The 115,343-nt window shown below is 63.9% G+C and carries 92 protein-coding genes, 1 tRNA gene, 2 pseudogenes and 1 riboswitch (1 of these 96 running past the window's edge); of the genes and pseudogenes, 42 read left to right on the top strand and 53 right to left on the bottom strand.

Features of this window, described 5'->3' with window-relative positions; all coding sequences use genetic code 11:
- Window positions 1–447 carry the 5' portion of an AraC family transcriptional regulator gene (locus tag HV770_RS32020; protein WP_175165507.1) on the bottom strand. The gene continues 333 nt to the left of window position 1, outside the view, so the window shows 447 of its 780 coding nt (coding positions 1–447); it begins with the start codon at window positions 445–447; its stop codon lies off the left edge, out of view.
- A 46-nt stretch (window positions 448–493) separates the two neighbouring features.
- Window positions 494–835, bottom strand: coding sequence for an FKBP-type peptidyl-prolyl cis-trans isomerase (locus HV770_RS32015; RefSeq protein ID WP_175165506.1), 342 nt, complete (start codon window positions 833–835; stop codon window positions 494–496).
- A 187-nt stretch (window positions 836–1,022) separates the two neighbouring features.
- Between HV770_RS32015 and HV770_RS32010 the strand changes: the two genes are divergently transcribed.
- Window positions 1,023–1,832: a sensor histidine kinase gene (locus tag HV770_RS32010; RefSeq protein WP_175165505.1), complete on the top strand. Its 810-nt coding sequence runs from the start codon at window positions 1,023–1,025 to the stop codon at window positions 1,830–1,832.
- A 90-nt stretch (window positions 1,833–1,922) separates the two neighbouring features.
- A complete protein-coding gene (locus HV770_RS32005) occupies window positions 1,923–3,266 on the top strand; it encodes a hemolysin family protein (RefSeq protein ID WP_175165504.1) in 1,344 nt (447 codons plus the stop codon).
- Between the two features lie 44 nt (window positions 3,267–3,310).
- On the opposite strand, the gene treY is transcribed toward HV770_RS32005, so the two are convergent.
- The 8 genes from treY to HV770_RS31965 form a co-directional block, all read right to left on the bottom strand.
- Window positions 3,311–6,175, bottom strand: coding sequence for a malto-oligosyltrehalose synthase (gene treY, locus HV770_RS32000; RefSeq protein ID WP_175165503.1), 2,865 nt, complete (start codon window positions 6,173–6,175; stop codon window positions 3,311–3,313).
- Window positions 6,172–8,373 (bottom strand): 4-alpha-glucanotransferase, encoded by a 2,202-nt coding sequence (malQ, locus tag HV770_RS31995; protein WP_175165502.1) that lies wholly within the window; start codon window positions 8,371–8,373, stop codon window positions 6,172–6,174. The genes treY and malQ overlap by 4 nt, the downstream gene beginning before the upstream one ends.
- Entirely contained in the window at window positions 8,370–10,304 is a 1,935-nt protein-coding gene (gene treZ, locus HV770_RS31990) for a malto-oligosyltrehalose trehalohydrolase (RefSeq protein ID WP_175165501.1), read from the bottom strand. Before treZ ends, malQ begins: the two co-directional genes overlap by 4 nt.
- A gap of 167 nt (window positions 10,305–10,471) precedes the next feature.
- Window positions 10,472–12,691, bottom strand: a complete 2,220-nt coding sequence (glgX, locus tag HV770_RS31985) for a glycogen debranching protein GlgX (protein ID WP_175165500.1) — start codon at window positions 12,689–12,691, stop codon at window positions 10,472–10,474.
- A gap of 117 nt (window positions 12,692–12,808) precedes the next feature.
- Window positions 12,809–15,019 carry a 1,4-alpha-glucan branching protein GlgB gene (glgB, locus tag HV770_RS31980; protein WP_175165499.1) on the bottom strand — a complete coding sequence of 737 codons (2,211 nt, stop codon included), beginning with the start codon at window positions 15,017–15,019 and terminating at the stop codon, window positions 12,809–12,811.
- A complete protein-coding gene (gene treS, locus HV770_RS31975; RefSeq protein WP_175165498.1) occupies window positions 15,012–18,479 on the bottom strand; it encodes a maltose alpha-D-glucosyltransferase in 3,468 nt (1,155 codons plus the stop codon). The genes glgB and treS overlap by 8 nt, the downstream gene beginning before the upstream one ends.
- On the bottom strand, window positions 18,476–21,928 hold the full coding sequence (locus HV770_RS31970) for a maltotransferase domain-containing protein (protein WP_175165497.1): 3,453 nt from the start codon (window positions 21,926–21,928) through the stop codon (window positions 18,476–18,478). The genes treS and HV770_RS31970 overlap by 4 nt, the downstream gene beginning before the upstream one ends.
- 453 nt (window positions 21,929–22,381) lie before the next feature.
- The gene (locus HV770_RS31965; RefSeq protein WP_175165496.1) at window positions 22,382–23,044 is read right to left on the bottom strand and encodes a DUF1345 domain-containing protein; all 663 of its coding nucleotides are present in this window, start codon (window positions 23,042–23,044) and stop codon (window positions 22,382–22,384) included.
- A 571-nt stretch (window positions 23,045–23,615) separates the two neighbouring features.
- On the opposite strand from HV770_RS31965, the gene HV770_RS31960 reads away from it, so the two are divergent.
- Entirely contained in the window at window positions 23,616–24,353 is a 738-nt protein-coding gene (locus HV770_RS31960; protein WP_175165495.1) for a metallophosphoesterase, read from the top strand.
- A gap of 46 nt (window positions 24,354–24,399) precedes the next feature.
- On the opposite strand, the gene HV770_RS31955 is transcribed toward HV770_RS31960, so the two are convergent.
- Together HV770_RS31955 and HV770_RS31950 are read right to left on the bottom strand one after the other, a co-directional pair.
- Window positions 24,400–25,101 carry an RES family NAD+ phosphorylase gene (locus tag HV770_RS31955; protein WP_175165494.1) on the bottom strand — a complete coding sequence of 234 codons (702 nt, stop codon included), beginning with the start codon at window positions 25,099–25,101 and terminating at the stop codon, window positions 24,400–24,402.
- Window positions 25,098–25,460: an antitoxin Xre/MbcA/ParS toxin-binding domain-containing protein gene (locus HV770_RS31950; RefSeq protein WP_168668159.1), complete on the bottom strand. Its 363-nt coding sequence runs from the start codon at window positions 25,458–25,460 to the stop codon at window positions 25,098–25,100. Before HV770_RS31950 ends, HV770_RS31955 begins: the two co-directional genes overlap by 4 nt.
- 325 nt (window positions 25,461–25,785) lie before the next feature.
- On the opposite strand from HV770_RS31950, the gene HV770_RS31945 reads away from it, so the two are divergent.
- Window positions 25,786–26,250: a hypothetical protein gene (locus HV770_RS31945; RefSeq protein ID WP_343048360.1), complete on the top strand. Its 465-nt coding sequence runs from the start codon at window positions 25,786–25,788 to the stop codon at window positions 26,248–26,250.
- Between the two features lie 145 nt (window positions 26,251–26,395).
- On the opposite strand, the gene HV770_RS31940 is transcribed toward HV770_RS31945, so the two are convergent.
- Window positions 26,396–27,247, bottom strand: coding sequence for a LysR family transcriptional regulator (locus tag HV770_RS31940; protein ID WP_175165492.1), 852 nt, complete (start codon window positions 27,245–27,247; stop codon window positions 26,396–26,398).
- Window positions 27,248–27,347: 100 nt separating this feature from the next.
- Here HV770_RS31940 and HV770_RS31935 point away from each other — a divergent pair, with 100 nt between their 5' ends.
- Together HV770_RS31935 and HV770_RS31930 are read left to right on the top strand one after the other, a co-directional pair.
- Window positions 27,348–27,731 carry a tautomerase family protein gene (locus HV770_RS31935; protein WP_175165491.1) on the top strand — a complete coding sequence of 128 codons (384 nt, stop codon included), beginning with the start codon at window positions 27,348–27,350 and terminating at the stop codon, window positions 27,729–27,731.
- A gap of 398 nt (window positions 27,732–28,129) precedes the next feature.
- On the top strand, window positions 28,130–29,035 hold the full coding sequence (locus tag HV770_RS31930) for an ATP-grasp fold amidoligase family protein (RefSeq protein ID WP_425497514.1): 906 nt from the start codon (window positions 28,130–28,132) through the stop codon (window positions 29,033–29,035).
- Window positions 29,036–29,153: 118 nt separating this feature from the next.
- Here the strand turns inward: HV770_RS31930 and HV770_RS31925 are convergent, their stop codons facing one another.
- Window positions 29,154–30,827 (bottom strand): methyl-accepting chemotaxis protein, encoded by a 1,674-nt coding sequence (locus tag HV770_RS31925; protein WP_175165489.1) that lies wholly within the window; start codon window positions 30,825–30,827, stop codon window positions 29,154–29,156.
- 205 nt (window positions 30,828–31,032) lie between these two features.
- On the opposite strand from HV770_RS31925, the gene HV770_RS31920 reads away from it, so the two are divergent.
- Window positions 31,033–31,869, top strand: a complete 837-nt coding sequence (locus HV770_RS31920) for a TOBE domain-containing protein (RefSeq protein WP_175165488.1) — start codon at window positions 31,033–31,035, stop codon at window positions 31,867–31,869.
- A 67-nt stretch (window positions 31,870–31,936) separates the two neighbouring features.
- On the opposite strand, the gene HV770_RS31915 is transcribed toward HV770_RS31920, so the two are convergent.
- From HV770_RS31915 to HV770_RS31900, 4 genes are all read right to left on the bottom strand, one after another.
- On the bottom strand, window positions 31,937–32,638 hold the full coding sequence (locus tag HV770_RS31915; RefSeq protein WP_175165487.1) for an ABC transporter ATP-binding protein: 702 nt from the start codon (window positions 32,636–32,638) through the stop codon (window positions 31,937–31,939).
- A 1-nt stretch (window position 32,639) separates the two neighbouring features.
- The gene (modB, locus tag HV770_RS31910) at window positions 32,640–33,314 is read right to left on the bottom strand and encodes a molybdate ABC transporter permease subunit (protein ID WP_175165486.1); all 675 of its coding nucleotides are present in this window, start codon (window positions 33,312–33,314) and stop codon (window positions 32,640–32,642) included.
- Between the two features lie 24 nt (window positions 33,315–33,338).
- Complete coding sequence (modA, locus tag HV770_RS31905) at window positions 33,339–34,112, bottom strand: molybdate ABC transporter substrate-binding protein (protein WP_175165485.1); 774 nt, start codon at window positions 34,110–34,112, stop codon at window positions 33,339–33,341.
- A 134-nt stretch (window positions 34,113–34,246) separates the two neighbouring features.
- Window positions 34,247–34,948 (bottom strand): phosphatase PAP2 family protein, encoded by a 702-nt coding sequence (locus HV770_RS31900; protein WP_175165531.1) that lies wholly within the window; start codon window positions 34,946–34,948, stop codon window positions 34,247–34,249.
- 341 nt (window positions 34,949–35,289) lie between these two features.
- On the opposite strand from HV770_RS31900, the gene HV770_RS31895 reads away from it, so the two are divergent.
- Window positions 35,290–36,486 carry an extracellular catalytic domain type 1 short-chain-length polyhydroxyalkanoate depolymerase gene (locus HV770_RS31895; RefSeq protein ID WP_175165484.1) on the top strand — a complete coding sequence of 399 codons (1,197 nt, stop codon included), beginning with the start codon at window positions 35,290–35,292 and terminating at the stop codon, window positions 36,484–36,486.
- Window positions 36,487–36,593: 107 nt separating this feature from the next.
- Complete coding sequence (locus HV770_RS31890; RefSeq protein ID WP_175165483.1) at window positions 36,594–36,770, top strand: DUF3563 family protein; 177 nt, start codon at window positions 36,594–36,596, stop codon at window positions 36,768–36,770.
- 104 nt (window positions 36,771–36,874) lie between these two features.
- Here the strand turns inward: HV770_RS31890 and HV770_RS31885 are convergent, their stop codons facing one another.
- The 7 genes from HV770_RS31885 to HV770_RS31855 all read right to left on the bottom strand — a co-directional run bounded on the left by HV770_RS31885 (window position 36,875) and on the right by HV770_RS31855 (window position 42,723).
- Window positions 36,875–37,333 (bottom strand): TspO/MBR family protein, encoded by a 459-nt coding sequence (locus tag HV770_RS31885; protein ID WP_175165482.1) that lies wholly within the window; start codon window positions 37,331–37,333, stop codon window positions 36,875–36,877.
- Between the two features lie 45 nt (window positions 37,334–37,378).
- A complete protein-coding gene (locus HV770_RS31880) occupies window positions 37,379–38,878 on the bottom strand; it encodes a cryptochrome/photolyase family protein (RefSeq protein ID WP_175165481.1) in 1,500 nt (499 codons plus the stop codon).
- 204 nt (window positions 38,879–39,082) lie between these two features.
- A complete protein-coding gene (locus HV770_RS31875) occupies window positions 39,083–39,502 on the bottom strand; it encodes an organic hydroperoxide resistance protein (protein ID WP_175165480.1) in 420 nt (139 codons plus the stop codon).
- Between the two features lie 171 nt (window positions 39,503–39,673).
- Complete coding sequence (locus HV770_RS31870; protein ID WP_175165479.1) at window positions 39,674–40,126, bottom strand: MarR family winged helix-turn-helix transcriptional regulator; 453 nt, start codon at window positions 40,124–40,126, stop codon at window positions 39,674–39,676.
- 170 nt (window positions 40,127–40,296) lie between these two features.
- Window positions 40,297–41,103: a BPSS1780 family membrane protein gene (locus HV770_RS31865; RefSeq protein ID WP_121320253.1), complete on the bottom strand. Its 807-nt coding sequence runs from the start codon at window positions 41,101–41,103 to the stop codon at window positions 40,297–40,299.
- The gene (locus HV770_RS31860; RefSeq protein WP_175165478.1) at window positions 41,094–42,089 is read right to left on the bottom strand and encodes a homoserine kinase; all 996 of its coding nucleotides are present in this window, start codon (window positions 42,087–42,089) and stop codon (window positions 41,094–41,096) included. Before HV770_RS31860 ends, HV770_RS31865 begins: the two co-directional genes overlap by 10 nt.
- Window positions 42,090–42,327: 238 nt before the next feature.
- Complete coding sequence (locus HV770_RS31855; protein ID WP_175165477.1) at window positions 42,328–42,723, bottom strand: hypothetical protein; 396 nt, start codon at window positions 42,721–42,723, stop codon at window positions 42,328–42,330.
- Between the two features lie 200 nt (window positions 42,724–42,923).
- On the opposite strand from HV770_RS31855, the gene HV770_RS31850 reads away from it, so the two are divergent.
- Window positions 42,924–44,450 (top strand): AMP nucleosidase, encoded by a 1,527-nt coding sequence (locus HV770_RS31850; RefSeq protein WP_175165476.1) that lies wholly within the window; start codon window positions 42,924–42,926, stop codon window positions 44,448–44,450.
- Window positions 44,451–44,588: 138 nt separating this feature from the next.
- Here HV770_RS31850 and HV770_RS31845 read toward each other — a convergent pair whose 3' ends face one another.
- The 3 genes from HV770_RS31845 to HV770_RS31835 all read right to left on the bottom strand — a co-directional run bounded on the left by HV770_RS31845 (window position 44,589) and on the right by HV770_RS31835 (window position 46,719).
- Window positions 44,589–45,119: a chromate transporter gene (locus tag HV770_RS31845; RefSeq protein WP_175165475.1), complete on the bottom strand. Its 531-nt coding sequence runs from the start codon at window positions 45,117–45,119 to the stop codon at window positions 44,589–44,591.
- Window positions 45,119–45,697, bottom strand: a complete 579-nt coding sequence (locus HV770_RS31840) for a chromate transporter (RefSeq protein ID WP_175165474.1) — start codon at window positions 45,695–45,697, stop codon at window positions 45,119–45,121. The genes HV770_RS31845 and HV770_RS31840 overlap by 1 nt, the downstream gene beginning before the upstream one ends.
- A gap of 278 nt (window positions 45,698–45,975) precedes the next feature.
- On the bottom strand, window positions 45,976–46,719 hold the full coding sequence (locus HV770_RS31835; protein WP_175165473.1) for an LOG family protein: 744 nt from the start codon (window positions 46,717–46,719) through the stop codon (window positions 45,976–45,978).
- 1 nt (window position 46,720) lies between these two features.
- Here HV770_RS31835 and polA point away from each other — a divergent pair, with 1 nt between their 5' ends.
- From polA to HV770_RS31820, 3 genes are all read left to right on the top strand, one after another.
- Window positions 46,721–49,462, top strand: coding sequence for a DNA polymerase I (gene polA / locus HV770_RS31830; protein WP_175165472.1), 2,742 nt, complete (start codon window positions 46,721–46,723; stop codon window positions 49,460–49,462).
- A gap of 157 nt (window positions 49,463–49,619) precedes the next feature.
- On the top strand, window positions 49,620–50,975 hold the full coding sequence (locus HV770_RS31825) for an NAD(P)/FAD-dependent oxidoreductase (protein WP_175165471.1): 1,356 nt from the start codon (window positions 49,620–49,622) through the stop codon (window positions 50,973–50,975).
- A gap of 82 nt (window positions 50,976–51,057) precedes the next feature.
- The gene (locus HV770_RS31820) at window positions 51,058–51,930 is read left to right on the top strand and encodes a dienelactone hydrolase family protein (RefSeq protein WP_175165470.1); all 873 of its coding nucleotides are present in this window, start codon (window positions 51,058–51,060) and stop codon (window positions 51,928–51,930) included.
- A 100-nt stretch (window positions 51,931–52,030) separates the two neighbouring features.
- On the opposite strand, the gene HV770_RS31815 is transcribed toward HV770_RS31820, so the two are convergent.
- Entirely contained in the window at window positions 52,031–52,900 is an 870-nt protein-coding gene (locus HV770_RS31815) for a sulfurtransferase (protein ID WP_175165469.1), read from the bottom strand.
- A 201-nt stretch (window positions 52,901–53,101) separates the two neighbouring features.
- On the opposite strand from HV770_RS31815, the pseudogene HV770_RS31810 reads away from it, so the two are divergent.
- A pseudogene (locus tag HV770_RS31810) lies at window positions 53,102–54,428 on the top strand (IS4 family transposase); the annotation flags it as partial.
- Between the two features lie 94 nt (window positions 54,429–54,522).
- Here the strand turns inward: HV770_RS31810 and HV770_RS31805 are convergent.
- Complete coding sequence (locus HV770_RS31805) at window positions 54,523–55,629, bottom strand: aromatic ring-hydroxylating oxygenase subunit alpha (RefSeq protein WP_175165468.1); 1,107 nt, start codon at window positions 55,627–55,629, stop codon at window positions 54,523–54,525.
- A gap of 287 nt (window positions 55,630–55,916) precedes the next feature.
- On the opposite strand from HV770_RS31805, the gene HV770_RS31800 reads away from it, so the two are divergent.
- The 4 genes from HV770_RS31800 to folE2 all read left to right on the top strand — a co-directional run bounded on the left by HV770_RS31800 (window position 55,917) and on the right by folE2 (window position 60,207).
- On the top strand, window positions 55,917–56,225 hold the full coding sequence (locus HV770_RS31800; RefSeq protein ID WP_121320277.1) for an exodeoxyribonuclease VII small subunit: 309 nt from the start codon (window positions 55,917–55,919) through the stop codon (window positions 56,223–56,225).
- A complete protein-coding gene (locus HV770_RS31795) occupies window positions 56,222–57,103 on the top strand; it encodes a polyprenyl synthetase family protein (RefSeq protein ID WP_121320279.1) in 882 nt (293 codons plus the stop codon). The genes HV770_RS31800 and HV770_RS31795 overlap by 4 nt, the downstream gene beginning before the upstream one ends.
- A gap of 87 nt (window positions 57,104–57,190) precedes the next feature.
- The gene (dxs, locus tag HV770_RS31790; RefSeq protein ID WP_175165467.1) at window positions 57,191–59,098 is read left to right on the top strand and encodes a 1-deoxy-D-xylulose-5-phosphate synthase; all 1,908 of its coding nucleotides are present in this window, start codon (window positions 57,191–57,193) and stop codon (window positions 59,096–59,098) included.
- A gap of 302 nt (window positions 59,099–59,400) precedes the next feature.
- Window positions 59,401–60,207: a GTP cyclohydrolase FolE2 gene (gene folE2 / locus HV770_RS31785; protein ID WP_175165466.1), complete on the top strand. Its 807-nt coding sequence runs from the start codon at window positions 59,401–59,403 to the stop codon at window positions 60,205–60,207.
- An 88-nt stretch (window positions 60,208–60,295) separates the two neighbouring features.
- Here folE2 and tsaD read toward each other — a convergent pair whose 3' ends face one another.
- Window positions 60,296–61,324 carry a tRNA (adenosine(37)-N6)-threonylcarbamoyltransferase complex transferase subunit TsaD gene (gene tsaD / locus HV770_RS31780; RefSeq protein ID WP_175165530.1) on the bottom strand — a complete coding sequence of 343 codons (1,029 nt, stop codon included), beginning with the start codon at window positions 61,322–61,324 and terminating at the stop codon, window positions 60,296–60,298.
- A gap of 130 nt (window positions 61,325–61,454) precedes the next feature.
- On the opposite strand from tsaD, the gene HV770_RS31775 reads away from it, so the two are divergent.
- From HV770_RS31775 to HV770_RS31745, 7 genes are all read left to right on the top strand, one after another.
- Window positions 61,455–62,672: a BaiN/RdsA family NAD(P)/FAD-dependent oxidoreductase gene (locus HV770_RS31775; RefSeq protein WP_175165465.1), complete on the top strand. Its 1,218-nt coding sequence runs from the start codon at window positions 61,455–61,457 to the stop codon at window positions 62,670–62,672.
- A gap of 68 nt (window positions 62,673–62,740) precedes the next feature.
- The gene (gene rpsU / locus HV770_RS31770) at window positions 62,741–62,953 is read left to right on the top strand and encodes a 30S ribosomal protein S21 (protein ID WP_175165464.1); all 213 of its coding nucleotides are present in this window, start codon (window positions 62,741–62,743) and stop codon (window positions 62,951–62,953) included.
- Window positions 62,954–63,176: 223 nt separating this feature from the next.
- The gene (locus HV770_RS31765) at window positions 63,177–63,623 is read left to right on the top strand and encodes a GatB/YqeY domain-containing protein (protein WP_175165463.1); all 447 of its coding nucleotides are present in this window, start codon (window positions 63,177–63,179) and stop codon (window positions 63,621–63,623) included.
- A gap of 78 nt (window positions 63,624–63,701) precedes the next feature.
- Window positions 63,702–65,570: a DNA primase gene (gene dnaG / locus HV770_RS31760; RefSeq protein WP_175165462.1), complete on the top strand. Its 1,869-nt coding sequence runs from the start codon at window positions 63,702–63,704 to the stop codon at window positions 65,568–65,570.
- Between the two features lie 92 nt (window positions 65,571–65,662).
- Window positions 65,663–68,050, top strand: coding sequence for an RNA polymerase sigma factor RpoD (rpoD, locus tag HV770_RS31755; protein ID WP_175165461.1), 2,388 nt, complete (start codon window positions 65,663–65,665; stop codon window positions 68,048–68,050).
- 152 nt (window positions 68,051–68,202) lie between these two features.
- A tRNA-Ile gene (locus HV770_RS31750) sits at window positions 68,203–68,290 on the top strand.
- A 1,746-nt stretch (window positions 68,291–70,036) separates the two neighbouring features.
- Window positions 70,037–71,179: a porin gene (locus HV770_RS31745; protein ID WP_175165460.1), complete on the top strand. Its 1,143-nt coding sequence runs from the start codon at window positions 70,037–70,039 to the stop codon at window positions 71,177–71,179.
- Between the two features lie 115 nt (window positions 71,180–71,294).
- On the opposite strand, the gene HV770_RS31740 is transcribed toward HV770_RS31745, so the two are convergent.
- Window positions 71,295–72,434, bottom strand: a complete 1,140-nt coding sequence (locus tag HV770_RS31740; RefSeq protein ID WP_175165459.1) for a porin — start codon at window positions 72,432–72,434, stop codon at window positions 71,295–71,297.
- A 183-nt stretch (window positions 72,435–72,617) separates the two neighbouring features.
- On the opposite strand from HV770_RS31740, the gene HV770_RS31735 reads away from it, so the two are divergent.
- Complete coding sequence (locus HV770_RS31735) at window positions 72,618–73,064, top strand: transposase (RefSeq protein ID WP_343048357.1); 447 nt, start codon at window positions 72,618–72,620, stop codon at window positions 73,062–73,064.
- 113 nt (window positions 73,065–73,177) lie between these two features.
- On the opposite strand, the gene HV770_RS31730 is transcribed toward HV770_RS31735, so the two are convergent.
- Complete coding sequence (locus tag HV770_RS31730) at window positions 73,178–73,924, bottom strand: Crp/Fnr family transcriptional regulator (protein ID WP_175165457.1); 747 nt, start codon at window positions 73,922–73,924, stop codon at window positions 73,178–73,180.
- A gap of 159 nt (window positions 73,925–74,083) precedes the next feature.
- Between HV770_RS31730 and HV770_RS31725 the strand changes: the two genes are divergently transcribed.
- On the top strand, window positions 74,084–75,715 hold the full coding sequence (locus HV770_RS31725; protein WP_175165456.1) for an acyl-CoA synthetase: 1,632 nt from the start codon (window positions 74,084–74,086) through the stop codon (window positions 75,713–75,715).
- 126 nt (window positions 75,716–75,841) lie between these two features.
- On the opposite strand, the gene HV770_RS31720 is transcribed toward HV770_RS31725, so the two are convergent.
- The 3 genes from HV770_RS31720 to HV770_RS31710 form a co-directional block, all read right to left on the bottom strand.
- A complete protein-coding gene (locus tag HV770_RS31720) occupies window positions 75,842–76,066 on the bottom strand; it encodes a hypothetical protein (protein ID WP_121320306.1) in 225 nt (74 codons plus the stop codon).
- Window positions 76,067–76,358: 292 nt separating this feature from the next.
- Entirely contained in the window at window positions 76,359–76,562 is a 204-nt protein-coding gene (locus tag HV770_RS31715) for a cold-shock protein (protein ID WP_121320308.1), read from the bottom strand.
- A gap of 308 nt (window positions 76,563–76,870) precedes the next feature.
- Entirely contained in the window at window positions 76,871–77,506 is a 636-nt protein-coding gene (locus HV770_RS31710) for a LysE family translocator (RefSeq protein ID WP_175165455.1), read from the bottom strand.
- A 475-nt stretch (window positions 77,507–77,981) separates the two neighbouring features.
- Between HV770_RS31710 and HV770_RS31705 the strand changes: the two genes are divergently transcribed.
- A complete protein-coding gene (locus tag HV770_RS31705) occupies window positions 77,982–79,058 on the top strand; it encodes a serine hydrolase (RefSeq protein ID WP_425497511.1) in 1,077 nt (358 codons plus the stop codon).
- 172 nt (window positions 79,059–79,230) lie between these two features.
- Here the strand turns inward: HV770_RS31705 and pcaG are convergent, their stop codons facing one another.
- Together pcaG and pcaH are read right to left on the bottom strand one after the other, a co-directional pair.
- Window positions 79,231–79,818, bottom strand: a complete 588-nt coding sequence (pcaG, locus tag HV770_RS31700; RefSeq protein ID WP_175165453.1) for a protocatechuate 3,4-dioxygenase subunit alpha — start codon at window positions 79,816–79,818, stop codon at window positions 79,231–79,233.
- 3 nt (window positions 79,819–79,821) lie between these two features.
- The gene (gene pcaH / locus HV770_RS31695; RefSeq protein WP_121320318.1) at window positions 79,822–80,526 is read right to left on the bottom strand and encodes a protocatechuate 3,4-dioxygenase subunit beta; all 705 of its coding nucleotides are present in this window, start codon (window positions 80,524–80,526) and stop codon (window positions 79,822–79,824) included.
- Window positions 80,527–80,634: 108 nt separating this feature from the next.
- On the opposite strand from pcaH, the gene pcaQ reads away from it, so the two are divergent.
- Window positions 80,635–81,624, top strand: coding sequence for a pca operon transcription factor PcaQ (pcaQ, locus tag HV770_RS31690; RefSeq protein ID WP_175165452.1), 990 nt, complete (start codon window positions 80,635–80,637; stop codon window positions 81,622–81,624).
- A gap of 289 nt (window positions 81,625–81,913) precedes the next feature.
- On the top strand, window positions 81,914–83,044 hold the full coding sequence (locus HV770_RS31685) for a 4-hydroxyphenylpyruvate dioxygenase family protein (protein ID WP_175165451.1): 1,131 nt from the start codon (window positions 81,914–81,916) through the stop codon (window positions 83,042–83,044).
- Between the two features lie 32 nt (window positions 83,045–83,076).
- Here the strand turns inward: HV770_RS31685 and HV770_RS31680 are convergent, their stop codons facing one another.
- Complete coding sequence (locus HV770_RS31680; RefSeq protein WP_175165450.1) at window positions 83,077–84,009, bottom strand: LysR substrate-binding domain-containing protein; 933 nt, start codon at window positions 84,007–84,009, stop codon at window positions 83,077–83,079.
- Between the two features lie 166 nt (window positions 84,010–84,175).
- Between HV770_RS31680 and HV770_RS31675 the strand changes: the two genes are divergently transcribed.
- Both HV770_RS31675 and HV770_RS31670 read left to right on the top strand, forming a co-directional pair.
- On the top strand, window positions 84,176–85,213 hold the full coding sequence (locus HV770_RS31675; protein WP_175165449.1) for a DUF1338 domain-containing protein: 1,038 nt from the start codon (window positions 84,176–84,178) through the stop codon (window positions 85,211–85,213).
- 64 nt (window positions 85,214–85,277) lie between these two features.
- Window positions 85,278–88,295 (top strand): FAD-binding and (Fe-S)-binding domain-containing protein, encoded by a 3,018-nt coding sequence (locus HV770_RS31670; RefSeq protein ID WP_425497510.1) that lies wholly within the window; start codon window positions 85,278–85,280, stop codon window positions 88,293–88,295.
- A 48-nt stretch (window positions 88,296–88,343) separates the two neighbouring features.
- On the opposite strand, the gene HV770_RS31665 is transcribed toward HV770_RS31670, so the two are convergent.
- The 6 genes from HV770_RS31665 to HV770_RS31640 form a co-directional block, all read right to left on the bottom strand.
- Window positions 88,344–88,976 carry a helix-turn-helix domain-containing protein gene (locus HV770_RS31665; RefSeq protein ID WP_175165448.1) on the bottom strand — a complete coding sequence of 211 codons (633 nt, stop codon included), beginning with the start codon at window positions 88,974–88,976 and terminating at the stop codon, window positions 88,344–88,346.
- Window positions 88,977–89,278: 302 nt separating this feature from the next.
- A complete protein-coding gene (locus HV770_RS31660) occupies window positions 89,279–89,677 on the bottom strand; it encodes a RidA family protein (RefSeq protein ID WP_246291388.1) in 399 nt (132 codons plus the stop codon).
- A gap of 29 nt (window positions 89,678–89,706) precedes the next feature.
- Window positions 89,707–90,531 (bottom strand): isocitrate lyase/PEP mutase family protein, encoded by an 825-nt coding sequence (locus HV770_RS31655; RefSeq protein WP_175165447.1) that lies wholly within the window; start codon window positions 90,529–90,531, stop codon window positions 89,707–89,709.
- Window positions 90,532–90,951: 420 nt separating this feature from the next.
- Window positions 90,952–91,257 (bottom strand): DUF4148 domain-containing protein, encoded by a 306-nt coding sequence (locus HV770_RS31650; RefSeq protein ID WP_175165446.1) that lies wholly within the window; start codon window positions 91,255–91,257, stop codon window positions 90,952–90,954.
- Window positions 91,258–91,423: 166 nt separating this feature from the next.
- Window positions 91,424–92,509 carry an aldose epimerase family protein gene (locus tag HV770_RS31645; protein ID WP_175165528.1) on the bottom strand — a complete coding sequence of 362 codons (1,086 nt, stop codon included), beginning with the start codon at window positions 92,507–92,509 and terminating at the stop codon, window positions 91,424–91,426.
- 32 nt (window positions 92,510–92,541) lie between these two features.
- Complete coding sequence (locus HV770_RS31640) at window positions 92,542–93,759, bottom strand: XylR family transcriptional regulator (RefSeq protein WP_175165527.1); 1,218 nt, start codon at window positions 93,757–93,759, stop codon at window positions 92,542–92,544.
- Window positions 93,760–94,041: 282 nt separating this feature from the next.
- Here HV770_RS31640 and xylA point away from each other — a divergent pair, with 282 nt between their 5' ends.
- The 7 genes and pseudogenes from xylA to HV770_RS39045 all read left to right on the top strand — a co-directional run bounded on the left by xylA (window position 94,042) and on the right by HV770_RS39045 (window position 102,894).
- On the top strand, window positions 94,042–95,364 hold the full coding sequence (gene xylA, locus HV770_RS31635) for a xylose isomerase (RefSeq protein ID WP_175165445.1): 1,323 nt from the start codon (window positions 94,042–94,044) through the stop codon (window positions 95,362–95,364).
- Between the two features lie 224 nt (window positions 95,365–95,588).
- Window positions 95,589–96,617, top strand: coding sequence for a D-xylose ABC transporter substrate-binding protein (gene xylF / locus HV770_RS31630; RefSeq protein WP_175165444.1), 1,029 nt, complete (start codon window positions 95,589–95,591; stop codon window positions 96,615–96,617).
- Between the two features lie 100 nt (window positions 96,618–96,717).
- Window positions 96,718–98,277 (top strand): D-xylose ABC transporter ATP-binding protein, encoded by a 1,560-nt coding sequence (gene xylG / locus HV770_RS31625; RefSeq protein ID WP_175165443.1) that lies wholly within the window; start codon window positions 96,718–96,720, stop codon window positions 98,275–98,277.
- The gene (locus HV770_RS31620) at window positions 98,274–99,473 is read left to right on the top strand and encodes a sugar ABC transporter permease (RefSeq protein ID WP_175165442.1); all 1,200 of its coding nucleotides are present in this window, start codon (window positions 98,274–98,276) and stop codon (window positions 99,471–99,473) included. The genes xylG and HV770_RS31620 overlap by 4 nt, the downstream gene beginning before the upstream one ends.
- A gap of 256 nt (window positions 99,474–99,729) precedes the next feature.
- The gene (locus HV770_RS39050; RefSeq protein ID WP_425497509.1) at window positions 99,730–99,948 is read left to right on the top strand and encodes a DDE-type integrase/transposase/recombinase; all 219 of its coding nucleotides are present in this window, start codon (window positions 99,730–99,732) and stop codon (window positions 99,946–99,948) included.
- 150 nt (window positions 99,949–100,098) lie between these two features.
- Window positions 100,099–102,363, top strand: a pseudogene (locus HV770_RS31615) (xanthine dehydrogenase family protein molybdopterin-binding subunit); the annotation flags it as partial.
- The gene (locus HV770_RS39045) at window positions 102,340–102,894 is read left to right on the top strand and encodes a (2Fe-2S)-binding protein (protein ID WP_281366247.1); all 555 of its coding nucleotides are present in this window, start codon (window positions 102,340–102,342) and stop codon (window positions 102,892–102,894) included. The pseudogene HV770_RS31615 and the gene HV770_RS39045, both read left to right, overlap by 24 nt.
- Before the next feature lie 237 nt (window positions 102,895–103,131).
- Here HV770_RS39045 and HV770_RS31610 read toward each other — a convergent pair whose 3' ends face one another.
- The 7 genes from HV770_RS31610 to HV770_RS31580 form a co-directional block, all read right to left on the bottom strand.
- Window positions 103,132–104,685: an efflux transporter outer membrane subunit gene (locus tag HV770_RS31610; RefSeq protein ID WP_175165441.1), complete on the bottom strand. Its 1,554-nt coding sequence runs from the start codon at window positions 104,683–104,685 to the stop codon at window positions 103,132–103,134.
- Window positions 104,682–105,689 carry an efflux RND transporter periplasmic adaptor subunit gene (locus HV770_RS31605; RefSeq protein WP_175165440.1) on the bottom strand — a complete coding sequence of 336 codons (1,008 nt, stop codon included), beginning with the start codon at window positions 105,687–105,689 and terminating at the stop codon, window positions 104,682–104,684. The genes HV770_RS31610 and HV770_RS31605 overlap by 4 nt, the downstream gene beginning before the upstream one ends.
- Window positions 105,686–105,895: a DUF1656 domain-containing protein gene (locus tag HV770_RS31600; protein WP_175165439.1), complete on the bottom strand. Its 210-nt coding sequence runs from the start codon at window positions 105,893–105,895 to the stop codon at window positions 105,686–105,688. The genes HV770_RS31605 and HV770_RS31600 overlap by 4 nt, the downstream gene beginning before the upstream one ends.
- Before the next feature lie 43 nt (window positions 105,896–105,938).
- Entirely contained in the window at window positions 105,939–108,041 is a 2,103-nt protein-coding gene (locus HV770_RS31595; protein WP_175165438.1) for an FUSC family protein, read from the bottom strand.
- A 6-nt stretch (window positions 108,042–108,047) separates the two neighbouring features.
- The gene (locus HV770_RS31590) at window positions 108,048–108,734 is read right to left on the bottom strand and encodes a MarR family winged helix-turn-helix transcriptional regulator (RefSeq protein ID WP_175165437.1); all 687 of its coding nucleotides are present in this window, start codon (window positions 108,732–108,734) and stop codon (window positions 108,048–108,050) included.
- A gap of 243 nt (window positions 108,735–108,977) precedes the next feature.
- A complete protein-coding gene (locus HV770_RS31585) occupies window positions 108,978–110,636 on the bottom strand; it encodes an ATP-binding protein (protein WP_175165436.1) in 1,659 nt (552 codons plus the stop codon).
- 4 nt (window positions 110,637–110,640) lie between these two features.
- Complete coding sequence (locus tag HV770_RS31580) at window positions 110,641–112,158, bottom strand: ATPase domain-containing protein (protein WP_175165435.1); 1,518 nt, start codon at window positions 112,156–112,158, stop codon at window positions 110,641–110,643.
- Between the two features lie 249 nt (window positions 112,159–112,407).
- On the opposite strand from HV770_RS31580, the gene HV770_RS31575 reads away from it, so the two are divergent.
- Window positions 112,408–112,848, top strand: coding sequence for a hypothetical protein (locus tag HV770_RS31575; protein WP_175165434.1), 441 nt, complete (start codon window positions 112,408–112,410; stop codon window positions 112,846–112,848).
- A gap of 42 nt (window positions 112,849–112,890) precedes the next feature.
- Here HV770_RS31575 and HV770_RS31570 read toward each other — a convergent pair whose 3' ends face one another.
- A complete protein-coding gene (locus HV770_RS31570) occupies window positions 112,891–113,517 on the bottom strand; it encodes a histidine phosphatase family protein (protein ID WP_175165433.1) in 627 nt (208 codons plus the stop codon).
- Window positions 113,518–113,621: 104 nt separating this feature from the next.
- A riboswitch (adenosylcobalamin (AdoCbl) riboswitch) is annotated at window positions 113,622–113,708 on the top strand.
- A 53-nt stretch (window positions 113,709–113,761) separates the two neighbouring features.
- Here HV770_RS31570 and HV770_RS31565 point away from each other — a divergent pair.
- Together HV770_RS31565 and HV770_RS31560 are read left to right on the top strand one after the other, a co-directional pair.
- Window positions 113,762–113,983, top strand: coding sequence for a CbtB domain-containing protein (locus tag HV770_RS31565; protein ID WP_121320359.1), 222 nt, complete (start codon window positions 113,762–113,764; stop codon window positions 113,981–113,983).
- Window positions 113,984–113,994: 11 nt separating this feature from the next.
- The gene (locus HV770_RS31560; RefSeq protein WP_175165432.1) at window positions 113,995–114,735 is read left to right on the top strand and encodes a CbtA family protein; all 741 of its coding nucleotides are present in this window, start codon (window positions 113,995–113,997) and stop codon (window positions 114,733–114,735) included.
- Window positions 114,736–115,343: the final 608 nt, after the last annotated feature.

Here is a 115,343-nt window from a genome sequence, read left to right as displayed (position 1 = left end):
CCTGCCGGCCGTCGTGCCGGTGTCGGCCACCAACGCAGCGCCGAGACGCGCGGCTGCATCCCAATGGAAACGCCGGCTGTCGAAGTCGTCTCCTTGCGCGCCGCCGGTTGCGTGCGCCGCGATCCGGTGCACGAGTTGCGTGAGCGTCGCGTCGACACTCACGGCGCGTGCGCGATCGAACAAACGTTCCGGCACGGCGAGCGAGCTAGCCGGCAAATCCAGTACCAGCTGCCGGTTTTCGCCGACCCCCGCGTAATCGTGCCGTGCACCCGCCGGGATCAGCCATGCGCAGCCGGCGTCGATCTGCTGCGCGACGCCGTCGACCGCCATCACCATCGCGCCGTCGAGTCCGAGCACGACCTGATGAAAGTCGTGCACGTCCGACGCTTCGATCGCGCCGTAGCGGCGAAGCGAAACGTTAGGAGCAGTGACGGCGGCGTGACTCATGGCGGTGACCGGTCGACGATGCGCAACGACAAAAACAACGAAGCGCTTAAACGCCGAGCAGTTCGACTTCGAACACGAGCGTCGCATTCGGCGGAATCACGCCGCCCGCGCCGCGCACGCCGTAGCCGAGTTGCGGCGGGATGGTCAGCTTGCGCGTGCCGCCGACCTTCATGCCTTGCACGCCTTCGTCCCAGCCCTTGATGACCATGCCGCCGCCCAATACGAAAGCGAACGGGTCGTTGCGGTCCTTGCTCGAGTCGAACTTCTGGCCGTCGGTCAGCCAGCCGGTGTAGTGCACGCTGATGGTCTTGCCTGCCACCGCTTCGGCGCCGGTGCCTTCAACGATGTCTTCGTACTTCAGGCCGGATTCGGTAGTCACAGTCGACATGTGTCGCTCCTTGGTCAAAAACGTAAAAACCGACATTGTAGGCGTGTTGACGCCGCATCGCGCAGGAATGCCGCGTGGCACGCCGATTGCGTCGTACCTGGCCGTCCGGCCAGGCTGGTCGAGCCGGACAGCTTGCCTATAATGGGGCTTCTTTCAATCACCCAGCACTGCCTGAGAGGGCTCGATCGTGACAACGTCTTCAACCGGGACTGCCGGGGGCACGCAGCCGGCTCCTTCCGGCTTCGCCGTATCCGAACGCACCGCGCGTCTGCGCGCCGAAACCGCGCTATTCATGCGCGATCACGTGCTGTCGCTGGTATCGCACGATCTGCGTGGTCCGTTGAATGCCATTCATAGCTGGGCTTACGTGCTGGAGCGCAAGCTCGATGCGAACGACCCCAACGCGCAGCGCGCCGTCGCGGGTATCCGTAGCGGCGTGGATCAGCAGGTGAAGCTGCTCGAAACGATCGTCGACGCGACGCGCGCCGAAACCAGATCGCTGGCGCTCGCCTATGCGCCGTTTCCATTGCATCCGCTGCTCGACGAAACCATCGACGAAGTCCGCACGAACCTCGCGCGTACGCGCGGCGTGGAGATCACTCTCGACTCGCAACTTTCCACCGAGCAACTGAATGGCGACCGCGAGCGCCTTGCCGCCGCACTGTGGGTGATGCTCACGTTCGCCGTCGAAGCGAGCGCGGAAGGTGGCGCTGTCACGCTGAGCACGCGCGCCGAGCCGGGCGCGTGGCACACCACGGTCAACTACGAGACGAACGAAGCCGCGTTGAACGACGTCGCGTTGCCGCACGTCCTGGAAGCATTTGCCCGCAAGCAGGCCGTCGAGCCGCGTGAGGCGAAGCGGATCGCGTGGGTGTTCGCGCTCTGCAAGCGCGTTGCGGAAGCGCACGGCGGCAGTTTCGAGCAAAGCGACGCAAGCGACGGCGAAGCGGGCACGCTCGCGCTGCGTGTACCGCTGAGCGCGACGGCGCAGAAGTGAGCGCGCGGCTCCGGCTTCTTGCATTCGATTAACTTTTCATCGAGCTTTCACCCTCTATACTGACAACTTTTGTTGCCGGAGCCCCTTGCTTTGATTCAGGTCGTCGCCCTTATCGGTGCGTTGTTTCTCGTTGCCCTCAACGGCTTTTTCGTCGCCGCCGAGTTCGGTCTGGTCAAACTGCGGCAGACGCGCGTGCAAAGCCTCGCGACCCGGCACGGCCTGCGCGGACGCTTGCTCGCCAAGGTGCATGGGCGGCTCGATGCCTATCTGTCCGCCTGTCAGCTCGGCATTACGCTTGCGTCGCTCGGGCTCGGCTGGATCGGCGAGCCCGCATTTGCGGGATTGATCTCGCCGCTGCTCCAATTCGTCGGCGTCGAATCGGAGCGGATGGTCCATGCCATTTCGCTGTTCTTCGCGTTTTCGTGCATTTCGTTCCTGCATATCGTGGTGGGCGAACTCGCGCCGAAGTCGCTGGCCATTCGCGAGGCGGAGAAGGTGTCGCTGTGGGCGGCGATGCCGCTGTACGCCTTCTACTGGGCGATGTATCCGGCGATCTGGGTGCTCAATTCGAGCGCCAACGCGGTGCTGCGGCTCGCGGGACTCGACGCCGACCACGGCCACGATTCCCATTACTCCACCGACGAACTCAAGCTGATCCTGCGCGGCCGCCGCGCCAACGTCGCGACCGGACGCGGGTCGCCGGAGGACGCCTACAGCCAGGACGAGTGGAACACGATCGCGCATTCGCTGGACTTTTCGCGCATGACTGTGTCGGACCTGATGCGGCCGGCCTATGAAATGGTCGGCTTGCGGCGCGATCTGCCGATCCGCGAAAACATGCAACTGGTGGCGCGGCATCGCTTCAGCCGCTATCCGCTGTTCGAAGACGCGTCGGGCGAGCGCGTGGCGGGCATGATCCATTTGAAGGATCTGTTGCTCGCGCGTCAGGCCGGCAGCACGCTCGAAGATCTCTCGCACTACACGCGGCCCGTGCAATACGTGAAGCCGGATATGCCGGCGCTCGAATTGTTTCGCCGCTTCCGCAAGGGCGCGCCGCATCTGGCGCTGGTCGGCCACAAGAACGCGAAGCCGATCGGCTTTCTGACGCTCGACAATCTGCTGGGCGCACTGGTCGGTCAGATTCACGACGAATTCCGTCAGGGTGACGCCGATTGGACCCGCATGGACGACGGCACGCTGATGGGCAAGGGCAGCTTGCCGGTGGTGTCGCTGGAGCGCGCGTTGGGGATCGATATCGACGAGGGCAAGGCCGAGTCGGTGGGCGGTCTCGTGATCCAGGCGCTGAACGATCTGCCTACCGAAGGCCAGCGCGTGGAGTTCGACCGCTTCGACGTGGTGGTCAAGAAGATGAAAGGGCCGCGCATCGTGCTCGTGCGCGTCTATCCGAAGAGCTTCGACGACGAAGGCGGTTGAAGTACGGACGCTTCAACCGCCTTCGATTCGAAGAACACACACCATCAACCGCGCGGCACACCGTCTTCGACCAGCACCGCAATCGGCATCGCCGCCAGCGCGTCGCGCAGATACAGCAGGCCGTTTTCATCGACCTTCGGCGCGGCCGGACTCAGCCAGTCGAACAACGCTCGCGCTGACAGATCGGACGGCATTTCCACCGCCGTATCCGCCCATTTCGCCGGATCGACCATCGGCAGATCGCCGTCGTCGCCGAGCAGTCCGGCGGCGAGCCGGCTCGCTACCACCACTGCCCATGCGTTGCCATGCCGCCGCGCAAACGCGATCGCATTCGATGCATGCGCCCCGCGCACCACGAGCGGCAGATACATGCTCTGACTCAGCAACTCCGGCAGATGCGCGCGCAACGCGAGCACCCGTTGTATGACCGCGAGTTTCACGCGTCCATTGCGCCAGTTCGGCAGGAATTCAGATGGCGGCGTCTCGACGAGCCATGCCTCGCGTTTGGCGAAATCGACAGGCCGCCGGTTGTCTGGGTCAACGAGGCTGAAGTCCCATAACTCGGTGCCCTGATAAAGATCGGGAATCCCAGGCGATGCGAGTCGCAACACCGTTTGCTGCAAGCTATTGAGCGCGCCCGCGCGGCTGATTCGCGCGACGAACGCGGACAGTTCCTTCAGAAATCCGTCGCGCCGCTGCGGCGCCAGAATGTCGAACAGAAAATCGCGGCAGCCGGCTTCATACGCTTCGTCGGGTGCGAGCCAGCTGGTTTGCAGCTTCGCTTCACGCAGTGCCTTCAACTGCCATTGCGCGACGCGCTCGGCCAGTGCCTTGACGCCGGCTTCGTCGTCCGCCTGCAGTTCCGGCGGCCAGCAGCCCACCAGCGTTTGATACAGCATCGCTTCGGCGGCGGGGCCGGGCGCCCACGCGGCGCTTGCGCCCCGGCCAGGGCCGACGGTGCTGATCGGCTTGCCGTCGAGCGCTCGCCGTTGCGGCGCGTTCAACGTGGACCATGCACGCAGCGTCGCGCCCCAATCGTCGGCGATTTCGCTCAACACCGCGAGTCGCGCGCGCACGTCTTCGCCGCGCTTGTGATCGTGCGTCGCCGTGGCGAGGAGGGCGTGCGGAAAGCGTTGCGAACGTTCGAGATTCGCCGCATGAAACTGCTCGACCGACAATGCGAATTCGCCCGGATTCGAGCCCACTTCGTTGCGTGACAGCAATCGGCCGTAGCGATAGCACGCCGTATCTTCGATCGCCTTCGCGGCGACCGGCGCGGTCAACTGCGAAAACAACGTCTGCGCAGTGCGCCGCGAGGAGTTCGCATGACTCGGCGGCACACCGTTCTGTGCTTGCTGCGGTGCTATGCCGGCGCGCGTGGGCGGCGTGTCGTCGGCACTGCCGCCGAGCCACGCGTTCACGCGCTCCAACGCGACATGATCCGCGCGCGACAGCACCGCTCGTGCGCCGGCTAGCGCCTGCTCGAAATCGTGGTTGTCGGCAGCGCTGCGCAAGCCGCTTTGCGGATAGATCCGATACACCGGGAAATGCACGACCAGTTCGGCCAGCACGCGGCGCAACGTGGTGAAGGTGAAGTCGCGCGTCGTCAGCGAATCGCGGGCGATACGATGCAACGCCCGCGCCGCGCGGTCCAGTTCCGCCGAGAGGTTCTCCGCGAGAATCTTGCGGCGCGCGGCGAGCGCTTCGTCCGCGAAACACGGGCTGCGGCCGGTGAGTTCGGCCCAGGTCCGCGCGAGCGGTTCCGCGCCGGCCGGATCGTGCAGCAAGGCGCCCACGTCGTTCATGAAGTCGTAGCCGGTCGTACCGTCGACGGGCCAGTCGTCGCGCAGCGGCTCGCCGCGGCCGAGAATCTTTTCGACCACCACATAGGGCGCGGTGTCGCGCAGTTCGGTGAGCCGCTGTCGCAAGCGCTGGCAGTATTCACGCGGCTCGGCGAGACCGTCGATGTGATCGATGCGCAAGCCGTCCACGAGTCGTTCCTGATACAGCCGGAAAACCAGCGCATGCACGGCGTCGAACACTTCGGGCCGTTCCACCCGCACACCCGCCAGCGTCGAGATATCGAAGAAGCGCCGCCAGTTCACTTCATCGGAGGCGGTGCGCCACCATGCAAGCCGGAAGTGCTGCCGCTCGATCAGCCGATGCAAGCGGTCACGCGTGACCGGGTCTTCGGGCGCATACGCCTGCAACACGAACTCGATGGCCGACTCGCCGTTTTGCGTGACGAACTCGCGCAGTTCGTCACGCCCTTCGGCGGCGCGCGGCTGATCGGTGGGCTGCGTCGTCAGTCCGTGGAAGCGTTCGGCGAGCGCGCTCAAATCGGCGCGGTCGGCGCTTTGCAGGATCGACGCGTAGTCGATCGGGCATACGGGAAACACATGCGGACCGTAGCCGATATAAAAACGCCCGCTGGCGGCCGCGAAACGCAGTGCGATGCGGCCTGCCGCGAGTTCGTCGCCGTAGGGTGCGCCGAGCGTGGGCAGCAGCACCTTGCCGCGCAGCGCGGGGTCGGGCGAATGCCAGTCGACGTCGAAGTGCCGCGCGTAGGCGCTATGGCGCCCCCACTCGAGGATATCGAGCCACCAGGCGTTGCTCGATCCGCCCACACCCATATGGTTCGGCACCGTGTCGACGATCAGCCCCATGTTGTGCGCGCGCAGTTTGTCGACGAGGCGCTTTAAGCCCGCCTCGCCGCCGCATTCGGCGCTGACCTGGGTGTAGTCGACGGTGTCGTAGCCGTGCATCGAGCCCGGCTCGGCCGTCGTGATCGGCGACGCGTACACATGGCTGATGCCGAGCGCGGCGAAGTAATCGACGTGCTGCGCGGCGTCGTCGAACGTGAAGCCTCGATGGAACTGGAGGCGCAGCGTGGAGCGCGGGGCGGTCATGGCGTATCAGGCTCCGGAGGAGTGCCAGAGGCAACGGTGGAAGGACGGGGCGCGGCACGGCGCGCGCGATCCACCGCCAGCAGGCGATCGTCGAGGGCGCCGTCGTTGAACATTTCGTCTATCGGCAGGCTCATGCGGCGGCGCCAGTTCGGATGTTCGTCGATCGAGCCGGGCAGGTTCGGTTGATCGATCAGCGCGAGCAGGTCTTCGAGCGGAAACGTGACGAGTGGCCCGGGCGTCGCCGCGACGAACGCCAGCGCTTCGTCGACCGGCGGGCTGTCGGGCGGCGGCGGGCCCACCTGCGGGGCGGCCACGCCGGCTTGCTGGAACGCGCGCCACAGCGCGGCGCGGTCGGCCGCGCGCTCCTCCTGGGCGGCCTGCTCGGGATCGCGACGGTCGGCGCGTGCCATCGTCTGCCCGATCCGGTTGCGCCATGTGATGTCGCTGCCGCGCCACCAGCCGGCCACGGTCGGCAGATCGTGCGTGGTGGTGGTGCCGACCGCGTTGCGATCCCACTCCTGCGGCGGCTTGAAACCGTTGCCGTCGTGCGCGCTCTCGAACCACAGCACGCGAATCCCGGCGATGCCGTGATCGTCGAGCCGCTCGCGAAAACCGGGCGGCACGGTGCCGAGATCCTCGCCGATCACGATCGCGCGATGCCGCCACGATTCGAGCGCGATCAGGCGCAGCAGGTCTTCGAGCGGATAGCGCAGATAGGCGCCGTTGCGCGCGCTCTCGCCTTCGGGCACGAGCCACAGGCGCCGCAGGCCGAGAATGTGATCGATGCGGATGCCGCCCGCGTGCGCGAACGCGGCGCGCAGCATGTCGATGAACGCCGAGAAGCCCTGGGTGCGCATCGCACGCGGCGAGAAGGTGGTGAGGCCCCACGCCTGGCCGGCCTGGTTGAACAGGTCCGGCGGCGCGCCGACCGACACGCCTTGCAGCATGTCGTCGCGATACGACCATGCGTGACTGCCGGCGCTGTCGCAGCCCACCGCGAGATCGGCGATGAGACCGACGGCCATGCCCGCTTCGTGCGCCGCGTGCTGCGCGTGTGACAAACCCTTCGCGGCGAGCCATTGCAGGAACAGATGGAAATCGACCTCGTGACGGTTGGCGTCGGCGAAAGCTTCGACTTCCGGGCTGCGCGGATCGCGCAATGCTTCGGGCCAGTTGCGCCAATGTCCGTCGCCGCCTTGCGCCAGTTGCTGCGCTTGCAGCGTTTCGAAGCGCGCGTGGTCTTCGAGGGCGCGTCCGGCGCGCTCGCAGAAGCCGTGGAATTCGAGCGCGCGCGGCGTGTCCTGTGCCCGGTCGTGCGTGCAGAATTGTTCGTAGAGCGCGCGCAACAGCTTGAGCTTCAGCGTGACCGCGCTCGGCCAGTCGATCAGCGGAAGACCTTCGAGCGCCGCCCAGGCGTCGCCGGCCTGAGCGGCGTCGAGCGCGGCGCGCACGGCGTGCGTGCCGAACACCGCGGCGGGGTCGATATGCGTGACGTTCAGCCACAAGCGCGACGACGGCGAATAGGGGCTGAAGCGATTCGGCTCCGCGCTGAACATCGCGTGCGTCGGACTGACGGCGAGCGCATGCGCGCCACGCTGCGCGCTGTCGACGGCGACACGCGCGAGCGCCGAATAGTCGCCGATGCCGCCGTCACCGTTGCGCCGCAAGCCGTACAGTTGCGCGGCGATACCCCACAACGGCGGCGTCGGTGTGGCGTTGTCGGGATGCAGCGTGCGCCACGCGTCGTCGACGGTGTAGCAGCGCGAGGGCGCGATGGCCAGCGTCACGCGTTGCTCGTTGATGACGAGCGTGTGATAGCCGGGTTCGTCGATCGGCGCGAGCAATGCCTCTTCGCCTTTGGGCGCGGAAAATCGGCCGTCGATGATCGAGCCGCTTTCGAGTTCGATCCGGTAGTGGCTGCCCGACTTGACCGCCGCGATGTGCAGCGCGATGCCGCGCCCGACCTCGGCGGTCATCAGCGGCGGCATTTTGCGGCCCGACAGTTCGGCGTCCAGAGCCGCGCTGCTGTGACGGATTTGCGTGGCGTTGCCGCACGGCAGACCCATCTGTTCGAGCAGCACCGCGAGGGTCTTCTCGGGCACATGCTGTGTCGTATGGTGCGCGTCCTGCCACTCGATTTCGAAGCCGGCGCGCGTGGCGAGGGTGGCGATCGTGTCGCCGGGGCGTCGGGTAGTCACGCGTGGCGCTCCTGTTGACCCACGATGCGGGCATCGTGGCCGATGGCGTAGTCGCTCACGTCGCCGCTCAGCCATGCAACGAACGTGTGCGCCGGCAGCACGCCGGCGTCGATCTGCTCGCGCACGCGCGGTGGCGTTTCGAAAATGACCTTGCCGGCGGGCATGTGCTCGAACGCGACGTTTTCCTTCGACAGATTCAGCGCGATCGACAAGGTCTCGCCGTCGGCCAGTTTCCAGCGGGCGACCAGCGCGTTCGCATCGCCGCCGTTCGCCGCAGCCAGCACGCTCGCGCCGAGCGCCTTGCTGTGTTTCAGACGCGGCGTGATCAGTTTGGCGCGCACGGCGAGCGCGGATTTGTAGAAATGCATCCAGTCGAGACGGTCTTTCGCATCGGCATCGGCATCGGCATCGCTTGGCGCAGGCGCTTGTGCAAGCGCGGGCGGCACCGATGCGGCGAACGTCTTCACATCGTTCGGATCGGGAATCTGCGCGCGCCGCTTTTCATCGCTGAATGACGAGAAGCGCGCGAATTCGCGGCGGCGTCCTTCGCGCACGGCGTCGGCGAGTTCGCCGGTGTAATCGGTGAAGAACAGGAACGGCTGCGTCGAGCCATATTCCTCGTCCATGAACAGCAACGGGATTTGCGGCGACAGCAGCAACAGGCCGGTGGCGGCGCGCAACGCCTCGTCCGAAGTCAGCTTGCGAAGCCGCTCGCCGAATGCGCGGTTGCCGATCTGATCGTGATTTTGCAGAAACATCACGAACGACGTGGGCGGCAAATGCCCGCTCGCTTCACCACGCGGTTTGCCGTCGTGAATCGGCGACGGGTCGCCCTGATATGCGAAGCCTTCCGAGAGCACGCGCGCAAGACGGCGGATCGGCTGATCCTCGTACGCGTGGTAGTAGCCTTCCGTTTCGCCGGTCAGCAGGACGTGCAGCGTGTTGTGCGCGTCGTCGTTCCATTGCGCGTCGAAATGCGTTTCCAGCAGACTCGCGCTGTTGTGCTCATTTTCCAGCACCAGATGCACATGCCGCCCATGCTGCACCTTCGCGCGAATATGCTCGGACAGGTTGCGCAGCCACGCGTGATCGTCTATCGCGTGCACCGCGTCGAAACGCAGACCGTCGACCCGGTATTCGTTGATCCAGTAGACGGCATTGTCCGTGAAGAAATCGCTCACTTCACTGCGGCTGAAATCGATGGCCGGCCCCCACGGCGTATGCGTACCCTCGCGGAAAAACGAACGTGCATACGCGTGCAGATAATTGCCGTCCGGGCCGAAGTGGTTGTAGACCACGTCGAGAAAAACCATCAGGCCCAGACCGTGCGCGGTGTCGATCAGCGCTTTCAGTTCTTCGGGGCGGCCGTACGCGGAATCGGGCGCATAGGGCAGCACGCCGTCATAGCCCCAATTGTGCTTGCCGGGGAAATCGTTCAACGGCATCAGTTCGATCGCGGTGACGCCGAGCGCGACGAGCGCCGGCAAGCGCTTCTGCACGCCCGCATAGCCGCCCATCGCGCCCACGTGCAGCTCGTACAGCACGGTTTCTTCCCATGGCCGGCCATGCCAGTTCGTGTGTTCCCAATGGTATGCGCGCGGATCGATGACTTCGCTCGGACCGTGCACGTCCTGCGGCTGGAAGCGCGAGGCTGGATCAGGCACTGCCTGCTCGCCGTCGAGCCGGAACCGGTACAGCGTGCCTGCGCCGCCCTCCACGGTGGCTTCGAACCAGCCGTTGCCGGTGGACGTCATCTCGTGCGCGCCTTGCGCCGGACCGTTTTCGATAGCGACCTGCACGCTCTTGCACGACGGCGCCCAGAAACGAAACCGCGTGCACGGCTTCGAACCCGTCGCGCCGAGCAACTGCGCGCTGAACGGCAGGCAATGCGCGTGATGATGCGCGTGAGGATCAATCGGAGTTTCGGACATGATTCTTCACCATTCGAATGTGCTGTCGAACCGCGCCACGCGTGTGGCGCATGGCGTCGTGCGCGCGGAGCGCGTTCGCAAAACCGCACGCGTGACCGAGCGTGCCGTCCTGCTTGCTGTTCGTGCCGCGATGCGGCTGCCATCGCGTCGTTACTCAACTGCCGGCGTCAAGTGCTCGGCGACGTGTCGCTGCTGGGCGCATGCGCGCCCGGATCGGGCGGCAATGCCGTCAGGAGCCGCGGCCCATGTTGCACCCCGGCTTTCCAACCCGCCTGCCAATCCGCCTCGCCGACCGGTTGCGCGGCCAGCATCACGAGCCCGTGCGCGGCCACCTCGACCTCGGCCACCGCCAGCCGATGCGGCGCGCTATCCGGCTCTGCAGTGTCTAGCAGCACGTGCCATTCCAGATGAGGAGCGGGTGGCTGAAACCGCAGTGTTTCCTCGTTCGCGTTGAGCATCATCAACAATACTTCGGTTTCGCCATTCAAACCTGGTCCCGCACGACGTAATGTGAATGCGCGGCCTTCGGGGTCCTGCCACGCTTCGATGGTGAGCGGATCGCCGTGCTCGTCGAACCAGCCGACATCGAACAGGCCCGGCAATACTTCGCGGTCGCCGAACAGAAACCGCGTTTCGCGCAGCAACGGATGATGCTTGCGCAACGCGATCACGCGCGCGACGAAGTCGGTCATCTGGCGGCCGTCCGCCGACGCCGCGCGCTCCCAATCGAGCCACGATATTTCGTTGTCCTGGCAGTACGCATTGTTATTGCCGTTCTGCGTGCGCAGCGATTCGTCGCCGGCCAGCACCATCGGCGTGCCGAGCGCCATCAGCACCGTGGCGATCAGCGAGCGCGCCACGCGTTTGCGCATGCCGAGAACCACGGGGTCGTCGGTCGGCCCCTCCGCGCCCCAGTTGCGGCTGCAATTCTCGTTGTGGCCATCGTTGTTGTCTTCGCCATTCGCTTCGTTGTGCTTCTGCTCGTAGGCGGTGAGGTCCGCTAGGGTGAAGCCGTCGTGCGACGTGACGAAGTTGATCGACGCCCACGGTTTCCTGAAGCGCCGGTTGAAGAGGTCGGCCGACCCGGTCAGACGCGCGGCGAGATCGGGGCGCAAGCCAGCGTCGCCGCGCCAGAAACGGCGCACGGTGTCGCGAAAACGATCGTTCCATTCGCCGAAGCCAGGGGGATGGTTGCCGAGCTGATAGCCGCCGGGGCCGATGTCCCACGGCTCGGAAATCAGCTTGCGCTGCGACAGGATCGGGTCCTGGCGCAGCGCGTCGAAAAATCCCGAGCCGGGATCGAAGCCGTGCTGCTCGCGCCCGAGCGTCACGCCGAGATCGAAGCGAAAGCCGTCGATATTGAATGCCGTCGACCAGTAGCGCAGCGAGTCCATCACCATCTGCAGCACGCGCGGATGCGGCAGGTTCATCGTGTCGCCGCAACCGGTGTCGTTGATGTGGTGGCGCTCGTCGCCTGGAATCAGGCGGTAGTAGCTGGCATTGTCGAGGCCGCGCCACGACACGGTTGGGCCCATCTCGTTGCCTTCGCAGGTGTGGTTATAGACCACGTCGAGAATCACCTCGATGCCGGCCGCGTGCAACTGGCGCACGGCAATGCGCATTTCGTCGAGCCGGTGTGTGCTCAGATACGAGGGCTCAGGCGCGAAGAACGCGGCGCTGTTGTAGCCCCAGTAGTTGCGCAGGCCGCGCTCCACGAGGAAGCGATCGTTGAGAAACGCGTGGACCGGCAGCAGCTCGACCGCGGTCACGCCGAGCTTCAGCAGATGCTCGATGAACTCCGGCGACGCCAGCGCCGCGAACGTGCCGCGTTCGTGCTGACGCAGCTCGGCGCGCAGCATCGACGCGCCGCGCACATGCGTTTCGTAGATGATGGTTTCGCCCCACGGCACGTTCGGGCGCTTGTCGTGCGACCAGTCGAACGCCTCGTCGATCACGACGCATTTCGGCATGGCCGGCGCCGAATCGCGCCGGTCGATGGAAAGGTCGGCGCGATTCGAGTGCACGCGATAACCGAACAGCGCATCCGACCAGCGAAATTGCCCGACCAGTTTGCGCGCATACGGATCGAGCAGCAGCTTGTGCGGGTTGAAGCGATGTCCGTGGTGCGGCTGATACGGCCCATGCGCGCGAAAGCCGTAGGCAGTGCCCGGATGCGCATTCGGCAGGTAGCCGTGCCAGACTTCGTCGGTACATTCGGGCATGGTGAAACGACGGATTTCCTTGCGGCCGGTGGGATCGAACAGGCAGAGCTCGATTTTTTGCGCATTCGCCGAGAACACTGCAAAGTTGACGCCGAGGCCATCCCAACTTGCGCCGAGCGGATACGGCGAGCCCGGCAGAAGCCGGTCGGGCATTGCATGCGACATGATTCCCCTTTTTCTGTTCTGATTTATGAACGCCGGCCTGGGTCTTCATGCAACGGGCGCGCGGCGCAAGCGGGTGCAACACCCACACACGCCGCGCGCCCGCTTAAGGCAGGTCGATCACTCGGCGCGCAACACGATCGTCGCGAGCGGCGGCAAGACGAGCGAAGCGGAATGCGGCCAGCCGTGGCTGGCGATCGCGTCGGTATGAATCAGCCCGCCGTTGCCCATGTTCGAACCGCCGTAGACGCCGGCATCCGTGTTCAGCACTTCCGCCCAGCGTCCCTCGCGTGGCATGCCGAGACGATAGCCGACGCGCGGCACGGGCGTCATGTTGCACACCACCACGAGCTCATGGCCCGCGCCGTCGGTGCGCCGGTAGGCGAACACGCTGTTGCCGCTGTCGTCGCCGATCAGCCAGCCGAAGCCGCCCGGTTCGCTGTCCAGCAGATGCAGCGCGGACTCGTTGCGGTACAGGTGGTTCAGATCGCGCACCAGCAATTGCACGCCGTGATGGTGCGGATCGTCGAGCAGATGCCAATGCGGCGACGTGTCGTGATCGAACTCCGCCAACTGGCCGAATTCGCCGCCCATGAACAGCAGCTTCTTGCCCGGATGCGTCCACATGAAGCCGAAGTACGCGCGCAGGTTGGCGAACTTCTGCCACCTGTCGCCGGGCATCTTGCCGAGCAGCGAGCCTTTGCCGTGCACCACTTCGTCGTGCGACAGCGGCAGCACGAAGCGCTCCGAATATGCGTACACCATCCCGAACGTCATGTTGTGGTGATGGTATTGGCGATAGACCGGATCTTCGTGCATGTAGTGCAGCGTGTCGTGCATCCAGCCCATGTTCCACTTGAACTGGAAGCCGAGGCCGCCGTCTTCGACGCGCGCCGTCACGCCCGGCCACGCGGTCGATTCCTCGGCGATCGTGATCGCGCCGGGCACGCCGGGCACGTAGCCGACTTCGTGATTGAGACGCTTGAGAAACGCAATCGATTCGAGATTCTCGCGGCCGCCGTAAATGTTCGGCACCCACTCGTCGGCCGCGCGCGAATAGTCGCGATACAGCATCGAGGCCACCGCATCCACGCGCAAGCCGTCGACGTGATAGCGCTTTAACCACGCGAGGCCCGACGCGACCAGGAACGCGCTGACCTCGTTGCGGCCGAGGTTGTAGATCATCGTGTTCCAGTCCTGGTGATAGCCTTCGCGCGGATCGGCGTGCTCGTAGAGCGGCGTGCCGTCGAAGTCGATCAGGCCATGAGCGTCGTTCGGAAAGTGCGCGGGCACCCAGTCGAGAATCACGCCGAGTCCGGCTTCGTGCGCGCGGTCGACGAAGCGCGCGAACTGCTCGGGCTTGCCGAAGCGCGCGGACGGCGCGAACTGTCCGAGCGGCTGATAACCCCACGAGCCGCCGAACGGATGTTCCGCGATCGGCATGAACTCCACATGCGTGAAGCCCATGCTCTTCACGTAGGGGACCAGCCGCTCCGCTAGTTCGTCCCAATCGAGGCCGCGTTGACCTTCTTCGGCGATACGCAGCCACGACTCCGCGTGCACCTCGTAGATCGAGAGCGGCGCGCGCGCGGTCTGCTTTTCGGCCCGCGACTGAATCCACGCGTGATCGGTCCACGGAAACTGTTCGACCTCGTCGACATGTGCGACCACCGACGCCGTGCCTGGCGGTTTTTCCGTTTGCATCGCGCACGGATCGGCCTTCAGCGGCAGCGGATGGCCGTCGCGCGACAGCAGCTCGTATTTGTAGCGCGTGCCCGCGCCGACACGCGGCACGAACAACTCCCACACGCCCGCCTGATGACGCAAGCGCATCGGATGACGGCGTCCGTCCCACGCGTTGAAGTCGCCGACCACCGACACGCGCCGCGCATTCGGCGCCCACACGGCGAAGCGCACGCCGGGCACGCCGTCCACTTCCATCGGCCGCGCGCCGAGGCATTCGAGCACCGCGTACGGGTCGCCGTGGGCGAGGCGGCCCAGCGGCTCGTCGCCGAGCACCGGGCCGAACGAGTAGGTGTCCTCGACTTCCTGCACCACGCCGTGCCAGTCGATCCGCAAGCGGTACGGCGCCGCCGACGTGACGCGGCCGGCGAATAGCCCGGGTCGCAACTGTTCGAGCTCGCCGAGGATCGCACCGTCGGCGCGCGCAATCACGGTGACGTGCGCAGCATTCGGCAACAGCGCACGCACGACCGGGCCCGCATCCGTGGAATGCAGCCCGAGCTGCGAGAACGGATCGGGGTGGCGTGCTTCGACGAGCGCGTCGATGTCGAGCGGTTGGAGGCCAGCGGCCGGATCATGCTCACTCATAATCGCCCTCGGCCGGAGTAGGCGGTGTGGCGGCGCCTGGCGCCTGGGTGGATGGGTCGTGATGAACGGGGGTGCCGGTATCGCCGAGCAGACGGCTCGTGAGCGCGGCGAGACCACGTACGGGCAAGCTGAGCCACGTCGGGCGGTTGGCCGCCTCGTAGCGGATTTCGTAGGCGGCTTTCTCGATCAGGAACAGATCGAGCAACGCCTGTTCGGCCTCGGGCGCCACCAGCGGGGTGGGGGCATCCGCGACCGCCGCGCGGTACTGGACGAGGAAGGCGTCGGTCGCATGCGCGCGGAAGCGGTCGAACAGCGCACGCTTGCGATCCGCGGTCTGCTGCGGCGCGGCTTCCGTGGTGGATTGCGCCGCCGCGCTCGCATACGACAACGAGCGCATCAAACCCGCGACGTCGCGCAGCGGACTCGATTTCTGACGACGCTCCTCGAGCGAACGCGCGGGCTCCCCTTCGAAGTCGATCAGATACGCGTCGCCCTGGGCCACCAGCACCTGGCCCAGGTGGAAGTCGCCGTGAATGCGAATGCACAAAGCGCCCGCGTCGGCGGAGACCAGTTTGCCGACTGCTTCGACGAGCGCGGTGCGGCGGTCGATCAGACTCTGCGCCAATGCCTTGGTGTCCGGATCGCTCATCTGCTCGATGCGCGGCGCGAGCAGATCGAGCGCGGCGGCGAGCATCGTCTGGGTGCCGTCGACCCATGCCTTCAGCTGCGCGGCGTCGGCCGGTTCCGGCGCGAACGCCGGGTCGTCGGTCGGCGACGCGAGCGCGACGTGCAGCTCACCGAGCCGTCTGCCGATGATGCCGGCCAGCTCACTATAGCCTTCCAGCAAAATCAGCTCGTTGGCGCGGTCCGGCGCCGTCTGCGCTTCCGTATCGAAGACGATCGCAAGTTCGTCCACCGAACGGCGCAGATGGTCGAGCGACCAGTTCCACGCATCGCCCTGATTGTCGATGAAGCCTTGCAGGATCGCGAGCGTATGCGGCACGCCCTCGGGATCGACGCGCACCACTTCGCCATACAGCGGCGCGGTGTTGGCGTAGCCGATTTGGGTCAGATAGCGGCTGATTTCCGCTTCCGGATGAATCCCGCTGACGAGCCGGCGTACCAGCTTGAGCACGGCCGCGTCGGCGATGATCAGCGAGCTGTTGCTCTGCTCGGCCGCGAGCCAGCGAATCTCCGGCCGATCGCCGAGGCTGTCCAGTTCGGCGAAACGTTCAGTGGGCAGGAACCTGATCTCGCTCTTCTGCACCGTCGGTACCACCGCGCGTTCGCGCAGCTTGCGCATCACGTTGTGCGCGAAGATCGGCAGCGCGAACGCGTCCGTCAGATGACCGACGTTGCGGCCGCGCCGCACGCGCGCCAACGCGAGTTGCATGAAGAGCGGCGTGGTGGTTTCGCCGCCCCACGTGATCGCGATCGGCACGACGTAGCGTTCGGTGTGGTCGCCCACGTCCACTTCGATTTCGGTGAACGCGAAGCCGCCGTTCGGAATCGTGGTCAACGCGGCCAGCCGCACCGCGTGCATCTTCTGATCCTTCGACGCGAACCAGCGGCGCCGGGACAGCCATGACGGCAGCACTTCCGATTCAAGCAGGCGCACGTTCTCCGGCGTCGGGCCGGCCTGGCCTTCGCGGATCACGATCGTGACGAACTCCGGCAGCGGCTCGGAATGCGCCTGCGCCCACGTCGGCCGCTGGCCGCCCGGACACAGCATGAACCACAGGAAGCCGTACGGCGGGAAGGTCAGCAGATAGGTCAGCTGGCCGATCGCGGGGAACACGGAGTCTGCGGTCATTTCGATCGGCACCGCGCCGTTGAACTCGGACAGATCGAGTTCGACCGCTTGCGGCGCGCGCGACAGATTCGCTACGCAGAGGATCGCCGGCTCGCCCGGTATTTCGCGCAGATACGCGAGGATCTTGCGATTTTCCGGCTTCAGGAAACGGATCGTGCCGCGCCCGAAGGTCTGCTTCGCGCGCCGCGTGGCAAGCATGCGGCGCGTCCAGTTCAGCAGCGAATGCGGATCGCGGCTTTGCGCCTCGACGTTGATCGCGTCGAAGCCGTACAGCGAACCCATCACCGGCGGCAGCACCAGTTGTTCCGGATCGGCGCGCGAAAAACCGCCGTTGCGGTCCGACGACCATTGCATCGGCGTGCGCACGCCGTCGCGGTCGCCGAGGTGGATGTTGTCGCCCATCCCGAGTTCGTCGCCGTAATAGATCACGGGCGTGCCGGGCATCGACAGCAGCAGCGAATTGATCAACTCGATGCGGCGGCGGTCGCGCTCCATCAACGGCGCGAGCCGGCGGCGAATGCCGAGATTCAGGCGCGCGCGACGGTCGCTCGCATAGGTGTTCCACAAATAGTCGCGCTCGGAATCGGTGACCATTTCCAGCGTCAGTTCGTCGTGATTGCGCAGGAAGATCGCCCACTGGTTCGACGCGGCGAGGTCCGGCGTTTGCCGCATGATGTCGGTGATCGGGAAGCGGTCCTCGCTCGCGATCGACATATAGATGCGCGGCATCAGCGGGAAGTGAAAGGCCATGTGGCATTCGTCTTCGTCGCCGAAATACTCTTTCACGTCTTCCGGCCACTGGTTCGCCTCGGCGAGCAGCATCCGGTTCGGATATTCGGCGTCGATGGTCGCGCGGATCTTCTTCAGCACCGCGTGCGTTTCCGGCAGGTTCTCGTTGTTGGTGCCTTCGCGCTCGACCAGATACGGCACCGCGTCGAGCCGCAGCCCGTCGATGCCCATGTCGAGCCAGAACCGCATCACCTGCAGCACTTCCTTGAGCACCGCCGGATTGTCGAAGTTCAGATCGGGCTGGTGCGAATAAAAGCGGTGCCAGTAGTAGGCGCCCGCGACCGGATCATGAGTCCAGTTCGACGGCTCCGAGTCGATGAAGATGATCCGCGTTTCCTGGTACTTCTGATCGGTATCGGACCACACGTAGTAGTTGCGATGATTCGAACCGGGCTTTGCGCGGCGCGCGCGCTGAAACCATGGGTGCTGGTCCGACGTGTGGTTGATCACGAGCTCGGTGATCACGCGGATGCCGCGTGCGTGCGCTTCCTGGATGAAGCGCTTCACGTCCGAAATCTGGCCGTAGTCGGGATGCACGTTGCGGTAATCGGCGATGTCGTAGCCGTCGTCACGCCGTGGCGATGGATAGAACGGCAGCAGCCAGATCGCGTTCACGCCGAGTTCGGCGATGTAGTCGAGCTTCGCGATCAAACCGGGGAAGTCGCCCACGCCGTCGTTGTTCGCATCGAAGAACGACTTGATGTGCACCTGGTAGATGATCGCGTCCTTGTACCAGAGCGGATCGTCGCTCAGGGCCGCGGGTTTGCCGCGCCGATGCGAGCGCGGCCGGGCCGTGTTGGCCGGGGCCGTGCCGACGGGCGCCTGCACCGTGGATTGGGCTGGGTCGTCACGCTTCATATCGCACCTTCCGTTGAGGTTGGGTTGCCAGCGTCTGCGTGATGGGCGCTGTCGGAGTCGCTGTCGGCTTCATCCGGGCGTTCGGCGGGCAGGCCGCCGAGCGGCGCGATGCGCCAGATCGAAAACGGCTGGCCCGGGCCGAGTCGCACGTGCTGCCAGCGGCCATGCCATTCGAAGCGCGCGCCGGTCATCTGATCGGTGACTTCGAGCGCGCCGTGATCGGGCAGATGCCAGCGCTGGAACGTGTCCCACGACAGTTCGATGTCCGCGCCCTGTTCGTTGAACGCATCGAGGTTGATCGCGACGACGATCACGTTGTCGCGTGCCTCGGTCGCTTTCTCGAACAGCAGGATGTGGTCGTTGTGCGCGGTGAGGAATGTCAGGCCGAGATGCGTTTGCAGCGCCGGGTTGGCGCGGCGAATCCGGTTCAACGCGGTGATCTCGCCGGTGATGTTGCCGGGCCGGTTCCAGTCCCATGCGCGCAACTGGTACTTCTCGGAGTCGAGATACTCCTCGCTGTTCGGCAGCGCGGCGGCTTCGCACAACTCGAAGCCGCTATACACGCCCCACAGGCCCGCCAGCGTCGACGCGAGCGCCGCGCGAATCAGAAAGCCCGAACGTCCCTGCGATTGCAGATGCCGGGGGTTGATGTCCGGCGTATTGACGAAGAAATTCGGCCGGTAAAAATCGCGCGCATCGGTGCGCGTGAGTTCGTTCATGTACTCGGTGAAGTCGCGCTTCGATTCGCGCCACGTGAAGTATGTGTACGACTGCGAGAAGCCGATCTTGCCGAGCCGGTTCATCATGCGCGGACGCGTGAACGCTTCGGCAAGGAAGATCGTGTCGGGATAGCGCGCGCGCACGTCGCCGATCATCCATTCCCAGAACGGCAGCGGCTTGGTGTGCGGATTGTCGACGCGGAAAATCTTCACGCCCGCTTCGATCCAGAACAGGATCACGTCGCGCAGCGCTAGCCACAGGCCGGGCTTGGCATCGTGCGCGTAGAAGTCGGGATTGACGATGTCCTGATACTTCTTCGGCGGATTTTCCGCGTAACGCAAGGTGCCGTCCGGACGCCATGCGAACCACGTCGGATGCTCCTTGAGCCAGGGGTGATCCGGCGAGCACTGGATCGCGAAGTCGAGCGCGATTTCGAGGCCGTGCGCGTGCGCGGCGGCGAGCATCGCCTTGAAGTCGTCGAGCGTGCCCAGTTGCGGATGCACGGCCGTATGGCCGCCTTCGGCCGCGCCGATCGCATACGGACTGCCGACGTCGTCCGGCTGTGCCGTCAGCGTGTTGTTGCGGCCTTTGCGGTTCGCAAGGCCGATCGGGTGAATCGGCGGGAAATACAGCACGTCGAAACCCATCTCGCGGATGCGCGGCAGTTTCGTCGTGACGTCGGCGAAGGTGCCGTGGCGCGATTCGTCGTCGCTCATCGAGCGCGGGAAGATCTCGTACCAGCTCGCGAAGCACGCGGCGGTGCGGTCCGCGTCGATCTTGTAGATCACCGGATCGCGACTCAGGAACGGCCGGTGGCGCGCGGCCGTCATCGCCTTCGCGGTGCTCGGCGCGAGAATCAGCGCGAGCTTCGTCTCGACGTCGGCCTTGGCGAAGAGCTTGACGATGTGTTCGAGCGGCTCCTTCGCCGCGCCTTCGGTCGTCTCCACTTCGGCAAGCACCAGTGCGAACAGGTGAGCGGCTTCGTCGAGTTCGAGCTCGACGGTCTGGCCCGCCTTCAGCTTCTTCTGGATGTGCTCGACGAGCGACGCGAAGTCGTCGCGCCACGCGATCACCGTGAACTCGTGGCGGCCCAGCCGTTCGAGCGGAATGCGCGCTTTCCAGATGTCGAGGCCCGCGGGCTGCGCCGGGGCCATTAGCACTTCGTGCCAGGCGGTTTCGTCGGCGGCGCGCCAGATCACGGCGGCGGCGATCTTGTCGTGACCTTCGGCGAAGATCGCGGCGCTGATTTCGGCGCGCTCGCCCACCGTGCGCTTGGCGGGAAAGCGGCCGTGGTCGACCGAAGGCGTGACGCTCTCGATCGCCACGCGCGGCGCGTCGAGCGCTTCGAGCACGGTCTTGCGGCCGCTGCGCTTGCTGTTCGCCTTGTCGATGGGCGGCGCGAGGCGGATCGGCTTTTCGCTTACCGCGCGGAACAGGCGCACGGCGCCGGGCGCGAGCGTGAAGGGCGTCAAACCGGCGGGTTCGACGTGTCCCGGCGTATCCAGCGGCACGAAGCGCGTGAAATTGCCCGGCACGCCGGCGAGGAAGCGTGCCGGATCGACGCGCAGCGGTGCGCCGAGTTCGGGATTGACGGCGATCAGGACCGCTTCGGCGGCGTCGCGCAGGTCCGGCTGGTCGGCGCGCAGCAGCAGGGCAGCGGGTGCGCCGGGCCCGCTCAGCGGGCGCAATTCACCATTGGCGTGCAGCGTCTTCGTCGTGCGCGCAAGTTCGTTCGCGCGCGTGACCCGTTCGGTGAGATCGAATTTCTTCGCTTGCACGGCGAGCGCGAATTGCGAAGCGTCGCCGCGCGTTTGCGACATCGGCTCCGTGACGCCGTATTCGAAACCCATCGGCATCATCCAGCCGGTGCCGAGCGCGGCCGACGTGAAGAGCGCGCGCCGGTACGCCCGTTCGACGATTGCGGCGTCGTGGACGTCGCTCAGCTCGGCGGCAAGCCGCGTGCCGTACGGCGCCTCGGGGAAGGCAATCGGTCCGCCGGCGCGCGCGAGCACCGCGTGCTCCTCGACCATCCAGCTCGAGCGGAAGTCCCACCAGCGCACCGACGAAAACACGCTGTCGAAGCCCGCGTCGGCGAGGCCTAGCAGATCGCCGCGGGCGAGACCCGGCGTCGCGGCGAGCAGACGCACGTCGGGATGCTTGGCGCGCAGCGCATCGCCGAGTTGCCGCCAGACGGCCGCCGGCACGCGATGCGGCGAATCGAACCGGAAGCCGCCCACGCCCGCGTCGGCGAGCGTCAGCAACTGTTGCGTCCACCAGTCGGCCAGCGCGGCACGGCTGCCCGCGTCGCCGAAGTTCGCATACGCGACGTTGTCCTCGCGATGCACGTGGCGCGGATCGAGCCGCGCCTCCTCGGACTCGAATGGATGGAACCAGTCGGCATGTTCAGCGTACAGCGCGCCATCTGCGGCCATCCGGTCGATCACCAGATCGGCCAGCAGCGTCAGGCCGTTCTGGCGGGCGGCGTCCGCGAGCGTGCGGATCGCGTCGGTGGCGGGCCGGTCGGCCTCGAACACCGGATGCAGCCGGGCGTGGTTGCCGACCACCTGTCCGTGGCCGGCCTGCCCGGGCTCGAAGAGACTGCCGATTAGCGCGTGATCGAAGCCGAGCGCGGCTGCGTGAGCGAACTGCGCAGGCCATGCATCGAGCGGCCCAACCAGCAGTGAATGAAAAAAGTAAATCCGCGGCGCGTACCCGTTTGGAGATTCCATCGGTCGTTTCCAGATTCGTCCTGCTGCGTTGTGGATGCAAGTGGCATGCGATCACAGCGCTCATTGGGCTTCCAGAGCCGGATGCCGCGCGGTGCAAAAGCGAGGGCGCGTACTGGTCAATGTAGTGCAAAGATCGTCACGCCGCTGGCCAGTCGAGGGTGCTTTGACGCCAGACGCGGGTCGCATGAGGCTGGTCAGAACTATTGGGAGGACCGAGCAAACGATGTGCCAGTCGGCGCAGGGTGGGACCGAGGGGTGGGGTTTCGCGCGCCCGGAAGGAAGGCGCGCCGACGAACAGGACGCGACGAAAGCGTCCCAACACGCGCTCCACGTGTAAAACGGGCGGGCGCCGGCCGGGTTTTACACAGCGCGCAGGACAAGCCGCACGATTACCGCAAAGGCCAACGTGCGGCGGGCGGGTGCGTATGGGCAGCACAGGCCGCATAGCCCGCGCTAAGAGCCAAGCAGCCCCGCTGCGATATTCACGCACAAGCCGAGTACGGCCACATTGAAATAGAACGACAGAACCGATTGTGCGAGCGCGGCGCGGCGAATCGTACGCGAACGCAACACCACGTCGGAGGTTTGCGACGCCACGGCGATGGTGAACGAGAAATACAGAAAGTCCCAGTAGTTCGGTTCGAGCTTGTGATCGGGAAACAGCAGCGCGGTTTCCTTGGCATCGGCGTCGAAATAGAGCCGTGCGTAGTGCTGCGTGAAAATGGTCGGAATCAGAAACCACGCGCCGATCAGCGTGAGGCCGGTCAGCAGGTAGTGCCCTGCGCTCGACGACCCGGCGGTTCCCTTGGCCGACGCCAGCTCCATCACGATCGCCGCGATACTCGCGATGGTCGCCAGACAGATGACAAATAGCACGACGCCCGCGTTTTCGTCATCGCGTACTGCGTGTTCGCGGACCCGATGTTCATCGGCGACGGCCATGTGCACCCAGATCATCAACAGGTAACTCCAGATCGCGGCGTCCCAGCCGATCAGCGCGCGCGCCGTCGAACTCGTGTGGATGGGCACCATCAGCGCGACCACGATGCCGATGACGAGGCCGATCACCGTTCTGGGTCGATTGCGAAGAACCTGCGGATAGTATTTCGTGAGCATGGAGTCGGGGCCAAGGGCGTCGTGTCGCGGATTCTACTCGCGCGCCGGCGAGCATTCGTCGAATCGGTTGGTCGCCGCTATAGTTTTCCGCAGCGGCCTTGCGTGCCGCTTTCAGTTGAAAGGCAACCGGCAGGCAGCGTCGCACGTTGGAAAACGACTCAACATCTGGAGTACCCATGACAGATGTTCCTGAGGATAACGATGCGCCCCAGCCAGTGACGCATCCCGCCGGGTCCCGCCGGGGATATCGTCGCCCTCTTGGTCTTCGCCAGCATCGTCGTATTCCCGTTCGTATCAGCCTCGCGCAGAGCATGGGTGCTCGGCGCCTGGTCGCCGCTGCGGCGCTCGCGTTTGGTGGCGCGGGCTGCTCGTTGTGTTCGTTTCGTGGATCGCCCTGCCACTCGCCGCCGCGCCGCCCGCAATAGACTGCGCCGGATCGGTGCATTCCCGGTAAGAAAGCCCGGAGACACGCTGTTTTTGCGTCGATTTGTGTCATTTTTGCTTGCCGAGGCGCCAGGAAACGATAGGGACCCCGCATACGCACTCGCGGCTGCAGCATTATCATGAGCAAATGTCCTCCGTACTCGTCAACCCAGTTCAGCATCATGCTGCCAATGCGAGCGGTCGCGACTTCGTGGTCGGCGATCTGCACGGCTGCGTCGATGCGTTGCGCTATCTGCTGCGCCTCATCGCGTTCGATCCTGCGCGCGACCGGCTCTTTTCGGTCGGTGATTTGGTCGATCGCGGCGAACATTCCGAGCAGGCGCTGGCGCTGCTCGAGAAGCCGTGGTTTTTCGCCGTGCTCGGCAACCACGAAGACACGCTCTGCGCTGTCGCCGACGGGCGTTTGCGGCGTCAGTGGTGGTATGGAATCGGCGGCGCGTGGGCGGCGAACCTGCCGGACGAACGCTTGCAGCACTATGCGGAGCGGCTGCGGCCGCTGCCGCTCGTGCGCGTGGTGGGAAGCGGCAAGGAGCGCTTCAATATTCTGCATGCCGAATTTTTCGGCACCGACGCCGAGCTCGACGCGGGGAATTTTTCGGCCGACACCCGCCAGCAATTGCTCTGGGGACGCGACCTTGCGGTAGGCAACGCCGATCCGCTGCGGCAGCGCGGACTCTCTCTGACCTATTGCGGCCATACGCCGATGCGCGACATCACGCAGATCGGCTCGCAGGTGTTCATCGACACCGGCGCGTTCGGCCCCGGCGGCAAGCTGACGATCGTGCAGCCGCAGGCGCTGCTGCGCTGGTCGATTTCGGTCGAGGAAGCGCGCGCCGAAGGGGCGGCCGCGCTGGCGCTGCCCTGACCCGTTCGCGCTGCCCGCGGAGCTTCGCGCTGGCCCGTTCGGCCCGTCAGCCGACCTGGCTGAGTTCGAACACCATATCCACGCTCGTGCCGTTCCAGTTGTATTCCAGATACGCCGCGTGGTGGCAGTCGCGCAGCAGCGTGGTTCGGAACGCGGCGAGGCACTCGCCGCTGCTATCTCGCACCGACGGATACACGATGCCCGGCGCGCCCGCCTCGCGCACGGCGCGGCCGAGCGACTGCCCGGCCAGATAGTCGTTTGGCGACAGCACGTCGAGATCGCGCGACGCGTCGTTGCGCAGATCCACCACGCTGCCTTGCGCCGCCACCGTGTAGAGGCGCATCTGCTGGCGCATCGGCGGCTCGGCGGTTGCCTCCAGAAATTTCCCCGTGTGATAGCGCGTTTCGGCGATCGCGGTGGCACGCGAGCGGGCGCAGTAGAACACGCCATACGTGCCGTCGGAAAAGCGGCTGCCGAGCGGATTCAGATGCGTCAACGCGGCCATGATCGGCCCATAGCCCGGGCCGAAGCGGCGTTCTTCGCGCGGCACCAGGTCGAGTTCGCCGACTTCTGTGCGCAGCCGGTCGTTGGTCATCGCTTCGAGCGCGTAGAGCGCGTCGAAATCTTCGGGGGAGGCGACGCGGTCGAATAGACTCACGGCCGGAAAACGCGTCGGAATCACACGATACGCGGGCAACCAGTCAAGCTGCGCGGATGGCCAGCGGTCCTGCCAATGCGGTTGTGTCACGCCCAGCCGCCTCGCATCGCGTCGAGATACTGGCGCACGGCCACGAGATCGCTGATGTTGCCCGCCAGCATGCGGTCCAGCGCGCGGCGGCCGCCGAATGGCGGCGCGCTGTTGGGGCGTTTGATCCAGGTGTCGGCGGCGCTGGGTTGCGGCAGCAGGATTTGCAGCGCCTTGTAGATGCCGAGCAGCAGTGACAGACGCTCGAGCGTGTCGCGTCCGAGGCGCGCCGTCTCGGGCGCTGCTTTCCATTTGAAGAAAGTGGAGCGGCCCGGCGAGCCGAGCAGTACGATCTGCTCGTCGGCGTTCAGGTCCCAGTCGCGCGCGATGTTGAAGAATGCGCGCAGACCCGCCGCCGACATTTGCGGGAACGTGGGTGCCGAAACGGGCCGGCGAATCGGCTCTTCGGGCGAATTGAGGCGGGCAGCGTGAGCCATATCGGGGTAGGTCCCTACGTGTATTGAATATTGATATTAGTCCAAATATGGATTTTTGCAAGAGAATATAATCCTGGCTCGTTATGCAGTCGAGGATCAGGAGAAGAAGCAGATGTCGATTCGAGCAGTAACAGCGGCGCTCGCCGTTTGGTGTGTATCGGGGGCGGCTATGGCTGCGGGGTATACGGAGACTTGGAATCCGCCCGAGGCGAGCAGGCATGCCGCGAAGCCGGCGAAAAAGAACGGGGCGGTGGCCAAGTTCAAGGCGGGTTCGAGGGTCGACGCAAAGGCGGGCTCGAAGCACGCGGTTAGCGCTGCCGGGCATAAGGCGCCGCGTGTGGCGTCGGCAGGAGGAAGCGCAGCGGGTACCGCGGCCCATGGCGGAGCGAAGAAGGTCGCGGCGAAGGGCAAGGGCTGCGCCAAAGTATCGGCCGCGTGCAAATCCGGCACGAAAGCCGTCGTGACGGCGCAGGCTAAAAAGCCGCATGCATCGCTCGCGCAGAGGCAGGCGAAGTCGCATCAAGACAAGATCGTCCATGCCAACATGGTTCAAAGCGGCGCCGCGCGTGCCCATTCGGTCAAGATCGCGGCGAAACCGGCGGCCTCGCATATGAACGCGCCGGCCGCGTCCGCAAACGTTAGCGGCGCCGCGCCCGACACAGCCACCAATCCGGCGACCGCCAGCAGCGGTTCACTGCCGCCGATTCTGCGCTGATCCCGACTCACGCGGCGCGTTTGCGTCCGGGCTTGCTGCCCGGCGGTTCCCATGCTGTGCGGCCCGGCTCGACCAATGCCGCCGACGCCAGCCGTTAGCGCATCGCGCCGAGCCTGATCCGCGACTGGGCGAGACTAGCGGCGCGTCACGCGGTCGCCAGCCCGTTCGTTACGAGACGCAGCGTTTCCACCGAGCGCGGGTCGCGCACCCGCGAATGCAACGTAACGCGCGACTCCGGCAGCGCCGGCAAGCCAAGCCGCGCGCCGACATCGACCAGACCCCGCGGCGCCACCCTGCGCGCCAGCGGCGACACGGCCAGTCCCGCCGCCACTGCCGCGCCGACGGCCGCGACCCCGCCGCCGATGAATACCTCCTGCCACGCAATTCCCGCCTCCTTCAGCGTGCGCAGCGCCACGTCGCGCACGTTGCAGGGCGGACTCAGCAGCGCCAGCGCCAACGGATTGCCGGCTCTCGGCAGCCACGTGGGTGTCGCGAGCCAGCCGAGCGGTTCGCTGAACAGCACTTGCGCGTCGTCGCGCGGTGGTTCGTCGGCGCCATAGCGGACAATCGCCGCATTGAGCCGACGCTCATCGAATTGCGCGAGCAGCGCCGCCGACTGACCCATATGCAACTCGAGCACCAGACCGGGGTCGTGCGCATTGAGCCGGCCGAGCAGCAGCGGCAGATCTGGGCCCGCGACGTGCTCGCTGAGCCCCAGCACCAGCCGTCGGCGCTCCACTGACAATGAACCCAGCGCGCGCTCGTGTGCGTTCAGCAACTCGCGCGCGGCGGCAAGAAACGCGTGGCCGTCGGCGGACAGGCGCACCACGCGCGGCGTTCGCTCCAGCAATTGTTTGCCCAGATGCGCTTCCAGCCGTTTGAGCTTCAGACTGACGGCCGATTGCGTCGTGTCGAGCGCGTCCGCTGCACGCGTGAAACTATGCATATCAGCGACCAGAACGAAGGCTCGCACCGCATCGAGATCGAGAACTTTCATTTCTAATGAATATAGATGAAATAGCCAATGATGTCTTTTTATTATGGCTGGGCGCACCTAAGCTGTGTTTACCTAATCGGAACAAGTAAGGAGTTTCATCATGCCGCTCACACGAATCGCATTGCGCGCCGGCAAGCCGGCCGAATACCGGAAAGCGCTGACCGAGGGCATTCAGCGCTCGCTGGTCGACACTTTTAACGTGCCGAAGGACGACCAGTTCGTGCTGATCACCGAGCACGACGCCGACAATCTGATCTATGACCGGCGTTATCTGAATATCGAGCGCAGCGACGATTTCGTCGTGATTCAACTGACAGTGAGTAACACGCGCTCGATCGAGCAGAAGAAGGCGTTGTACCGGCGCATTGTCGAAGAGCTGGCGAAGTCGCCGGGGGTACGGCGAGAGGATGTGTTCATCAGTCTCGTCGAGGTGGTGAAGGAGAACTGGTCGTTCGGGAATGGCGTGGCCCAGTATGCTGAGTGAATGAGTGGGCCGCTTCCTTCGGGCGGGGCCGCGTGGCGCATGTTCCATGCGACCTGTGGAGATCGGCCGCCGCTCCCTTCGGAGCCGCCGAAGCGCACAACTTAATCTGCCGATATCTCTTTGTTTTGCGCCATGAACTGTCGACTGGGTTTCCCGGGGCTATGCTTCAGCGCAACATGTAAGTGTTTGTATTCAGCTGTCGCGCAGGCCGGCGAGAACGGTGGGGCGGCAGCCCGATAGGTTGACTGTGCGCCGCGCCTCAAATATGTGCGGCCATTTTGAAGCGCACTTCGCGACGCGATAGACGTTCCACAGACACCGCTGCCCGAGCGAATGAGAATGACAAAGCCGGGAGGCGAAATCGAGCCACACGGCGAACGTACCTCGGTGGCCCATGAATGCCCAGTCACTGTTGGGAGATGACTATGCCCCGCGCACCCAGCGCGATTGTTCAACGGATGAAGGACAGTGCAAAACAACTGATTCCGGATCCGATTTTCCTCAGCCTCCTGCATCGGAAGCACATTGGCCGCTTCCCGAACCTGTTGCACCCGAAAACATTCAACGAGAAGATCTTGCAACGCAGCTTACGGCCAGACCCGCGATACGGCGCGTTGACCGACAAACTTGCCGTGCGGGAGTATGTCAGGGCCAAGGTCGGTGAGAAGTATCTGATCCCCCTGATTTCGTCGCCCGAGGTATTCACGCGAGCAGTCTTCGATGCGCTGCCGAATTCCTTTGTGATGAAAGCGAATCATGGAAGCAGTTTTGTCGAAATCGTTTGGGACAAGTCGCAACGAACGTTTGAGGATCTGCAGCTTCTGGCGAATCGATGGACGTCTACCGACTTCTACAAGATTGCGCGGGAGCGCCATTACCGGGAAATCCAGCCTCGCATTTTCTTCGAGGATCTCCTTCTCGACGAACGCGGCCAGATTCCCGCCGATTACAAAGTGCACTGCTTCGGCGGCCGGCCCGGCCGCCCGATGATGTTTATCGTCGTGATCTCGGACCGATTCGGAAGTGACACACGTGGCGACGTGTACGACGTTCAATGGAATCACCTCGACGTTGGGATCGGTCCCTACGCTCGCAGCACGACACCCCAGCCGCCGCCGGAGAATCTGGAATCGATACTGGAGACGGCCGTTGTCCTTTCCGAAGACTTCAATTATGTTCGCGTCGACCTGTACGCCCCCGACAATGACGTGTACTTTGGTGAGCTAACCTTTACACCCGGTGCCGGCGTGGTTCCAACGAGACCTGACCGGGTCGATTTTGAGTGGGGACGGCTTTTGACGTGAGAAAACCGGACACCGCAAGACATCGAATGCGCTAATCCAGTCTGGCCGCGTCAAGCGGTGCAGCGGCTCGACCCTCGGCGAACACCGCTACATCCGCGCGCCAAACAGCGGGCCGAAACTAGAACGTAGCCCAGTCACTGTTCCCGCTCGCGGGCGCCCGCTTCGGCAGCGTACCTGCAGACTTCGCCGACACCTCGTCAACCACAGGCCTCATCGTCGCAGCAAAGCCTCGAGCCTCCCCAATACGAAACACCGACACAGCCTGCTTCATCTTCCCCGCCTGCCCTTCAAGCGATTGCGCAGCCGCCGCGGCCTGTTCAACGAGAGCCGCATTTTGCTGCGTGGTCTCGTCCATTTGCGTCACGGCCTGGCCGACCTGCTGGATGCTGCGGTTCTGTTCCTCGGAGGCCGTGGCGATCTCGCCGACGATATCCGACACGCGGCGGATCGCTTCCTTGATATCGACCATCGTCGCACTGACTTCCGACGCCTGCTGCGTGCCGCCCTGAATCGTCGCGACCGAGGTCGAGATCATTTCCTTGATCTCCTTTGCCGCGCTGGCCGAGCGCTGCGCGAGACTGCGCACCTCGCTCGCGACGACCGCGAATCCACGCCCCTGCTCACCCGCGCGCGCGGCCTCGACCGCCGCGTTCAGCGCGAGGATGTTGGTCTGGAACGCGATGCCTTCGATCACACCTGTGATGTCGGAAATTCTCGCCGAACTGCTGCTGATCTGACCGATCGTCTGCACCATGCCTTCGACGGCGGTGCTGCCCGTGTCGGCGACATTGGCGGCTTTCAGCGCGAGCGTATTCGCATGACGCGCGTTGTCGCTGTTCTGGCTGACCGTCTGCGTCAGTTCCTGCATGCTGGCCGCGGTCTGTTCGAGCGAGGCGGCCTGCTCTTCGGTCCGCGCGGACAAGTCGATGTTGCCGCTGGCGATCTGTTTCGACGCCACGCTGACCGACTCGGCGCTTTCGCGAATCGAGCCGATCGTCGTCGCGAGCCGCTCCTGCATGCGCGCGACGGCGTACAGGATGCTGCGGCGATCTGCGGCGCCGGCGTCGACACGTGCGCTCAGGTCGCCGCTGGCAATCTGCTCGACAACCTGCGCGACCGCCGCCGGTTCACCGCCGATCTGCCGCACGACCGCGCGCGTGACCACCAGCCCGAGGCCAATGGCAACCGCCACGCCGACGAGCGCGCAGATCGCGATCCACCACGTCACCGACGCGACCAGCGTGGCGCCGTCAGCGACACGCTGCTTCGCGAGCTCGTCGCGCACGTCCGACAGTTTGATCATCAGGGTGCGCAGCTTGACGTGCATCGGGTCGGTGGTCGATTTCAACTCGGCGAGCGCACCCGTCTGGTCTCCCTGGTCGGCGAGCGCTTCGACCTTCGCGACCGACTTCATATAGGCCGGCCAGGTGGTGTCGAAATCGCTGAGCAACTGCCTTTGCGCGTCGTTGGATGCGTGCGTGCGTTCGTAGTCGAACGCGGCAAGGATGGCGGCTTCGCCACCGTGATTCAGTCTGACCGTGTCGGCCCTGCCGGCAGGATCGGGGTTCAGGATGTACGAATACAGCCGGCGAAAATGCGAAGCGGCCTGCCATGCGGCGGTGCCGTCCTGGCGCACCGGAATGAATTCGCGATCGTACATTTCGGTCTGCATCGTCGCGACTTCGCGGACTTTGAGCACACCAACCGTACCGACGATGGCAGTAACGAATGCGCACAACATCAATGAGCCCACAAGCTTCTGACTAAGCTTGAGATTGGAAAGCCACTGCATCTTGCAAAATCTCTCGATCGGAATAAAAGGGGGGCGCCGACTTCATGTTTTCTAATGAAAAATTCTCATTGTCTGACGTTCATGCTGAATAACGGCATCCGGGGCGGCTTCTGAAGCCTGACGCGCCAGTCGAGTGGGCGGTGGCTCAGGTACGCATCGTTATAATGATCCGCTGTCCGTTCCGGACCTTCCACCGCTCCTCGCCATGACATCCGACCGCACCGATCCTTCCCACGATTCTCTTGAATTCGGCGGTTCCGTCTGGTTCCAGGCCGGCGCGCAGACGCTCGGCGGCGCGCCGCGCATTGCGCTGCTCGCGGCGATTGGCGAAACCGGCTCGATCACCAGCGCGGCGAAAGCGGTCGGCATGAGCTACAAGGGCGCATGGGACGCCGTCGATACGATGAACAACCTCGCCGGCGAGCCCCTCGTCGTGCGCCTGACGGGCGGCAAAGGTGGTGGCGGCACCACGCTCACGCCGCGCGCGGTGAAGCTGATCGAGACGTTTCACGCTGTCGAACGCGAACATCGGCGCTTTCTCGAACGCGCGGGCGCGGCGATCGAAGGCTTCGCGACAGATTGGGATCTGATCGGCCGCATCGGCGTGAAGACCAGCGCGCGCAATCAGTTCTACGGCACGGTGTCGGCAATCACGCGCGGCACGGTCAACGACGAAGTCTCGCTGGTGCTGCCCGGTGGGCACACGATCGTCGCCGTCCTCACGCACGAGAGCACCGAGGCGCTGGGCCTGGTCGAGGGTGTGGCTGCGTTCGCGCTGATCAAGGCGTCGTGGGTCGTGCTGCTCGTCGAACACGAAAGCGGCACGCCGCTCAAGCTGTCGGCGCGTAATCAGTTGCGCGGCGCCGTGCAGAGCGTGAAGCGTGGCGCGGTGAATGCCGAGGTGTCGCTGATGCTTGAGGGCGGCGCGGTCGTCACGGCGGTGGTCACTAACGAAAGCGTCGATGCGCTCGGTCTCGCGGAAGGCTCGAACGCCGTCGCGGCGTTCAAGGCCTCGAGCGTGATTCTTGGGGTGAAGGATTGAGGGCGGCGAAGGGGGCGATGGCGCAAACCGCACCCGTAAAAGCTGGCCCGCAGCGTGCCAGCTTGAGTCAAAGCTCGCTACGCGCGTAGCCCGCAAACGGGTGATTCTCGCGCACGCAACCATCGCTGACTTGCACGACCTGATCGCCGAACGCGGCGACGTCGTCGGGATCGTGTGTGATCAACACCATCGGAATATCGAGCCGCGTTTGCAGGTCCGACAGCTCCTCGCGCATGCGTCGGCGCAATGCGCTATCGAGCGCGGAAAAGGGCTCGTCCAGCAGTAGCAGCCGGGGTTGCGCGACCAGCGCCCGCGCCAGCGCCACACGCTGCTTCTGTCCACCCGACAACTGCACCGGATGATTGCCCGCGACGTTCTTCAATTCCAGCGCGTCGAGCCAGTAGTCGACTTGCGGATGCGCGTGCCGCGCGCGCGGATTGAACCAGCCCTGTCGCAAGCCGAAGCCGATGTTCTGCCGCACGTTCAGATGCGGAAACAGTGCGTAGTCCTGAAACAGGTAGGCGATCTGGCGCGCTTGCGGTTTCAGATCGACACCGCGCGTGCTGTCGAACAGCGCGTCGCCATGCAGCGTGATCGCGCCTTCGTCGGGACGCAGGAGCCCGGCGATCGCCTGCAAGGTCAGACTCTTGCCCGCACCGGACGGCCCGAACAACACCACGCGCTGAGTGGTCGCCCGGAACGACACGTCGAGCGTGAAGCGACGCTCGGCGCTCTCGAAAGTCTTGCGAATGTCGACGGCGAGCGGCATGTCAGCGCGAACTCAAAAGCGTGTGCTGCGGCACCAGACGGCCCGCGAGCAGCAGGATCACAACGCACGTCGCCGAGGTCACGAGTACGAGGAAATTCGCGGTGCTGTCGTCGCCGGCTTGCACGGCCGAATACACCGCCACCGAGAGCGTTTGTGTGCGGCCCGGCAGGTTGCCCGCGATCATCAGCGTCGCGCCGAATTCGCCGAGCGCGCGCGCGAACGCCAGCAGGCCGCCCGCGAGAATGCCGCGCGCGGCGAGCGGCAGGGTCACGCGGAAAAAGACCGCCGTTTCGCTGACGCCGAGGGTGCGCGCGGCCCGTTCGAGCTGGGGATCGACGGATTCGAACGCGGCGCGCGCCGATTTCAGCACCAAGGGAAACGCCACGACTGTCGACGCGATCACCGCCCCCTGCCAAGTGAACACCAACTGGATGTCGAAGCGGTCGAGCCACGCGCCGATCACGCCGCGGCGTCCGAGCAGCACGAGCAGGTAGTAGCCGAGCACAGTGGGCGGCAGCACGAGCGGCAGCATCAGCAACGAATCGACCACGTCGCGCGCGCCGGAGCGCCAGCGCGATAAACCAAAGGCCGCCGCGACGCCGAACAGCAGGGTGAGCGCGGTAGCCCAACCCGCCACTTTCAACGACAGCAGAAGCGGAATCCAGGCCTGTTGCATGAGCGCGTGCGAGTCCCGTTGGCGTTAATGGGCGGGCTTGAAGCCGTACTTCGCGAGCACGCTCTGGCCGGCCGGCGACATCACGAAGTTCATGAAGGCCTGGGCGTCCTCCGCGTGGCGGCTGCCTTCAATCTGCGCGACCGGGTAGGTGATCGGCATTTGCGTCGGCACGTTCAGCGCGACCTTGACCTTGTCCGGCATGACCGCGGCGTCGGTGCTGAATACGAAGCCCGCGTCGACTTCACCGCGCGCCACATAGTCGAGGCTCTGACGCACGTTCGACGCCAGCACCGCCTTCGCGCTTACCGCGTCCCATACGCCGGCGGCCAGTAGCGCGCCCTGCGTATAGCGGCCGACCGGCACCGAGGCCGGATCGCCGAATGCGATCCGTTTCACGTTCGCCGACGCCAGATTGTTCAACGTAGCCGGTGAGAAACGGCTGTCGGACGGGACGATCAGCACCAGCGAATTGGCGGCAAAGTCGCGGCGCGTGGCCGGCACGATCACCTTTTCGGCGGCGGCCTTGTCCATGGCCTTCTGATCCGCGGAGGCGAACACGTCGGCGGGCGCGCCTTTGACGATCTGCTGCATCAACACGTCGGAAGCGCCGAAATTCAGCAACACCTTGGTGCCCGGATGCTGCTGCTCGAAGACGTCGCTGACTGCCTTGAACGCGTTGGTGAGACTGGCGGCGGCGGAGACGACGAGTTCGTCGGCGCAAGCATTCGCGCTGATCACGACTGACAGCGCGCTGGCGACGCTCAGCGCGTGTTTCAGAAAGCGGCGGGCAAGTGTCATGGAGGAGCAGGGTGTCCGGCGCGGACCGGAGCGGCAGGTTAAAACGCTATCGTAATATATGACTGGTTATAACGGTACTCGTGACGAAACGTGAACCACGCGCATTAAGCGCTTCGGGATGCAGCAGGGGGTGTTCAGACGCGGGACGCGTGCGCCGGCGCGAGCGTGTTCAGCGTTTGCGAGAGCGGCGCCGTGGCCGGATGGACATTGCGTAGGGCTTTCCACTTGGCCCGGATGAACGGCCTGTCATGGCCGGATACGGTCAGCGCGATGTTCGTCACCCAGCGCTGGGTCGGCACGTGTACGCCGTGCATCAGCACAGCGAGAACGAGCATGCTGATCGCGACCGGCAGTGCCGACAGACGGCCGGGTTCAGCATTCCACGCCATGCGCACGAACACCAGCGCAGCCAGTGCGCCGACGAGGCAACCCGTGACCGCTTCAGACGGCGAATGAGCACTCAGCGCGACGCGCGATAAACCCACCGCAATCCCCGCAGCCAGCCCCAGCACGACGCCGATCAGCCGGACGGCGGGACGCGCGGGCAGCAGCATCAGGAACAGCGCGACCGGATAGACGGCAGTGGATAGCATTGCGTGGCCGCTGACGCCCGTGAAATCCAGCTCGCGCACGCCGACGCCCCAGCCGAGAAACGCCAGCTTGGTGACGGTCACCAAGCCGATCGCCGCGCCGAGCAGCAGCAGCCAGCCCGCCGCCATGCGCCACGTATAGCCAAGCCCCAGCCAGAGCGCGATGGCGAACGCGAGCGGCAATGTCATGCCGGCCCCGCCGAGACTGGTGATCGCATACCACAAATGAAGAGGTAAATCGGGCATGGCAAGGGTGCGGCCCAGGCCGCGTAGAGTCGGATCGGTGAAGAAAATGGACGCGGCGCAGGCCCACACATCAATTGAATTAGCCGCCAGTATAGACGTCTGTTGCATCGCGGTCTCGTGAGGCATCGCGCCGTTGGCCGCCGAACGTTAGGTGTCAAACAGGCGCTGGACCCGTTCGACGCCTGCACGCTTCGAAGGTTCGCCGGGTGGACTGTTGGACGTGGCTGCCGTCTTGGGTGCCAGCATCGCATGAGGATTGGTGTTATTGTGCATTGCACAACGAAAAGTCGTTCGAGATGGAATCGAGCGAATCCTGTCCCTTTTTGCGAGGTTATCCGCTGATGGCAAAAAGCCTATCGAAAATCTGGCTGCGCGGGCTGAAGCGGCTGCTCGCGATTCAAACCGAGCACGCTCAAAAGACCACTAAGCGCCTCACGCCGCGGCCGGCGCGGAGCGCCACCCCCAAGCCTTCGAGCAAGGTTCGGCCAGCCAAGCCGGCGGCCGCGCTGCGCGTGCCCGCCAAGCGCGAGACGCCGCGCGCCACCGTACGGGAGTCGCGGGTGCGCCCGCGCGCGTCGGCCTGGGCGAGCGGCTCGTGGACGCGTTCGTTCCATTCCGCGCCGGCCGCGCCCGGACGACTCGTCAACCACCTTCAATACGGCCTGTATATCCCGTCGGGACACGCGTTGGAGGCGATGCCGCTGGTCGTCATGCTGCACGGCTGTACCCAGTCGATCGACGAATTCGCCGAAGGCACGCGGATGAACGTGCTGGCGGACCGCTTCGGCTTTGCCGTGGTGTATCCGGAGCAGTCGAAGCATGCGCATTCGCACCGCTGCTGGCATTGGTATGACGCGGGCGAAAACGCCGGCGGGGCCGAGGCGCGCGCCGTGGTGTCGCTCGTGGACGCGCTGGTTGCGCAGCATGGCTTCGATTCCGAGCGCGTATATGTGGCGGGGATTTCCGCCGGTGCGGGCCTGACGGCATTGCTCGCCGTCAAATATCCACAGCATTTTGCCGCAGTCGCGTTGCATTCGGGCCCCGCTTTCGGCGAAGCCCGCTCCGGCATTACGGCGATGGACGTGATGCGGCGCGGTGCGCGCCGCGAGCCGGCTGCGCTCGCCGACGAAATGACCGACGTGGCCCTCTACCCCGGCATGCCGGCGATCGTAATCCACGGCGACGCCGATCACGTCGTCGCGCCGGTCAATGCCGATCAGTTGGCGGAGCAGTTCCTCCGCCTGAATCGCATCGTCGACACGAACGGCGCCCGCAAGTCCGGCGAAGTCCGCGAAGAGCGCAAGGGCGGCGTCGTGACGCGCGATTTCGTGCGCGGCGGGCGGCGCGTGGTGCGGCTGTGCCGGGTGCAAGGGCTCGCTCACGCTTGGAGCGGCGGCGACGACGCCGTGCCGTTTCACTCGTCGAAAGGCCCGGATGCGAGCGCCATGGTGTGGGAATTCTTCAAGCATCAGCGCCGGACCGGCGCGGGCCGTATCGCGGAAAGCGCCGTCACAGCGGCCTCGTCGGCCGGACGGTGAGTCGGAAACAACGCTTCGAAAATGAGTGGTAGCGCGATCCTAGGGTTTTCCCTATAATGCGGGTTATCCCTAAGAGTTAACGCTTAAATTCATTGCCGAGGTCGATCATGTACCTGCTTAGCCGACTGTTCCTCTTTCTGACGAAATCGCCCGACCAACTCGCGAAAGAGCGCGCCGACGCGTTCCTCGCCGAAGCGACCGATCTGTACGATCTCGAATTCCGCATGCGCAAGCTCGACCGTGAGGTGAACGTCCGCCAGCCGTCGTGGATGAGCCAGCACTAAGCTGAGCGCGTGAAGAGCATCGGCGCGTAATTAAACGCCGATGCCTGGGGCGAAGCGCCCGAGCCATCACGCACGTGTTCACCCAAGCTGACGCAAAGAACGGCTCACACAGCCGGATTCAATTGCCACAGCGCGTAATTCAACACCGCAGCGAACGCCACCCAGGCGACGTACGGCACCAGTAGTACGCCGGCCAAGCGGTCCCGTCGCCAGAACACGAATGTCAGCGCGACGATCAGGATCAGCAGGATCACGATATCGGCCAGCGCGAGATCCGGTCGATGCAGGCCGAAAAACAGCCACATCCACGCGGCGTTGAACAGCAACTGCACCACCCACAAGACGATCGCCGAACTCGAACCGTCGCGCTTCCACACGCGCCACGCGGCAATCGCCATCAGCACATAAAGCACCGTCCAGGCTGGCGGGAACACCCAGTTGGGTGGATTGAACCCGGGTTTTTGCAGCGACGTGTACCAGGCATCGGGCAGAAACTGGCTCGCGACCAGCCCGGTAGCCAGCGTCAAAATCAGAAACACGAGCAGCGACGGCAAACGGCGCATCTTCACCTCTCCTTGAAGTATCGACCGAGCAACGTAAGCGGGCGCTCACTTGCCAAAACGTGCCAACGTGCGAGCGCGTGCTTCGGCGTGATCGACAATGGGCTCCGGATAGTCCTTGCCCAGCTCCACGCCGAATTCCGCGAGCTGCTGCGCACCGGCCTGCCACGGCGCGTGAATCCATCTGGACGGCAGCTTCGCAAGCTGCGGCAAATAGCCTTTGATAAAGCGCCCCTCGGCATCGAATTTTTCGGATTGCGTGATCGGATTGAAGATCCGGAAGTACGGCTGCGCATCGCATCCGGTCGACGCCGCCCATTGCCAACCGCCGTTGTTCGCCGAGAAATCAAAGTCGTTCAGCTGTTCGGCGAAGTAGCGCTCGCCGAGCCGCCAGTCCACGCCCAGATCTTTCACCAGAAAGCTCGCCGTGACCATCCGCAGACGGTTGTGCATGTAGCCGGTGCGGTTCAGTTGCAGCATCGCGGCGTCGATCAGCGGATAGCCGGTGCGGCCGTCGCACCAGGCGGCGAACGCTTCGTCGGCCTGCGGGCCTCGCTCCCAGCGTAGCCGGTCGTACTCCTGCCTGAACGATGCGCCGCTCGCCAGCCGCGGATGATGCGCGAGGATCATGAAGTAGAAGTCCCGCCAGATCAGCTCCGACAGCCACGTGGCCGAACCTTGTCCGTCGGGTTGCAACGACATCTCGTGGGCGAGGCGCGCGAGCGTGCGGATCGACACCGTGCCGAAGCGCAGATGGACCGATAGATAGCTCGGGCCTTTGGCGGCCGGGAAGTCGCGCCGCTCCGCATAACTGTCGATGCGGCTCATAAAGTCGTCGAGCAGGCTCTGGGCGCCGCTCATGCCGGTGACCAACTTCAGTTCCGCGAGATTGCTCGGCGCGAAGCCGAGCTGGTCAAGCGCGGGCAATTTCCGGTCGAGCTTTCGCGGCGGCGCCGCCAGATGCTTCGCATAAGTTTCCGCCGGATACGGCTTCAAATCGAAGGCCGTCAATTGCTTGAGCCACGCGTTCCTGTACGGCGTGAACACCGTGAACGGTTTGTTCTGGCCGGTCAACACCTCGTCGCGTTCGAAAATCACCTGATCCTTGAACGTCAGCCACTGGCGTCCGGCTTCAGTGAGACGCTCACGCACCGTCTCATCTCGCCCGATCGCGACCGGCTCGTAGTCGTGATTCGCGAACACCGCCTCGACACCCAGTTCGGCGGCGAGACCGGGGATAAGGTCGACCGGATCGCCGTACAGCACGATCAGGCCGCCGCCCTTCGCGCGCAACGCATCGTCCAGTTCATGCAGCGATTCGAGGATGAACTCGACGCGGCGGTCCTGCACCGGCTTGCCCGGATGACGAACCTGCCAGGCGTCGACGAGCGGTTGCAGGATCGTCGTGTCGAATACGAACGCGCACCAGACCTGCTCGCAACGCTTGAGCGCGTAGTAGAAGGCAGCGTTGTCGGTGTTGCGCAGATCGCGGCGGAACCAGACCAGACCGGTGTCGAAGGAGTCGTTCAGCCGTCGGGCGCGTGTCATCGGGATGGGTCGGTCTTCGGTCGGGGTGAAAAGGATGCGCCGCACCAGGCGGCACGGGCTGGTGTCGCAGATTGCGTGCCGCGTGCGCAAAACGCGACAGCGCCCGCCCCTATTGTGCGGGGTGCGGGCGTTGTTCGTGGCGGCGCGCGGGTAGCGCGCCGCTTTGACCGACTCAACTCAATGACGACTCGATCGTGCCGCCGTTCAGGCGACTTGCAGACGAACCGCGACGTTGTTGCGCGTGGCGTTCGAGTAGGGGCAGACTTGATGCGCCGCGTCGACCAGTTCCTTTGCCGCGTCCGCGGGCAGGCCCGGCAGCGAAATGCGCAGATCGATATCGAGTGCGAAACCGCCCTTGTCGTTTGGACCGATGCCCACTTCGGCGGTCACTTGTGTGTCCGCGGGCAAGGCCTGCTTTTTCTGGCCGGCGACGAATTTCATCGCGCTCAGGAAACAGGCCGAGTAGCCGGCGGCAAACAGTTGTTCCGGATTCGTGCCTGCCGCGCCGTTGCCGCCCAGTTCGCGCGGTGCGGCCAGCTTGACGTCCAACGCATTGTCCGACGACACGGCACGGCCGTCGCGGCCACCGGTACTCGTTGCGCTTGCTTTGTAGAGGATGTTCATGGCGTTGCTCCTTGTTCGGTTGTCAGGGTCTGCATGGTTGCCACTGTCTGTTGGGCCGGCATTCCGGCGGCGTGCTATCGAAGCGGCATGTCGTTAAGATAGTACACAAATCATTTGTGTGCAAACTAATTTTTGAATCGACACGATAGCGTGCGTTTGGCGACAGCGCGGTTACTGATCCATGTAGTCGTTGAGCGTGGCGCGCAGGCGCGTCAGATCGTCGCGCAGGTGCAGCAGGAATTCCGGTGTCTGCTGGGTCGCGCAGAGGATTTCCGCAGGCACTTCGCGCGCCTGGCGCTTGAGCGCCGCGCCGGCCTTGGTAAGCCGGATATACACGAGTCGCTCATCGTCGACGCCGCGTACCCGCTCCAGCAGGCCTTGCGCTTCGAGCCGTTTGAGCAGCGGCGTGACCGTCGCCGAGTCGAGATTCAGGCGGGCGGCCATGTCCTTGACGGTGACGTCGTCACTTTCCCACAGCACCAGCATCGTCAGATATTGCGGGTACGTGAGGCCCAGTTTCTCGAGCAACGGCTTGTACGCTTTCGTCATGGCAAGCGAGGTCGAGTAGAGGGCGAAGCAAAGTTGCTCGTCGAGCGTGAACGGCAAAGCGGGGCGCTGGGTCATGATGCATCTCGTCTGAAGTAGTGTGCAAATCGATTGCACACAAACCATTGTGCCGCAAATTCATGCGGCGTGACGAGTATGGCGAGGGAGCGGACGAAGCGGCGCAGGGAGGAAACTGGCGGGCGGGCGCCAGAACAGCACCCGCTCCGCGACGGCTTCTGAACGAACGTCTAGGCTGCCGGCGTGGTCGGCAGATCCGGCGCCTCGGGCGTTTGTACGCCGAAGCAGCCGCGATAGGTCGCGTAGAACGAGCAGTACAGCATGGTCGTGACGATCATCGTGGCCGGCATCAGGATCGCGAAGGCGAAGTCGGCTGCGCCCAGCGCCTGCATCAGCGCGGACAGGCCGAGCGACACCGTCATCGCCACTGCGAACCACAGCGCGCCGAACACGACGAACGCGCCGCGATTGCGCCAGCAACTGACGACGCTGAAGAACATCGCCTTTGCGGGCGGCACGTCATGCCATGCGGCGAGAATCGGCGAGAACCAGAAGATCATTGCCACCGGAATATAGAACGCGAAGGCCGTGATCACCGCGAGCGGAATGTTGCTGTTGGCGATCGCCTCCTGATCCAGGGCGCCGCCGCCGAGCATCACCTTCAGCAGCATGCCGCCGTCGGCGAGCGCCGAACCGGCGAGCACGAGGCCCATCGCGACGACATACAGCACGCCGAGCACCAGCAACCGCCGCGTGACCACCGGACCGTACGAGTGAAAGCCGTCCACCAGAATGGTCGGGAACACCGGCTTGCCCGCGATCGTGTTGCGGCATGCCGCCATGAAGCCGACCGCGACACCCGGAATGAACGCGAGCGGCAGCACGCCGCCGACCACCGGAATCTGTGAGACGAGCGTCATCACCAGCAAGTAGGTGAAGAACAGCGTCAGGAATGCGAGCGGGTTCTTGCGGAACAGCCAGATACCCTGCCGGAACCACACATAGCCGGTTTTCGCGGGGACTTCGATCAGTTGCATGGAGTATGGATGCCTGGATGTGCAACGCCGGACAGGCGTTCGCGCAGAATGCGCTCGAAATGGCCGGGATCGTGCGGTTTGAGCAGTTCTGCCGCACGCGGCAGATGAAAATCATACAGGCGCGAGACCCAGAAGCGGTACGCGCCGGCACGCAGCATGTCGCCCCAATGGCGGTTTTCTTCGGCAGTGAACGGGCGCACGGTCTGGTAGGCGCGCAACATGGCTTCGGTGCGCGCGTCATCCAGCTTGCCGGTGGCGAGGTCGACGCACCAGTCGTTGACCGTCACGGCGACGTCGAACAGCCACTTGTCGCAACCGGCGAAATAGAAGTCGAAGAATCCGCCGAGGCGCACTTCATGGCCGGTGTCCGGCGCGGCATGCGCGAACATCGCGTTGTCGCGGAACAGGTCGGCGTGGCAGGGGCCTGCGGGCAGCGCGGCGTAATCGGCCGAGGCGAAGAAGGCTTCCTGATGCGCGAGTTCGGACGACAGCAGATCGCGCTGCGCGCCTTCCAGATATGGCAGGATGGTCGGTACGGTTTCGCGCCACCATGGCAGGCTGCGCAGATTCGGCTGATAGCCGGTGTAATCGCGCCCGGCGAGATGCATGCGCGCCAGCATTTGCCCGACTTCGACGCAGTGCTCGACGCCAGGCGCCAGTTCCGGCGCACCTTCGAGCTTGGTCACGATGGCCGCGGGCTTGCCGCGCAGCATGCTGAACAGCGCGCCGTCCTCGCGCGGCATCGGGTCGGGCACCGGGACGCGGTGCGCGGCCAGGTGGCGCATGAGGTCGAGGTAGAAGGGCAGTTGTTCGGCCGTCAGCTTTTCGAAAATCGTCAGGACGTATTCGCCGCGCGTCGTCGTCAGAAAGAAATTGCTGTTTTCAATGCCGGACGAGATGCCGCGAAACTCGACGACATCGCCGAGATCGTAGTGACGCATCCATTCTGCTAGTTGGGGTTCGTTGACAGCGGTGAAGACAGCCATGCGGGAAACGTCGGATCAGGTTGGTCGGGCTGGCGCGAGGCGGCCAGTGCGATGTGTGGCAAATGCGGTGCTGAAAAGGTGTTGTGCGGGAGCGATCAGGGCCGCGTGGCGAACCTCGCATCGCAACGCCATGTTGCGAGGATAAAGCACGGCGGCGAGGCGTCCACTCGGGGCGCCGCCTCGCGAAGCGCGTGGCAGGCGCCAGGGCGGTCCGCACCGGGCCGCCGTCCGGTATCCGTCAATAGCGCAGATTCACCGACGGCAAACGCGTGCTGGCGCGGCCGTTGTCGCGCACGGTGGGCGATGTGTCGAGCGGCGCGCTCATCTGGTAGCGCGTGCCGAGGTTCGAATTCACGTTGATTTCAACCGGTTTGCCCTTGTCGCGGTATTCGGTGATTTCGGTGCCGTTGGCGCTGCGCTCGTGGAAGCTCGGCGTGCGCGGCACGTTGATTTCGACCTTCGAGCTGACCTCGGCGCCCGGGCGATTGATCTTCTCCAGGTCAGGCAGCCCCGCCCGTTCGTTGGCCGACTGGGGCGCGTTGGGCGGCGGAGTGTCATCGACAGGCTGGGCAGCCATCGCGGCGTTGCCAAAGGCGAGGGCCAGTGCAACGGCGACGGGAAGGAGCGGCTTCATGGTGATTCTCCAATATGGTGCCCCGATTCTAGCAAATCCAGCCTGACGATCGGGCGCGATCGCCTTATTTTGCGCTGCTTTCGCGCGAGGCGCCCGCAATCTTGCAGACAGTGCGCGCGCATGTGTTGCGGGTGGCGCCAGGTCATTTGGCGAACCCGTGTTCCGTGGTAATGTCGTCTCATCAATAGGGGCGAATGAAGATGAACAACGATACCAATCAACGCGCGGTGCAGACTCCCGCAAGCAGCTTCCGAACCGAATCCTTCGACGATGCGACCGAGGCCGTCACCCGTCTCTCGGCAATCTACGAAGCGAACACCTCGTTCCTGCGCGATGCGTTCGCGCGCTATCGCCGCAACGAAAAGTTCGAGCGCCGTGTGCGCGCCTGCTATCCGTTCGTGCGCGTATGCACGGAAGTCAACACGCATATCGACTCGCGCCGCTCGTACGGTTTTGTCGCGGGTCCGGGCGTGTTCGAAACGACCGTGACGCGACCCGATCTGTTCGGCGACTACTATCGCGAACAATTGCGTCTGCTGGCGAAGAACCATCATGTGCAGATCGAAGTCGGCGTGTCCGACCAGCCGATTCCGATTCATTTCGCGTTCGCCGAGGGCATTCACCTCGAAGGGGATCTGGATCGCGAGCGTCTGTTCCTGATGCGCGACGTGTTCGATACGCCGGACCTCGCGCTACTCGACGACCGCATCGTCAACGGCACGTATGAGCCGTTGACCGGCGAGCCGCATCCGCTCGCGCTGTTCACTGCGGCGCGGGTCGATTTCTCGCTGCATCGGCTGAAGCACTATACGGCTACGTCGCCCACGCATTGCCAGAACTACGTGCTGTACACGAACTATCAGTTCTATATCGACGAGTTCGTGAAGCTCGGCCGCACGATGATGGCCCATACCGACGACGAAGACCTGCGCGCCTATCGCAGCGAATACACGTCGTTCGTCGAACCCGGCGACGTGGTCACGTACAACGAGAATCTGGGCGAGCAGTCACAGGAGGGCACCGCGCCGCCGCGTCTGCCGCAGATGCCCGCGTATCACCTGAAGCGCGCGGACGGCAGCGGCATCACGATGATCAACATCGGCGTCGGGCCGTCGAACGCGAAGACCATTACCGATCACATCGCCGTGCTGCGTCCGCATGCGTGGATCATGCTCGGCCACTGCGCGGGTCTGCGCAACACGCAGCGCCTCGGCGACTACGTGCTCGCGCACGGCTATGTGCGTGAGGACCACGTGCTCGACGCCGACTTGCCACTGTGGGTGCCGATTCCGGCGCTCGCCGAAGTGCAGGTCGCGCTGGAGCGCGCGGTCGCGCAGGTCACCCAGCTGGACGGCGTCGAGTTGAAGCGGGTGATGCGCACGGGCACGGTGGCGAGCGTGGACAACCGCAACTGGGAGTTGCGCGATCATCGCGAGCCGGTGCAGCGGCTATCGCAAAGCCGCGCGATCGCGCTCGATATGGAAAGCGCGACGATCGCCGCGAACGGCTTCCGTTTCCGGGTGCCTTACGGCACCTTGCTGTGCGTGTCGGACAAGCCTCTGCACGGCGAGCTGAAGCTGCCGGGCATGGCGGATCAGTTCTATCGTGCGCAGGTCGATCAGCATCTGCAGATCGGCGTGAAGGCGATGGAGATATTGCGCACCAACGGGCTGCATCGTTTGCATAGCCGGAAGCTGCGCAGCTTTGCCGAGGTGGCGTTTCAGTAAGCGCGGGTTTGGCGGGCGGCAGTGCGGGCGGCCTTTGATGGGGCTCGTCCACGCCGGCACAATGCGTTCGCATGCGGCCTTGCTTCTGCTTCTGCTTTTGCCGCCGTGCTTCAACGGACATGCTTCAACCGTGTTGCGTTAGAACTGCCCGAAGCCCGTCAGCCCGATCAAGCTGCCGGCAGCCAGTAGCCACAACGGGTGAATCCGCGTCTTCAACGCCAGCACGGCGGTAAATGCGGTGATCGCCCAGGCAATCGCAGTTGGATTCGACGCTTCGGCGATCAAGGCCGCGCTCGCCGCGACGATGCCCGCCGTCACCGGCATCAACCCCAACTGTGCGTAGCGCCGCCACGGCCGGTCCTTGAAGCGGTCCCAGGCATGCAGCGCGAGGATCGTCACGAGCGACGACGGTCCGAACTTCGCTATCGACGTCACCAGCATGCCCGCCCAACCGGCCACATGCCAGCCGATCAGCGTGACGATCATCAGATTCGGCCCGGGCGCGGCCTGTGCGAGCGCGAACAGTGCGCTGAATTCGCTGGCAGGCATCCAGTGATGCACCTCCACCACCTGCCGCTGCATCTCCGGAAGAATCGTATTGCCGCCGCCGAACGCGAGCAGCGAAAGCTGACTGAAAATGGCCGCAAGCGAAATGAGCGTGTCGTTCATCACGCGCTCCTCGCTGCGATGTAAATGCTGAGCGGCGTCAGCACCAGCATGGTCGGTAAAAGCGGCAGCCGCAGGACCGCAATCGCGACGAAGCCGAGTGCGGCGATGAGCGCGGCGAGCGGCTTGCTGCGCAACGGCAGCACGATCTTGACGGCCATCGAGATCAACAGGCCGGCCGCGGCTGCGGCGAGGCCGGCGAACAGATGACGCACGTGCGGATCGTTTTGCGTGTGTTCGTACAACACGCCAAGCCCGATCACCACCAGCGATGGCCCCGCGATCAATCCGAGCAGACCGGCGAGCGCGCCGGGCACGCCGCGAAAACGCATGCCCATTGCCACCGACAGATTGATCACGTTTCCGCCCGGCAGGAATTGGCACAGGCCGAGCAGGTCGGTGAATTCTTCGGCGCTCAGCCAGCGGCGCTGTTCGACCAGCGCGCGGCGCGCGAGCGGCAATGCGCCGCCGAACGAGATCAGACCAAGGCCCAGAAAGCCGCCGAAGATTTCGCGCAGCGTGGGCGTAGGCGCGAGTCCGGACTCAGGTTGGAGTTCTGAAGAGGAGAGATCGTGGTCCATGTCACTAACCGGCTTGCAGTTCAAGCTCGGGAGATTAGCGCCGAACCGGCGGCGAGCAAAACCATTTTTGCGCGGCGCGTGACGTGCTGGGTGGTGTTGCCGTGGCCGAGGCTCATGGCGTCGGCATGGCGTGCGGTCAGTGTCGAGCCCTCGTCAAGCGAAAGAGAGAAACGAAAACGGGCAGCCCAAAGGCTGCCCGCGAGAACCAGCGTGCTATGTGCATTGCATGGGCCGTGCTGGCTCCACGCCAACGCGTGAAGCGGGTACGCGGCATCACATCACAGATAGAACATCCGGTCTTCATCCGACTTGGCCGGCTGCGGCTCGGCTTCTTCGCGGTCTTCGTAGAACTTCAGCACCGCTTCGAGCACCTGATCGGGATCGTCGATCACCTGCATCAGATCGATGTCGTTCGGATTGATGAGACCCATCGGAATGAGCGAGCTCTTGAACCACGCAAGCAGGCCTTCCCAGAATTCGGCGCCCACCAGGATGATCGGCACGTGGCGTGACTTCTTGGTTTGAATCAGCGTGAGCACTTCGGCCAGTTCATCCAGCGTGCCGAAACCGCCCGGCATGACGATCACCGCGTCCGAATTCTTCACGAACGTGACCTTGCGCGTGAAGAAATGGCGGAAGCGCAACGAGATGTCCTGCCACTGGTTGCCCGATTGCTCGTGCGGCAGTTCGATATTCAGGCCGACGGAAGGTGCCTTGCCCGCATGCGCGCCCTTGTTGGCCGCTTCCATGATGCCGGGGCCACCGCCGGAGATCACCGCGAAGCCCGCGTCCGACAGCTTGCGTGCGATTTGCGTGGCGAGCTTGTAGTACGGCGAGCTCGCTTTCAGGCGCGCCGAACCATAGATGCTGACAGCCGGGCGAATCTCCGAGAGGTACTCGGTCGCCTCGATAAACTCTGCCATAATCGTGAACATCTGCCACGATGCGCGGGCCTTCTTGGCCGTTGCGCGCTCTTGATCTGCGAGCGATCGCAGACTCGGAATCACTTTTCTCTTAGTCATAATGCCTGAAGAACGAAGCCTTGAAGGTAAGACCCTGCTATTGGTCGACGGTTCGAGTTATCTATACCGGGCCTACCATGCGATGCCTGATCTGCGCGGGCCCGAAGGTGGTCCGACGGGTGCGCTCTACGGGATGATCAACATGCTGCGGCGCATGCGCAAGGACGTCACGGCAGAGTATAGCGCGTGCGTGTTCGACGCCAAGGGCAAAACATTTCGCGACGACTGGTATCCCGACTATAAGGCGAACCGCCCGTCGATGCCCGACGACCTGTCGCGCCAGATCGAGCCGATTCATGTGGCCGTGCGCGCGCTCGGCTGGCCGCTCCTGATGATCGAAGGCGTCGAAGCCGATGACGTGATCGGCACGCTCAGCACCGTTGCGGAACAGCGCGGCATGAACGTGATCGTGTCGACTGGGGACAAGGATCTGGCGCAGCTCGTGTCGGATCATGTCACCCTCATCAATACGATGACCAACGAAAAGCTCGACCGCGCCGGCGTGATCGCCAAGTTCGGCGTGCCGCCCGAGCGCATCATCGACTACCTGTCGCTGATCGGCGATACCGTCGACAATGTGCCGGGCGTCGAGAAATGCGGGCCGAAAACCGCGCTCAAATGGCTCACGCAATTCGAGTCGCTGGATGGCATCGTCGCACATGCGGACGAGATCAAAGGTGCGGTGGGAGACAATCTGCGGCGTGCACTCGATTTTCTGCCGATGGCGAAGAAACTCGTCACCGTCGAGCGCAATTGCAATCTGACCGACCACATCGTGTCGATCGAGGAAAGCCTGCAAAGCCGGCCCGAATCGCGCGAGGAACTGCGCGACGTGTTCACGCGCCACGGCTTCAAGACCTGGCTGCGCGAGGTGGAAATCGCGGACGCGGTGGAAGGCCCGGAAACCGACGTGCCGCCGGCGCTGTCGGTCGATCACGCGCGTCACTACGACACCGTGCAGACGTGGGAGCAGTTCGACGCGTGGCTCGCAAAAATCAACGCGGCCGAACTGACCTCGTTCGATACCGAGACCACCGCGCTCGATCCGATGACCGCGCAGATCGTGGGCTTGTCGTTGTCGGTGGAAGCGGGCCGCGCCGCTTATGTACCGCTCGCGCATCGCGGTCCGGACACGCCCGTGCAACTGCCGCGCGACGAAGTGCTCGCGAAGCTCAAGCCGTGGCTCGAAAGCGCGGAGCACAAGAAGGTCGGTCAGCATCTGAAGTACGACGAACAGGTGCTCGCGAACTACGGCATCGAAATGCGCGGTATCGAACACGACACGCTGCTGCAGTCGTACGTGCTCGAATCGCATCGCACGCATGATATGGACAGCCTCGCGCTGCGCCATCTCGGCATCAAGACGATCAAGTACGAGGAGGTCGCGGGCAAGGGTGCATCGCAGATCGGCTTCGACGAAGTCGCGCTGGAGCAGGCCGCCGAATACGCGGCCGAAGACGCCGACATCACGCTGCGTCTGCATCAGGCCTTGTATCCGCAAGTGGCCGCCGAGACGGCGCTCGACCGCGTCTACCGCGCGATCGAAGTGCCGACCTCGCGGGTGTTGCGCAAGATGGAGCGCACCGGCGTGCTGATCGATGCGGAAAAGCTGCGTCAGCAAAGCAGTGAGATCGCCACGCGTTTGATCCAGTTGGAAAGCGAGGCGTACACGCTCGCCGGCGGCGAATTCAATCTGGGTTCGCCCAAGCAGATCGGCCAGATCTTCTTCGAGAAGCTGGAACTGCCGGTGGTCAAGAAGACCCCGAACGGCGCGCCGTCCACCGACGAAGAGGTGCTGCAGAAACTCGCCGAAGACTATCCGCTGCCGAAGATCCTGCTCGAACACCGTGGCTTGTCGAAGCTGAAGTCGACCTACACGGACAAGCTGCCGCGCATGGTCAACGTGCAAACGGGCCGCGTGCATACGAACTACGCACAGGCCGTCGCGGTGACGGGGCGTCTCGCATCGAACGATCCGAACTTGCAGAATATCCCTGTGCGCACCGGCGAAGGCCGTCGCATCCGCGAGGCGTTCATTGCGCCGCCCGGCCACAAGCTGGTCTCCGCGGACTACTCGCAGATCGAGTTGCGCATCATGGCGCATATTTCCGGCGACGAATCGCTGCTGCGCGCGTTCTCGCAAGGTGAAGACATTCACCGCGCCACCGCGGCGGAGATCTTCAGCGTGACGCCGCTCGAAGTGTCGAGCGATCAACGGCGTGTGGCCAAGGTCATCAACTTCGGGCTGATTTACGGCATGAGCGCCTTTGGCCTCGCGTCGAACCTCGGCATTACGCGCGACGCGGCCAAGATGTATATCGACCGCTATTTTGCGCGCTATCCGGGCGTCGCCCGGTACATGGACGAAACGCGTCTGAGCGCGAAGGCGAAGGGCTATGTCGAAACGGTGTTCGGCCGCCGCCTGTGGCTGCCGGAGATCAACGGCGGCAATGGTCCGCGCCGCCAGGGCGCCGAGCGTGCCGCGATCAATGCGCCGATGCAAGGCACGGCCGCCGATCTGATCAAACTGTCGATGATCGCGGTGCAGAACTGGATCGAAGAGTCGAAAATCGGCACGCGCATGATCATGCAGGTACACGACGAACTGATCCTCGAAGTGCCGGACGCCGAATTGTCCGAAGTGCGCAAGCGCCTGCCCGAATTGATGTGCGGTGTCGCCGAGCTGAAAGTGCCGCTGGTCGCCGAGGTGGGCGCCGGCCTGAACTGGGAAGAAGCGCATTGATACATGAGGGACGGCGCGCGATACCGTCGTGCGCATGTCACACATGCTAATTGATGGCTTGTGACAACCCGTGCTGCTCGCGGACAATTGCTGAGAGACGGCGCGTTGCCACGCGCCGTCCGCGACGCATAATTCATCGGCAAACACGGAGAGTGCAATGCATCGATTTATCGTCGTAGGCGGAGGCGCGGGAGGGCTGGAACTGGCGACACGTCTGGGTGACCGCTATGGCGCCCAGAAGCGCAAAGGCGGTGCGGGTGCGCAAGTCACGCTCGTCGACCGTTACCCCACGCATATCTGGAAGCCCCTATTGCACGAAGTGGCGGCGGGCAGCATGGACCCGTTCACACAAGAGCTCGAATACGCGGCGCAAGCGCGCTGGCATGACTTCGAGTTTCAGCAGGGCGAGCTCACCGGGCTCGATCGCGCCAACAAACGTCTCACGCTCGGCACCGTGGCCGATGACGACGGCGCCGAACTCCTGCCCGAACGCGAGCTCGAATACGACACGCTGATCATCGCGATCGGCAGCACCACGGCGTTCTTCGGGGTGAAGGGCGCGGCCGAATTTTCACTCGCACTCGACACGGTCGGCCAGGCCGAGCGGTTCCGCAAACGCCTGATCGCGGCCTGCATGCGCGCCGAGCATCAGGTGCATGAGCCCGTCGAATCGAGACCGGGACCGGGCACGTCGTCAGCCAGTGAACCGCGTATCCAGGTGGCCATCGTCGGCGGCGGAGCGACCGGGGTCGAACTGTCGGCGGAATTGCGCAACACCGCGCAGGTGCTGTCAGCGTACGGTCTGCATAAGCTCGATCCGCGGCATGACGTCGGCATCGTGTTGATCGAGGCGGGGCCGCGCATTTTGCCGGCTCTGCAGGAGCGCGTCTCGACGGCGACCGCCGAGCTGCTCACCAAGCTCGGTGTGAAGCTGCTGATCGGCGAGACGGTCGCTGAAGTCGCGCCCGGCATCGTCCGTACCGCGAGCGGGCACACCGTGCGCGCCGACCTGACGGTGTGGGCAGCGGGCATCAAGGCGCCGCCCATTCTGAGCCAGCTCGATGGCTTGACGGTCAACCGGCTGGGCCAGCTCAACGTGCGCCGCACGCTGCAAACCGAAATCGACGACAACGTGTTCGCGCTCGGCGATTGCGCCGCCTGTCCGTGGCCGGGCAACGAGCGCAACGTGCCGCCGCGCGCGCAAGCCGCGCACCAGCAGGCAAGTTTCCTGCTGAAAGCGCTTGCCGCGCGGCTCGACAACAAGCCGCTCCCGGAATTCACCTATCGCGACTTCGGCTCGCTGGTGTCGCTCGGGCACTTCAGCGCGGTCGGCAATCTGATGGGCGGAGTGATCGGCGGCAACATGCTGATCGAAGGACTGTTCGCGCGCTTCATGTACATGTCGCTGTACCGGCTGCATATCGCGGCGCTGCATGGCTACGCGCGGATGGTGCTCGATACCTTCGCGCACTGGCTGCGCCGCTCCACCTTGCCGCGCGTGAAGCTGCACTGACGGGTAAAGCCGTGGTTGAAACTGCAACGGGATGCGGGTCAGGCGTATCCTGTTGCCTCTAACAATCAATCGAGGAGCGCGCATGCTGAAGCCCGAAATCGATAGCCTGATCCCCCACGTTCCCTTCAATCGACGCACCTTCATCAAGGCTGCGCTCGGCACCGGTTTCGCGGCGGCCGTGCTGCCGGTCTCGGCGCAAACCATCCATACCGACAGCGACGGCCTCGAAGCCGGCGAAGTGGCCGTGCGTTCGGGCGGCACGCTGGTGCCGGCGTATCGCGCGCAGCCCAAGGGCAAGACGCACCTGCCGGTGATCATCGTCGTGCATGAGATTTTCGGCGTGCACGAACATATCGCCGACGTGTGCCGCCGCTTCGCCAAGGAGGGTTATCTGGCGATCGCACCGGATCTGTATCAGCGGCAGGGCGACCCGACCGTTTTCACGAGCATGCAGCAGCTCAACGAGCAACTGGTCAGCAAGGTGCCGGACGAGCAGGTCATGGGCGATCTCGACGCGACCGTCGCGTGGGCCGGCGAGCATGGCGGCGATCTGAACCGGCTCGGCGTGAACGGGTTTTGCTGGGGCGGGCGGATTGCGTGGCTATATGCCGAACACAACCCGCGGCTCAAGGCGGGCGTCGCCTGGTATGGCCGCGTGGCGGGCGCCAAAACCGCGAACACGCCGGCCAATCCGCTCGATCAGGTCGCGCGCTTGCATGCGCCGGTGTTGGGACTCTACGGTTTGCAGGATCAGAGCATCCCGCAAGACACGCTCGAGCAGATGAAGCAGGCCATTGCGCAAGGCCCGGAAGCGGGGCGCGGCTCACAGTTCGTCGTGTATGACGATGCCGGCCATGCGTTTTTCGCGGACTACCGGCCGAGCTACAGGAAGGCCGATGCCGAAGATGGCTGGCGCCGCGCGCTGGTGTGGTTCAAGCAGCACGGGGTGGCCTGAGGATTCAACTGGTTCGTCGCGCGCTTCGTACGATTAAAAAGGCCGTTGCCGCCCATGGGCGGCAACGGCCTTTGTGCTTATCGCTCAGGGCGTCCGGGACTCAGGGTTTCGCACCGGTCGCCACCGGCCGCTTCGGATCAGAACTCCATTCGCTCCACGAGCCCGCATACAATGCCGCGCCATGCAGGCCGGCAATCTCCATGGCCAGCGCGTTCACGCATGCCGTCACGCCCGAGCCGCATTGCAGCACCACGTGTTCGGGCGGCGTGTCGCCGAGCAGCGCGTGAAATTCCTCGCGCAGCGTATGAGCCGATTTGAAGCGCTCGTCGGCGGTGAAGTTGTCCTTGAAGAAGCGGTTGAGTGCGCCGGGGATGTGGCCGCCGACGCGATCCAGCGTTTCGTTCTCGCCGCGATAGCGATCGGCCGCGCGTGCATCGACCACCACGTGCTCCTTCGAACCGAGATTGCGCTCGACCGTCTGCGCATCGACCGTCACGGCGAGCGGCGCACCGGCATTGAAGTCGCCGGTGTTCTGGGCCGGCACGTCCTGCGTCAGCGGCTGACCGGCGGCTTGCCAGGCCGGCAGGCCGCCGTCGAGCAGCGCCACCGCGTCGTGTCCGAGCCAGCGCAGCAGCCACCATACGCGAGCGGCGTACATGCCGCCCTGCGCGTCATAAGCGACCACTTGCTGGCCCTGCTTCAAACCCCGTGATTCGAGCGTCTCGACCAGCCGCGCGCGATCCGGCAGCGGATGCCGCCCGTTCGTGCCGTTCTTCGGCCCGGACAGATCGCGATCGAGATGCAGGTAATGCGCGCCCGGCAGATGTCCGGCCAGATACGCTTTCTTGCCCGCTTCCGTGTCGGTCAGATCGAAGCGGCAATCGATGACGAACACACTGCCTGGCGCGGCGGCGAGCCGTTCCGCAAGATTGGTCGCGGAGATCAGAGTGGTGTAGTGAGTGTGGGGCATGATGTCTCCTCGATACGGGCGATGGCGGTTGCGGTCGGGCGCCTTGACGCCACGGACGGATGACCGGGCTATCTTGTAAGTCTAAACAAAAAAAGACGGGCCGAAGCCCTAATGCCGTTCAGTTAAGCGACTGAACGGCATTTTTTGTTTGTGGCGCAAAGTGGTTGTAAACGTGACGCAGCGGTGTTAACTTTCATCGCCATGCTGGTCGATGATCTACGCCCATTGGTCGAATCACAGCGGCCGTTCGAATGGGACCGGCTGGGGCAGCATCTTCCGTACGAGTGGATCGAATGTGCGGTACAGGCCAGTGCCAGTGCGAGCATTCGTCGGCGCCGGCTACCCGCGCAGCAGGTCGTATGGCTGGTGATTGCGCTGGCGTGGTACCGGCACCAGTCGATCAGTGAGGTCGTGGACGAACTGGACCTTGCCTTGCCCACACCGCAAGCGTCATTTGTCAGTAAAAGCGCCATCGCCCAGGCGCGGCAGTGCACCGGCGCCGCTCCTCTGGCGTGGCTGTTTCACGAATCGGCCAGGAACTGGGTCGCGCAGGATCAGGCGAAGTATCTCTTCAAGGGCTTCGCGCTGTTCGCGATGGATGGCACCACGCTGCAAACCGCCGACAGTGCCGCCAACCGCAAGCACTTTGGCGCCTCAGCCGCCACTCATGACCGGGTGGGCAGCTATCCTCAATTGCGCGCAGTCACGCTCACCCCCATTGCGATGCGTCTGGTGCGCGATGCCAGCTTCGGTCCTTACGACATCAATGAGATGATCTGGGCGCGTGAGCTTATCCCGCGCGTGCCAGATAACTCCATTACCGTGTTCGACAAGGGGTTCCTGTCGGCCCAGTTGCTAGGCAACCTGGTCTCGGGTGGCGAGAACCGGCATTTCATCATCCCGGCCAGGTCCAATACGCGTTGGGAGGTGGTGAGGGGGCACGAAGGGGACCAGATCGTGCACATGCGCGTTTCGCCGCAGGCACGAACGAAATGCCCGCAACTACCCGAATTCCGGGAAGCTCGCGCGGTGCTTGCCGTCGATGTCCGCGGCAGGCAACGGATCTTGCTGACGTCGCTGACCGATAGACGGCGTTTCAAGGCGGCCGACATCGTGGCGTGCTACGAGCGTCGCTGGCAGATCGAGACCAGCTACCATGAATTGAAGCAGTCGGTGCTGGGCATGGAGCTGACGCTTCGCAGTCAGACTGTGCAAGGGGTCTATCAGGAGCTTTTGGGGCGCCCTGGTCGCCTACAACCTGATCCGTCTGGAAATAGCCAAAGCCGCGCTTGATGCTGGGCACGCGCCTGAGGATCTAAGCTTTATTCGGGCCTTCCATATCATCCAGTATGAAATGACATGGGCGGCCGTGACGCGCTCGTACGGCAAACTTCCCATGCTGCTGACTCGCTTGCGCGAGCGGCTCAAGCAGCTTCCCAACGAAAAACGGCCCGGGCGCACTTGCGCCCGGGCCGTCGAATCCAGACCTTTCCGTTACACCGTTCGATTCCTGAAGAGAGACCTTAACCGAACGGCATTAGGGCCGAAGCCCGTCTTCCCTGATGTCGATGCGGCTTGCGCAAGAGTCGGATGAATCGTGACCGAACGCTGAGTGAGCGCGCTCAGATCTCGCCCAACTCGCGCCGCAAAAACTCGTGGAAGTGCTGCATGCCGTCTTCCATCGGGCTCTGATACGGGCCGACCTGCGACTCGCCGCGCTCCATCAGTGCGCGGCGGCCTGCGTCCATGCGTTCGGCGATCTCGTCGTCCTCGCGGGCCGTTTCCATATACGCGGCGCGCTCGGCTTCGACGAAATCACGCTCGAACAACGCGATTTCCTCAGGGTAATAGAACTCCACTACGTTGGTGGTTTTCTGCGGACCGCGCGGAATCAGCCATGACACGACCAGCACGTGTGGATACCACTCGATCATGATGCCCGGGTAGTACACCATCCAGATCGCGCCGAAGTCGGGCGGGTTGCCGCCGCGAAAACGCAGCACTTCGTCGTGCCACTTGCGGTAGGTCGGGCTCCCTGGCTGCTTCAGATCCTTGTGCACGCCCACCGTCTGGACGCTGTACCACTCGCCGAACTCCCACGTCAGGTCGTCGCAATTGACAAAGCTGCCGAGGCCCGGATGGAACGGTGCGACGTGATAGTCCTCCAGATAGACCTCGATGAAGGTCTTCCAGTTGTAGTTGCACTCGTGCACCTCGACGTGGTCGAACATGAAGCCCGAGAAGTCGAAATGTTTCTTGGTGCCGAGGCGTGCGAGATCGCGTGCGACGTCGCGCCCCTGGGCTTCGAACAGCAGCCCTTGCCAGTTCTGCAGCGGCGTGGCGCCGAGATTCAGGCAGGGGTTGTCGGCGAAATGGGGCGCACCGAGGAGTTCGCCCTTCAGGTCGTACGTCCAGCGATGCAGCGGGCAGACGATGTTCTCCGTCTGGCCGCGGCCGTTGAGCATGATGGCCTGCCGGTGGCGGCACACGTTCGACAGCAATTCGACTTGGGACTGCTGGTTACGGACGAGCACACGCCCCTCGCTTTCGCTGGGCAAGGCAAAATAATCCCCCGCTTCGGGCACCATGAGAGCGTGGCCGATATAACGAGGACCTTTCTTGAAAAGGGTTTCGATTTCGCGCGTAACGAGCGCTTCGTCAAAGTAAGCCGTGACTGGCAGCTGGCTGTGGACAGACCGCAACTGCAATGCATTGCTCAGATTGGACATTCCCACTCCCGTGAAGACGTGAAAGCAGTGAACAACCCAACCATCGATAGATTCGATTTAGGGAGCCCGCGATTATACCCGTTTCCCCTTCTTTGGGGCGCTTAAGTCCCTGATTTGGGTCAAAATTGTCAGGAAAGTTCGGGATTTTCGCCGCAGACCAATCGTTTTTTTTCTGCGAGACTTCAGGGGCGGCGCGGAACGCGCACGCGCGACGCAGGCCGGCGAGCGGCTCGGAAATGGCGCTTTTGCCGTAGAATGTCCGACTTGTTTTAATTTTGCGACTATTCATGGCGAAGACCGCGTCGAAAGATACTGCTGCTGCGCCAGCCGAAGGCGTCGATACCACGCCGCTGCCCGAGAACTACGAGGCCGCTCAGGCAGAACTGGAAGCGCTGGTGGCGCGCATGGAAGGCGGCAGCCTGAGTCTCGAGGAGTCGTTGAGCGCGTATCGGCGCGGCGCGGCCCTCGTGGCGTTTTGCCAGCAGCAGCTCGAAAAGGTCGAGCAGCAGGTGCGCGTGCTCGACGGCGAGACGCTGAAACCGCTGCCCATGAATACCGCAGGCACAGCCGCTACTGAAAGCGGGGACGACCTATGACATTCGAACAATGGACGCGCTCGGTACTCGAACGTGTCGAAACGGCGCTGGAACACTACCTGCCGGGCGAGGCCACCGAGCCCGCCAAACTGCATGAGGCGATGCGTTACGCGGTGCTCGGCGGCGGCAAGCGGGTTCGTCCGCTGCTGTGCCACGCGGCCGGCGAGCTGACCGGCGCGCGCGCCGAATGCCTCGATGCGGCGGCGGCGGCGCTGGAAATGATCCACGTGTACTCGCTTGTACACGACGACATGCCCTGCATGGACGACGACGCGCTGCGCCGCGGCAAGCCCACGGTACACGTCCAATATGACGAAGCCACGGCGCTGCTGGTCGGGGACGCGCTGCAATCGCAGGCTTTCGTCGCGCTGACCTCGGACGTGCTGGCCGCGCCGCAGCAGGCTTCGCTCGTGCGCGAACTGGCGCTCGCGAGCGGCTCGCTCGGCATGTGCGGCGGGCAGGCGATCGACCTGGCGAGCGTCGGCCACACGCTGACGCGCACGCAACTCGAAACCATGCACCGGATGAAAACCGGCGCGTTGCTGCGCGCCGCGGTGCGCATGGGCGCTCTGGCCGGCGAAGCGCCGGATGCGGACGCGATGCGTTCGCTCGACGCCTATGCGGCCGCCGTCGGCCTCGCGTTTCAGGTCGTCGACGACATTCTCGACGTCACGACCGATTCCGCGACGCTCGGCAAGACCGCTGGCAAAGACGCGAAGGACGGCAAGCCGACCTACGTGTCGATTATCGGGCTCGACGCGTCGCGCTCGCTCGCAGCGCAGCTGCGCAGCGACGCGCACGCCGCGCTGGCGCCGTTCGGCGCACGCGCGCAGCGTCTTGCCGAATTGGCCGACCTGGTGGTGAACCGGGTTAGCTGAACGCGAAAGCCCGCCGCCGCGCACCTTTTATCCCCGGGGTGCATGTATGAAGTGCGGGCGCGTAAGTTTTCCTACAATGGAACGACGATGTACGACTTGCTGAAAACCATCGACGACCCGGCAGCCTTGCGCCGCCTCGATCGCCGCCAATTGCAACCGCTTGCCGACGAGTTGCGTGCTTTCGTGCTCGACAGCGTATCGCAGACGGGCGGCCATCTTTCGTCCAACCTCGGCACGGTCGAGTTGACCATTGCTCTGCACTACGTGTTCGACACGCCGCACGACCGCATTGTCTGGGACGTGGGCCATCAAACCTATCCGCACAAGATCCTCACGGGCCGCCGCGACCAGATGCACACGCTGCGTCAGCTCGGCGGCATATCGGGCTTCCCGAAACGCGACGAGTCCGAATACGACACCTTCGGCACCGCGCACTCCAGCACGTCGATCTCCGCTGCGCTCGGCATGGCGGTCGCGAGTAAGCTGCAGGGCGACAACCGCATGGGCATCGCCGTGATCGGCGACGGCGCGATGACGGCGGGCATGGCCTTCGAGGCCATGAACAACGCCGGCGTCGAAGACGACGTGCCGCTGCTGGTGATCCTGAACGACAACGACATGTCGATCTCGCCGCCGGTCGGCGCGCTCAATCGCCATCTGGCGCGCCTGATGTCCGGCCGCTTCTACGCCGCCGCGCGCGCGGGCGTCGAACGCGTGCTGCGCGTCGCGCCGCCGATGCTCGACCTCGCCCGCAAGCTCGAAGAGCACGCGAAGGGCATGATCGTGCCGGCCACGCTGTTCGAAGAGTTCGGCTTCAACTACATCGGCCCGATCGACGGTCATGATCTCGACTCGCTGATCCCGACGCTGCAGAACATCAAGGAACTGCGCGGCCCGCAATTCCTGCACGTCGTGACGAAGAAAGGCCAGGGCTACAAGCTGGCCGAGGCCGATCCGGTGCTGTACCACGGCCCGGGCAAGTTCAATCCGGCCGAAGGCATCAAGCCCGCCACCACGCCGTCGAAGAAGACCTACACGCAGGTATTCGGCGAATGGCTGTGCGACGCCGCCGAGCTGGATTCGCGCGTGATCGGCATCACGCCGGCCATGCGCGAGGGCTCGGGCATGGTCGAGTTCGAGAAGCGCTTCCCGGATCGTTATTTCGACGTCGGCATTGCCGAACAGCACGCGGTGACGTTTGCCGGCGGTCTTGCCGCGGACGGCATGAAGCCAGTGGTCGCGATCTACTCGACCTTCCTGCAGCGTGCCTACGACCAGCTGATTCACGACGTCGCGCTGCAAAACCTGCCGGTGGTGTTCGCCATCGACCGCGCGGGTCTGGTCGGTGCAGACGGCGCCACGCACGCGGGTGCTTACGACCTCGCGTTCATGCGCTGCATCCCGAACATGACGGTCATGGCGCCGTCGGACGAAAACGAATGCCGGCAGATGCTATACACCGCGCTGCAGCAGCCGAACCCGACGGCGGTGCGTTATCCGCGCGGCGCGGGTACGGGTGTCGCCACCGTCAAGCAGATGGCGGCGCTGCCGCTCGGCAAGGGCGAAGTGCGGCGCGAGACGGCGCAGCCGGTGGGCAAGCGCATTGCGATCCTCGCGTTCGGCACGATGGTCGCGCCGTCGCTGGCGGCGGCCGAGCAACTGGACGCCACCGTCGCGAACATGCGCTTCGTGAAGCCGCTCGACGCCGAGCTGGTCCGTCGACTGGCCGAGACGCACGACGCCATCGTCACCGTCGAAGAAGGCTGCGTGATGGGCGGCGCGGGCTCGGCTTGCGTCGAAGCGCTGCTCGAAGCGGGCGTGATGCGGCCGGTGCTGCAATTGGGCTTGCCCGACCGCTTCATCGATCATGGCGACCCGGCCAAGCTGCTCGCCGCATGCGGTCTCGACGCCGTCGGTATCGCCAAGTCGATTCGCGAGCGGTTTTTGTCGAACGGCGCGCTCGGCGTTCAATCGTCGGTGAAGCGCGTCGCGTAAGGCGTTGCCGACCGGCATGCCGCCGCGATGCGATGACGGCTGCCAATCCGCTTTTTGCCATCTCCAACTCGAATCGATGGGCCTGCGGGCCCATCTTCCAACGCCGGCCAAGGCCGGCGTTGGCCGTTGCGCGCACTATCCGCACGGCCGCTGAGAGCCCCTGAATCCGCTGGTTCAGGGCGGCCCCTCGTTGGGGGCCATCGCCCCGATCCTCCCATTCCCCAAGGGGCTTCGTTCGGGGCGGGGGTTCCGGCGGAGCGGAAACTCGGGGCGGCCCGGCGCTTTCCTGAAAGGACAACACAATGAACCAGATGAATCCCGCCTTTATCATGCCCGACGTGCAAAGCACGCCCGACACGCGCCAGATCCCGATTCAGCGGGTCGGCGTCAAGGGCGTACGTCATCCGTTGACGGTGCGCACGCAAAGCGGCGAAGTGCAGCCGACGGTCGGCACGTGGAATCTCGACGTGCATCTCCCGGCTGAACAGAAGGGCACGCATATGTCGCGTTTCGTGGCGTTGCTCGAGGAGAACAAGGCGCCGCTCGGACCGGCCACTTTTCGCACCATGCTCGCCGCCATGCTCGAAAAGCTCGAAGCCGAGGCGGGCCGCATCGAAGTGTCGTTCCCGTACTTTGTGAACAAGACCGCGCCGGTTTCGGGCGTGCAGAGTCTGCTCGACTACGAAGTCACGCTGACGGGCGACACCCGCAACGGCACGACGCGCCTGTTTCTGAAGGTGCTGGTGCCAGTCACGAGCCTGTGCCCGTGTTCGAAAAAGATTTCGCAGTACGGCGCGCATAACCAGCGCTCGCACGTCACGATCAACGCCGAACTGACCGGCGACGTGGCGGTGGAAGAATTGGTTCGCATTGCGGAGGAAGAAGCATCGTGCGAACTTTGGGGCTTGCTCAAGCGCCCCGACGAGAAGTTCGTCACCGAGCGCGCGTATGAAAATCCGAAGTTCGTCGAAGACCTGGTGCGCGACGTCGCGCAACGGCTGAATGCGGACGAGCGGATCGTCGCCTATGTGCTCGAAGCGGAGAACTTCGAGTCGATTCACAATCACAGCGCCTATGCGGTGATCGAGCGCGACAAGCGGGTGGGGTGAGACACGCCCTTGCGTGTGTTCGCTGGTTTGACCGCATTGAAAAAGCCGCTTTTGAAGCGGCTTTTCTTATGATGCGGCGATATTCAATTCAGCGTGCGAGGGAAGTCAGATCCCAGCGCGGCTTCACCGTGAACGCGTAGTCTTTAGCCGATTGATCGGGCCAGCGCTGCAATCGCAACGCACCGGCCAGCGCGATCATCGCGCCGTTGTCCGTGCACAGCGACAAGTCGGGGTAGTGCACGAAGAAGTTGCGCTTTTTCGCGGCGGCGGACAGCGCCTCGCGCAGTTGCCGGTTGGCGCCCACGCCCCCCGCGACGACCAGCCGGTTGAGCCGGGTCTTTTTCAGCGCCGCCAGCGACTTCGCCGCCAGCACTTCCACCGCGGCGTCGACGAAGCCGCGCGCCAGATCCGCTTTCGCCTGCTCGCAGATATTCGCGCCGCCGAGCTTCTTCGCGTGCGTGAGGACGGCGGTCTTCAGGCCGCTGAAGCTGAAGTCGAGGTCGCCGGAATGCAGCATCGGGCGGGGCAGGACTACCGCGCCGGGCGTGCCGAATTCCGCCATGCGAGACACTTCCGGGCCGCCCGGATAACCGAGGCCGAGCAGTTTGGCGGTTTTGTCGAACGCTTCGCCGGCCGCGTCGTCCAGCGTTTCGCCGAGCGTCTCGTAGACGCCCACGTCCGTCACGCGCATCAATTGCGTATGTCCGCCTGACACCAGCAGCGCCACGAACGGGAACGGCGGCGGCTCATCCACCAGCAGCGGCGACAACAGGTGCCCTTCGAGGTGGTGGATGCCGATGGTCGGCTTGTCCCACGCCATTGCCAGCGAATTGGCGACACTCGCGCCGACCAGCAACGCGCCCGCGAGCCCAGGCCCTTGCGTATAGGCGATCGCGTCGATGTCGCTGCGCGCCGCGCCGGCACGCCCCATCACCTCTTCAAGCAGCGGCAGCGCACGTCGGATGTGGTCGCGCGACGCCAACTCGGGCACGACGCCGCCGTACTCCCGATGCATCGCAATCTGCGAATGCAGCGCGTGCGCAAGCAGGCCGCGCTCCGTGTCGTAGAGCGCGAGACCGGTTTCGTCGCAGGAGCTTTCGATGCCGAGAACGAGCATGATGGTGGGTCTGAAGGGACGCACGAGTGACAACACCCTTGCGCCCAGAAATAAAAGGCCAGCCTGAAAGTATAGCAGTGCGGGCACCAAGCCGCAGAGGGCCGCTATCCCGCAGGTACAATGCGGCCCCATGGAATCTTTCGATATCGCGGTGATCGGCGCAGGCGCGGCCGGCATGATGTGCGCGGCCGTGGCCGGGCAACTCGGCCGGCGCGTGGTGCTGATCGACCACTCGCAACGTCTCGCGGAAAAAATCCGCATCTCCGGCGGTGGCCGGTGCAACTTCACGAATGTGTACGCCGGGCCGGCCAATTACCTGTCGGCCAATCCACATTTTTGCCGGTCCGCGCTGGCGCGCTACACGCCGCGCGATTTCATGGCGTTGCTCAAGCGTCACCGCGTGACGTGGCACGAGAAGCACAAGGGGCAGCTTTTCTGCGACCAGTCGAGCGACGCGGTCATCAACGTGTTGAAGAGCGAGTGCGACGCCGGCCGTGTCGCATGGCGCACGCCGTTGTCGGTGGAAGGCGTGCGGCAGGACGCGCAGGGCCGGTACACGCTGGATACGCTGTCCGGCCCGATCACCGCGCGCGCGTTGGTGATCGCGACTGGCGGGCTGTCGATCCCCAAGATCGGCGCCACCGATTTCGCCTATCGGCTTGCCAAACAGTTCGGTCACAAATTGATCGATACGCGTCCCGCGCTGGTTCCGCTGACCTTCGCCGCCGCCGACTGGGAGCCGTTCTCGGCACTCTCCGGCGTGTCGCTCGAAGTGCAACTGGCGACCGGCAACAGGAAGGCCGGCGCCGAATTCACCGAGGACCTGCTGCTCACGCACCGTGGTCTGTCGGGCCCGGGCGTGCTGCAAATCTCGAGCTACTGGCAACCCGGCGAGCCAATTCACATCAACCTGTTGGCAGAGCGCGACGCGACGACCGCCCTGCTCGAAGCAAAGACCGGCACGAAGCGCCAGATCGCCAATCTGCTATCCGAGTGGGTGCCGCAGCGGCTCGCTCACGTGTGGCTGGAAACCCACCAGATTTCTGCCGAAGCCCGCGTGGCCGATCTGCCGGACAAGACGTTGCGGCGCATCGGTGAAGCGCTGTCGCGTTGGACGCTCACCCCGAACGGCACCGAAGGCTATCGCAAAGCCGAAGTGACGCGCGGCGGCGTCGACACGCGCGACCTGTCGTCAACGACGATGATGAGCGCGAAGGCGCCGGGGCTGTACTTCATCGGCGAGGCGGTCGACGTGACCGGCTGGCTCGGTGGCTACAACTTCCAGTGGGCGTGGGCCTCTGGCGTGGCGGCTGGCCAGGCGGCCGCGGAGTACGTCCAGGGGGCTTGACGGCGCATTAGCTTTGTGAGAAAGCTCTGCTATACTCCTGAACCTTTACAAAGTTCCGTTATTGAAAAATGACGACCATCCGCGTAAAAGACAACGAGCCGTTTGAAGTCGCCATGCGCCGTTTCAAACGCACCATGGAGAAAAACGGCTTGCTGACGGAACTTCGCGCTCGCGAGTTTTACGAAAAGCCTACGGCTGAACGCAAGCGCAAGAAAGCCGCCGCGGTGAAGCGTCACTTCAAGCGTCTGCGTGTCCAGATGCTGCCAAAGAAGTTCTACTGATTCTGGCGTTGCCGCGGTCCCGGTCAAACGGAGCGGCGACATCCACCGGTGAGGGCACGCGAAGTATCATCACGGAAAACACGGTTCGTCGGGCCAGCCGGCAGGGTCGCATCCACTACGCACATTGCGCCAACCCGCTTGAGGAAGCAGTCCCCAAGCGGGTATTCGTGTTGATGCATTCGACCCGGCCGCTTTTTCAACTTTCAACGCATTCAGGTGAGTGATGAGTCTCAAGGACCGGATCAACGACGATATGAAAGCTGCCATGCGGGCGCGTGAGACCGAGCGTCTCGGCACGATCCGCCTGCTGCTCGCCGCCATCAAGCAGCGCGAAGTCGATGAGCGCGTCATGCTCGACGACGCCGCGATCACCGCGGTCGTCGACAAGATGATCAAGCAGCGCAAGGACTCCATCAGCCAGTTCGAGGCCGCAGGCCGCACAGATCTGGCCGACAAGGAAAAGGCCGAGCTGGCAATTCTGTCCGCCTACATGCCGGAGCAGATGTCCGAGGCGGAAATCGTTGCCGAAGTCCAGGCTGCGGTCGCCCAAACCGGCGCGGCCGGCCCGCAGGACATGGGTAAGGTGATGGGCGTGCTCAAGCCGAAGCTGGCCGGTCGCGCCGATATGACCGCGGTGTCGGCGCAAGTCAAAGCCGCGCTCGCGAAGTAATCTGAGTTTGTCCGGCCTGCGCGCGCCGTCGTCCGACGCCGCGCGCAGCGTTGAGCTTTTTAGGTAGCGTCATCTACTGTGATTCCACCGTCATTCCTGCAGGATCTGCTCAACCGCGTTGATATCGTCGACGTGGTCGGCCGGTATGTGCAGCTGAAAAAGGGCGGCGCGAACTTCATGGGGCTGTGCCCGTTTCACAACGAGAAAAGCCCTTCGTTTACCGTTAGTCCGACTAAACAGTTTTATCACTGCTTCGGCTGCGGAGCGCACGGCACGGCCATCGGCTTCCTGATGGAACATGTGGGATCCTCGTTTCCGGAGGCGGTCAACGATCTGGCGCAATCGGTGGGCTTGACCGTGCCGAACGAGCCGTCGCCGGGATATGGCGGGGGCAGCGCCGGCGGCTATGCACCGGCGGCGTCCAAAGCCGTCACGACGGCACTCTCAGATGTCATGCAGACCGCTTGCGATTTCTACCGCAAGCAGTTGCGCGGCGCGCCGGGCGCGATCCAGTACCTGAAAAAACGCGGCTTGACCGGCGAAATTGCCGCGCGCTTCGGTTTGGGCTACGCACCAGACGGCTGGCAGAATCTCGAAGCGGCCTTCCCCAATTATCGCGACGACGCGCTGGTGGAATCTGGCCTCGTCATCGTCAGCGAAAAGTCCGACGCACAGGGACAGAACCGCCGCTACGACCGCTTTCGCGAGCGGATCATGTTCCCGATACGCAACGTGAAGGGGCAGGTGATCGGCTTTGGCGGCCGCGTGCTGGACGGCGGCGAACCGAAATATTTGAATTCGCCCGAAACGCCTCTATTTAACAAGGGCAGCGAGCTGTATGGGCTGTTCGAAGCGCGTCTGGCGATTCGCGAACAGCACTACGTGCTGGTCGTGGAAGGCTATATGGACGTGGTCGCGCTGGCCCAATTGGGGTTTCAGAACGCGGTCGCCACGCTCGGCACGGCTTGCACGCCGGTTCATGTGCAGAAACTGATGCGCCAGACCGATACGGTCATCTTCAGTTTCGACGGCGATTCGGCAGGGCGGCGCGCCGCTCGCCGGGCGCTGGACGCCTGCCTGCCACACGCGGCGGACAACCGGACGATCCGGTTCCTGTTTCTGCCGTCCGAGCACGATCCGGATAGCTACGTGCGTGAATTCGGCACCGAGGCGTTCGCCGAGCAGGTCGAGCGCGCGATGCCGCTCTCGCAGTTCATGCTCAACGAAGTGCTGACGGGCAAGGAGCTGGATCAGCCGGAAGGCCGGGCGCGTGCGCTGTTCGACGCCAAACCGCTGCTGCAGGCCCTGCCGGCCAACGCGTTGCGTGCGCAGATCATGCATATGTTCGCCGACCGTCTCGACGTGCCGTTCGACGAGGTGGCGGCCCTCTGCGAGGTCGATTCGCGGATCGCGGCTGCGGCGCGCCTCGCGCCGGCCCGCAAGGACCGGCGCAGCGTGACGGGGATCGAAGAAAAGACGCTGCGCAATCTCGTGATGTATCCGCGCACGGTGGCGGTGCTCGACGAGGACGCCGAGCAGGCGCTGCTGAGCGTCACACGGCACGGCGAACTGTTCGAGGAAGTGACGACGCACGCGCGTGCGCTGGGCGATTCGGCGGAGTTTCAGTTGTTGTCCGACCTATTGCGAAACGGCGCGAACGCCCCAACTTTCGAGGAAATCTTTCGCAAAATTCTAGACTATGATGAAAATGTCCGGGATTTGCTGCTGAAAGACCCTCAGGACGCGACCGTCATCGAGGAACGGCGCGAGCAGGAACGGATCGTGGGCGAGGAACTGAAAGCGGCGATCCTCAAGATGCGGTACGACGCTTATTGCGACCGTCTCGAGCAGCTTTCGCGACAATCCCGGCACACGCCGGAGGAGTTTGCGGAGCTTTCGGAATTGAATCGGAAACGGGCTGATATGAAGCGTCAGCTAGGTCTGTGAGGGAGAGGGCGGAAACCTTGGGTGGTATAATTAAAGGTTTCTAGCGGTTTGTTTTTCAAGGGTTTTCCTAGCAAAGGCGAAAAGGCGATGCGATGGCAAAGACTACAGGCGGGAATCAGGCGACAACCGGTACACGCTCAAAAGAGCCGACCAGAAAGGTCACCGAGGCCAAGCTAGTTTCTTCCGCCAGAAAAACGTCTGCTGTCAGTGTTGCACCGGCTGCCGGGAAGAAATCCTCGGCCGTTTCCGCTGCACGAGCGGATCCGGTCAGAGGAGCGAAAGCTGTGCCGGCTGCCACGCAGCCGGGTGTCAGAAGCGCAAGGGAAGCGGCTGCCGCGCAGGACGATGCGGTAGTGCGCGAGACTTCAGTATCCACGGTTCTACCGGCTGTTGTCCACCAGCCGCGAGTCGAGACTACAGCCGGTACGGCGAACTCCATGACGAAAAAGCTGAACGAAGTACCCGTCGATGACGATGCAACCCAGACCGAAGAAACCCCTGCCGCCGTACCGGGCAAGGTGGAAAAGGTCAAGGCTCGCGACCGTCGTGCCAAGGAAAAGGCGCTTCTGAAAGATGCATTCGCATCGTCGCAGCCTGGCACGGTGGAGGAGCTCGAGGAGCGCCGCTCCAAACTGCGCGCGCTGATCAAGCTCGGCAAGGAACGCGGCTTTCTCACGTATGCAGAAATCAACGACCACCTCCCGGACAACTTCACCGAGACCGAGGCGATCGAAGGCATCATCAGCACGTTCAACGACATGGGCGTGGCGGTCTACGAGCAGGCCCCCGACGCTGAAACGCTGCTGCTGAACGACAACGCGCCCGCCGCTTCGTCCGACGACGAAGTGGAAGAGGAAGCGGAAGTCGCGCTGTCCACCGTCGACTCGGAATTCGGCCGCACCACGGACCCCGTGCGTATGTATATGCGCGAAATGGGTACGGTCGAATTGCTCACGCGTGAAGGCGAAATCGAAATCGCGAAGCGGATCGAGGACGGTCTGAAGCACATGGTGATGGCCATCTCCGCGTGCCCGACCACGATCGCCGACATCCTCGCGATGGCCGAGCGCGTCGCGAATGAAGAGATTCGTATCGACGAACTGGTCGACGGCCTGATCGACGCCAACGCGGAAGACGCCGACGGCTTCTCCGCGCAGGAGGCGGAAGCGATCGAGAGCGAAGACGAGGAAGTCGAGGAAGAAAGCGACGAGGACGAGGAAGAAGACGACGGCACCGCGCAAGCCACGGCCAACGCGGCGCAAATGGAAGCGCTCAGGCGTGCGTCGCTCGAAAAATTCGCGATGATCAGCGAATGGTTCGACAAGATGCGCCGTGCGTTTGAGAAGGAAGGCTACAAGTCCAAGTCGTACCTGAAGGCGCAGGAAACGATTCAGAACGAACTGATGACGATCCGCTTCACCGCGCGTACGGTCGAGCGTCTGTGCGACACGCTGCGCGCGCAAGTGGATGAAGTGCGTCAGGTCGAGCGTCAGATCCTGCACACGGTGGTCGACAAGTGCGGCATGCCGCGTGCGGAATTCATCGCGCGTTTCCCGGGCAGTGAAACGGATCTCGAGTGGGCGGACAAGATCGTCGGCGAAGGTCACGCGTATAGCGCGATCCTCACGCGTAATATTCCGGCGATCCGCGAACAGCAGCAGCGTCTGCTGGACCTGCAGGCGCGTGTCGTGCTGCCGCTGAAGGACCTGAAGGAAACCAACCGTCAGATGGCGGCCGGCGAACTGAAGGCGCGGCAGGCGAAGCGTGAAATGACCGAGGCGAATCTGCGTCTCGTGATCTCGATTGCGAAAAAGTACACGAACCGTGGTCTGCAGTTCCTCGACCTGATTCAGGAAGGCAACATCGGCCTGATGAAGGCGGTGGACAAGTTCGAATATCGTCGCGGCTACAAGTTCTCCACGTATGCGACGTGGTGGATTCGCCAGGCCATTACGCGTTCGATCGCCGACCAGGCGCGTACGATCCGGATTCCGGTTCACATGATCGAAACGATCAACAAGATGAACCGCATCTCGCGTCAGATTCTGCAGGAAACCGGCCTCGAACCGGATCCGGCAACGCTGGCGGAGAAGATGGAAATGCCGGAAGACAAGATCCGCAAGATCATGAAGATCGCGAAGGAGCCGATCTCGATGGAAACGCCGATCGGTGACGACGACGATTCGCATCTGGGCGACTTCATCGAGGATAACAACACGGTCGCGCCGGCCGACGCCGCGCTGCATGCCAGCATGCGCGATGTCGTGAAGGACGTGCTCGACTCGCTGACGCCGCGCGAAGCGAAAGTGCTGCGTATGCGTTTCGGTATCGAGATGAGCACCGATCACACGCTCGAAGAAGTCGGCAAGCAGTTCGACGTGACGCGTGAGCGGATCCGTCAGATCGAAGCGAAGGCGTTACGCAAGCTGCGTCACCCGAGCCGCTCGGACAAGCTGAAGTCGTTCCTCGAAGGGAACTGATCGAAGCCGGTGTTGGAGGCGGAAAATGTTGCGCTTGAAGGGGCTTCCCGGTTGTTTCGCTCAGGCGAAGCGGTTGCGGAGGCCCCTTTTTCGTGTAGTATGTCGGCCAACCAGCGAATGGGCCCGGCCTTCAAGACCGGGTCTTTTTTCTTGGGCTGGACGCCGTGTTGGTTGCAGGCAGTGGACTCATAATCCACCGGAGAAATCCCACCGTGGGTTCGAATCCCACCCGGCCCACCAAAGCTTGAAGAAAGGGTTCCGAGTTTTTCGGAACCCTTTTTGTTTGGCACGAAACGAAATGATTGAAGCGCTTTGGCGATTGAAGCTTGCGCCGCGTTACTGATTCCATTTGACGGATTTCGAACCGGATCTCGCAGCTGCGCAGAGAAGGGTGGTCGTCATTCGGCTTGGTGAATTGCAAAAGCGCTTTCACCTTCGTCTCGTGTGTTCAAAGAGGTTTGATTAACGGGCAAAACCTAGGCCCGATCAATACCGCCTCTTCTCTCAGCACACGCCATTAAAAACGACTCGGATTAACCTCTGGTTTGCGGTTAATCCACACGGTTGCTTCGGCGCTCCTTTCTTCCGTTGGCGGCTGACCGCACAGACGACAGGCGATGCTCCGGCAATGTCGCCGTAAACGTTCCGAATTTCGGTCGCGGGAATGGCACGTCGCTTGCTGGAAGCCGGCTTCCAAGCAATATCAATAAACGAGAATCATCATGCGATCCAACCATACCGCTACAGATCTGGTCCCGGCCCGACCACGATTAGCCATGCCACTCGACGATGCCGGGCACAACGCGCCGCGACGACACGTCAGCGCGTACGCGCGCGTTACCTTTTGCTTCGCCTGGATGTTTGGATTGGAACCGTTCCTCGCGGGACCGGCTGACCTGGAGTCGCGCTCGAAGAGGGTGGACCGCCATTAACCCTCTCCAGCACACGCGTTCGTCGTAGATGTGCGAATCATCGTTGCGGTTGGGCGTTGAAACTTCGTTGCCAGCCGAAGCAGTTTCTACAGATCGCGTCGACGAGCGCGGGATTGTCCGCGCCGAGCGAGAGGAGCCGCAAGCCAACGGGCTGTTCGGGCGCCGTGGGAAACGTCGGCTGTACGTTCTAATTCGTTGGGAATTAGGGAAACTCCGCGTGAAAAAGGGACCGGCCTGTCCGTTAAAAGACTAAGGACGTCAGATGTTCGCCGTCCGCTTTCAGTACGGCTGTGTCACGCGGCGGTCGGCGCCGCAGTTCACCTCCGGGCAACGCCGTGCTGAAGGCATCCTTCTGATATGCATGCGCTTCGGCGGAAGACCCGCCTACGACGCAAGAGCGTAGGAACGACGTAGCGAGAACCGATGAACCGCCTGAGGGCGCTTTTTTTTCCATTTCATCGACAGCGGACGCACGCAGGCTCTGGCAGCGTTTGCACTATTCTCGAACGAAACGATTCATGCAAACTGATGAAATGAATCATCGTCAATCAATAAACGGCTAATTGATTAGCCCGAAGATGACAGCATTAACTCCATTAAGTTCCCCATCTTCCGAAATAAATTTACAGCCGTCGCCGAATTCCGCTTTGCGTAATTGCCTTATTTTCAGGCACTCCCGAGTTTGAATCAGTAATCGTTCCGACCCGATTACGTCACACGTATTAAAACGTGTTGCATATGCACAACTTCGAATATTGAGAGGTTGCAAATAACTTCTGGCCAGAGCAGCCGCTCGGCACCGCATATATTGCGATAAACGCATGTAAAACAACGACTTAATGCCCTTGCTGCCGGCATTGTTGCGAATTCTGAAAAATCCTGTTGCGTAAATTGCCTGCGCCGCTACTAGGGTGTCCCCCTACACTCACGCTTCGTTTGAAGGGTGCCCGGCTGATCTAAACAGTTCGGCCAAAAGGGCGGCAGCACAGGCGATGCATGCGCTGCCGAGGCAGGTCCCGCTCCCCGCGTAAATTTATCGAACTTGGAGTCCCACATGAAAAAGAGTCTCATCGTCGTTGCGGTCGCCGCATCGTTCGCATCCGTCGCTCACGCACAAAGCAGCGTGACCCTGTATGGTCTGTTGGACGCGGGCCTGACGTACACCAGCAACGTTGACCACAACTCCAAGTGGGCAGCCGGCAGCGGCGGCATCAACCAGAGCATGTTCGGTCTGCGTGGTTCGGAAGACCTGGGCAACGGTCTGAAGGCAATCTTCACGTTGGAAAGCGGCTTCAACGTCAACAACGGCCGTTTCGCTAACAACAACGGCATGTTCAACCGTCAGGCATTCGTCGGCCTGTCGAGCGCGCAATTTGGTACGGTTACCCTGGGCCGTCAATACGACGCAGCTCAAGACTACCTGGCACCGCTGACCGCAACGGGCAGCTGGGGCGGCACGTACTTCGCGCACCCGTTCAACAACGACAACCTGAACACGAACGGCGGCCTGTCGGTCAACAACTCGATCAAGTACTCGAGCGCTAACTACGCTGGCTTCACGTTCGGCGGCACGTACGGCTTCTCGAACCAGGCTGGCCAGTTCGCGAACAACCGCCAGTACAGCATCGGTGCTGCATACCAGTGGCAAGGCCTGCACCTGGGCGCTGCCTACGCACAGCAGAACAACCCGGCTAACAACACCACCGGTGCTTCGGACGGCGTTGTGGCGAACACGGCAGGCCCGATCGACGGTCAGTTCCGTCAACGTCAATTCGGCGCAGCTGCTTCGTACGCATTCGGTCCGGCAACGGTCGGTGCTGCATTCACGCAGTCGCGTATCGACAACCTCGTTGGTGCAGCAGCTGGCCAGCGTCAAGGTCGTTCGAACAACTACGAAGTCAACGCCAAGTACAACGTGACCCCGGCTCTGGGCCTGGGCGTTGCATACACGTTCACCGACGCACGTGGCTACGGCGAAAACGCTGACGGCAACGACATGAAGACCCGTTACCACCAGATCGGCCTGCAGGCTGACTACTCGCTGTCGCGTCGCACGGACGTCTACGCTCAAGCCGTGTACCAGCACGCAATGGGCGACGGCGGTGTCGCTTCGATTTACAGCGGCGACAACACGGTTCCGACGTCGTCGTCGAAGAACCAGACGGCTGCGACCGTCGGTCTGCGTCACCGCTTCTAAGCTTCAGCAGAAGCTGGTTGTAGTACAGAAAGGTGCCGTTCGCGGCACCTTTTTTTATGCGCGCGGCAATTCGAATGCGCGCGCCTCGCGGGGTCGTTGCGACCCCGCCGCCTCTTTAGAAAATCGTGCGCAGACCGAGTGCAACGCCGGTCTGATTGCTGCGACCCGGCAGTTCGACCGAGGCGGCACCCGACACCTTGTCGAAATCGACCGTGCCATACACCTCGGTGCGCTTTGACAACGCGTATTCAGCCAGCGCGACGAAGGTATAGCGATAGCCGCTACCCACTTCACCATTGCCGATCGCCGCATTGGACATGTGGTCGTAGTAGGCCGCGCCGGTCAGCGTGAGCGCGGGCGTGGCCTGCCACGTGACGCCGGCGAACGGGCCATTGTCGACCCGACCCGATCCCTTGACGATATCGACGCCCGGCACGAGCGTCTGCTGCGCGAGCGCGCTGTCGACGAAACCCGTGTCGTCCTTCGAATGCAGATAACCGACGTACACCTTCGTGGAGCTGAACGCATAGACCGCGTTTGCGTTGAAGATGGTCTGCTTGTGATTACTGTTGTCGCTGTTCTGTTGCACGCCGGCCGCGACGCTCAAGGGCCCGGCCACATACGACAACGTGAAGCCGTACATATTGCCCGCGCCGAGATGCCCCGGTATCTGACCCGAGAAGCCGTCCTCGCCGGTCGATTCCGAGTTGGTGCCGAACGAGTACATCGCGGCCAGGGTCAGTCCTTTGTATGTGCCGGTGTATTTGACGGCGTTGTCCGCGTAGAGTCCCGCGCCGAGCGCGCCCGGCAGCCACGAGTTTTCGGCGTAGTTGCCGACCGTGAGCGGGTCATAGGTATCGCCGAGCAGGTCGAACAGAGGGGTTTTCTGACGGCCGAACGTCACCGTGCCGTACGGGCTGCTCAGGCCCACGTACGCATTGCGGTTGAAGATCCGCAGGCTGTCCGAGGCGGAGCCGTCCTGCAGATTGATGCCGCTTTCCAGATCGAAGATCGCCTTCAGGCCGCTGCCGAGATCCTCCGAGCCGCGCAGACCCCAGCGGCTATTGGTAATCGCGCCGTTGGTCATGTACAGGCGGCTGTCGTTCTTTGCGTTGGAGTTCGTCAGATACCGCACGCTGACATCGGCGACGCCGTACAGCGTGATCGAACTTTGCGCCATGGCCTGTTCGGACGTCACGGCGAGGGCAGCCCCGCCCACGAGTGCGGCGGTCTTGAGGAGTCTTATTTGTCTCACTGGAATTCCTGCATATGCGGTTATGGATTTTTCATCAAAACGCGGCGCGCGCAGACAGGCTGGGCGCCGGGCGCGCCGATGATAGACCACGCCTCGTGCCGCGCCATTGGCCCTTTGACGCAATAACGTATTGTCTTTTTTGGTGATTGCGCCGGCGCATTTGACAAGAATTGACTTTCGCGAATGCGGGCTTCGGTTAATCTCAAAATGACAGATCAAGTAGACCCCATTTTCGCGCCGGCGCCGGCAAGTGGACTGTCTGCGCGCGTTGACACTATGAATACATTCCTTCCAGATCCACCGGTTCATTGGCCGGCCTTTCAGGAGTTGACTGATGAGCAGTGGCAGCGTATCGCGCCCCTGCTGCCTGAAATGGTGGATCGCGGACCTCGGCGCGGACGTCCGAGCATAGATATCCGCCGGGTGCTGAATAGTGTGATGTGGGTGCTGCATACGCGAGAGCCGTGGAGCGCGATGCCCGAGGCTTATGTGCCATATCAGACCGCGCATCGCTATTACCTGCGCTGGAAGAAGGCGGGCGTGCTGAATGCCGTGGCGCTTGCGCTGTTCGAGACCGATGCGATTCCGGAGCGGCGCGTCGCACGCAAGAGCGACACCGACCTCAGCTAGATCGTCCAGGATCGCGCATTCGCTGCGTGGCGATAAGCAGAAGCCGTCATATGGGCAACCCGTGACGGCTTTTTTGTCGGCCGCGCGACGAGCGCGCCCATGTGATGCTGCCGCTAGATCTGCTCCCGGCCGAACGCGCTCAGGCGTTCGAGGTCGAGCACGTCGATCTGGTTATATGAGAGGCGCAGTATTTTCAGCCGTTCGAGGTTTTGCAACGCCTGATTGATCCGCTGGCGCGACACGCCCGCCAGCAGGCCGACCTCTTCCTGCGAAATGGGGAGCGTGCGGCCCGTATCGGGATACAGGTCCGGGTTGAACAACTGCGCGAGCGATTGCGCGACGCGCGCATCCACATCGAGCAAGCGACTATTCTGAATCGATGCGATGAATTCGCCCATGCGGTTGTTCAGTTGGCGGATCACGAAGCCGGTGAACGGCAGGCTCGACTCCAGCAGCGCATGGAACGTCGCGGAGGGCACGAACATGACGAGCGAAGGCTGGATCGCGGCCACGTCGTATTTGCGCAATTCCCGCTTGATCACGCTGCCTTCGCCGAACCAGCCGCCGGGCGGCACGCCGGACAGCGTGCAACTGCGCCCCGAGGCGTTGTAGATGGCGAGCTTGATCAGGCCGGCATGCACGCCGATCCAGTAGTCCGACGGCTCCTGGCGGCGCGCGATCCACGCTCCGCTGTCCAGATGCTCGGCGTGCGCAGTGGCGAGGACCATCGCCTGATGCTCGCTGGCGAGTGCCCGAAACCACGCGCAGCTGGCGAACAACCCCGCCAGATCGGCACGCGCCACCCGCTCCGGCCGGTGCGGGCGGGCGTCTGCGAGGGCGGTGAGCGGGGCGTCGTTCATATGCGGGTTAAGCGCGTCGGTGGCAAAAGTCGGTTCGGATAAGCCAACGGGCGCACTACTCTGTCATTTGGATGACAGACAGTTCACCATGGCACTTGCTAGGCTAGCTCATCAATCAGAATAATCGGCGGCGCGGTCCGCGCCTCAGGAGACGACGCAATGAAGCACATGTTCGAAGAAGGTCTCGAGCAGCGCGAGGCCAACTATGTCCCGCTGACGCCCATCGATTTCATCGTGCGCGCAGCGGAAGTCTACGGTGAGCGGCTCGCGGTCGTCCATGGGGAGATTCGCCGCACGTGGCGCGAGACTTACGAGCGCGCGCGGCGTCTGGCCAGCGCGCTGCAGCAGGCCGGCATCGAACGCGGCGATACGGTCGCCGTGTTGCTGCCCAACATCCCACCGATGGTGGAAGCGCACTTCGGCGTGCCGATGGCGGGCGCTGTGCTCAACACGCTCAATACGCGGCTCGATGTGTCGTCGCTATTGTTCATGCTGCGCCACGGCGAGGCCCGGGCGTTGATCGTCGACACGGAGTACGGCGAGTTCGCGCGCCGTGCGGCGCTGGAATTCCCTGCGTTGCGAGTGATCAGTGTCGCCGACGCGATGCCCGCCGATGCAGCGCAATTCGTCCGCGCGACAGACTACGAAACGTTCCTGCAGGCCGGCGACCCAGCTTTCGCCTGGACCCAGCCGGCCGACGAATGGGACGCCATCGCGCTGAACTACACGTCGGGCACGACCGGCGATCCGAAGGGCGTGGTCTACCACCACCGCGGCGCGTACCTGAATGCGCTCAGCAATATTCTCGAATGGGACATGCCGAAGCACGCGGTCTACCTGTGGACCTTGCCCATGTTCCACTGCAACGGCTGGTGTTTTCCATGGACCGTCGCCGCGCGGGCGGGGGTCAACGTCTGCTTGCGCAAAATCGACGCGAAGACGGTGTTCGACCTGATTCGCCGCGAAGGCATCAGCCACTACTGCGGCGCGCCGATCGTGCAGAGCGCGCTTGCGAATGCGCCGGCCGAATGGCGTGAGGGAATTACGCATCGCGTCTCGACGATGGTGGCGGGCGCGGCGCCCGCGCCCGCGGTGATCGCGAAGATGAAGGAGATCGGCTTCGACCTGACGCATGTGTACGGGCTGACCGAAACCTATGGGCCCGCCGCAGTCTGCGCGAAACAACAAGCGTGGGACACGCTCGACGACAGCGCCCGCGCCGAGCTGAATGCGCGGCAGGGCGTGCGCTATCACCTGCAGGCCGCGGTGACCGTGCTCGATCCCGACACGCTCGCGCCGGTTCCCGACGACGGCGAAACGCTCGGCGAGATCATGTTTCGCGGCAACATCTGCATGAAGGGGTATCTGAAGAACGAACGCGCGACCGAAGCGACCTTCCGCGGCGGCTGGTTCCATACCGGCGATCTCGGCGTGCGGATGCCCGACGGTTATATCCGCATTCGCGACCGCAGCAAGGACATCATCATTTCAGGCGGCGAGAACATCTCGAGCATCGAGGTCGAGGACACGCTGTATCGTCATCCGGCGGTATCGGTCGCCGCCGTGGTGGCGATGGCCGATCCTAAGTGGGGGGAGGTGCCGTGCGCGTTCGTCGAACTGAAGGAAGGCGCTCAGGCGACCGAAGAAGAGATCATCGCGCACTGCCGATTGTTTCTGGCCGGCTACAAGTTGCCGAAAGCAGTGCGCTTCGGCGAATTGCCGAAGACGTCAACGGGAAAAATCCAGAAGTTCGAACTGCGTGCGCGGGTCAAAGCGGAGCGCGGCGAATAGCGCGCTGTTTGAGCAACGTGCCGAAGGGCGCGCCGACCGTTACCGGGGCTACAGACACTAAGAGCGCTGGATCGCGCCCGCAAGACATGCACTTTCAGCATGTCATCGTGAAGCGTAGCCGTGCGCTCAACCGCGCGTGTCGACCCAATGATGTGCCCAGCGTGCCGAGTGCTGCAGAGCCTGTTCTTCGCTCGTGAAGTAGTCGAGAGAATAGAACTGGTAGCGCCCGTCGGTACGTGCGCTTTCGGCGCGTTCGAGCAACAGGTTGGAAGAAAAACTGCCGTCGGGCAAACGATGCGCCGAGGGTTGGACGGCATAGCCGTTGTAATGATGAAGATGTTTGCTTTGCATTTTATATTTTAATGATGTCGATTGCGCGCCGGCCGTACGAACCCGTGATACGAGTTACGCGGACGAGCTGATTCAAGCCATTGCGAGCCGAATCCTGACGCAGTCGGGGTGCGAAAAAATAGGCGTTGAAGCCGGAGGGGAGAATGAGGTGCAACGAGGCGTTTGGCGCTTAGGCAAGCTGCTCGAAAACGAATGCAGCTAAAAAGCGATCGCGCCAACTGTGGGAGACAAACGCTCCGCGAGGATGTCGCTGCAGCCCGATGTCCGTTGCCGGACACCGAGCCCTTCAAACTTACAGCGGCTTGATGTTAGCCGCTTGCAGACCCTTCGGGCCTTGCTTCGTTTCGAAGCTCACTTTCTGATTTTCAGCAAGCGTCTTGAAGCCGTCGCTGCGAATTTCCGAGAAATGCGCGAACAGGTCGTCGCCGCCCTTGTCCGGGGTGATGAAGCCAAAGCCTTTGCTGTCGTTGAACCACTTAACGATACCGGTATCCATGAAGAATCCTTGAGGAAAAAAATTGAAGAATTTGCTCTGATGAAGAGCGCGTGAAGCGTCAAGGAGGGAGAGGACAACGAATACCGCTGAGGGAGCGAGACATTGATGAACAGCAATCGAACTTCTTGAACTTCGGGTGCAACAATAACCGCGCAGGTGGTCAGCGTCAACACATAACTTGTAACTGTTTTGCGAGGCGCGGTAAAACGCTATCACGTGGCGGCTGCCGGTAGAGCCCCCGGTTGCACGCATGCGGCGCCCATCAACGCGGCATGCCGTTCGGGGAGCTCGAATGGGCGGCGGCGCTCTCAGATGCCCACTTTGTGCGCATTCAGAATCAGGCGCAATCCCAGCGCGGCCACCGCGGTTGCCGCAATGCGATCGATCCAGGCCTTCCATTGCAGATAGATCTCGCGCGGCCGTTTGCTCGAAAAACACAACGCGACGATCGTGTACCAGCCGGCCTCGATCGTGAAGATTGCCGGCGGCAGCGCGAAGTAGCACCACAGCGGCGGATGCTGCGGAAGCAGCGCCGCGAAGATACTGCCGTAATAGACGGCCGTTTTCGGATTGCTCAGTTGCGTGCTCAAGCCGATCCAGAAAGATTTACGCGGATTGCCGGAGACGGCTTGCGCCGCATTGAACGCGAGCGGCTTGGCCGCGCCGCGCCAGATTTTCGACGCGAGATAGATCAGGTAGACGCCCCCGGCCACCTTCAGGCCGACGTAAAGCCATTCGACCGTGGCCAGCAACGTGTAGAGGCCGAGCAATGCGATGCCGCTGAAAAACACGCCACCCATGCCCATGCCGAGCGCCGTCGCGAGACCGTCGCCGCGCGACAGCCCGATCGCATTGCGAGCGACGATGACGAAGCTCGGTCCCGGGCTCATGGCGCCTAGCAGCAGCGCGGCGAGAATGGTGAGGATGGCGGTTGAGGCGGGCATTGTCGTGTCTCCTGCGCGGGGTGTTAATTGATGAAACATAGCAGACACCGCGCGCTTTGTTCCTGAATAGACAGTTATTGCAGCGTCCGTGGAACGGCACGGCGATAAACCGGACTGGCTGGCACGCGCGATTTACACTGGACAGAACATCGATCACTTCCGCTGTTAACCGAATCTTTTGCCATACGCAAGTCGTCTGGTCATCGGGCAGGGTACGCCTTGGCCGTTGATCGCATGGGCGATTAGCCTTAACATCGGGCGGGTCGTTGCCGACTCCGTGACCATTCCATTCGGGCTCACGCGGCACAGAACTGGAAGCTCCATGCCGTACGGTCGTCGAATTTCTTCATCTGCATTCCCCTCTCATTGTTTCCTTGCGTGTCTGCGCTACGGCGTGCTGTTCGCTCTGCTGTGGCTGACTATCGGCTGGTCGTTCGGTGCGGCCTCTGACGCGACAAGGCATTCCGCCGCTCGCATGAACCGGCAAGTTGCGCCGTCCGTGCCGCACAGGTCCAAGGCGAAAGCCCGAAGCTCGGGCAAAGCGCAAAAGCCCTCCACCGGCAAGGGCCGGCGTCGCATCGCGCGCAAGCGCAAGCAGGCGACGAGGGCCGGGCAGCCGGTGCACATCGGCAAGCTCACCGCCAAACCTCGCCGCCAGGCCGCTCGCAATACGAAGGGGATTCGCCACGCGAAGCGCGCCGTGGCGCCAGCGGCGCGGCACAGCGCCCGGCATCCGTCGGCGTCGCGCGCGTCAGCGCAGGCCGGGCCGAAGCTCCTCGCTCGCTGCGGCTATACGCCCCGATCGCGCGCATTGCTTCGCGCGCGAGCCGTCTACGTCGTCGACGAACGAACGCATACCGTGCTCACCGAAAAGCAGGCCGACCAGGTCATGCCGATTGCTTCGGTATCCAAACTGATGACCGCAGTCGTCTCGCTCGATGCAAAGCATGCACTGAGCAAGCCGCTCAACGTCACGGTGCAGGATCAGGATTTCGACAAGTTCACGGGCTCGCGCCTGCGCGTCGGTTCGAAACTGTCGCGCCACGACATGCTGCACATCGCGCTGATGTCGTCGGAGAACCGGGCGGCGGCCGCACTCAGCCGCGACTATGCGGGTGGCCGGCCAGGCTTTGTCGCCGCGATGAACGCGAAGGCCCGTGCGCTCGGCATGTGGCACACGTCGTTCGTGAATGGGACGGGCTTGTCGCCGCAGAATGTCTCGACCGCGCGGGACTTGTCGCGGCTGGTCGAGGCGGCCAGCCGATATCCGCTGATCCGCGCGTATTCGACCGATCGCGCGCAAATCGTTTTTCCCGGCGGCGGCCGGACACAACTGAGTTATCACAACTCCAATGCGTTGGTCAGAGGCGGCGACAGTTCCATCGTCTTGCAGAAGACCGGCTTCATCAACGAGGCGGGACACTGCGTGGTCGTGCGAATGATGGTGCATGGCCGGCCCGTCGACATCGTCGTGCTGGGCGCGCCCGGCGCGCACGACCACATCGCCGACGTGATCAGAATCGGCCACTGGCTGCGCTGCTCACTGCACTGAGCCGTTTGCCGGCCTACGCAGAACAAAAAAAGCCCGCGCAAGGCGGGCTTAACTACTTGGAGGTTCGCGATCGAGTCGCTAGACGGATCACGTTCAGCGTAGGTGGAAGCTATCTGAAAGTGTTAAATGTGCGCTTCACAGGCTGCCTCACAGGCCGCCGCCACAGCTCACTTCATAGGTCGAAAAACACCGTTTCCTTGTCGCCCTGCATGTGAATGTCGAAGCGGTACACGTTCGCCGTATTCGGCTCGCGACGCGCGATCAGCGTGTCGCGCCGATCCGCCGGAACCGTGGCCAGCACTGCATCGCGCTCGTTCGCCTGCGCTTCGTCCTCGAAATAGATACGCGTGAACGTGTGCAGCAGCATGCCGCGCATCGTCAGGATCACATTCACGTGCGGCGCTTCATCGGGACTCGCGCGGCCCGGCTTCACCGTTTCCACGAAAAAGCGCTTGTGCAGGTCCGTACCGGTGCCGACGCGCGCAAAGCCGCGAAAGCCGGTCTTCTGGATTTCCTCACGCGACTCCGGATAGTGGCCGTTCGAGTCCACTTGCGACATCTCGACCATCGCATCGCCGACCACCTTGCCGTCACCGTCGAACACCTGACCGATGATCGTGATGTGCTCGCCGGCCGCTTCGCGGTCGGCCAGAACGTGCGTGAACAGGCTTTTGAAATCGAAGTCGTATTGCTGCGGGCAAAGACCGTAGGCGAAATAAGGTCCAACGGTTTGCGAAGGCGTTTGCTTCAGCGTGGTCATGGCTTAGCGCTCCATCGGGGTTTCATTCGGGCCGCGCAGCACGATGTCGAAATCGTAGCCGAGTGCATAGGCCTCTTGCGTCGTGTCGAGCGAGAAGCTCGAGATCATGCGTTCGCGGGCGTGCTCCGGCGTGCCCTGATAAATCGGGTCGAAGGCCAGCAGCGGGTCGCCGGGGAAGTACATCTGCGTGACGAGGCGCGAGCCGAAGTGCTCGCCGAACAGCGAGAAGTGGATATGCTGGGGGCGCCATGCATTCGGATGATTGCCCCACGGATACGCGCCCGGCTTGATCGTCAGGAAGCGGTAGCGGCCTTCGTTGTCGGTAATGCAGCGGCCTGAGCCGAGGAAGTTCGGGTCGAGCGGCGCGTCGTGCTGATCGGCCTTGTGCACATAACGGCCGGCTGCGTTGGCTTGCCAGATTTCGACCAGCGTATTGCGCACGGGGCGGCCGCTTTCGTCGAGCACCCGGCCTGTCACGATGATGCGCTCGCCGAGCGGTTCGCCATTGCGCACCGCGTTGCGCGTCAGATCGTGATCGAGCGCGCCGAGGTCATCAGTACCGTAGACCGGCACGCGCTGGTCGCGCAGCCGTTCCTTCAGCGGAATCAACTGACGCGTCGGGCCGCGCTTGGTCGACGAACCGTAGTTGGAATAGATGTACTGGGGGTGGGACGCGAAATCGCGTGGAGTAAGAAAGGAATCTTCCATGAGTGTCTCCTTCGAGGAATTGTGGGATCCGACGTTATGGAGGGACTTTATCCAACCCGAGCGGTTATGCAAAATGACGTTTTCGCTCTTTTCGTATAACCTTACGTTATGCAACGCAGTCTCGCGGATAGCCGCGTCAAATTCCGTCATCTGCAGTGTTTTCTGGCCGTCGCCCAGTTCGGCAGCGTCCAGCGGGCCGCCGACAGCCTGTCGATCACCCAGCCCGCGGTCTCCAAAACGGTCGCCGAGCTCGAAGCCATTCTCGGCGTGAAGCTGTTCGAGCGCGGCCGCCATGGCGCCGTGCCGACCCGCGAGGGGCAACTCTTCATGCCGCACGCGAGCGCGTGCGTGAGCGCGTTGCGTCAGGGCGTCGACCTGCTGGCGCGCGCCGAAGGCGCCGCGGCGGCGACGCTGGAAATCGGCATTCTGCCCACCGTCGCGGCAGCGCTGATTCCGCCGGTCCTGAAACGGTTCGCGGCGCTGTGGCCGCGCGTGATCGTGCGTCTGGCCAACGGTGCGAACCCGGAATTGCTCGAGCGCCTGAAAGCGGGCACGATCGAATTTGCCATCGGCCGCCTCGCCGATCCCGAGCGCATGGTCGGCCTCAGCTTCGAGCAGTTGTTCACCGAGCCGCTGGTGGCGGTGGTGCGGGCCGGGCATCCGCTGGCGCTCGGTCCCGGTTTGCCGGCGACGTCGCTGGAGGATTTTCCGGTGGTGCTGCCGCCGTTCGGCACGCTGATACGGCAATCGGCGGATAGCCTGCTGAACGCGTGGGGCGTGCAGCCGCTGTCGGCGTTCGTCGAAGTGCTGTCGGTCTCGACGGGCCGCGCGTTGACGCTCGAGAATGACGCCGTGTGGTTCGTGCCACTGAGCGCGGTGGAGTACGAGTTGGCGCATGGCGTGCTGGTGCGCTTGCCGCTGCCGTTCGCGGGCACCGGCGAGCCGGTCGGCTTGATCCGGCGCTCGGACACGCAGCCGTCGCCGGTGGCACGGGCGTTTATCGACGCGGTGCGCGAAGTCGCGCAACAGCGGATGGCGGCGACCGCTTCAGATAAACCCGTGCGCAAACGTAGACGAAGCAAGGCATCGGCGGCTTGATACGAAACGGCACGATCGCGTGCGGTTGGGTCGATTGGCCGGAGCAGTGAAAAGAGGGCAAACGGCGCGGTGCAAGGGGCCCCTATGAACCGTTCAGTACAAAATGAAGGTTGCGAACGCCCCGCCAACCGGTGTACAAACACGGTGCAAAAGCCGCCGCGCCGCGTTTGCCGCATTACACAATGCAGCGGGCCCCGCCCCGCGGCTACTCGCCCCTGATAGCCGGCGGTTTGCAGCGAACCTCAGACACACCGCACACAGCGTCGAAAGACTGTACAAGGAGATTGCCATGCCCAGCGACTTGCCCACTCCAGACGCCGCGCTGCGCGCCGTGTCGGCGCCTGAGCACAATCCGCTCGGCACCGCCGGCCTCGAATTCGTGGAGTTTGCCGCGCGCGAGCCGCAAGCGCTCGGCGACACCTTCACCAAACTCGGCTTCAAGGCGATCGCGCGTCATATCAGCAAGGACGTCACTCTGTATCGGCAAGGCGAGATGCAATTTCTGATCAACGCCGAGCCCGATTCGTTCGCTGCGCGCTATGCCGAGGAATACGGCGCGGGCATCTGCGCGATCGGCATTCGCGTGGCCGACGCGCAGCGCGCCTTCGATCGCGCGATCGAACTCGGCGCCTGGGCGTTCGAAGGCGAGAAGATCGGCGCGGGCGAATTGCTGATTCCGGCGATCCAGGGCATCGGCGACTCGCACATCTATTTCGTCGACCGTTGGCGCGGGCGCGGCGGCCAGCGCGGCGGCCTCGGCGACATCTCGATCTTCGACATCGACTTCCGGCCCATCGAGATCGACACGGCGCACGCCGATCTGAGCCATGCGGGCAGCGGCCTCGTCGCGGTCGACCATTTGACGCAAACGGTCGGCGAGGGCCGGATGCAGGAATGGCTCGACTTCTATCGCGACCTGCTCAACTTCCGCGAGATTCATGAGTTGCACGCGAACTGGCATGTATCTGCCGAATCGCGCGTGATGGTGTCGCCGTGCGGCGCGATCCGCGTGCCGCTGTACGAAGAGGGCACGCGCCGAACCAATCTGATGCACGAGTATTTGCCGGACCATCCGGGCGAAGGCGTGCAGCATATCGCGCTCGCCACCGACGATATCTTCGCGTGCGTCGAGCAACTGCTCGCGAACGGCGTCGAGTTCGTCGAACCGCCGCCGCGCTACTACGATCAACTCGACGCGCGTCTGCCAGGCCATGGGCTCGACGTCCAGCGGCTCAAGCGCATCCATGTGTTGGTGGATGGCGAGATCGGCGCCGACGGCGCGCCGCTGCTGTTTTTCCAGACCTTCGTGCGCCGCCGCACCGGCGAGATCTTCTTCGAGATTGTGCAGCGCCAGGGGCATCACGGCTTCGGCGAAGGCAACCTGAGCGCGCTCGCGCAGGCACGCGAAGCCGGCGCCTGATCACCGGGCGTGTGCGCGGGCCGCCTGCGCGCTCAATCGGTAACGGGCTTACCGGCCAGTTCGGGATAGATCGCGCTGTAGGACGCGGCTTCCTGCAACAGCCATTCGCGGAAACTCGCGAGCGGCTTGCCGTGGCTCAGTTCGGTAGGATAGACGAGGTAGTACGCCGAGTCCGCGACCGCCGGCGTGTCGAGCGGTATCACGAGCCCAAGCTGTTCGAGCTGCGTATCGACGAAAAAGCGCGGCACCAGCGCAATACCGAGGCCTGCTGCGGCGGCGCTGATCAACATCGTGTGGAGTTCGTAACGCACGCCCTGCATGGTCCGGTTGTCGTCGACCTCCAGGCTCGCGAACCATGCCGCCCAGCCATCCGGCCGCGTAGTGGAATGCAGCAGCGGATAGTCCAGAAGGTCGGCGGCGTGCCGCACGGGCCGCTTCAGCAGACTCGCCGCGCATACCGGCACCACTTCCTCGCAGAACAGAAAATCCGCCGAGGTGCCTGGCCACGTCGGCTTGCCGTAGTGAATCGCCGCTTCGAAATGGGTCTCGGCGAACGCGAACGTGCCGGTGCGCACGCCCATGTTCACGCGCACATCCGAGTACTGCGCATTGAATGCCGCGAGCCGCGGAATCAGCCATTGCGACGCGAACGTCGGCAGCACGGCCAGTTCGAGATAACCGCCGCCACTACCATGCGCGATGATCGACAGCGTGTCGCGGTCGAGCTGTTCCAGCGAGCGCCGCACCTGCGCGCCATATACCTTGCCTGCTTTCGTCAGCACCACGCGCTGTTTGACGCGTACGAACAGCCGCACGCCAAGATTGTTCTCCAACGTATTGATCTGGCGTGACACCGCGCTTTCGGTAAGAAACAGTTCGCGCGCCGCATGCGTGAAGCTTTCGTGCCGCGCGGCGGCTTCGAAAGCGAGCAGAGCGCCCATGTTGGGGATCTTGAACTTTCGCACGTTGATTCCAAAAACGCATCAAGTGGCGATTTTATCTCGCTTTACGATGAGTCGGCGGATTTTGAATAATCTCGCCTTCAGAATGCCGTGCCGCCCTTTGCGTCAGGGCCCGGTGGGTTCTGTCGAGACATGGGCGAGCGCGCGAAGCGCTACGTGGAGAACCGGTATGCGAAACATCAAGAATGCGAATATCGAACAACTGCTGCTGAAATTGCTGGGCGCCGACAAGACCGCGCGGCTCTTCGCGACGCTCAACCATCCGCGCATCCTCGACGAATGGAACGACGGCAGCGTCACCCGCGCGGAACTCGCGCAGGGGATGAACATGGCGCTTTTCGAGGACCTGCTCGCGCGCTCGGCGAACGGTCGCCGGTACATCGAGGAGACGCTTGCCGCCGGTGGCAGCGTGTATTTCGACCACGGCGCGCTGCGCACGGTGCGCTGGCCGCACAGCGGCGCGCTGCCACCCGGCGAAGCGGCGTTCGCGCGCATATTGCGGCCGCTCGGCTTCAGTACCAATGGCCGCTATCCGCTGGATCGTCTCGGCATGACCGGCCGCGCGTGGGCGCATGAGGACGCACCCGACGAGATCGCACAGTTTTTCGTCAGCGAATTGCATCCGGAACGTTTCTCGGCGGCGTTTCAGCAGGTGGTGACGAAGGTGATCGGCGCGTCGCGCGATCCGCTGACGCCGCGTGCGGCAGGGCAGTTGTGGGAACTCGAACGCGACGGCGTGCTGCCGCTCGACGTGGCGCATGAATTGCTGCCGGTGATCGTCGGTGCGTTCGCGCGCCAGCACGAGACGCCATGCGAAGCCGATTACGAAGTATTGTTGAAGGAGTCGGCGGAAATGGCGTGGATCGCGACCGAAGGCAACGCGTTCAATCACGCGACCGATCGCGTCGAGGACGTCTTCAAACTGTCCGACGAGGAGAAGGCCAAGGGCCGTCCGATGAAGCCGGAAGTCGAGCGCTCGCGTTCGGGCCGCGTGTTCCAGACCGCGTATCGCGCGGACATGGTGCAGCGCGAGTTCCGCACGGCTGACGGCGGCGTGGTGACGCGTGAAGTGCCGGGCTCGTTCTACGAATTCATCACGCGCAAACGGAGTTTCGATCAGGACGCGCGGCGCTGGGAAACGGACCTGCGTTTCGACGCGGGCAACGCACAGGGTATCTTCAAGATGACTGCGAGCCAGGCCGCCTGAGCGCACGACGGCACAACGGGCGGGCGAGTTGCGGACTGGCGGCAGCGGAGACGGGGGACGCAGTGTGGGAACGTCATTGGATGAAGGGCAGGGCGTGAAGAAGTCGGGCGATCCGCACGCATCGATTGCCTCGATCGCGTCCGGCGAGCGGCACGTCGCGAGGCCGTTCACGGGCACCGCCGCCGTGATGCAGACGCTCGAGAGCGACTTGCGCCGGCATGTGCGCGGCGAAGTGCGTTTCGATCAGGGGTCCAAAGCGATGTATGCGTCGGATGCGTCGAACTATCGGCAGATTCCGCTCGCCGTCGTCGTCCCGAAGGATGTCGACGATCTGCTCGCCACGCTCGCCGCGTGCCGCCGCAACGACGTGCCGTTTCTTGCACGCGGCGGCGGCACGTCGCAAAACGGCCAATGCGTGAACGTCGCGGTCGTGGCCGACGCGAGCAAGTACGTGAACCGCGTCGTGTCGGTCGATCCTGCCGCGCGGGTGGCGATCGTCGAGCCGGGCGTGGTGTGCGATACGTTGCGCGATGCCGCCGAGCAGCACGGCCTCACCTTCGCCCCCGATCCGGCGACGCACAGCCGCTGCACGCTCGGCGGCATGATCGCCAACAACTCGTGCGGCGCGCATTCGGTGATGGCCGGCAAGACCGTCGAAAACGTCGAGGCGCTGGAAATCGCGACCTTCGACGGCGCACGCTTCTGGGTCGGCCCGACATCCGATGACGAACTCGAACGCATCATCGCGGCGGGTGGCCGTCAGGGCGAAATCTACGCCGCGCTCAAGCGTTTGCGCGACACGTACGCCGCGCAGATTCGCGCGAAATTCCCGCAGATCAAACGGCGCGTGTCCGGCTTCAATCTCGATCAATTGCTGCCCGAAAACGGCTTTAACGTCGCGCGTGCGCTGGTCGGCACGGAGGGCACGTGCGCGGTGACGTTGCAGGCGAAAGTGCGGCTCGTGAAAAGTCCGGCGAAGCGCGTGATCGTCGTGGTCGGCTTCACGGACATCTACACGGCGGCGGACGCCGTGCCGCATTTCATGCATTGCGGGCCGATCGCGATCGAAGGTCTCGACCGCGCGATCATTCGCGGCTTGCAGGCGCGCGGTCTGAAGAAGGACGAAATCGCGTTGCTGCCGCGAGGCGATGCATGGGTCGTGCTCGAATTCGGCGCGGATACGCAGGAGGCAGTGCTGCGCGACGCGCAAGCCGCGGCCGCGTATTTCTCGTCGGGCAACGCGGGGCCGAACGTGTCGGCGTTGCTGGTCGAAGACCGCGTGTTGCAGGCGAAGGTGTGGTCGATCCGCGAGACAGGCGCGTCGGCGGTGGCGTTGTCGGTCGATGCGGGCGCGCCCGATCCGGTGGTCGGCTGGGAAGATGCGGCGGTCGATCCGTTGCGCCTCGGCGATTATCTGCGCGCGTTCCAGGCGCTGGTTGATCGTTACCGCTACGAGACGAGTCTCTACGGCCATTTCGGCGATGGCTGCGTGCACGCGCGCATCACCTTCGATCTGCGCAGCGCGCAAGGCGTGTCGACATGGCGCGAGTTTCTGCGCGAGGCGGCGGAACTGGTGGTGGAATTCGGTGGCTCGTTGTCGGGCGAACACGGCGACGGCCAGGCCAAAGCCGAGTTTTTGCCGATCATGTACGGCCCCGAACTGATGCAGGCCATGGAGCAGTTCAAGGCGATCTGGGACCCGGCCAACCGTCTGAATCCGGGTAAGGTGGTACACGCGTATCGCGCCGACGAAAACCTGCGGATGGGCCCGGCCTACAAGCCGGTGACGCTGCGAACGAAGCTGACATTCGCCAGTCCGGAAGGCGACGGGTTCCAGCGCGCGATCGAGCGATGTATCGGCATGGGCAAGTGCCGCTCGCTCGACGGTGGCACCATGTGCCCGAGCTATCGCGCGACGCGTGAGGAGAAGTACTCGACGCGCGGCCGGGCGCATCTGTTCTGGGAGATGCTGCAAGGCGAGGTGATCGCAGACGGCTGGCAAAGCCGCGAAGTGAAAGAAGCGCTCGACACGTGCCTCGCGTGCAAGGGCTGCAAGTCGGATTGCCCCACGCATACGGACATGGCTTCGTACAAGGCGGAATTTCTTTCGCATTACTACGAGAACAATCGCCGGCCGCGTCAGGCCTTGTTCATGGGACGGATCGGCGAATGGGCGCCGTGGGCGTCGCGCGTTGCACGTCTGACGAACTTCATGACGACGGCACCGGGTCTGTCTACGATCGGCAAATGGGTCGCCGGTGTAGCGCACGCGCGCGCGTTGCCGCAGTTTGCCGGGACCACGTATCGACAGATCGCGCGGCGCGCTCCGCAAGCTGCGCATGACGCTCGCGACGGCGCGAAGAAAGTCATCCTCTGGGTGGATACGTTCAACGATCATTTCACGCCCGAAATCGCACAAGCCGCCGCCGATGTACTCGAGCAATTAGGCTGGCATGTCGTGCTGCCGAAGAACCGCCTGTGCTGTGGACGTCCGCTCTACGACTTTGGCTTGCTCGAACGCGCCCGCGAACTGCTCACACACATTCTCGACGCCCTCGCGGACGATATCGCCGCCGGTGTGCCGCTCGTCGGTCTCGAACCGGGTTGTCTGTCGGTATTCAAGGACGAACTACTGAAGCAACTGCCGGGTCACGCGTTGGCCAAGCAACTGTCGGCGCAAACTTTTCTGTTCTCCGATTTCGTCGTGCGCCAGCCGTTCGACTGGCCGACGCTTGCCGCCGACGTGATCGTCCATGGGCATTGCCACCAGAAGGCGCTGTTCGGCATGCAAGGCGATACCGCCTTGCTGAACAAGCTCGGTGTGAAGTGGAAGCTGCTCGATACGGGATGCTGTGGGATGGCCGGATCGTTCGGCTTCAACGCGGAGCATCACGCTTTGTCGCTGGAGATCGGCGAAGACAAGCTGTTGCCGGCCGTGCGTGAAGCGGCTGCGGCGAATCACGAGACGATCGTGCTGACCAATGGATTCAGTTGCCGTGAGCAGATCGAGCAGGGGACGGGGCATCACGCGCTGCATATCGCGCAACTCGCGCAGCGGGCGTTGGCGGCGCGCCCGGTGTGATTGGCAGCATACGCGCGCGAAGGCGCATCGAGGCGCCGCGCGCGCGACCTATTTCTTCGTCGATTCGATGGTGACCGGCGTCTGCGGGATGTCCGCGCTGGTCGCCATCCACAACACCTCGGCGTCTTCTTCGCTGGTGGAAACCGCGGCATGGCCGGTGCGGCTGTCGAAGTACAGACTGTCGCCGGCGTTCAGATGCGTCGGCGCGTATAGCTCCGAATAGAGGCACACGCTGCCGCTGATCACGTACAGAAACTCTTCGCCTTCGTGGCGGCCCCAGTCGTCGAAGGCGTCGAGCGTGTGCGCAAAAATGCGGATGCGAAACGGCAGCATCGCTTTGTGCGCGAGGTCGGTGGCGAGCAACTCCATCTGATAGCCACGGTACGCGTGGCGCTGGCCTTCGTTTTTGCGGGTCAACGCGCGGCGGCCGCTGGCACTCACCTTCGGCGTGGAGCCGAACAGCTCGCCGATTTCGATCTTCAGCCCGAGGACGATTTTCTGCAACACGTCGAAGGTGGGGGACATCAGGCCGTTTTCTACTTTGGAGAGCGTCGAACGGGAGACGCCGCACAGGCGGCTCGCGGTTTCCAGCGTCAGGTCCTGCGCCTGACGGGCGGCGCGCACGCGCCGGCCAAGGTCGGTGGTTGACGGGTCGGCGGGTTTGCTGAGATGGGTGTCCATGGGGCTGCTGCTTTTTCGGGTACGCGCTTCACGGTGGCGGGTTGTGTTTCCGATAATAACATTCGGCGTGAGGGGCGGAATCGAATTGGCGGCGCGCGCACCTTTGGTCGTACTCTTGGCGAGGGGCGTGGAACGGCTGGAACGCCCACGCGCTTTTCCCATCGGAAACATCGAGGACGGTGCCGACACAATCCTCGACACCGGGTGTAGCGGGTGCCTCTTCCACGCTAGCGGGCGCGCCGCCTCTCACCTCAAGGCCACAAACTGCAAGTCGCCGGCTCTCGAGCAGCAAGCGGGAGCCGCTATTTGACGGCGGCCACGCAATCGATCTCTATGTCGAAATGGCCCGGCCAAGCGGGTACGTTGACGAAAATTCGCGCTGGTGGATCGACTGGAAAATAACGTTTGTATACAGCGTTGACTGCGGCGAACTTCTCGACCGAAGTGCAGTAGACATTGCACTTGAGCACGTGCGCCAACGACGAACCGGCAGTCTCCAGACATAGTTTCATCTGCTCCAGAACCAGTTCGGTTTGACGCTCGATTGGCGCGTCGATCACCTCACCGGTCGCAGGATCGAATGGCGGAAAGCCGGATACGTACACGGTGTCGCCGTGGCGCGTCACGGCGGACGTGGGTGCCTTCCAGTTATCCAGGTAGGTAGACAGCGGTTCGACGCGAATGATTTCACGAGCCATCATTTTCTCCATCTGAAGGACTGTGCATGGCATCACGCACGGTTCTGGAACAGGTCGTTGAGTTGCGAGCCGGGCGTGGCGCCTTCGAAGCCGTCGAAGCGACCGTCGGCTAACGCTTGCGCGGCACGCATGAAGCCGCCCCATGCGGCGCGGGCGAGCGCACCGCCAACGCTGATGCGCCTCACGCCGAGCGCCGCCGCGTCTTGCACAGTCAAACTCGACGTCGATCCGATCAGCAGGTTGACGGGTTTCGGCGCCACGGCCGCAACCACTGCTTCGATCTGCTCGCGCGTTTGAATACCCGGTGCGTACAGGCAATCGGCGCCGGCTGCGGCATACGCCTTCAGACGCGCGATCGCATCGTCGAGGTCGGGCTTGCCGGCGAAGAAGTTCTCCGCGCGGCCGATCAGCAAGGTATCGCCGCCCGTTTCGTCGATCGCGCGGCGCGCCGCGCTAATTCGCTGAACCGCGATGTCGATCGGGAACAGCGCGGCGGCGGGATCGCCGGTCGAATCTTCGATGGACAGACCCGCCACGCCGGTCTCCACGGCCAGCCGGACGCTGTCGGCGACGTCGGCCGGCTCGCGGCCAAAGCCGTTCTCGAAGTCCGCGTTGACGGGCAGGTCTGTCGCCGCGACGATCTCGCGCAGATGTGCGAGGATCGCATCGCGCGGCAATGTATTGTCGGCGTGGCCGGTAGACCAGGCAAAACCGGAACTGGTGGTGGCGACGGCTTGGAAGCCGAGTGTCTGCAGATAGCGGGCGCTGCCCGCATCCCACGGATTGGGCAGCACGAAACAACCGGACATATGCAAGGCGCGGAAGGCGGCGCGTTTCTCGGCGATGGTGCGGGACATGGTGTGTCTCCTGGAAATGGGAAGCCGTAGCTCCCGTATCGATCGGGGCACTTCGGGATTGACCAGTAGGAAGTTTATTACTGTGCGCTCGACTTGAAGAAGTCGACGATGTTCGCATTGCCGAGTCCCGCTGTCTCAGGCAAACGCCACCGTTGTCATGGTTCGCGGATGTCGGGCGAGATCAGGTGGAGGCCAACGAAGGAAGCAAAGCCGCGTCCATACTCGCGGGCATAGCAAAAGACGCTGTATTGCGCATCTGGCGACGCGACAACACGCAAGCAATGAGCGGGCGGCGAAATGCCGAATAACGAAGCGCTCTCACTCCATTCGCCGCGCAATAGACAAGAAACAGGAAAGCGGATCATGCGTTAAAAAGCACGACCCGCTTCGCACTGGGCACGAGAAAAAGCAATGCTCCGATCACTGCCCCGGATTCACACTCTCCGCATTCCCGCCTGCTTGCGACGACCCCGTCGCCGTCGTCCCATAGCCGGTCGTATCGGCCTGAGCCGTCGCATTCTGCGCGGCGACACGCGCTTCGGCCGCCTGAATATCGGCGGGATAGCTGGAGTCGGTGGACTTGCCCGGCTGGTATCCCGCCTGCTCGATCTGCTTGAGTTGCGCCTTGACCTCCGCGCGGGTGAGCGGCTGCTCGGCTTGAGCGAACGAGACCGCGGGCGCAGCAAGGATAACTAACACCGCCACTGCTTTGACTAGCGATTGCATGATGCTTCCCTCCGGGATTGTCTATCCGGCACCGAGATTTTCGGCACCATTGACGGAGTCTAGGAAGCGATTAATCGAACGGAAACCACCAGGGCGTTAATTCAGTATTGCATCAAACAATAAGTCGGCGCGCTGTAATGTGCCGTGTAAGAGGCCAGAAAATCCGTCACACGCCCTTGCGCACATCGACCCGATAAGCAGTCACTTGCCTGTAAGTATCGCCGGGCCGCACGATCACCTCGTCCTGGCCGGCCATATTGACCTGGTTCGGAAAGCCGCCTGCTTCGAGACACAATCCCGCATGACGTTGATACCTGACACCACCGCGTCCCACGTCGCCATTCAGAAAGTTGCCCGTATAGAACTGTAAGCCGCGCTGATCTGTCGACACGGTCAATTCGCGTCCGCTGCCCGGATCGTATGCGCAGGCCACCTGACGCACCGGCGGCGCGCCGTCGCCCGCCTCGGCGCCGGCTGCGTCGCGCAGCACGTAGCAATGATCGAAGCCGCCCGCTCTCGCGAGTTGCGTGTGCGGCCAGTCGAGGCGCCCGCCGATCGGCGCGCTTTGCCGGAAGTCGAAGGCATTGCCCGCGACCTCGGCGAGCTTGCACGGAATCATCCCGGCGTCGACCTCGAAGAACTGCTCGGCGTCGATCGCCAACACGTGGCCGCGAATGTCCGTTCCCGGCTTGCCCGTCAGATTGAAGTACGGATGACTCGTTAGATTGAGCGGCGTCGGCGCGTCGGTGATCGCTTCGTACGCGATGGTCAGCGTGCCGTCGTCGTCGAGCGAATAGCGCACTTGCGTCGTGACGTTGCCCGGAAAACCGGCATCGCCTTCCGGCGACTCCAGGCGCATCAGCAACGCGCCGTTGTCTTCGCTCACGTCCCACAGCGCGCGATGAAAACCCACGCTGCCGCCATGCAGCAGGTTCGCCCCTTCGTTGCGGTCGAGTGTGTACTCGATACCGTCGAGCGTGAAGCGCGCGTCGGCAATGCGGTTCGCCCAGCGGCCAATCAGGCCGCCCATGTACGTCGTGGCGGCAACGTATTCGGCGGGGGTGTCGTGGCCGAGCAGAATATCGCCGAGACGTCCGGCGCGATCCGGTGCATGCCAGGAGACCAGCGTCGCGCCGAGGTCGCTGATGGCGACTTTCATACCGTGCGCATTACGCAGCGTATAGAGCCGGACCCGATCGCCACCCTGCAGGGTGCCCCATGGCTCGGAAGAAAGTTGTGCGATGCTGATCATGTCGTCGGTGGAAGGAAAGAGTAAAGGCATGCTCAGCCGGGCGCGGCCGTCGAATTCGCGCGCTCCTGGTATTCGCGCGGCGTACAGCCGAGTTCACGACGAAATACCGCATACATGTATTGCAGCGACGTGAAGCCGCAACGAATCGCCACTTCCGCGCTCGACGCATCGCGCTTGGCCAGCAGCGCCTTCGCGACGTCGAGCTTATGGCGCAGGATTTCCTGATGCACGGTGCACTTGCGTTCGCGCCGGAAGTACTCTTCGAGCGACGAGCGCGACACGCCCACATAGTCGGCTACCTGTTCGGTGCGAATTCCCTGGCACGCGTACTGGCGGATGAAGTGCCGCGCGCGCATCACATATGGGCTCGCGAGCGGCTGATGCCCCGTCGATTCGAGCACGTTGATGCCGACCGGCGGCACGAGAATGCGCCGCCCCGGAAAACGCGCGCCGTGCAGCATCTGATGCAACAAGTGCGCGGCAGTGCGGCCCATTTCTTCGGTGCCCTGAATCACGGACGAGAGTGGAATACGCGTCAACGTGCGCGTCAGCGGATCGTTGTCGATGCCGATGATCGCCACTTCCTCGGGCACCGGAATGCCCGCGATCAGACACGCTTGCAGCAGATGCCGCGCGCGCGCATCGGTCACGGCGATGATGCCGACCGGCTTCGGCAGTTGCCGCAGCCACGCGGTGAGTTGCTCGGTCGCCTGGTTCCACGACGGCGCGCTGGTCGACAGGCCGCGATAGACCTCGCTGTCGATCTGCGCGGCGCTGCGCCCGTCGGCGTGGCGCAAATGGGCGAACGCGAGTTCACGCTGCTGCGCCCAGCGGTTTTCCTGGGCCTGCGGCAGGCTGTACAACGCGAAGTGTTCGAGGCCCGAGCCGATCAGATGCGTATAGGCGAGCGACACGAGCTTGCTGTTGTCGGTCGCGATATAGGGTAAGTCCGGAGGGTAATGCGCCGGATCTTCGAACGACGAGCCGACCGCGACCACCGGCAGCGGACAATCGCGCAGCGCTTCGCCCACCGCGGGGTCGTCGAAATCGGCGATGATGCCATCGCCGTCGAAGCGCTCGATGCCGGTCAGCCGGCAGCGAAAATCTTCTTCGAGGAAGAGATCCCACGCCACCCGCGTCGACAGCAGGTAGTTGCCGATACCGGTGATGATCTCGCGGTCGTAGACCTTGTTCGCGTTGAACAGCAGCGCGATCCGATGGGACGTCTGTGGTGTTTGCGGACGGGGCATGGCGGTGAGCGGCGCGCGGATCGTCAAACCCACGGCCTTTGTCTCCTGTTAGCGGGTGCTTGAGTGTGCACTCAAGGCAGCGCCGTTTTTTAAGCGTCCGGTTATTCTAGGCCGCGAATCGTGCGCCGGTGCGAAACAAACGCGCGGGCGGTAAGAAACATCAAGCGCGCTGCGCAATTTCGCAATTGCCGACGCATCGCGCACGCGGCAGCATGGCGTCACCTTGGTCGACCGGCATGGCGGCGGCTGCGGTTGCAGTGCAACATAAAACAGGAGACGCCGATGTCCTACTTCGAACACATCCCCGAAATCCGCTATGAAGGCCCGCAATCGGACAACCCGCTTGCATACCGCCATTACGACAAGAGCAAACGGGTACTCGGCAAGACGCTCGAAGAACATCTGCGCCTTGCGGTGTGCTACTGGCATACCTTCGTCTGGCCCGGCGTCGACATTTTCGGGCAGGGGACCTTCAGGCGTCCGTGGCAGCAAGCTGGCGACGCAATGGAGCGCGCGCTGCAAAAGGCCGACGCCGCGTTCGAGTTCTTCGCCAAGCTCGGCACGCCGTACTACACGTTTCACGACACCGACGTCGCGCCCGAGGGGGCGAGTCTGAAGGAATACAGCGAGAACTTCCAGCGCGTCACCGACTATCTGGCGCGCAAGCAGCAGGACACCGGCATCAAATTGCTGTGGGGCACGGCCAATCTGTTCTCGCATCCGCGTTACGCGGCGGGCGCGGCGACGAGCCCCGACCCGGACATCTTCGCGTTTGCGGCGACCCAAGTGCGCCACGCGCTCGACGCCACGCAACGGCTCGGTGGTGAGAACTATGTACTGTGGGGCGGCCGCGAAGGCTACGACACGCTGCTCAATACCGACCTCGTGCGCGAACGCGAACAACTCGCGCGCTTCCTGCACATGGTGGTCGATCATGCGCACAAGATCGGCTTCAAGGGCTCGCTGTTAATCGAACCGAAGCCGCAGGAGCCGACCAAGCATCAATACGACTACGACGTCGCGACCGTGCATGGTTTCCTGCTGCAATACGGGCTGGAAAGGGACATTCGCGTGAACATCGAGGCCAATCACGCCACGCTCGCGGGCCATTCGTTTCATCACGAGATCGCGACCGCTTACGCGCTGGGTATTTTCGGCAGCGTCGATGCGAATCGCGGCGATCCGCAAAACGGCTGGGATACCGATCAGTTTCCGAATAGCGTCGAAGAACTGACGCTCGCGTTCTACGAGATTCTCCGGCACGGCGGCTTTACGACCGGCGGCATGAATTTCGATTCGAAAGTGCGGCGCCAAAGCGTCGATCCGGAAGATCTGTTCTACGGCCACATCGGTGCGATCGACAATCTCGCGCTCGCCGTCGAGCGCGCGGCGGTCTTGATCGAAAACGATCGGCTCGAACAGTTCAAGCGGCAGCGCTACGCGGGCTGGGATGCGGAACTCGGCCGCAAGATTCTTTCGGGCGACTATTCCCTGGCGACCTTGGCAACGGATGCGCTGGCACGCGACCTGAACCCGCAGCATGCGAGCGGTCAGCAGGAGCGGATGGAAAACATCGTGAATCAGGCGATTTATAGCGGACGCTGAAACGCATCATAGTGTGAGCAATAAAAGCAGAAGCATCACATAAAAAATCGCGCGGCCACGTCGACCGCGTGAAACAGGAAACTTTGGGTTGACGCTTGTCCGGTCTTGTCGCTCGCAGCGCAAGCCGGCCAACCCGGTATTCCGGGTAATACAACGAAACCATTTTTCATGGGACCGGCGTAAGTGCTGAAGCACTCACTCCGATCGAAAAAAAGGAGACAGTCATGCAATTCAAAACACGTCGTCATGTCCTGAGTTCGCTCGTATGCGGAGCCGTACTCGCCAGCCTGTCGCTCGCCGCGCCGCTCGCGCACGCCAGCAAGGATCATCCGGAAATCGGCTTTTGTATCGACGATCTGCGCGTCGAGCGCTGGTCGCGCGATCGTGACTATTTCGTCGCTGCAGCGGAAAAGCTCGGCGCGAAAGTCTCGGTGCAATCCGCCGACGCGAGCGAAGAACGCCAGATCTCGCAGATCGAAAATCTGATCTCACGCGGCGTCGACGTGATCGTGATTGTGCCGTTCAATTCGAAGACGCTCGGCAACGTGGTTGCCGAAGCGAGGAAGGCGGGCATCAAGGTCGTGTCGTATGACCGCCTGATTCTCGATGCCGATATCGACGCCTACATCTCGTTCGACAACGAGAAGGTCGGCGAAATGCAGGCTCAGGGCGTCTATGACGTGCGGCCGAAGGGCAACTACTTCCTGCTCGGCGGCGCGCCGACCGACAACAACGCGAAGATGCTGCGCGCTGGCCAGCTCAAGGTGCTCAAGCCCGCCATCGACAAGGGCGACATCAAGGTGGTCGGCCAGCAGTGGGTGCCGGAGTGGAGCGCATCGACGGCGCTGCGCATCATGGAAGATGCGCTGACGGCGAACAACAACAAAATCGACGCGGTGGTCGCTTCGAATGACGGCACCGCCGGCGGCGCGATCCAGGCGTTGGCCGCGCAGAACCTCGCGGGCAAGGTACCGATCTCGGGCCAGGACGCGGACCTCGCAGCGGTCAAGCGCGTGATGGCCGGCACGCAGACGATGACGGTCTACAAACCCCTCAAGCTCATCGCGGGCGAAGCGGCCAAGCTCTCGGTGGCGCTGGCGAAGGGCGACAAGCCGGCGTTCAACGCGCAATACGACAACGGCAAGAAGAAGGTCGATACGGTCCTGCTGCAGCCGACCAAGCTGACGAAGGCCAATGTCAACCTCGTCGTGACGGATGGCTTCTACACGCAGGCGCAGCTCGCGAGCCAATAAGACGGAAGACGGGCGCGGTGCGATTGCCACGTTTTCCGGGCGCCATGGGGCCCGGGGGCGTGGTCGAGCACCGGCCCACCTTGCAGCGAGGCAATAGCGAATGACGCAACCTCTACTGACGATGCGCGGCATCGTCAAAGCTTTTTCGGGCGTGAAAGCGCTCGACGGCATCGACCTGACGGTCTCGCCGGGCGAGTGCGTCGGCTTGTGCGGCGAAAACGGCGCCGGCAAATCGACATTGATGAAAGTGCTGTCCGGCGTGTACCCGCACGGTACCTGGGATGGCGAAATAACCTGGGAAGGCGTGCCGCTCAAGGCCACCGGCGTGCGCGATACCGAACGCGCGGGCATCATCATCATTCACCAGGAGTTGATGCTGGTGCCGGAGTTGTCGGTCGCGGAGAACATCTTTCTCGGCAATGAGATCACGCTGCCCGGCGGCCGCATGAACTACGCGGCGATGTACCAGCGCGCCGACGAACTGCTGCGCGACCTCGGTATCAGCGGCATCAACGCCGCGCAGCCGGTGATGAACTACGGCGGCGGTCATCAGCAGTTGATCGAAATCGCGAAAGCGTTGAACAAGCGCGCGAAGCTGCTGATTCTCGATGAACCGTCGTCCTCGCTGACTTCGTCGGAAATCAGCATTCTGCTCGACATCGTGCGCGATCTGAAGCGGCGCGGCATTGCCTGCGTGTACATCTCGCACAAGCTCGACGAAGTGGCGGCGGTGTGCGACACGATCAGCGTGATCCGCGACGGCCGCCATGTCGCGACGGAACCGATGCATGCGCTCACCACCGACCGCATCATCTCGCTGATGGTGGGCCGCGAGATAAAGAACCTCTTTCCGCGCGAGCCGCATCCGATCGGCGACGTGATCTTCGAAGCGCGCAATGTCACCTGTTTCGACGTCACCAACCCGCGCCGCAAGCGGGTGAACGACGTGTCGTTCGCGCTGCGGCGTGGCGAGATTCTCGGCGTGGCGGGGCTGGTGGGCGCGGGCCGCACGGAGCTGATGCAGGCGATCTTCGGCGCGTATCCTGGCGTGAGCGAGGCGAGCGTGCTGATGGACGGCAAGCCGCTGAAAATTCGCGCGCCTGACGACGCGATTCGCGCCGGCATCGCGATGGTGCCGGAAGACCGCAAACGCCACGGCATCGTGCCGGGGATGAGCGTCGGCCACAACATCACGCTCGCGGTGCTCGGGCGGTTCGCCTCGGGTGGACGGATCGACTCCGCCGCCGAACTCGACACGATTCATACGGAGATGAAGCGGCTGTCGGTGCGCGCCGCGCATCCGATGCTGTCGATCGCGAGCCTGTCGGGCGGCAATCAGCAGAAGGCCGTGCTCACGCGCATGCTGCTGACCGATCCGAAGGTGCTGATCCTCGACGAACCGACGCGCGGCGTCGACGTCGGCGCGAAGTACGAAATCTACAAGCTGATCTTTCAACTGGCGCAGCGCGGCATGTCGATCGTGATGGTGTCGTCCGAAATGCCCGAGGTGCTCGGCATCAGCGATCGTGTGCTGGTGATCGGCGAAGGCGAGTTGCGTGGCGACTTCGTCAACGACGGCCTCACGCAGGAGGACGTCCTCAGTGCCGCGATCCGTCCCGTGCAGCGATTAACGAACCCTACCGCAGCGAGTGCAGCATGACGCCCGACGTTACTTCCCAACGCGCCGACAACCCCACGCCGCGAGGCGCATTCGGCGGCCCGCAGCGTATTCAGCAACTGTTCGCGCGCTACAAGATTCTCGCGTTGCTGATCGCCGTGGCCGTCATCTGGATTTTCTTTTCGGCGCTCACGCATGGCGCATTCGTCACGCCGCGCAATCTGTCGAACCTGCTTCGGCAAATGTCGATAACCGGCATGCTCGCGTGCGGCATGGTGTTCGTGATCATCGCCGGTGAAATCGATCTGTCGGTCGGCTCGCTGCTCGGTCTGCTCGGTGGCGTCGCGGCGATCCTCGACGTCAACCGGCACTGGCCGATCGGCGTGACCGTGCCGGTGGTGATGCTGCTCGGCGTGCTCGTCGGCATGTTCAACGGCTGGTGGTCGACCTACCGGCGGGTGCCGTCGTTCATCGTCGGACTCGGCGGGATGCTCGCGTATCGCGGCATTCTGCTCGGCGTGACCGGCGGCTCGACGATCGCCCCGGTGTCGGACAGTTTCGTGTTCGTCGGCCAGGGTTACTTGCCGCGCCTCGCGGGCGACACGCTCGCAGTCGTCCTGTTCGTGCTGCTCGCGTTCCTGACGATTCGGCAGCGCGCCAATCGCCAGCGTTATCAGTTGCGGGTCGTGCCGATCTGGCAGGACATCGTCAAGGTGGTCGGCGCGGGTGCGATTCTGGCGGGCTTCGTCGCCACGCTCGATCGTTACGGCGGCATTCCGGTGCCGGTTCTGCTGCTGCTCGCGCTGCTCGGCGTCTTCACGTGGATCGCGACGCAGACCGTGTTCGGCCGGCGCATCTATGCAGTCGGTTCGAACCTCGAAGCGACGCGTCTCTCGGGCGTCAACACGAACCGCGTGAAGCTGGCGATCTTCGCGCTGATGGGACTGATGTGCGCGTTCGCCGGGATCGTCAATACCGCGCGGCTCGCGGCCGGCTCGCCGTCGGCAGGCTCGATGGGTGAGCTCGATGCGATCGCCGCGTGCTTCATCGGCGGCACGTCGATGCGCGGCGGCTCCGGCACCGTGTACGGCGCGTTGATCGGCGCGCTGGTGATGGCGAGCCTCGACAACGGCATGTCGATGCTCGACGTCGATGCCTACTGGCAGATGATCGTCAAGGGCAGCATTCTCGTACTGGCAGTGTGGATCGACGTCGTGTCCGGATCGAACCGGCGCTGATGCGCTGAAGCTGAAGCTGAAAACCGCAGCGCTCACAGGGTGCGTCGCCCGACACACCCTGTATTTGCGCCCGCCGGCATTGTCAAGTTAGCGGCCATCGCATGAAGGCTGCGGAGGATCTCCGCGAAGGACCGAGGGTCTTCCTTCGAGGCGAGCGCGGCGTTCGCGACCCGAAACACAAACAAAGATTTCTCTCGTGCTTCGGGCCGAGCCGGCAATTTCGCTCGGATTCTAAGGATCGGAAACAGGTTCTGAAATGTCGATTACGTTGCGCGGCGAGCTTTACCTAATAGGGTGGGCCGTCGACCAGCACTGTGTCGAACTCGACATCCTGCTTCAGAAACGTCGCAATAAGGCCGCGGCAAAGCGTTTTTCCAACGCGTGCTCGCCGCGAGTCCGACGCGCCGCGCGAATCGTGACCGATGAGTTAATGAAACACCCCACGATTAACCCCTTCCCCGCAGCAACCGCCTGATCCCCCGCCCCGCACCCTTGCGACTTGAACACGCGAATTTAAGTCTTCCGCCCGCTGTTCCGTCTTATTACTATTCCGCAAAACACCGCCGCGCGCGCAGCCGCGCTTTCGCAGCTTCCTTGTCGCCGTGCAAGCTGATCGAGCCATGTCATGTTAAAGCGCAGAACGTTCCTGCTCGGCGGCGCCGGCGCGGTGGGCGCGTTGCTGGTCGGCTGGGGGGTGTTGCCGCCGCGCCAGCGGCTGAACACGTCGACGCCGCTGCCCACCCAAGGCTCACAAGTCGCGCTCAACGGCTGGGTCAAGATCGCCGCCGACAACACCGTGACGATCATGATGAGCAAGGCGGAAATGGGGCAAGGCGTGCACACCGGCCTCGCGATGCTGCTCGCCGAGGAACTCGACGCCGACTGGTCGCGGGTTCGGGTCGAGGAAGCGCCGATCGACAAGATCTACAACAGCGTGCAGAACATCATCGACGATCTGCCGTTTCGCCCCGATGACGACAGCGCGTTCAAGCGCACGACGATCTGGTTCGCCCGCAAAGCGGTGCGTGAGGCCGGCACGATGATGACGGGCGGCTCGTCGAGCATCAACGATCTCTGGACGCCGATGCGCGAAGCCGGGGCGTCGGCGCGCATGATGCTGATCGGCGCGGCGGCCGAGCAATGGAAGGTGCCTGCCGCCGAATGCCGCACGGAGAATGGCTACGTGCTGCATGGGCCGGGCCATAAGGCGAGCTTCGGCGAGTTGTCGTCGATGGCTACGCTGCAAGCGTTCCCGCGCAAGGTGGAGTTGAAGAATCCCGCTGACTTCAAGCTGATCGGCCAACCCATCCGCCGCATCGAGGCCGCGTCGAAGATCAACGGCGCGGCGCGCTTCGGCATCGACGCGCTGCCCGACGGCCTGTTGTACGCGGGCGTCGTGATGTGCCCGACGCTCGGCGGCTCGGTCGCGCATTTCGACGAGACAGCCGCCCGAAAGATGCCGGGCTTTATCAAGGCGCTGGCCTTCGCGCCGTATAGCGGCGGCAGCGGCGGCGTCGCGGTGATCGCGGACAACCCGTATCGCGCGATGAACGCGGTCGAGAAGATCGACGTGAGCTGGCACGATGGCGCCGCCGCGACCGTATCGAGCGCGGACGTAGACCGGCGTCTTGCGCAGGCGCTCGACGACAGCAACGGCCACACCTACTTTCATCGCGGCGACGTCGATGCCGCCTTGAGTGGCGCGGCGCGTGTCATCGATGCCGAGTATCACGCGCCGTATCTCGCGCACGGCGCGGTCGAGCCGGTCAACTGCACTGCGCAGGTCGCGGACGGCGCGGCCACCGTCTGGGTCTCCACACAAATGCCCGCGCTCGCGCGGCAGCACGTGGCCAAAGTGCTCGACATCGACGCCGACAAGGTCGACTTGCAGACGCAACTGCTCGGCGGCGCGTTCGGCCGGCGGCTGGAATTCGATTTCATCGTACAGGCCGCCGTGATTGCGCGCGAAGGCGGCGGCCATCCGGTGCAGACCATATGGTCACGCGCGCAGGATTTCACGCACGACTTCTATCGGCCCGCGTGCGTGTCGCGGCTCAAGGCCGGCCTCGACGAACACGGCAAAGTGCTCGCGTGGCGCAGCACGTCGGCGAGTCAGGCGATCGTGCCGGAATCGCTCGCGCGCTACTACGGCGTGCCGCGCATTCCCATCGACAAAACCACCTGCGAAGGCGCGTTCGATCAGCCGTACGAATGGCCCGCCGCGCGCGTCGCGCATAAGATCGTCGAGCTGCCGGTGCCGGTCGGCTTCTGGCGCTCGGTCGGCCATTCGCACCAGGCGTTCTTCACCGAGAGCTTCACCGATGAGCTCGCGGCCGCAGCCGGCCAGGACGCGATCGCGTTCCGCGCGGCGCTGCTCGCGGAGCATCCGCGCCATCTGGCGGTATTGAAGCGTGTCGCCGAGTTGTCGGAGTGGGGACAGCCGATGAAGCCCGCCGCTGACGGTGCGCCGTGTGCGCGCGGCGTTGCGTTGCACGAGGCGTTCGGCAGTGTGGTCGCGCAGGTGGCGGAGGTGTCGCTCGGGCCGAAGCGGCAGATTCGCGTGCATCGGGTGGTGTGCGTGATCGATTGCGGACTGCCCGTGAATCCGAACCTGATCTGTCAGCAGATGGAAAGCGGGATCGTGTTCGGTCTGTCGGCCGCGTTGCAGGACGAGGTCTCGATCGTCAAGGGCCAGGTGCAACAGAAGAACTTCGTCGATTTCCCAGTCGTGCGGATGAACGATTGTCCGGTGATCAAAACCGACATCATGCCGAGCCGGATGCACCCGCAAGGCGTCGGCGAGCCGGCCGTGCCGCCGATCGCACCGGCGCTCGCCAATGCGGTGTTCATGCTGACCGGCACGCGTTTGCGCACGCTCCCGTTGCGGCTCGAAAAACTGCCCGTAACGGCTTCGAATCCGCAAGGATGCAAGGTTGCGCCGCGGCAGCAGGCAAGCAAGGGGGCGCTGAACATCAACGGCCGCGCGGTGGCGGTGCACGCCGAGCCGGACATGCCGCTGCTGTGGGCGCTGCGCTGCGAACTCGGCATGACCGGCACCAAGTTCGGCTGCGGCGTGGGGATTTGCGGCGCGTGCACGATCCATCTGGATGGCGCCGCCTGCCTCGCGTGTCAGACGACGATGTCTTGCGTGGGCTACACGCAGAAAATCACGACCATCGAAGGCGTGCAGGGCGCCGAAGCGCAAGCGTTGAAAGCGGCGTGGATCGATCTCGACGTGGTGCAATGCGGTTATTGCCAAAGCGCGCAACTGATGGCGGCGTGCGCGCTGCTCAAGCGCATACCGAATCCGACCGATGCGGATATCGACGCGGCGATGTCGAACATCGTGTGCCGTTGCGGCACGTATCCGCGGGTGCGGGCGGCGATCCACCAGGCGGCCGCGAAGCGCCGGCAGGCTTAATGCCGCCGGCGCGTCCTCCGCAAAGACTGCGCGAGTGCCGGCAGATGCCGTACGGGCTCAATTCGCCAGCATCTCGACCACGGCGACCACCGCCGTGAAGATGCCGATACATCCGCCCAGCGTGACTGCGCCTTGCATGAATGGCGACATACGTGACCCCGTAATGTGTGGTTGGTGTCGTGTATTTAACCGTAAATGAAAGGCAAAAGAAAGCTAGTCAAAAATAATTCGTAAGCATCAGGGCGCTTTGGCCGCGGTCGCCGTCGCCGCGGTCGGTATGGTCTTCGCCGCGGGTCCTGTGGCCTGAGGCGAAGACACCGCGGGCGCGCTCTGCGCATCCATTTCCCATCCGCCGCCGAGCGCGAGGAACAGGTTCACCTGGTCGATCGCCACCTGGCCTTCGGCGGTCGCGACCTGAGACTTCACCGAGGTCAGCGTGCGCGTCGCGTCCAGGTCCGAGACGAAGGATTCGCGCCCGGCGCGATATAGCCGATGCGTTTCATCCGCCGACTCGGTCGCCGACTTCAATGCGGCGCGCAATGATTCGGCGCGCGCGTAGTCGGAGGCGTAGGTCGCGAGATTGGTTTCGGTCTCGCGCAGTGCGGTCAGCACCACGCCGTCGAATTTCGCGAGCGCCACTTCGCTCGACGCCTCCGCCTCACGCACGCGACCACGCGCGCCGTTGGTGGGGAAATTCCAGTTGATCAGCGGACCGAACGCCCAACGCGCCGTGGGCAACGTGGGGATGTCCTCGAGAATCCCGGTGTAGCCCGCTGACGCACCGAGGCTGATCGTCGGATACAGCGCTCCCGTGGCGACACCAATGCGCGCCGTCGACGCCGCCAGTTGACGCTCCGCTTCGCGCACGTCCGGACGGCGCTTGAGCAGCGCGGCGCCGTCGCCGACCGGAATCGGCTGGCGGATTTGCGGCAGCCGCTCGCAAGCCAGCACGGCCGGCGGCAGGTCGGACGGTGCGCGGGCGAGCAGCGCGGCGAGCCGATATTGCGCGATCTTGCGGCGCGCCGTGTAGCGCGGAATATCCGCCGACAACGTATCCACCTGAGTCTGGCCGCGCGTCACGTCGGGCTGGTTGCCACGGCCCGCGTCACGCAGACGCCGCGACACGTCCACGCGCTGCTTCTGCAAGCCGAGCGACTGTTGCGCGATCCTGAGTTCCTCGGCCGCCGAGCATTGTTCGACGTAAGAGCGCACCACGTCCGCCACCACGGTGATCCGCGCGAGGTCGCCGGCGGCCTGCACGGACTGGGTGTCCGCCTGCGCCGCTTCCACGCCGCGCCGCAGCTTGCCGAACAGATCGAATTCATACGAGATGCTGATACCGAAGTTACCCTCGTTGGCGACCGGCAGTTTCTCGAACAGCAGGTACTGTTCGGCCGATTCCTGCGCGCGCTGGACCTCCGCCGACGCCTTGCCGGAGAAGCCGCCCTGCGCCTGCGCGACGCCCAGCGCTTCGCGCGAGCGCGCGAGATTCGCCGCCGCGACGCGCAAGTCGGTGTTCGATTGCAGCGCTTCGTCGACGAGACCGTTCAGCACCGGGTCGTCGTACAGCTTCCACCACACGGTGGGCACGTTGCGGGCCGAGGTCAGCGCCGGGTCGGCGCCTTCGAGCGGTGCATTCGCAAGCGGCGCGTTGACGAGCGCCTGTTGCGGCAACGAATAGTTCGGGCCGACGGTCATGCAGCCATTGAGCACGACGGCGAGCGGCAACAGCGGCAGCAGGGGCCACAGCGGCAGAGAGGACAGGGAGGACAGGCCTGGCGACAGCTTCATTGCGAGGCGCCCGACGAAATCGTCGCCGACGCCGGCTGCGTAGCCGACGCACCCGTCACCGCCGACGCAGCCGGCGCCCGAGCATCAACCGCAGCGGAAGCACCCGAAGCACCCACAGCACCGCGCCTCCTCACCGGCGACAGATCGCGCACCGACACCGTCGCGGTGCGGCCGGCGATCATCCGGAAATCAGCGGGTATTTCATCGAGCGCGACGCGCACCGGAATGCGCTGCGCGAGCCGCACCCAGCTGAACGCCGGATTCACGTTCGGCAGCAGATTCGAGCCTTGTGTGCGGTCGCGGTCCTCGATGCCGGCGACGATGCTCTGCACGTGCCCGCGCAACGCGGCCGGCTCGCCCATGACCCTGATGTCGACCGGCTGGCCGATGTCGATGCCGCGCAGCTTGGTTTCCTCGAAATAGCCGTCGACGCGGAACGAATGCATGTCCACCACCGCGACCACCGCGCGGCCCGCCGCGACGAATTCGCCGGTGCGCGGCGCGCGATCGTTCAGATAACCGTCGACCGGGCTCACGATCGTCGCGCGTTGCAGGTTCAGCCTCGCGGTGTCGATCGCCACGTTCGCATCGGCGAGCGCGGCTTCGCCCGCCTCGACGCGCGAGCGGCTTTCTTCCGCGACCTCGGCGGCGACCAGGTTGCCGAGCTTGCGGTTGCGCGCATCTTCCCGGCGCGCCTGATCGAGCGTCGCGCGCCGCTGCTGCGCGGTGGCCTGCGCCTGGCGCAGCGCGAGCGTGTAGCGGGCCTGGTCGATCACGAACAGCACCTGGCCTTGCTTGACCTGCTGGTTGTCCACCACCTCGACCGACGAGATCAGCCCCGAGATATCCGGCGCGACCTGGATCACGTCGGCGCGTACGTGTCCGTCGCGGGTCCACGGCGCGAACATGTAATAGGCGACGAGTTTCCACAGCACGAAGGCTGCCACCACGACCACGATCAGGGTCAGCACAATCTGACCGACGGAGAACCAGGTTTTTTTCACGTTATTAGTCTGTGCGAAACGACAACGACAAGGCCCAGCACCAGCACATAGATGCCGAGATCGAAGATGGAGCGATGCCAGACGAAGCGGTAAAAACCGACGCGTGCGAGCACCGTGCGGATCACCACGTTGATCAGATAGGCGACGAACATCAGCACGAGCACGGCCGGCACGAACACGCCGAAGATATCGATTTCACCGATCATCGCGAGGAGTCAGGAAGGTGGAACGGGTGGCAGGACGGGCGCATCAGGCTGCGGTCTCCGGTTCGGGCGGCGTCGGTGACGTCAGCGTCGCCGGAAACAGCGAAAGACGCAAGCCGATCAGCGCGTGCAGCGCGTCGCGCAACTGACGGGCCGAGGTCGGCGAAGTGGCGGTGGGCGCCGCCGCGTTGGCGAGCCCCTGTGAGATCACCCGCGCGACCGCGGCATCGATCGACCGCATCAGGCTCTCGGGTACCGGCTCGCGCTTGCGGCGATTGACGCAGCTCTCGTAGTAAGTACGCACTCCATCGAGCACGTGGGCGATCGCCGCCGGTGCTTCGCCGCCGAGTTTGCCGGTCAGGCGGCGCAGGTCGAGCGCGTTGAAGCCGATGCGCAGATCGCGGAAGCTTTCGATCGACGGGTGGCGGTGATCGTCGGTGGCGGCCAGACGCGGGATCAGTTGCATCAGGCGGTCGAGCATGCGCGCGGCGAGATTGCGCGGGTCTTCGATCGGCAGCGTCGAAGCCGTGAGCGCGACGTCGGCCCAGCTCGAACGCAAGAGCCGTGACGCGGCGAGTTCGGCGCCGAACGGGCGCGTCACGCGGGTCCATAGGTACGCATACAGCAGGCCGGCAAGGCCCGCGAGATTGGCGTTCATGAACGTAAGGAAGTTCGCGTCGTACGCGTCCTGAATGCTGATGAACGTAGCCGTGTTCACCGCCACCAGCACGGTCGCCATATTGAACTGTGGACGCGGGATCAGCGTGCCCACCAGGATGAACGGCGCGGCGAACAGGATCACCAGCATCGGAAAGTCGTGCACGTGCGGCAGCACCGCGAACAGATAGACGCCCGCCACCAGCACGCTGATGCCGGTGGCGAGGAAGAAGCGGAACACCATCGGTGCGGGTTCGTCGAGGGCCGCGAAGAAGCAGCAGGCCACCGCCGCGAGTGTCACCGCGCTGGCGCCGTCGTTCCAGCCCGAGCTGATCCACAGGCTGCACGCGAGCACCACGGCGAGTCCCGCCGACACGGTGGCGAACAGCATGATGCCGCGGTCGTAGAAGCGCTGGGTGCCGCCCAGGCGCCAGTGGCGGAAATGCGGCCGCCACGAACCTTCTTCTCGCGTGATGATGATGCGCAGCGAACGGCAGTCCTGCCACACGTCGACCACCTGCTTCATGCGCCACAGTGCGTTCGACAACAACGCGCCGTCCCAGCTCGCGAGCGCGGCAGCGGGCGGGCGCATGGCCGCGATGCGCTCGCGCAGCGCGTCGGCGCTGGCGTCGGGATGATAGCCCTCGCTGACGGCGGGCAGCGGTTCGTTGAACCACTTGATCACATCGGCGAGCAGCGCTTCGAGCCCTTCGGGCCAGCTCTGGCGACCGCTGTTGTAGAGCGCGATCAGCGGATCGGCGAGCGACGACATGATCGGCAGCAGCAGTTGCATGCGTCCGCGCAGTTCGTGGGCGCGCGCCAGCACGTCCGGCCGCGTGTGATCGTAAGCGAGCTGGCTCAGCAGCAATTCCAGACCGTTGATGGTGCTGGCGAGCCGCTGACGCGCGCCCGAGATCGCCGAGCCGGCGATGCGTCCCGACAGCGTTTCGGTCGCATAGAACGCGGCGTCGCGAAACCACGCGTCGGTGCGCTCGATGATGGTCGGCGCGAGGCGGCTCGGAAACAGCGAACTGCCGACGATGCTCGCGCAGACGATGCCGAGCGTGATCTCCTCGGTACGGCTGATCGCGAGGTCGAACACGCCGGCCGGGTTCATCACCGAGGGCAGCGCGATGATCGGCATCGTATAGGCGGCCAGCATGAACACGTAACTGCGCGCGGTCCGGTCGGATACCGCGAGGTAGAGCAGCGTGCCGGTCCACAGCGCGACGATCACGCTGAAGAGATACGGCGATTCGACGAAGGGCGGCACCAGCAGCACGGCGGCCGCGGCGCCGAGCGCCGTGCCGAGCGCGCGATACAGCGCCTTCGAACGCGTTGCGCCGACGAACGGATTCGACACGATATAGACCGTGGCCATCGCCCAGTACGGCCGCGGCAGTTCGAACGCGAGGCCGATGTAGAGCGCAAGCATGGCCGCGGCAAAGGTCTTGACCGAGAACAGCCAGTCACGCAGGGTGGGATAGGCCATGTGCCGTTATGCCGGATCACCGGCGTGATGCGGCGCCGCTGCGTCTGCTTTGCCTTTGTTGGACGCGGGCGCTTTGGCGGCTTTGCGAGTCTTGCCGGCTGCTGGCGGAAGCTTGGCCGGTGTTTGTTGGGGCTGCTGCGTGCGTTGCTTTTGCTGCGCGTGTCGAGCTTGTTGCGAGGCTTGCGCAGCTTGCGTGCGTCGCGCCTGTTGCATCGGTTGGCCGGGCTGGGCGCGCTCGCTGCCGCCCTGCTCGGCCCGTTCGGCCGCGTCGTTCGTGAAGGCATCGAGCACGCGCAAGGCCGCTTCGAGATCGCTGCGCGACACGCCCTTGAGCGCGTGCGCCCGCAACGTGACCAGTTCTTCTTCCATTTTCGCGGTGACAGCGCGGCCTTCATCCGTAAGCGCCACAGTTTTCGCGCGGCGGTCTTCGGGGTCTTCTTCCCGGCGCATCAGGCCCGCTGCGCACAGTTGATCGAGCAGCCGCACGAGCGAAGGCCCCTCGATGCCGACGTGATCGGCGAGCGTCACCTGGCGCACCGCCGCGCCGAGCCGGCTGGCGGTCAGGAGCGGCGTGGCGCACGCCTCGGACACGTTGAACGCCGCCAGCACGCCGTGGCTCGTGCGCCGCCACTTTCTGGCAGCGACAACCAGGGTGCTGCTGACGGTGCGGCGGAGAGTGTCGAGATTCGGCATGCGCGGTATTGTATTTTCCAAAACATTCGTTAGCAACCTATTGAATTGGAAATTTTTCGGCCGGGGGAAGTTTGCGGAAGCGGAGGGCGGACCGCGCCGGCGGTAAGAACGGTCCATGCGCGGAGCATGAATGCATGCCGACCGCGCCGGTTGCAAAGGTATGCGAGCCGGGACGTCGTCAGCACCCACCTTGCGGCATGGGGTGCCGTGCCCCGGCTAGCACGCCGTGCTCAAGCCTCTCGCTCAAGCCGCGAGCCCGAGCCGTACGGTCCGCGCGAGATCGTCGAGCTGAAACGGTTTGCGCAGAATCGTGCAGCGCTTCACCGCCAGACCGGAAATATCCACGTCGGCATAACCGGTCGCGAGAATCACCGGCAAGTCCTCGCGCATCGCGCGCGCGGCGGCGATGACGTCGATACCGTTCATGCCAGGCATCGCGAAGTCGACCATCAGCAAATCGGGCTTGTCGTCCTGTAGGCGGTTCAGGCCGGCCTGGCCGTCCGCGGCTTCGGTCACCGTATAGCCGAGCATTCTCAGCGACTCGACCAGCATGGCGCGCACCTCGCTGTCGTCCTCGACCACCAGCACGCGCTTCTCGCCGACGGCATTCGCTTCGGCATCGGATGCCGCTTCGGTCTGCGGGGCTTCGCGTTCGCGCAGCGGCAGCCAGAGCTCCACCGTGGTGCCCGCGCCTTCCTCGCTGAAGAGCCGCGCGGTGCCGCCCGCCTGCCGCGCGATGCCATAGACCTGACTCAGGCCGAGTCCCGTGCCCTTGCCGATCGGCTTGGTGGTGAAGAACGGATCGAATACGCGCGATACCACGTCGGGCGGCACGCCCGAGCCGGTATCGACGACTTCGACCACCACGTAACGGCCGTCGTCGAGCGTCGGGTCGGGTGCCGCGCGCTCGCGCACGCGGATCTTGAGCTGGCCGCCGGCCGGCATCGCGTCGCGCGCGTTGATCGCGAGATTGAGGATCGCCAGTTCGAGCTGATTGGCATCGGCCTGAGTCCACATCTCGCCGCTGTCGAACTCGTTGGTGTAGCGGATGCTCGACCCGAGCGATACCGTGATGATGTCGCGCATGCCATGCAGCAACGCGACCACGTCCACCGCTTTCAGATCGAGGTTGCTGTTGCGGGAGAAGGTCAGCAGCTGGCCCGTCAGTTTCGCGCCGCGTTCGGTCGCGCGTTTGACGGTGGCGGCCATGCCGCGAATGCGCTCGTCGGCACTGACCCGCGCGATCAGTTCCGCGTTGACCATGATCACGTTCAGCAGATTGTTGAAGTCATGCGCGATGCCGCCGGTCAACTGCCCGAGCGCTTCCATCTTCTGCGATTGCACCAGCACCGCCTGCACTTTGGCGCGCTCGTGAATCTCCATCATCAGCCGGTTATTGGCGGACGCGAGCTCATGCGTGCGTTCGGCGATGCGGCTTTCCAGCGAATCGTTCAGCTGCACCAGCGCCGCTTGCGCTTCGATCCGTTCGGCCAGATGGCGGCGCGATTCATACTGCCGCGCGCGCGCCCGCAGTGACGAGGCCACTGCCCGCCGCAGCGTTTCCGAATTCAACGGACGTTCGAGCACGACCACGTTGCCGAGCCGTTCGAGCACTTCCAGCCCGCGCGCGGAGCGATGCCCGACGCGCGACGCGGCGAGCAGGATGAACGGGAAGTCGGACCACGCCGGCTGTCTTTCGAGCCATGCGAACAGGCGCGACGCATGGCCGCCGGCGAGCGCTTCCTCGGCGATCAGCGCGGCGCCTGCGCCGGCGTCGAGCGCGGTGGTGAGCGCGTCGGCGTCGCGGCATCGCACGCACACTCGCTCGTCCTTGTGCAGGACTTCGGCGATCACCTCGGCGTCGCGGCCGAACGGCGCCAGGATGAGGACGCGTTGCTCCATGACCTTACCGCCCCAACGTTTCGATGACGCGATCCGGCACGCCGAGCAGAGCGGTGCTGCCGCGATAGGACGGCAAGCCGGAGAGCACGCCCTCGAAGTCGCGCAGCGCTTCGCCCACTTCCACGCCGTCCCTGCCGAGCCGGAACTGGCGGATCGAGCGTTCGTGCGCGTTCGCGCGGCTCTTCACGGCGGTCACGGCCGTCAGCACTTCGCCGTGGTGCTCGAAGTAGCGGAACAGCACGACGACGTCGCTGAGATAGCTGATGTCGAGATCGTTCTGCACTTCGCCGATGATGCCGTGCTGCCCCAACACCAGCATCGTGATAATGCCTTGCTGGTTCAGGTAGCCGAGCAGTTCGTGCATTTGCAATAGCAGGTAGCGCTCGCCGGGCATCGCCTGGAGATACGCGTTCAGGCTGTCGATTGCGACATAGCGCGCGCCCCGTTGTTCGACCGCGTCGCGCACGTCGCTCGCGAATTCGCCCGGCGAGATTTCCGCCGGATCGATCTGGCGCAGCGTCAGCAGGCCGCTCTTGACGTGTGGCGAGAGCTGCATGCCGAGCGTCGCGCAGCGGATCGTCAGCGTGGTCAACGTTTCGTCGAACACGTAGTAGACGCAGCGCTCGCCGCGCTCGAGCGCGGCGATCAGGCACGACACCACGGTGGTGGTCTTGCCGACTCCCGACGGGCCGATCATCAGCGCATTGGTGCCGGGAATCAGCCCGCCGCCGAGCAGCGCATCGAGACCGGCCGTGCCGGTGCTGACCGGTGCCGCGTCGAATTCGGCGTGATGTTCGGCCGCGACGAGGCGCGGATAGACGTGGATGCCGCCCGTGTCGAGCGTGAAGTCGTGAAAGCCCTCGCGGAACTTGATGCCGCGCATCTTCGCGATGCGTGCGCGGCGCCGGTTGCCGCCGTAGTCGTGCGCGAGGTTGTCGAGCGTAATCACGCCGTGCGCGATGCTGTGCAGTTGCACGTCGCCGGGATCCGACGAATTGTCGTCGAGCAGCAGCACCGTGCATTCACGGGTCGCGAAATAACGTTTGAGCGCGAGAATCTGCCGGCGGTAGCGCAGCGGGTTCTGCGAAAGCAGACGCAGTTCGGAGAGACTGTCGAGCACGATGCGCGCGGGTTTGAGTTCTTCGACCTGCTCGATCACATTGCGCACGGTTTCGCCTAGCTCGACTTCCGCTGGGTGCAGCACGGTCTGCTCGTATTGCGGGCCGAGGCCTTCGTCGGAGAGCAACTCGAGGATCGAGAAGCGGCTGACGTCCCAGCCGTGGCTTTCGCCGACCGAGACCAGCTCGGAGCGGGTTTCGGAGAGCGTGATGTACAGGCCGGTCTGGCCTTCCTCGACGCCCTTGAGTAGGAATTGCAAGGCCAAGGTGGTTTTACCGGTACCCGGTTCGCCTTCCACCAGGTACATACGGTTGGGTGTGAGACCTCCCCCCAGAATGTTGTCGATTCCTTCGATGCCGCTGGAAAGGCGGGCCGGGGTGTCGGCGGCAATTTTGTTTGACATGGCGTAGCGGTGTGCGTCGGTATGGGTGGCGGAATTCTCTGGGCCGGTACGGCGGGGACGCAAGTTGTGTGCCATTAGTGCGGGGAGCGGGTTATTGCGGAGCTGCGGCGCGGGAGGGACATACGCGGGGTGGTGGCGCGCATGACGCTGTAGCCGCCCATGGGCATGGCGCGTGCTGGCGCGTTGAGCGCAGGTTGGGAATGCGTCAATGCCGTCCGCCAGGCCTCTTTTCACCAGACTGCCGCCGATATGAACAACTTCCGATTACTTGCCGCTGTCTATGCCGCCGCATCGCTCGGCGCGTTATTGCCGGGTGCCGCGTATGCCGACGATACGCCCAGCCCGTGCGCCGCGCTCAAACGGATCGTGTCGGCCGCGCCCGACGGTCTTGCGTCGTTGACGCCGGAAGACGGCAGAGGCGTTGCGCAACCCTATGGCGACGACGCGCAATGTTCCGCGAGTCATCGCAGTTTCCAATGCACTTGGACGCCGCATGGCGATGCCGGCTCGAAGCTGGACGCGCTGCAAGCCGTGGCGGCGGATATCGCATCGTGTTTGCCGGACGCGACGCATGATCAGAATTCGCCGGGGCGCCAGCACTTTTATCTGGGCGCGAAGGGCAGGCGGACCGATATCACGCTGACGCCGGCGGGGGCGAACAGTTTGCGTCTGGTCGTGTCGGGAAAGTGAGGGAGCTGCGGTCGGGCGGCTGGCGGTTACGATTGGATGCGGCTAGAGGGAGGCCGGCCGCCATGTCCAGCCACGCTGCGAATGCCGCAACTCGACCATCGAGAGCGGCGTGATCTCGATGCGCGGAAACACCGTGGGCGATGCCCCTGTCGCATGCACGATCGCGGCCCGCAGCAGCGGAGCGTGCGTCACGGCGACAACCGTGTGTGCGCGGCTCGATGCGGCGCTCGTCTTTCCATTGGTTGTTCCGCCGCCAGTTTCATCCGGCGTGCCGAGCGCGTCGAGCCATTGCCCCATTCGCGTGACTAGCTGACTGAACGATTCGCCGCCGGGTGGCGCGGCGTCGGGGTCAAGCGTCCATGCGGCCAGCTCTTGCGGCGCTTCGATGGCGAGATCGGCGAGGCGCCTTCCCTGCCAGTTGCCATAGTTGATATCCGCCAGCGCGGCGTCGACGGTCGCAGCAAGGCCCAGCGCCGACGCCGTGTCGCGTGCACAAGTGGCCGGGCTGACAAAGGCGGCCGCGTCGCCGGAAAGCGCAGCACGCAGACGTGTCGCATCGGCTTTGACTTCGGCGAGGCCGCGCGCGTCCAGCGGATCGTCGGCGGGAAAGCGGCCTGCGCGTTGCGCGGCGGTCGATGCGGGGCTCAGCAGTAACAGTCGCATGTCCATTCCGTTCGTTTTCCTCGATGCCGTGCCGACACGCGACGCCGGCCCGCATCGTGCGGCCTCCGACGTTCACGAAGGCCGAAGTTTAGCGCGTAGAATAACGGGGCTGCGAAGCACGGAAGCCGGTGAGAGCCCGGCGCGGTCGCGCCACTGTAATCGGCACCACTAGCCGAAAGCCAGACCTGAGCTTCGCACCATTCCCTCTGCAATCGACTTTCGGGGCGCGCTACCCCCAGGAGATGTCCTCATGACCGAAGCTGTTTTCGATTCCGCTTCCCAACCCGTCGCCCAACCCACGCCGATTCCGCTGCGCGAGTTGCTGCCGTGGGTCGTGTTCGGCGGCTTGTTGCTGTTGCTCGCGCTTTACTTCGTCGGTGCGGAACAGGGCGCCACGTCGCTGGTGCCCGGCATGTACGTGCATGAATTCGTGCACGACGGCCGCCATCTGCTTGGCTTTCCTTGCCACTAACGGAGTCGGACATGGTTGGTAAATTGTTGGTGCGCGGGATGCTCGCAGGCATCGCCGCGGGACTGCTCACGTTCGGCTTCGCCAGAATGGTCGGCGAGCCGCAGGTCGATCAGGCGATTTCGTTCGAAGAAAAGGCCGAGGCTGCGCATGGTGATGCGCCCGAACCCGAACTCGTGAGCCGCGACACGCAAGCGGGCCTGGGCTTGCTGACGGGCGTGGTGACGTATGGGGCGGCGTTCGGCGGCCTGTTGTCGCTGGTATTCGCCTACGCGTATGGACGAGTGGGCGCGATGAGCGCGCGCGCGTTATCCGCATGGCTCGCGCTGGGCGCGTTCATTGCACTGGTGATCGTGCCGAACATGAAGTACCCGGCGAATCCGCCGTCAGTCGGCAACCCCGAGACGATCGGCATGCGCACGGGGCTGTTCTTCCTGATGATCGCAATCTCGCTGACGGCGATGGTGTTCTCGCTGAAAGTCCGGCGGCGCGCGGTGATGAAGCTCGGCGCATGGAACGGCTCGATTGTCGCGGGACTGGTGTTCGTGGCGATCATCGCAGCGGTGCAACTGTCGATGCCGGACCTCAACGAAGTGCCGGCGGCTTTCCCTGCCGTGCTGCTGTGGAAGTTCCGCGTCGCGGCGATTGGCATGCAGGTGATCATGTGGACGACGATCGGACTGCTGTTCGGCGCGCTGGTCGAGCGCGGCGCTTTCATGCGCGTGAATGGGGGCGCGGTAACCCGGTCGGCTTGATCTTGGGCTAGACGGGCGTGACCACGAAGGTAGATGGCCGCGCCCGGCGCGCAACGCGCGAGAATGGCTTTACATCAAGGACTTGGCGCGGTTGTGGGAAGGTTATCCACAGGCTTGCGCACTTTTTCTGTGGACAAGTTTCGCGGGACGGCTCTGGTCTGCTGTATAGGTGCGTGGCCGCAAAGCGAGTTCATCAGACTCTGCGCGACTTTCCGTCTGGTAGGAGGAATATCCAACCGTGCGACGGACACGTCCGCTCCCGCTCCATCCCATCTGGTGTCCGCACTCTCTATTAGTCGCTCGCTGGCTTTGCTCGACGCGCCAGATTAAATCGGACGACTAACTAATTTGCCGCCACCTTCAAAGTCCTTCCTTTCGGCGCTTCTCAACTTTTCGAAAATAATTGCATCGAAGGGGTTGACGGGGTGTGGGCCGCATCGCATAATTCGCCTCCCGTTAGATGACGGACGCGAAGAAAGCAGAGCTTCTGAGCGAATGATCTTTAAAAATTAACAGCCGATAAGTGTGGGCGCTTGATGCGTGACGCGACGGTGGATTCTGCGGAATCTGCCGTAAAAGCGGAAGTATCAAGTCTCACACAGTAATGA

It is taken from the genome of Paraburkholderia fynbosensis (genome assembly GCF_902859935.1).
GTDB lineage: Bacteria > Pseudomonadota > Gammaproteobacteria > Burkholderiales > Burkholderiaceae > Paraburkholderia > Paraburkholderia fynbosensis.
This window is presented reverse-complemented; position numbering and strand designations above follow the sequence as displayed.

Excerpts from the sequence above, each read along its gene's own strand:
- HV770_RS32015 (WP_175165506.1), bottom strand. The coding sequence starts at position 835 with ATGTCGACTGTGACTACCGAATCCGGCCTGAAGTACGAAGACATCGTT.
- treY (WP_175165503.1), bottom strand. The coding sequence starts at position 6,175 with ATGACCGCCCCGCGCTCCACGCTGCGCCTCCAGTTCCATCGAGGCTTC.
- treZ (WP_175165501.1), bottom strand. The coding sequence starts at position 10,304 with ATGTCCGAAACTCCGATTGATCCTCACGCGCATCATCACGCGCATTGC.
- glgX (WP_175165500.1), bottom strand. The coding sequence starts at position 12,691 with ATGTCGCATGCAATGCCCGACCGGCTTCTGCCGGGCTCGCCGTATCCG.
- glgB (WP_175165499.1), bottom strand. The coding sequence starts at position 15,019 with ATGAGTGAGCATGATCCGGCCGCTGGCCTCCAACCGCTCGACATCGAC.
- treS (WP_175165498.1), bottom strand. The coding sequence starts at position 18,479 with ATGAAGCGTGACGACCCAGCCCAATCCACGGTGCAGGCGCCCGTCGGC.
- HV770_RS31970 (WP_175165497.1), bottom strand. The coding sequence starts at position 21,928 with ATGGAATCTCCAAACGGGTACGCGCCGCGGATTTACTTTTTTCATTCA.
- HV770_RS31965 (WP_175165496.1), bottom strand. The coding sequence starts at position 23,044 with ATGCTCACGAAATACTATCCGCAGGTTCTTCGCAATCGACCCAGAACG.
- HV770_RS31960 (WP_175165495.1), top strand. The coding sequence starts at position 23,616 with ATGTCCTCCGTACTCGTCAACCCAGTTCAGCATCATGCTGCCAATGCG.
- HV770_RS31950 (WP_168668159.1), bottom strand. The coding sequence starts at position 25,460 with ATGTCGGCGGCGGGTCTGCGCGCATTCTTCAACATCGCGCGCGACTGG.
- HV770_RS31940 (WP_175165492.1), bottom strand. The coding sequence starts at position 27,247 with ATGAAAGTTCTCGATCTCGATGCGGTGCGAGCCTTCGTTCTGGTCGCT.
- HV770_RS31935 (WP_175165491.1), top strand. The coding sequence starts at position 27,348 with ATGCCGCTCACACGAATCGCATTGCGCGCCGGCAAGCCGGCCGAATAC.
- HV770_RS31930 (WP_425497514.1), top strand. The coding sequence starts at position 28,130 with ATGCCCAGTCACTGTTGGGAGATGACTATGCCCCGCGCACCCAGCGCG.
- HV770_RS31925 (WP_175165489.1), bottom strand. The coding sequence starts at position 30,827 with ATGCAGTGGCTTTCCAATCTCAAGCTTAGTCAGAAGCTTGTGGGCTCA.
- HV770_RS31920 (WP_175165488.1), top strand. The coding sequence starts at position 31,033 with ATGACATCCGACCGCACCGATCCTTCCCACGATTCTCTTGAATTCGGC.
- HV770_RS31915 (WP_175165487.1), bottom strand. The coding sequence starts at position 32,638 with ATGCCGCTCGCCGTCGACATTCGCAAGACTTTCGAGAGCGCCGAGCGT.
- modB (WP_175165486.1), bottom strand. The coding sequence starts at position 33,314 with ATGCAACAGGCCTGGATTCCGCTTCTGCTGTCGTTGAAAGTGGCGGGT.
- modA (WP_175165485.1), bottom strand. The coding sequence starts at position 34,112 with ATGACACTTGCCCGCCGCTTTCTGAAACACGCGCTGAGCGTCGCCAGC.
- HV770_RS31900 (WP_175165531.1), bottom strand. The coding sequence starts at position 34,948 with ATGCCCGATTTACCTCTTCATTTGTGGTATGCGATCACCAGTCTCGGC.
- HV770_RS31895 (WP_175165484.1), top strand. The coding sequence starts at position 35,290 with ATGGCAAAAAGCCTATCGAAAATCTGGCTGCGCGGGCTGAAGCGGCTG.
- HV770_RS31890 (WP_175165483.1), top strand. The coding sequence starts at position 36,594 with ATGTACCTGCTTAGCCGACTGTTCCTCTTTCTGACGAAATCGCCCGAC.
- HV770_RS31885 (WP_175165482.1), bottom strand. The coding sequence starts at position 37,333 with ATGCGCCGTTTGCCGTCGCTGCTCGTGTTTCTGATTTTGACGCTGGCT.
- HV770_RS31880 (WP_175165481.1), bottom strand. The coding sequence starts at position 38,878 with ATGACACGCGCCCGACGGCTGAACGACTCCTTCGACACCGGTCTGGTC.
- HV770_RS31875 (WP_175165480.1), bottom strand. The coding sequence starts at position 39,502 with ATGAACATCCTCTACAAAGCAAGCGCAACGAGTACCGGTGGCCGCGAC.
- HV770_RS31870 (WP_175165479.1), bottom strand. The coding sequence starts at position 40,126 with ATGACCCAGCGCCCCGCTTTGCCGTTCACGCTCGACGAGCAACTTTGC.
- HV770_RS31865 (WP_121320253.1), bottom strand. The coding sequence starts at position 41,103 with ATGCAACTGATCGAAGTCCCCGCGAAAACCGGCTATGTGTGGTTCCGG.
- HV770_RS31860 (WP_175165478.1), bottom strand. The coding sequence starts at position 42,089 with ATGGCTGTCTTCACCGCTGTCAACGAACCCCAACTAGCAGAATGGATG.
- HV770_RS31855 (WP_175165477.1), bottom strand. The coding sequence starts at position 42,723 with ATGAAGCCGCTCCTTCCCGTCGCCGTTGCACTGGCCCTCGCCTTTGGC.
- HV770_RS31850 (WP_175165476.1), top strand. The coding sequence starts at position 42,924 with ATGAACAACGATACCAATCAACGCGCGGTGCAGACTCCCGCAAGCAGC.
- HV770_RS31845 (WP_175165475.1), bottom strand. The coding sequence starts at position 45,119 with ATGAACGACACGCTCATTTCGCTTGCGGCCATTTTCAGTCAGCTTTCG.
- HV770_RS31840 (WP_175165474.1), bottom strand. The coding sequence starts at position 45,697 with ATGGACCACGATCTCTCCTCTTCAGAACTCCAACCTGAGTCCGGACTC.
- HV770_RS31835 (WP_175165473.1), bottom strand. The coding sequence starts at position 46,719 with ATGACTAAGAGAAAAGTGATTCCGAGTCTGCGATCGCTCGCAGATCAA.
- polA (WP_175165472.1), top strand. The coding sequence starts at position 46,721 with ATGCCTGAAGAACGAAGCCTTGAAGGTAAGACCCTGCTATTGGTCGAC.
- HV770_RS31825 (WP_175165471.1), top strand. The coding sequence starts at position 49,620 with ATGCATCGATTTATCGTCGTAGGCGGAGGCGCGGGAGGGCTGGAACTG.
- HV770_RS31820 (WP_175165470.1), top strand. The coding sequence starts at position 51,058 with ATGCTGAAGCCCGAAATCGATAGCCTGATCCCCCACGTTCCCTTCAAT.
- HV770_RS31815 (WP_175165469.1), bottom strand. The coding sequence starts at position 52,900 with ATGCCCCACACTCACTACACCACTCTGATCTCCGCGACCAATCTTGCG.
- HV770_RS31805 (WP_175165468.1), bottom strand. The coding sequence starts at position 55,629 with ATGTCCAATCTGAGCAATGCATTGCAGTTGCGGTCTGTCCACAGCCAG.
- HV770_RS31800 (WP_121320277.1), top strand. The coding sequence starts at position 55,917 with ATGGCGAAGACCGCGTCGAAAGATACTGCTGCTGCGCCAGCCGAAGGC.
- HV770_RS31795 (WP_121320279.1), top strand. The coding sequence starts at position 56,222 with ATGACATTCGAACAATGGACGCGCTCGGTACTCGAACGTGTCGAAACG.
- dxs (WP_175165467.1), top strand. The coding sequence starts at position 57,191 with ATGTACGACTTGCTGAAAACCATCGACGACCCGGCAGCCTTGCGCCGC.
- folE2 (WP_175165466.1), top strand. The coding sequence starts at position 59,401 with ATGAACCAGATGAATCCCGCCTTTATCATGCCCGACGTGCAAAGCACG.
- tsaD (WP_175165530.1), bottom strand. The coding sequence starts at position 61,324 with ATGCTCGTTCTCGGCATCGAAAGCTCCTGCGACGAAACCGGTCTCGCG.
- HV770_RS31775 (WP_175165465.1), top strand. The coding sequence starts at position 61,455 with ATGGAATCTTTCGATATCGCGGTGATCGGCGCAGGCGCGGCCGGCATG.
- rpsU (WP_175165464.1), top strand. The coding sequence starts at position 62,741 with ATGACGACCATCCGCGTAAAAGACAACGAGCCGTTTGAAGTCGCCATG.
- HV770_RS31765 (WP_175165463.1), top strand. The coding sequence starts at position 63,177 with ATGAGTCTCAAGGACCGGATCAACGACGATATGAAAGCTGCCATGCGG.
- rpoD (WP_175165461.1), top strand. The coding sequence starts at position 65,663 with ATGGCAAAGACTACAGGCGGGAATCAGGCGACAACCGGTACACGCTCA.
- HV770_RS31745 (WP_175165460.1), top strand. The coding sequence starts at position 70,037 with ATGAAAAAGAGTCTCATCGTCGTTGCGGTCGCCGCATCGTTCGCATCC.
- HV770_RS31735 (WP_343048357.1), top strand. The coding sequence starts at position 72,618 with ATGCGGGCTTCGGTTAATCTCAAAATGACAGATCAAGTAGACCCCATT.
- HV770_RS31730 (WP_175165457.1), bottom strand. The coding sequence starts at position 73,924 with ATGAACGACGCCCCGCTCACCGCCCTCGCAGACGCCCGCCCGCACCGG.
- HV770_RS31725 (WP_175165456.1), top strand. The coding sequence starts at position 74,084 with ATGAAGCACATGTTCGAAGAAGGTCTCGAGCAGCGCGAGGCCAACTAT.
- HV770_RS31720 (WP_121320306.1), bottom strand. The coding sequence starts at position 76,066 with ATGCAAAGCAAACATCTTCATCATTACAACGGCTATGCCGTCCAACCC.
- HV770_RS31715 (WP_121320308.1), bottom strand. The coding sequence starts at position 76,562 with ATGGATACCGGTATCGTTAAGTGGTTCAACGACAGCAAAGGCTTTGGC.
- HV770_RS31710 (WP_175165455.1), bottom strand. The coding sequence starts at position 77,506 with ATGCCCGCCTCAACCGCCATCCTCACCATTCTCGCCGCGCTGCTGCTA.
- HV770_RS31705 (WP_425497511.1), top strand. The coding sequence starts at position 77,982 with ATGAACCGGCAAGTTGCGCCGTCCGTGCCGCACAGGTCCAAGGCGAAA.
- pcaG (WP_175165453.1), bottom strand. The coding sequence starts at position 79,818 with ATGACCACGCTGAAGCAAACGCCTTCGCAAACCGTTGGACCTTATTTC.
- pcaH (WP_121320318.1), bottom strand. The coding sequence starts at position 80,526 with ATGGAAGATTCCTTTCTTACTCCACGCGATTTCGCGTCCCACCCCCAG.
- pcaQ (WP_175165452.1), top strand. The coding sequence starts at position 80,635 with ATGCAACGCAGTCTCGCGGATAGCCGCGTCAAATTCCGTCATCTGCAG.
- HV770_RS31685 (WP_175165451.1), top strand. The coding sequence starts at position 81,914 with ATGCCCAGCGACTTGCCCACTCCAGACGCCGCGCTGCGCGCCGTGTCG.
- HV770_RS31675 (WP_175165449.1), top strand. The coding sequence starts at position 84,176 with ATGCGAAACATCAAGAATGCGAATATCGAACAACTGCTGCTGAAATTG.
- HV770_RS31665 (WP_175165448.1), bottom strand. The coding sequence starts at position 88,976 with ATGGACACCCATCTCAGCAAACCCGCCGACCCGTCAACCACCGACCTT.
- HV770_RS31660 (WP_246291388.1), bottom strand. The coding sequence starts at position 89,677 with ATGATGGCTCGTGAAATCATTCGCGTCGAACCGCTGTCTACCTACCTG.
- HV770_RS31655 (WP_175165447.1), bottom strand. The coding sequence starts at position 90,531 with ATGTCCCGCACCATCGCCGAGAAACGCGCCGCCTTCCGCGCCTTGCAT.
- HV770_RS31650 (WP_175165446.1), bottom strand. The coding sequence starts at position 91,257 with ATGCAATCGCTAGTCAAAGCAGTGGCGGTGTTAGTTATCCTTGCTGCG.
- HV770_RS31645 (WP_175165528.1), bottom strand. The coding sequence starts at position 92,509 with ATGATCAGCATCGCACAACTTTCTTCCGAGCCATGGGGCACCCTGCAG.
- HV770_RS31640 (WP_175165527.1), bottom strand. The coding sequence starts at position 93,759 with ATGCCCCGTCCGCAAACACCACAGACGTCCCATCGGATCGCGCTGCTG.
- xylA (WP_175165445.1), top strand. The coding sequence starts at position 94,042 with ATGTCCTACTTCGAACACATCCCCGAAATCCGCTATGAAGGCCCGCAA.
- xylF (WP_175165444.1), top strand. The coding sequence starts at position 95,589 with ATGCAATTCAAAACACGTCGTCATGTCCTGAGTTCGCTCGTATGCGGA.
- xylG (WP_175165443.1), top strand. The coding sequence starts at position 96,718 with ATGACGCAACCTCTACTGACGATGCGCGGCATCGTCAAAGCTTTTTCG.
- HV770_RS31620 (WP_175165442.1), top strand. The coding sequence starts at position 98,274 with ATGACGCCCGACGTTACTTCCCAACGCGCCGACAACCCCACGCCGCGA.
- HV770_RS39050 (WP_425497509.1), top strand. The coding sequence starts at position 99,730 with ATGTCGATTACGTTGCGCGGCGAGCTTTACCTAATAGGGTGGGCCGTC.
- HV770_RS31610 (WP_175165441.1), bottom strand. The coding sequence starts at position 104,685 with ATGAAGCTGTCGCCAGGCCTGTCCTCCCTGTCCTCTCTGCCGCTGTGG.
- HV770_RS31600 (WP_175165439.1), bottom strand. The coding sequence starts at position 105,895 with ATGATCGGTGAAATCGATATCTTCGGCGTGTTCGTGCCGGCCGTGCTC.
- HV770_RS31595 (WP_175165438.1), bottom strand. The coding sequence starts at position 108,041 with ATGGCCTATCCCACCCTGCGTGACTGGCTGTTCTCGGTCAAGACCTTT.
- HV770_RS31590 (WP_175165437.1), bottom strand. The coding sequence starts at position 108,734 with ATGCCGAATCTCGACACTCTCCGCCGCACCGTCAGCAGCACCCTGGTT.
- HV770_RS31585 (WP_175165436.1), bottom strand. The coding sequence starts at position 110,636 with ATGGAGCAACGCGTCCTCATCCTGGCGCCGTTCGGCCGCGACGCCGAG.
- HV770_RS31580 (WP_175165435.1), bottom strand. The coding sequence starts at position 112,158 with ATGTCAAACAAAATTGCCGCCGACACCCCGGCCCGCCTTTCCAGCGGC.
- HV770_RS31575 (WP_175165434.1), top strand. The coding sequence starts at position 112,408 with ATGAACAACTTCCGATTACTTGCCGCTGTCTATGCCGCCGCATCGCTC.
- HV770_RS31570 (WP_175165433.1), bottom strand. The coding sequence starts at position 113,517 with ATGGACATGCGACTGTTACTGCTGAGCCCCGCATCGACCGCCGCGCAA.
- HV770_RS31565 (WP_121320359.1), top strand. The coding sequence starts at position 113,762 with ATGACCGAAGCTGTTTTCGATTCCGCTTCCCAACCCGTCGCCCAACCC.
- HV770_RS31560 (WP_175165432.1), top strand. The coding sequence starts at position 113,995 with ATGGTTGGTAAATTGTTGGTGCGCGGGATGCTCGCAGGCATCGCCGCG.